Origin of the sequence: Sphingomonas sp. SORGH_AS_0789, from assembly GCF_031453055.1 — a bacterium.
GTDB lineage: Bacteria > Pseudomonadota > Alphaproteobacteria > Sphingomonadales > Sphingomonadaceae > Sphingomonas.
In genome coordinates this window covers 2476268-2591610 of record NZ_JAVIYV010000001.1, presented here as the reverse complement: position 1 = coordinate 2591610, position 115343 = coordinate 2476268, and the positions used below count along the sequence as shown (strand labels likewise).

Annotated in this window: 101 protein-coding genes, 1 other RNA gene and 1 pseudogene (2 of these 103 running past the window's edge); 56 read left to right on the top strand and 47 right to left on the bottom strand. The window is 67.4% G+C overall.

Going from position 1 to position 115343, the window contains the following annotated elements:
- The 3 genes from QE360_RS11935 to QE360_RS11925 all read right to left on the bottom strand — a co-directional run.
- Positions 1 to 111, bottom strand: partial view of an SIS domain-containing protein gene (locus tag QE360_RS11935; protein WP_309701788.1) — the start only. Its footprint begins 930 nt before the window's first position; only the first 111 of its 1041 coding nucleotides appear in the window; its start codon is at positions 109 to 111; its stop codon lies off the left edge, out of view.
- The gene (locus QE360_RS11930; RefSeq protein ID WP_307104579.1) at positions 104 to 841 is read right to left on the bottom strand and encodes a GntR family transcriptional regulator; all 738 of its coding nucleotides are present in this window, start codon (positions 839 to 841) and stop codon (positions 104 to 106) included. Before QE360_RS11930 ends, QE360_RS11935 begins: the two co-directional genes overlap by 8 nt.
- Positions 842 to 957: 116 nt before the next feature.
- Complete coding sequence (locus tag QE360_RS11925) at positions 958 to 1692, bottom strand: copper homeostasis protein CutC (RefSeq protein WP_309701786.1); 735 nt, start codon at positions 1690 to 1692, stop codon at positions 958 to 960.
- Positions 1693 to 1974: 282 nt separating this feature from the next.
- Between QE360_RS11925 and QE360_RS11920 the strand changes: the two genes are divergently transcribed.
- From QE360_RS11920 to QE360_RS11835, 19 genes are all read left to right on the top strand, one after another.
- Positions 1975 to 4743 carry a TonB-dependent receptor gene (locus QE360_RS11920; protein WP_309701784.1) on the top strand — a complete coding sequence of 923 codons (2769 nt, stop codon included), beginning with the start codon at positions 1975 to 1977 and terminating at the stop codon, positions 4741 to 4743.
- Between the two features lie 178 nt (positions 4744 to 4921).
- The gene (locus QE360_RS11915; RefSeq protein ID WP_309701783.1) at positions 4922 to 5806 is read left to right on the top strand and encodes a UDP-2,3-diacylglucosamine diphosphatase; all 885 of its coding nucleotides are present in this window, start codon (positions 4922 to 4924) and stop codon (positions 5804 to 5806) included.
- 19 nt (positions 5807 to 5825) lie between these two features.
- Positions 5826 to 6854 carry a glycosyltransferase family 1 protein gene (locus QE360_RS11910; protein WP_309701781.1) on the top strand — a complete coding sequence of 343 codons (1029 nt, stop codon included), beginning with the start codon at positions 5826 to 5828 and terminating at the stop codon, positions 6852 to 6854.
- Between the two features lie 203 nt (positions 6855 to 7057).
- Positions 7058 to 8689: a Na+/H+ antiporter gene (locus tag QE360_RS11905; protein WP_309701779.1), complete on the top strand. Its 1632-nt coding sequence runs from the start codon at positions 7058 to 7060 to the stop codon at positions 8687 to 8689.
- Positions 8690 to 8776: 87 nt separating this feature from the next.
- Complete coding sequence (locus QE360_RS11900; protein ID WP_309701777.1) at positions 8777 to 9766, top strand: DUF3667 domain-containing protein; 990 nt, start codon at positions 8777 to 8779, stop codon at positions 9764 to 9766.
- A 293-nt stretch (positions 9767 to 10059) separates the two neighbouring features.
- Positions 10060 to 12645, top strand: a complete 2586-nt coding sequence (locus tag QE360_RS11895) for a glycosyl hydrolase 2 galactose-binding domain-containing protein (protein ID WP_309701776.1) — start codon at positions 10060 to 10062, stop codon at positions 12643 to 12645.
- Positions 12642 to 15164 (top strand): glycoside hydrolase family 3 N-terminal domain-containing protein, encoded by a 2523-nt coding sequence (locus QE360_RS11890; protein ID WP_309701774.1) that lies wholly within the window; start codon positions 12642 to 12644, stop codon positions 15162 to 15164. Before QE360_RS11895 ends, QE360_RS11890 begins: the two co-directional genes overlap by 4 nt.
- Positions 15161 to 16597, top strand: a complete 1437-nt coding sequence (locus tag QE360_RS11885; protein WP_309701772.1) for a glycoside hydrolase family 125 protein — start codon at positions 15161 to 15163, stop codon at positions 16595 to 16597. The genes QE360_RS11890 and QE360_RS11885 overlap by 4 nt, the downstream gene beginning before the upstream one ends.
- Positions 16594 to 18906 (top strand): GH92 family glycosyl hydrolase, encoded by a 2313-nt coding sequence (locus QE360_RS11880; protein ID WP_309701770.1) that lies wholly within the window; start codon positions 16594 to 16596, stop codon positions 18904 to 18906. The genes QE360_RS11885 and QE360_RS11880 overlap by 4 nt, the downstream gene beginning before the upstream one ends.
- A gap of 23 nt (positions 18907 to 18929) precedes the next feature.
- Positions 18930 to 20840: an alpha-L-fucosidase gene (locus QE360_RS11875; protein ID WP_309701768.1), complete on the top strand. Its 1911-nt coding sequence runs from the start codon at positions 18930 to 18932 to the stop codon at positions 20838 to 20840.
- 126 nt (positions 20841 to 20966) lie between these two features.
- Positions 20967 to 21731 (top strand): SDR family oxidoreductase, encoded by a 765-nt coding sequence (locus tag QE360_RS11870; RefSeq protein WP_309701766.1) that lies wholly within the window; start codon positions 20967 to 20969, stop codon positions 21729 to 21731.
- Between the two features lie 135 nt (positions 21732 to 21866).
- Positions 21867 to 23882, top strand: a complete 2016-nt coding sequence (locus QE360_RS11865) for an HAD-IIB family hydrolase (RefSeq protein WP_309701765.1) — start codon at positions 21867 to 21869, stop codon at positions 23880 to 23882.
- A complete protein-coding gene (locus QE360_RS11860) occupies positions 23879 to 25021 on the top strand; it encodes a glycosyltransferase (protein ID WP_309701763.1) in 1143 nt (380 codons plus the stop codon). Before QE360_RS11865 ends, QE360_RS11860 begins: the two co-directional genes overlap by 4 nt.
- Positions 25018 to 25932, top strand: coding sequence for a galactosyltransferase-related protein (locus QE360_RS11855; protein ID WP_309701761.1), 915 nt, complete (start codon positions 25018 to 25020; stop codon positions 25930 to 25932). Before QE360_RS11860 ends, QE360_RS11855 begins: the two co-directional genes overlap by 4 nt.
- Positions 25929 to 27005 carry a glycosyltransferase gene (locus tag QE360_RS11850; RefSeq protein WP_309701758.1) on the top strand — a complete coding sequence of 359 codons (1077 nt, stop codon included), beginning with the start codon at positions 25929 to 25931 and terminating at the stop codon, positions 27003 to 27005. The genes QE360_RS11855 and QE360_RS11850 overlap by 4 nt, the downstream gene beginning before the upstream one ends.
- A gap of 150 nt (positions 27006 to 27155) precedes the next feature.
- On the top strand, positions 27156 to 27557 hold the full coding sequence (locus QE360_RS11845; RefSeq protein ID WP_309701757.1) for a polysaccharide pyruvyl transferase family protein: 402 nt from the start codon (positions 27156 to 27158) through the stop codon (positions 27555 to 27557).
- Between the two features lie 4 nt (positions 27558 to 27561).
- A complete protein-coding gene (locus QE360_RS11840) occupies positions 27562 to 27927 on the top strand; it encodes a polysaccharide pyruvyl transferase family protein (protein ID WP_309701754.1) in 366 nt (121 codons plus the stop codon).
- Entirely contained in the window at positions 27924 to 28193 is a 270-nt protein-coding gene (locus QE360_RS19140) for a glycosyltransferase family A protein (RefSeq protein WP_405052588.1), read from the top strand. The genes QE360_RS11840 and QE360_RS19140 overlap by 4 nt, the downstream gene beginning before the upstream one ends.
- Complete coding sequence (locus QE360_RS11835) at positions 28190 to 28834, top strand: hypothetical protein (protein WP_405052587.1); 645 nt, start codon at positions 28190 to 28192, stop codon at positions 28832 to 28834. Before QE360_RS19140 ends, QE360_RS11835 begins: the two co-directional genes overlap by 4 nt.
- Here QE360_RS11835 and QE360_RS11830 read toward each other — a convergent pair.
- Genes QE360_RS11830 through QE360_RS11810 form a run of 5 tightly spaced genes read right to left on the bottom strand, consistent with a single transcriptional unit; the run spans position 28791 to position 34371 of the window.
- Positions 28791 to 31133 (bottom strand): TonB-dependent receptor domain-containing protein, encoded by a 2343-nt coding sequence (locus QE360_RS11830; RefSeq protein ID WP_309701752.1) that lies wholly within the window; start codon positions 31131 to 31133, stop codon positions 28791 to 28793. The genes QE360_RS11835 and QE360_RS11830 overlap by 44 nt on opposite strands.
- A gap of 10 nt (positions 31134 to 31143) precedes the next feature.
- Complete coding sequence (locus QE360_RS11825; protein ID WP_309701750.1) at positions 31144 to 32133, bottom strand: FecR domain-containing protein; 990 nt, start codon at positions 32131 to 32133, stop codon at positions 31144 to 31146.
- Positions 32130 to 32666 (bottom strand): RNA polymerase sigma factor, encoded by a 537-nt coding sequence (locus QE360_RS11820; protein WP_309701748.1) that lies wholly within the window; start codon positions 32664 to 32666, stop codon positions 32130 to 32132. Before QE360_RS11820 ends, QE360_RS11825 begins: the two co-directional genes overlap by 4 nt.
- Before the next feature lie 30 nt (positions 32667 to 32696).
- On the bottom strand, positions 32697 to 33497 hold the full coding sequence (locus QE360_RS11815; RefSeq protein ID WP_309701747.1) for a ChbG/HpnK family deacetylase: 801 nt from the start codon (positions 33495 to 33497) through the stop codon (positions 32697 to 32699).
- The gene (locus QE360_RS11810; RefSeq protein ID WP_309701745.1) at positions 33472 to 34371 is read right to left on the bottom strand and encodes a glycosyltransferase family 2 protein; all 900 of its coding nucleotides are present in this window, start codon (positions 34369 to 34371) and stop codon (positions 33472 to 33474) included. Before QE360_RS11810 ends, QE360_RS11815 begins: the two co-directional genes overlap by 26 nt.
- 249 nt (positions 34372 to 34620) lie before the next feature.
- Here QE360_RS11810 and QE360_RS11805 point away from each other — a divergent pair, with 249 nt between their 5' ends.
- The 3 genes from QE360_RS11805 (at position 34621) to QE360_RS11795 (ending at position 39567) form a co-directional block, all read left to right on the top strand.
- On the top strand, positions 34621 to 36135 hold the full coding sequence (locus tag QE360_RS11805) for a hypothetical protein (protein ID WP_309701743.1): 1515 nt from the start codon (positions 34621 to 34623) through the stop codon (positions 36133 to 36135).
- 75 nt (positions 36136 to 36210) lie between these two features.
- Positions 36211 to 37083 (top strand): glutathione-dependent disulfide-bond oxidoreductase, encoded by an 873-nt coding sequence (yghU, locus tag QE360_RS11800; protein WP_309701741.1) that lies wholly within the window; start codon positions 36211 to 36213, stop codon positions 37081 to 37083.
- Between the two features lie 87 nt (positions 37084 to 37170).
- A complete protein-coding gene (locus tag QE360_RS11795) occupies positions 37171 to 39567 on the top strand; it encodes a hypothetical protein (protein WP_309701738.1) in 2397 nt (798 codons plus the stop codon).
- A gap of 37 nt (positions 39568 to 39604) precedes the next feature.
- Here QE360_RS11795 and QE360_RS11790 read toward each other — a convergent pair whose 3' ends face one another.
- Positions 39605 to 40051 carry a MarR family transcriptional regulator gene (locus QE360_RS11790; RefSeq protein ID WP_309701733.1) on the bottom strand — a complete coding sequence of 149 codons (447 nt, stop codon included), beginning with the start codon at positions 40049 to 40051 and terminating at the stop codon, positions 39605 to 39607.
- Between the two features lie 119 nt (positions 40052 to 40170).
- On the opposite strand from QE360_RS11790, the gene QE360_RS11785 reads away from it, so the two are divergent.
- Positions 40171 to 40596 carry an organic hydroperoxide resistance protein gene (locus QE360_RS11785; protein ID WP_309701731.1) on the top strand — a complete coding sequence of 142 codons (426 nt, stop codon included), beginning with the start codon at positions 40171 to 40173 and terminating at the stop codon, positions 40594 to 40596.
- A 108-nt stretch (positions 40597 to 40704) separates the two neighbouring features.
- Here the strand turns inward: QE360_RS11785 and QE360_RS11780 are convergent, their stop codons facing one another.
- Entirely contained in the window at positions 40705 to 41727 is a 1023-nt protein-coding gene (locus QE360_RS11780; RefSeq protein WP_309701729.1) for a LacI family DNA-binding transcriptional regulator, read from the bottom strand.
- A gap of 65 nt (positions 41728 to 41792) precedes the next feature.
- On the bottom strand, positions 41793 to 44330 hold the full coding sequence (locus tag QE360_RS11775) for a TonB-dependent receptor domain-containing protein (protein ID WP_309701728.1): 2538 nt from the start codon (positions 44328 to 44330) through the stop codon (positions 41793 to 41795).
- Positions 44331 to 44537: 207 nt separating this feature from the next.
- Here QE360_RS11775 and QE360_RS11770 point away from each other — a divergent pair, with 207 nt between their 5' ends.
- The gene (locus QE360_RS11770) at positions 44538 to 46055 is read left to right on the top strand and encodes a tryptophan 7-halogenase (protein WP_309704147.1); all 1518 of its coding nucleotides are present in this window, start codon (positions 44538 to 44540) and stop codon (positions 46053 to 46055) included.
- Positions 46056 to 46081: 26 nt separating this feature from the next.
- Here QE360_RS11770 and QE360_RS11765 read toward each other — a convergent pair whose 3' ends face one another.
- On the bottom strand, positions 46082 to 47443 hold the full coding sequence (locus QE360_RS11765) for an FAD/NAD(P)-binding protein (RefSeq protein ID WP_309701727.1): 1362 nt from the start codon (positions 47441 to 47443) through the stop codon (positions 46082 to 46084).
- A gap of 169 nt (positions 47444 to 47612) precedes the next feature.
- Here QE360_RS11765 and QE360_RS11760 point away from each other — a divergent pair, with 169 nt between their 5' ends.
- The 3 genes from QE360_RS11760 (at position 47613) to QE360_RS11750 (ending at position 52576) form a co-directional block, all read left to right on the top strand.
- Complete coding sequence (locus tag QE360_RS11760; protein WP_309701726.1) at positions 47613 to 49850, top strand: DPP IV N-terminal domain-containing protein; 2238 nt, start codon at positions 47613 to 47615, stop codon at positions 49848 to 49850.
- A gap of 205 nt (positions 49851 to 50055) precedes the next feature.
- Positions 50056 to 51423 (top strand): MFS transporter, encoded by a 1368-nt coding sequence (locus tag QE360_RS11755; RefSeq protein ID WP_309701724.1) that lies wholly within the window; start codon positions 50056 to 50058, stop codon positions 51421 to 51423.
- A gap of 31 nt (positions 51424 to 51454) precedes the next feature.
- Positions 51455 to 52576 carry a glycoside hydrolase family 68 protein gene (locus tag QE360_RS11750; RefSeq protein WP_309701722.1) on the top strand — a complete coding sequence of 374 codons (1122 nt, stop codon included), beginning with the start codon at positions 51455 to 51457 and terminating at the stop codon, positions 52574 to 52576.
- A gap of 6 nt (positions 52577 to 52582) precedes the next feature.
- Here QE360_RS11750 and QE360_RS11745 read toward each other — a convergent pair whose 3' ends face one another.
- The 8 genes from QE360_RS11745 to QE360_RS11710 form a co-directional block, all read right to left on the bottom strand.
- Positions 52583 to 53620, bottom strand: a complete 1038-nt coding sequence (locus QE360_RS11745) for a substrate-binding domain-containing protein (RefSeq protein ID WP_309701721.1) — start codon at positions 53618 to 53620, stop codon at positions 52583 to 52585.
- A 160-nt stretch (positions 53621 to 53780) separates the two neighbouring features.
- Positions 53781 to 54710, bottom strand: coding sequence for an electron transfer flavoprotein subunit alpha/FixB family protein (locus tag QE360_RS11740; protein ID WP_309700073.1), 930 nt, complete (start codon positions 54708 to 54710; stop codon positions 53781 to 53783).
- Positions 54707 to 55456: an electron transfer flavoprotein subunit beta/FixA family protein gene (locus tag QE360_RS11735; protein WP_309700075.1), complete on the bottom strand. Its 750-nt coding sequence runs from the start codon at positions 55454 to 55456 to the stop codon at positions 54707 to 54709. Before QE360_RS11735 ends, QE360_RS11740 begins: the two co-directional genes overlap by 4 nt.
- A 14-nt stretch (positions 55457 to 55470) precedes the next feature.
- Complete coding sequence (locus QE360_RS11730) at positions 55471 to 56778, bottom strand: outer membrane protein transport protein (protein WP_309701719.1); 1308 nt, start codon at positions 56776 to 56778, stop codon at positions 55471 to 55473.
- Between the two features lie 43 nt (positions 56779 to 56821).
- Positions 56822 to 57229, bottom strand: a complete 408-nt coding sequence (locus tag QE360_RS11725; protein ID WP_309701717.1) for a DUF2147 domain-containing protein — start codon at positions 57227 to 57229, stop codon at positions 56822 to 56824.
- A 156-nt stretch (positions 57230 to 57385) separates the two neighbouring features.
- The gene (locus QE360_RS11720; RefSeq protein ID WP_309701716.1) at positions 57386 to 59182 is read right to left on the bottom strand and encodes an acyl-CoA dehydrogenase C-terminal domain-containing protein; all 1797 of its coding nucleotides are present in this window, start codon (positions 59180 to 59182) and stop codon (positions 57386 to 57388) included.
- Between the two features lie 18 nt (positions 59183 to 59200).
- Entirely contained in the window at positions 59201 to 61528 is a 2328-nt protein-coding gene (locus QE360_RS11715; RefSeq protein WP_309704146.1) for a 3-hydroxyacyl-CoA dehydrogenase NAD-binding domain-containing protein, read from the bottom strand.
- Positions 61528 to 62664, bottom strand: a complete 1137-nt coding sequence (locus QE360_RS11710; protein WP_309701714.1) for a thiolase family protein — start codon at positions 62662 to 62664, stop codon at positions 61528 to 61530. Before QE360_RS11710 ends, QE360_RS11715 begins: the two co-directional genes overlap by 1 nt.
- A gap of 131 nt (positions 62665 to 62795) precedes the next feature.
- Here QE360_RS11710 and QE360_RS11705 point away from each other — a divergent pair, with 131 nt between their 5' ends.
- Entirely contained in the window at positions 62796 to 64514 is a 1719-nt protein-coding gene (locus QE360_RS11705; RefSeq protein ID WP_309701712.1) for a long-chain fatty acid--CoA ligase, read from the top strand.
- Entirely contained in the window at positions 64511 to 64900 is a 390-nt protein-coding gene (locus QE360_RS11700) for a MerR family DNA-binding transcriptional regulator (protein ID WP_307099869.1), read from the top strand. Before QE360_RS11705 ends, QE360_RS11700 begins: the two co-directional genes overlap by 4 nt.
- Positions 64901 to 65028: 128 nt before the next feature.
- On the opposite strand, the gene QE360_RS11695 is transcribed toward QE360_RS11700, so the two are convergent.
- Genes QE360_RS11695 through QE360_RS11685 form a run of 3 tightly spaced genes read right to left on the bottom strand, consistent with a single transcriptional unit; the run spans position 65029 to position 69283 of the window.
- Positions 65029 to 66495: an efflux transporter outer membrane subunit gene (locus QE360_RS11695; RefSeq protein WP_309701710.1), complete on the bottom strand. Its 1467-nt coding sequence runs from the start codon at positions 66493 to 66495 to the stop codon at positions 65029 to 65031.
- A gap of 8 nt (positions 66496 to 66503) precedes the next feature.
- Complete coding sequence (locus tag QE360_RS11690; protein WP_405052585.1) at positions 66504 to 68087, bottom strand: MDR family MFS transporter; 1584 nt, start codon at positions 68085 to 68087, stop codon at positions 66504 to 66506.
- The gene (locus QE360_RS11685; protein ID WP_309701708.1) at positions 68084 to 69283 is read right to left on the bottom strand and encodes an HlyD family secretion protein; all 1200 of its coding nucleotides are present in this window, start codon (positions 69281 to 69283) and stop codon (positions 68084 to 68086) included. The genes QE360_RS11690 and QE360_RS11685 overlap by 4 nt, the downstream gene beginning before the upstream one ends.
- Positions 69284 to 69401: 118 nt before the next feature.
- Here QE360_RS11685 and QE360_RS11680 point away from each other — a divergent pair, with 118 nt between their 5' ends.
- Positions 69402 to 69854 (top strand): MarR family transcriptional regulator, encoded by a 453-nt coding sequence (locus QE360_RS11680; protein WP_309701706.1) that lies wholly within the window; start codon positions 69402 to 69404, stop codon positions 69852 to 69854.
- A gap of 43 nt (positions 69855 to 69897) precedes the next feature.
- Here QE360_RS11680 and QE360_RS11675 read toward each other — a convergent pair whose 3' ends face one another.
- From QE360_RS11675 to QE360_RS11665, 3 genes are all read right to left on the bottom strand, one after another.
- Complete coding sequence (locus QE360_RS11675; protein ID WP_309696499.1) at positions 69898 to 70359, bottom strand: response regulator; 462 nt, start codon at positions 70357 to 70359, stop codon at positions 69898 to 69900.
- Complete coding sequence (locus QE360_RS11670; RefSeq protein ID WP_309701704.1) at positions 70325 to 71452, bottom strand: GAF domain-containing protein; 1128 nt, start codon at positions 71450 to 71452, stop codon at positions 70325 to 70327. The genes QE360_RS11675 and QE360_RS11670 overlap by 35 nt, the downstream gene beginning before the upstream one ends.
- 158 nt (positions 71453 to 71610) lie before the next feature.
- Positions 71611 to 73575 carry a CocE/NonD family hydrolase gene (locus QE360_RS11665; protein WP_309701702.1) on the bottom strand — a complete coding sequence of 655 codons (1965 nt, stop codon included), beginning with the start codon at positions 73573 to 73575 and terminating at the stop codon, positions 71611 to 71613.
- Between the two features lie 214 nt (positions 73576 to 73789).
- Here QE360_RS11665 and QE360_RS11660 point away from each other — a divergent pair, with 214 nt between their 5' ends.
- Both QE360_RS11660 and QE360_RS11655 read left to right on the top strand, forming a co-directional pair.
- A complete protein-coding gene (locus tag QE360_RS11660; protein ID WP_307099884.1) occupies positions 73790 to 74497 on the top strand; it encodes a FadR/GntR family transcriptional regulator in 708 nt (235 codons plus the stop codon).
- A 109-nt stretch (positions 74498 to 74606) separates the two neighbouring features.
- On the top strand, positions 74607 to 75278 hold the full coding sequence (locus tag QE360_RS11655; protein ID WP_309701699.1) for a PEP-CTERM sorting domain-containing protein: 672 nt from the start codon (positions 74607 to 74609) through the stop codon (positions 75276 to 75278).
- A gap of 60 nt (positions 75279 to 75338) precedes the next feature.
- On the opposite strand, the gene QE360_RS11650 is transcribed toward QE360_RS11655, so the two are convergent.
- The 3 genes from QE360_RS11650 to QE360_RS11640 all read right to left on the bottom strand — a co-directional run bounded on the left by QE360_RS11650 (position 75339) and on the right by QE360_RS11640 (position 81377).
- Positions 75339 to 77576 (bottom strand): alpha-galactosidase, encoded by a 2238-nt coding sequence (locus QE360_RS11650; protein ID WP_309701698.1) that lies wholly within the window; start codon positions 77574 to 77576, stop codon positions 75339 to 75341.
- Between the two features lie 67 nt (positions 77577 to 77643).
- Positions 77644 to 79761 carry a TonB-dependent siderophore receptor gene (locus QE360_RS11645; RefSeq protein WP_309701696.1) on the bottom strand — a complete coding sequence of 706 codons (2118 nt, stop codon included), beginning with the start codon at positions 79759 to 79761 and terminating at the stop codon, positions 77644 to 77646.
- Between the two features lie 359 nt (positions 79762 to 80120).
- Positions 80121 to 81377: an FAD-dependent oxidoreductase gene (locus QE360_RS11640; RefSeq protein ID WP_309701695.1), complete on the bottom strand. Its 1257-nt coding sequence runs from the start codon at positions 81375 to 81377 to the stop codon at positions 80121 to 80123.
- Positions 81378 to 81516: 139 nt separating this feature from the next.
- Here QE360_RS11640 and QE360_RS11635 point away from each other — a divergent pair, with 139 nt between their 5' ends.
- Entirely contained in the window at positions 81517 to 81732 is a 216-nt protein-coding gene (locus QE360_RS11635; RefSeq protein WP_307099894.1) for a DUF4170 domain-containing protein, read from the top strand.
- Between the two features lie 157 nt (positions 81733 to 81889).
- Here the strand turns inward: QE360_RS11635 and QE360_RS11630 are convergent, their stop codons facing one another.
- The 4 genes from QE360_RS11630 to carA form a co-directional block, all read right to left on the bottom strand.
- Entirely contained in the window at positions 81890 to 82528 is a 639-nt protein-coding gene (locus tag QE360_RS11630) for a rhomboid family intramembrane serine protease (RefSeq protein ID WP_309696517.1), read from the bottom strand.
- A gap of 4 nt (positions 82529 to 82532) precedes the next feature.
- A complete protein-coding gene (gene greA, locus QE360_RS11625) occupies positions 82533 to 83009 on the bottom strand; it encodes a transcription elongation factor GreA (protein ID WP_183953050.1) in 477 nt (158 codons plus the stop codon).
- Positions 83010 to 83103: 94 nt separating this feature from the next.
- Complete coding sequence (gene carB, locus QE360_RS11620; protein WP_309701693.1) at positions 83104 to 86436, bottom strand: carbamoyl-phosphate synthase large subunit; 3333 nt, start codon at positions 86434 to 86436, stop codon at positions 83104 to 83106.
- 298 nt (positions 86437 to 86734) lie between these two features.
- A complete protein-coding gene (gene carA / locus QE360_RS11615; protein ID WP_309701690.1) occupies positions 86735 to 87916 on the bottom strand; it encodes a glutamine-hydrolyzing carbamoyl-phosphate synthase small subunit in 1182 nt (393 codons plus the stop codon).
- 140 nt (positions 87917 to 88056) lie between these two features.
- Between carA and QE360_RS11610 the strand changes: the two genes are divergently transcribed.
- From QE360_RS11610 to QE360_RS11585, 6 genes are all read left to right on the top strand, one after another.
- A complete protein-coding gene (locus QE360_RS11610) occupies positions 88057 to 88509 on the top strand; it encodes a GatB/YqeY domain-containing protein (protein WP_309701688.1) in 453 nt (150 codons plus the stop codon).
- 16 nt (positions 88510 to 88525) lie between these two features.
- A complete protein-coding gene (locus tag QE360_RS11605; RefSeq protein WP_309701686.1) occupies positions 88526 to 89146 on the top strand; it encodes an endonuclease domain-containing protein in 621 nt (206 codons plus the stop codon).
- A 114-nt stretch (positions 89147 to 89260) separates the two neighbouring features.
- Positions 89261 to 91108, top strand: coding sequence for a DNA primase (gene dnaG, locus QE360_RS11600; protein ID WP_309701684.1), 1848 nt, complete (start codon positions 89261 to 89263; stop codon positions 91106 to 91108).
- A 142-nt stretch (positions 91109 to 91250) separates the two neighbouring features.
- Positions 91251 to 93275 carry an RNA polymerase sigma factor RpoD gene (gene rpoD / locus QE360_RS11595; RefSeq protein WP_307099910.1) on the top strand — a complete coding sequence of 675 codons (2025 nt, stop codon included), beginning with the start codon at positions 91251 to 91253 and terminating at the stop codon, positions 93273 to 93275.
- A gap of 138 nt (positions 93276 to 93413) precedes the next feature.
- On the top strand, positions 93414 to 93872 hold the full coding sequence (locus tag QE360_RS11590; protein WP_309701681.1) for a GNAT family N-acetyltransferase: 459 nt from the start codon (positions 93414 to 93416) through the stop codon (positions 93870 to 93872).
- 73 nt (positions 93873 to 93945) lie between these two features.
- Positions 93946 to 94587, top strand: coding sequence for a peptidylprolyl isomerase (locus QE360_RS11585; protein ID WP_309701679.1), 642 nt, complete (start codon positions 93946 to 93948; stop codon positions 94585 to 94587).
- A 226-nt stretch (positions 94588 to 94813) separates the two neighbouring features.
- On the opposite strand, the gene rplS is transcribed toward QE360_RS11585, so the two are convergent.
- From rplS to QE360_RS11565, 4 genes and pseudogenes are all read right to left on the bottom strand, one after another.
- Complete coding sequence (gene rplS / locus QE360_RS11580; RefSeq protein ID WP_058733020.1) at positions 94814 to 95206, bottom strand: 50S ribosomal protein L19; 393 nt, start codon at positions 95204 to 95206, stop codon at positions 94814 to 94816.
- Positions 95207 to 95221: 15 nt separating this feature from the next.
- Positions 95222 to 95937 (bottom strand): annotated as a pseudogene (gene trmD / locus QE360_RS11575) (tRNA (guanosine(37)-N1)-methyltransferase TrmD); the annotation flags it as partial.
- Positions 95934 to 96317 carry a type II toxin-antitoxin system VapC family toxin gene (locus QE360_RS11570; protein ID WP_309696536.1) on the bottom strand — a complete coding sequence of 128 codons (384 nt, stop codon included), beginning with the start codon at positions 96315 to 96317 and terminating at the stop codon, positions 95934 to 95936. The gene QE360_RS11570 and the pseudogene trmD, both read right to left, overlap by 4 nt.
- The gene (locus tag QE360_RS11565) at positions 96310 to 96582 is read right to left on the bottom strand and encodes an AbrB/MazE/SpoVT family DNA-binding domain-containing protein (protein ID WP_309701678.1); all 273 of its coding nucleotides are present in this window, start codon (positions 96580 to 96582) and stop codon (positions 96310 to 96312) included. The genes QE360_RS11570 and QE360_RS11565 overlap by 8 nt, the downstream gene beginning before the upstream one ends.
- 86 nt (positions 96583 to 96668) lie before the next feature.
- On the opposite strand from QE360_RS11565, the gene QE360_RS11560 reads away from it, so the two are divergent.
- Positions 96669 to 97577 (top strand): NAD(P)/FAD-dependent oxidoreductase, encoded by a 909-nt coding sequence (locus tag QE360_RS11560; RefSeq protein ID WP_309701676.1) that lies wholly within the window; start codon positions 96669 to 96671, stop codon positions 97575 to 97577.
- Here the strand turns inward: QE360_RS11560 and rimM are convergent.
- The 4 genes from rimM to ffh form a co-directional block, all read right to left on the bottom strand.
- Positions 97567 to 98076 (bottom strand): ribosome maturation factor RimM, encoded by a 510-nt coding sequence (gene rimM / locus QE360_RS11555; protein ID WP_309701674.1) that lies wholly within the window; start codon positions 98074 to 98076, stop codon positions 97567 to 97569. The genes QE360_RS11560 and rimM overlap by 11 nt on opposite strands.
- Positions 98033 to 98173 carry a hypothetical protein gene (locus QE360_RS11550; RefSeq protein ID WP_309701672.1) on the bottom strand — a complete coding sequence of 47 codons (141 nt, stop codon included), beginning with the start codon at positions 98171 to 98173 and terminating at the stop codon, positions 98033 to 98035. Before QE360_RS11550 ends, rimM begins: the two co-directional genes overlap by 44 nt.
- 106 nt (positions 98174 to 98279) lie before the next feature.
- Entirely contained in the window at positions 98280 to 98663 is a 384-nt protein-coding gene (gene rpsP, locus QE360_RS11545) for a 30S ribosomal protein S16 (RefSeq protein WP_307099925.1), read from the bottom strand.
- Between the two features lie 56 nt (positions 98664 to 98719).
- The gene (gene ffh / locus QE360_RS11540; RefSeq protein WP_309696544.1) at positions 98720 to 100243 is read right to left on the bottom strand and encodes a signal recognition particle protein; all 1524 of its coding nucleotides are present in this window, start codon (positions 100241 to 100243) and stop codon (positions 98720 to 98722) included.
- Between the two features lie 242 nt (positions 100244 to 100485).
- On the opposite strand from ffh, the gene QE360_RS11535 reads away from it, so the two are divergent.
- Positions 100486 to 102030 (top strand): EAL domain-containing protein, encoded by a 1545-nt coding sequence (locus QE360_RS11535; RefSeq protein WP_309701670.1) that lies wholly within the window; start codon positions 100486 to 100488, stop codon positions 102028 to 102030.
- Here the strand turns inward: QE360_RS11535 and QE360_RS11530 are convergent.
- Positions 102005 to 102580, bottom strand: a complete 576-nt coding sequence (locus tag QE360_RS11530; RefSeq protein WP_309701669.1) for a DUF924 family protein — start codon at positions 102578 to 102580, stop codon at positions 102005 to 102007. The genes QE360_RS11535 and QE360_RS11530 overlap by 26 nt on opposite strands.
- Between QE360_RS11530 and mtaB the strand changes: the two genes are divergently transcribed.
- Genes mtaB through QE360_RS11515 form a run of 3 tightly spaced genes read left to right on the top strand, consistent with a single transcriptional unit; the run spans position 102579 to position 105366 of the window.
- Entirely contained in the window at positions 102579 to 103823 is a 1245-nt protein-coding gene (gene mtaB, locus QE360_RS11525; protein WP_309701666.1) for a tRNA (N(6)-L-threonylcarbamoyladenosine(37)-C(2))-methylthiotransferase MtaB, read from the top strand. The genes QE360_RS11530 and mtaB overlap by 2 nt on opposite strands.
- Positions 103820 to 104755, top strand: a complete 936-nt coding sequence (gene ftsY / locus QE360_RS11520) for a signal recognition particle-docking protein FtsY (protein ID WP_307099935.1) — start codon at positions 103820 to 103822, stop codon at positions 104753 to 104755. Before mtaB ends, ftsY begins: the two co-directional genes overlap by 4 nt.
- Positions 104752 to 105366 (top strand): septation protein A, encoded by a 615-nt coding sequence (locus QE360_RS11515; RefSeq protein ID WP_309701662.1) that lies wholly within the window; start codon positions 104752 to 104754, stop codon positions 105364 to 105366. The genes ftsY and QE360_RS11515 overlap by 4 nt, the downstream gene beginning before the upstream one ends.
- A gap of 195 nt (positions 105367 to 105561) precedes the next feature.
- On the opposite strand, the gene QE360_RS11510 is transcribed toward QE360_RS11515, so the two are convergent.
- Positions 105562 to 106173, bottom strand: coding sequence for a superoxide dismutase (locus QE360_RS11510; protein WP_307099939.1), 612 nt, complete (start codon positions 106171 to 106173; stop codon positions 105562 to 105564).
- A gap of 66 nt (positions 106174 to 106239) precedes the next feature.
- Positions 106240 to 107286 (bottom strand): phage shock protein operon transcriptional activator, encoded by a 1047-nt coding sequence (gene pspF / locus QE360_RS11505; protein ID WP_309701660.1) that lies wholly within the window; start codon positions 107284 to 107286, stop codon positions 106240 to 106242.
- A 175-nt stretch (positions 107287 to 107461) separates the two neighbouring features.
- Here pspF and QE360_RS11500 point away from each other — a divergent pair, with 175 nt between their 5' ends.
- From QE360_RS11500 to QE360_RS11460, 9 genes are all read left to right on the top strand, one after another.
- Positions 107462 to 107608, top strand: a complete 147-nt coding sequence (locus QE360_RS11500) for a hypothetical protein (RefSeq protein ID WP_307099942.1) — start codon at positions 107462 to 107464, stop codon at positions 107606 to 107608.
- A gap of 29 nt (positions 107609 to 107637) precedes the next feature.
- Positions 107638 to 108306 carry a phage shock protein PspA gene (gene pspA / locus QE360_RS11495; protein WP_307099944.1) on the top strand — a complete coding sequence of 223 codons (669 nt, stop codon included), beginning with the start codon at positions 107638 to 107640 and terminating at the stop codon, positions 108304 to 108306.
- Between the two features lies 1 nt (position 108307).
- On the top strand, positions 108308 to 108601 hold the full coding sequence (gene pspB, locus QE360_RS11490) for an envelope stress response membrane protein PspB (protein ID WP_307099945.1): 294 nt from the start codon (positions 108308 to 108310) through the stop codon (positions 108599 to 108601).
- Between the two features lies 1 nt (position 108602).
- Positions 108603 to 108986 carry an envelope stress response membrane protein PspC gene (gene pspC / locus QE360_RS11485; protein WP_307099947.1) on the top strand — a complete coding sequence of 128 codons (384 nt, stop codon included), beginning with the start codon at positions 108603 to 108605 and terminating at the stop codon, positions 108984 to 108986.
- 40 nt (positions 108987 to 109026) lie between these two features.
- On the top strand, positions 109027 to 109323 hold the full coding sequence (locus QE360_RS11480; protein WP_307099949.1) for a hypothetical protein: 297 nt from the start codon (positions 109027 to 109029) through the stop codon (positions 109321 to 109323).
- A 13-nt stretch (positions 109324 to 109336) separates the two neighbouring features.
- Positions 109337 to 109636 (top strand): hypothetical protein, encoded by a 300-nt coding sequence (locus QE360_RS11475; protein WP_307099951.1) that lies wholly within the window; start codon positions 109337 to 109339, stop codon positions 109634 to 109636.
- A gap of 26 nt (positions 109637 to 109662) precedes the next feature.
- On the top strand, positions 109663 to 109920 hold the full coding sequence (locus tag QE360_RS11470) for a hypothetical protein (protein ID WP_307099954.1): 258 nt from the start codon (positions 109663 to 109665) through the stop codon (positions 109918 to 109920).
- Between the two features lie 33 nt (positions 109921 to 109953).
- The gene (locus tag QE360_RS11465; protein WP_307099956.1) at positions 109954 to 110193 is read left to right on the top strand and encodes a hypothetical protein; all 240 of its coding nucleotides are present in this window, start codon (positions 109954 to 109956) and stop codon (positions 110191 to 110193) included.
- 106 nt (positions 110194 to 110299) lie between these two features.
- Positions 110300 to 110701 (top strand): SufE family protein, encoded by a 402-nt coding sequence (locus QE360_RS11460; RefSeq protein WP_309701657.1) that lies wholly within the window; start codon positions 110300 to 110302, stop codon positions 110699 to 110701.
- A gap of 223 nt (positions 110702 to 110924) precedes the next feature.
- On the opposite strand, the gene QE360_RS11455 is transcribed toward QE360_RS11460, so the two are convergent.
- Both QE360_RS11455 and QE360_RS11450 read right to left on the bottom strand, forming a co-directional pair.
- A complete protein-coding gene (locus tag QE360_RS11455; RefSeq protein WP_309701655.1) occupies positions 110925 to 111221 on the bottom strand; it encodes a (2Fe-2S) ferredoxin domain-containing protein in 297 nt (98 codons plus the stop codon).
- On the bottom strand, positions 111218 to 111757 hold the full coding sequence (locus tag QE360_RS11450) for a J domain-containing protein (RefSeq protein WP_307099963.1): 540 nt from the start codon (positions 111755 to 111757) through the stop codon (positions 111218 to 111220). Before QE360_RS11450 ends, QE360_RS11455 begins: the two co-directional genes overlap by 4 nt.
- Positions 111758 to 111942: 185 nt before the next feature.
- On the opposite strand from QE360_RS11450, the gene QE360_RS11445 reads away from it, so the two are divergent.
- The 3 genes from QE360_RS11445 (at position 111943) to QE360_RS11435 (ending at position 115308) form a co-directional block, all read left to right on the top strand.
- Positions 111943 to 113523 carry a SulP family inorganic anion transporter gene (locus QE360_RS11445; protein ID WP_309701653.1) on the top strand — a complete coding sequence of 527 codons (1581 nt, stop codon included), beginning with the start codon at positions 111943 to 111945 and terminating at the stop codon, positions 113521 to 113523.
- The gene (locus QE360_RS11440; RefSeq protein WP_307099968.1) at positions 113520 to 114158 is read left to right on the top strand and encodes a carbonic anhydrase; all 639 of its coding nucleotides are present in this window, start codon (positions 113520 to 113522) and stop codon (positions 114156 to 114158) included. Before QE360_RS11445 ends, QE360_RS11440 begins: the two co-directional genes overlap by 4 nt.
- A 61-nt stretch (positions 114159 to 114219) precedes the next feature.
- Positions 114220 to 115308 (top strand): hypothetical protein, encoded by a 1089-nt coding sequence (locus QE360_RS11435; protein ID WP_309701651.1) that lies wholly within the window; start codon positions 114220 to 114222, stop codon positions 115306 to 115308.
- 20 nt (positions 115309 to 115328) lie between these two features.
- Here the strand turns inward: QE360_RS11435 and rnpB are convergent.
- Positions 115329 to 115343, bottom strand: an RNA gene (gene rnpB / locus QE360_RS11430) — RNase P RNA component class A; it runs 367 nt beyond the window's last position.

Sequence of the window (115343 nt, the reverse complement as noted above, 5' to 3'; positions counted from 1 at the left end):
GGTCGGCGCATTGCGCGCGAGCAGCCGGGCGATCGCCTGCGGCGCCTCCCCCGCTTCCGCTCCCATCAGGGTGCTGGTCCCCGCACTACCGGCGGTCATCACATCAGACATCGGTTAACTCCGCGACGAAATCATAGGCATCGCCGCGATAGAAGGACTGGGTATATTCCACCGCCCGTCCATCGCGTAGAAATCCGCGGCGCTCGATCAACAGGCCCGCATGGCCCGGATCGACATCCAGCATCTTGGCATGGTCCGCCCCGAACGGCACCGCGCGCAGCCGCTGGAGCGCGCGGATCGGCCGGTTGCCGGTCCGCTCCAGCGCCGCATAGAGCGACCGGTCGACCGCCTCGACCGAGGGGAGCGCGAAACCGGCGATGGTCGAAACCTCGATCGCCATCGGCACCTCGTCGGCAAAGCGGACCCGCTGGAACCGATAGACCGGCGCGCCCGGCGACAGGCCCAGCGACAGCGCCTCCTCGGGCGTCACCGTGCCCGGTGCGCGGCTGACCCACTGGCTGCTCGGCGTGCGGCCGCGCGCGATCATGTCCTCGGAGAAGGAGGACAGCTTGGAGAAGCTCTTCTCCACCCGGCCCGCGACGAAGGTCCCGGCACCACGCCGGCGGGTCAGCAACCCCTCTTCGACCAGGCCGCCGATCGCCTTGCGCACCGTGATCCGCGACACGTCATATTCGATCGCCAGATCGCGCTCGGCGGGGATCGCGTCGTCCTCGGCCAGGACGTTGCTGGTGATGGCGTCGCGCAGCAGCTGCTGGAGCTGAAGGTACAATGGCGCGGGGTTCCCCTTTCGGAAGGAGCCGACCTGCGCCGAGAATGTCATGGCCGCGCCATCCCCCTTTGCCCGGACGTCGCTCATGCCGCGCCCCGCTTCGCACAAAGGCTTATCGCAGCAGGACCATGTGGGCAATAGGTATTATATTTGGCATACATTGGATGTTATTTCCTTCCGATAGCCTGCCGCAACGCCGCGATCTTTTCGGGGCTGGTCCGGCGCCGGTCGCCGCCCCCGAAACCCATGGCGGCAATCCGCGGGTCCCCCCAATCCTGCCGGACGCTCGCCGAGGCATGGACCGCGTCGACGCCGGTCCGCGCGATCAGGGCGGCGGCATTGTCGGCCGAAACGCCCGATCCGGCGATGATCGCCAACCGCCCATCCGCCGCCGCGACCATCGCCGCGATCGTCTCGGCCCCGGCCTGGGCGGTCGCTTCGCCGCCCGAGGTCAGGATATGGTCATAGCCAATGGCCGCGACTGCATGGACCGCCGCGACCGGATCGGCGACGAGATCGACGGCGCGGTGCAGCACGATCGCCACGCCGTCCGCCGCGTCCCGCCAGGCCGCCAGCACGTCCAGGTCGAGCGACCGGTCGTCGGCCATCGCCCCGACCACGACACCCGCGACCCCCATGGCGATCATCCGCCGGATCTCGTCGGCCGCCATCGCGACCTCGTCGGCGTCGTAACGGAAATCGCCCTCACGCGGACGGACCATCGCATGGACCGGCACCCCCGACCGCACCGCCTGCGCGACCAGCGCCGCCGAGGGGGTCAGCCCGCCCAGTCCCAGTGCGCCACACAATTCGATCCGATCCGCGCCCCCCGCCACGGCCGCCGCGACGCCGTCGGCGTCATCGACACAGATTTCCAGAAGCGGTCGCGGCATCGCCGTCATGGGCATCCCCTCGTCATGATAGCCATAGCCAGTCCTCCTCCCCAGGAACGACCGGAACCCTGCCATTTAAGCAGCATGTCCCACGATGTGCCAGCCCAATGGTCCCATGACGGGATCGGCCTGATTTTTTCCGTTTACGGACCAATGTCAGTTTGGTTACACGTTGGTCGTCAAGCATATAGTATAAAAAATGCTTTCAAGGGAGGACGCCATTCATCTCCCTGCGACGGAAACAGGCAGAATTCGCGGGATGGCGCGAGGAATTTTTGGGGGGATTTGAACATGTTGAGCTTTCGCAGCATGATCCTGACGGCGACCGCGCTCGCCGGACTTCAGGGCACCGCATTCGCACAGACCACGAATCAGGCACCGACTCAGACCGCGGTCGGAAGTGACCAGTCGGATACCGATGGCGACGTCGTGGTCACCGGCATCCGCCAGAGCCTTCGCAACGCCATCAACGTCAAGCGCGAGGCCAACGCCGTCGTCGACGTGATCACCGCCGAGGACGTGGGCAAGTTCCCCGACCGCAACGTCGCGGAATCGCTGTCGCACATTCCGGGCGTCAGCATCGACCGCCGCTTCGGCGAGGGTGAGAAGGTCGCCATCCTGGGCACCGATCCCGCGCTCAACCGCATGCTGCTCGACGGCCATGCGCTCGCCTCGGCCGACTGGGGTGGCAACGACAACGATCCGTCCAGCCGCACCTTCAACTATTCGCTGCTCGCCCCCGAACTGGTCGACCGGCTCGAAGTCTACAAGTCGCCCGAACCCCGCATCGAAGAGGGCAGCCTGGGCGGCACGGTGATCGTGCGCACCCGCCGTCCGCTCGACCTGGCGGCCAATTCGGTCTTCGCCTCGGGCGGCTACACCTATAACGACCGTTCCGAAAAGGGTAATATCCGCGGATCGGGCCTGTACAGCTGGCACAACGAAGCCAATAATTTCGGCTTCCTGGTCGCCGCCACCTATGACAAGCAGAACCTGACCCGCGCGGGCGTCGAGTTCTTCGGCTATCAGAGCGGCGCGGACTTCTTCCAGAAGAACAGCGACGGCAGCGTGCGTCGCGACGCGTCGGGCCAGGGCATCCTGCTGAACCCGAACGCCGCCGTCACCGGCGGGTCGAAGGAAGACCTGATCAAGGCGGTCGCCCCCTTCGGCATCAACTATGCCTATTTCCAGCAGACCCGCGAGCGCGCCAGCGTGTCGGGCACCGTGCAGTATCGCCCGGCCGACAATCTGACGCTGACCCTGAACGGGCTGCACATCGACGGCAACTACAACAATTACAGCCAGTCGATGTACACCATCCCGGTCGCCTGGACCGGCAGCGTGCTGCAGACCGCCAATGTCAGCAACGGCGTCGTCAACTCGGCCAGCTTCGCCGCCGCGCCGAACCAGTCGGCCCAGCTCGACACGCTGGTCCGCAAGACCAAGCTGAAGACCGACAACCTCAACTTCTTCGCCGACTGGGAAGGCGATGACGGCACGAAGATCAACTTCGCGGGCGGCTGGTCGAAGGCGACCGGCGGGCGCAACCCCGAATATCTGTTCAACGTGCAGACCAAGCTGCCGTTCAACTATGCCTTCACGCCCACCTCGGCGACGGTGAACTTCACGGGCGACCTGACCAACCCGGCGAATTACTTCACCAACCCGAACAACAATCCGGCCCAGATCGAGGGCCGCCCGGTCGTCATCAACGGCCAGCAGCTGAACGGGGCGCAGATCGGTGGCCTGGATTACAGCGTCACGACCGACCGCGACATCTTCGGCGGCTATGACGCGACCATCCCGGTCAATTTCGGCCCGTTCACGCAGATCCTGCTGGGCAGCCGCGTGACCGATCACGTCAATCGCGTCGATGCGCGCGGCATCAACACCTACAAGACCAGCTCGCAGACCGTGGACCAGCTGGGCGTCACCACGCTCGTCACGCCCGATGGCGTGTTCGACGGCAGCGGCGGCATGGGCAATGCCACCAAATATCTGAACCTGCCCGACCAGGCCGTGATCGACATCCTCGCAAAGTCGATCAACAGCCCGCTGGTCAACAAGGTCGGCGCCTCGACCAAGGTGCGCGAGACGGTCATCGCCTCCTATGTCCAGGCCAATTTCGAACAGGGCGGCCTGCGCGGCAATATCGGTGGCCGTCTGGTCTATACGCGTGACAAGTCCAACTATGCGCTGACGCTGTCCAACACGGTCAATCCGGTGCCGGTGCCCACCAGCACGACCACCGATTACCTGAAGTTCCTGCCCAGCGTGAACGTCGCCTATTCGATCACCCCCGAATTCCTGGTTCGCGGTTCGGTCGCGCAGGTGATCTCACGTCCGCGCTATCAGGACCTGGCGGCGGCGACCTCGCTCAACGACGTCACGCTCGATGGCGGCGGCGGCAATCCGAACCTGAAGCCGTACGAGTCGACCAACTACGAACTGACCGCGGAATGGTATCCGCGTGCCGGCTCGCTGATCGCGGTCGAACTCTTCCGTCGCGACATCTCGAACTACATCATCAACACGCGCACCAATGCGGTGTTCTTCAACTCGCTGCAGAACCGGCTGACGACCTATAGCGTCAACCAGCCGATCAACGGCGGCAAGGCGAAGGTCAACGGCGCGCTGGTGTCGGGTCAGACCGAAATCTGGGGCGGCTTCGGCATCCAGGCGAACTATTCGTACCAGGACAGCTCGACCTCGTCGGTCGACTCGACCGGCGCGTCGCTCAACCTGCCCTATCTGTCGCGGCACACCGTCAACGTGATCCCCTATTTCGAGAGCGGGATCTTCCAGGCGCGGCTCAGCTACAATTATCGTTCGAGCTACTTCCGCACGATCGGCCGCCTGAACTCGCGCGAAATGGTGGCGCCGTACAGCCAGCTCGACTTCTCGGCGGGTGTGAACCTGACCAAGGAGATCACGCTGACCGTCAATGCGCAGAACCTGCTCGACGAGACCTATTACCAGTATAACGCGACCCGCGACCGTCCGACCGCCTTCTACAAGAACGGCCGGACCTATGCGGCGTCGGTGGCGGTGCGCTTCTAAAAAAGTCGCCTCCGTCTTTGCGATACGGAAAGGCCCGTCGATCCAGGATCGGCGGGCTTTTTCGCGATCGGTGACTTTAACGAGTCATCAAAATGCTGCGCGCCTGTCACCGATCTGCGACGCGCACGTCACAGATGACGGGCATGACATTCCCAACGCCTAGCGTGGGGGAACGCCGATGCCGATGACCAGCATTCCGATCGATGGCTCGCTGCACGAAGACGCCGCCATTCTCGACTTCATCCCCCGCGCGCCGGCAACCCCCGAACCCGAAGGCCAGGCGCGCCGCCGCTATCGCACGATCTGGATTTCGGACGTCCATCTCGGCACGCGCGGCTGCAACGCGGAAATGCTGATCGACTTTCTGGACCATGTCGACAGCGAGACCATGTATCTGGTCGGCGACATGATCGACGGCTGGCGGCTGAAGAAGAAATTCTACTGGCCCGCCGCGCACAACGACGTAGTGTGGCGGCTGCTGAAGCGCGCCAAGCGCGGCACCCGTGTCGTCTATATCCCCGGTAATCACGACGAGATTTTCCGCCAGTTCACCGGCATGGATTTCGGCGGCATCGCCATCTGCCGCAAGGCGATCCACGAAACGGCGGACGGTCGCCGCCTGCTGGTGCTGCACGGCGACGAGTTCGACGCGATCACGCTGGCGCATCGCTGGCTCGCCCATGTCGGCGACTTCGCCTATACCGCGCTGATGGAGGTCAATCGCTGGGTGAACATCGTCCGGCGGTGGATGAAGCGCCCCTATTGGTCGCTGTCCAAGCACGCCAAGGCCAAGGTGAAGAACGCCGTCGCCTTCATCTCGCATTTCGAGGAAGTCGTCGCCCATGCGGCGGGGGCGCGCGGGGTCGATGGCGTGGTTTGCGGCCATATCCACACCGCCGAGATCCGCGACATCAACGGCGTCACCTATTATAATGACGGCGATTGGGTGGAGGGCTGCACCGCGCTGGTCGAGCATTTCGACGGCACGATGGAGATCCTGCACTGGGGCGACGAGATGGAGGCGCGGCGCAACCAGCCGGTCGCCGCCGCCATCGCCGCCTGACCGGGGAAGGACGCACCGAATGCGCATCGCGATCGTCACCGACGCCTGGAGCCCGCAGGTCAACGGTGTGGTCCGCACCCTGCAATCGGTCGCCGCCGAACTGCGCGCGATGGGGCATGAGCTGTGCATCGTCTCGCCCGATCGCTATGTCTCGGTCCCCTGCCCGACCTATCCCGAAATCCGGCTGGCGCTGCCGGGCCCCGGCGTGGTCGGGCGGACGCTGGGCCAGTTCCTGCCCGATGCCATCCATATCGCGACCGAGGGGCCGCTGGGCCTGCTGGCGCGGCGCTGGGCGCTGGCGCAGGGGCTGCCCTTCACCACCGCCTATCACACCCAGTTCCCCGATTATGTCGCGGCGCGGGTGCGGGCGATCGATCCCGAATTCGTCTGGCGCTATGTCCGCTGGTTCCACGCGCCCTCGACCGCGATCCTCGCCTCGACGCCCAGCGTGGCCGCGACGCTGGCCGCGCATGACCTGCCCCAGAGCCGCCACTGGGGGCGCGGGGTCGATACCGCCTTGTTCCGGCCGGATGGCCCGCGCGATGCCTTTGTCGCAGGTCTGCCCGGCCCGGTGCAGCTCTATGCCGGGCGGGTCGCGGTCGAGAAGAATATCGCCGCCTTCCTCGCGACCGACGTGCCGGGGACCAGGGTCGTGGTCGGCGACGGCCCGGCGCGCGCCGCGCTGGCCGCCCAATATCCCGATGTCCATTTCCTGGGCGCGAAATTCGGCGAGGATCTGGCGGCGATCTACCGCGCGGCGGATGTGTTCGTCTTCCCCAGCCGCACCGATACCTTCGGGCTGGTCATGATCGAGGCGCTGGCCTGCGGCACGCCGGTCGCCGCCCTGCCGGTACAGGGGCCGCTCGACGTGTTGAGCCCCGAGGTCGGGGTGATGGACGAGGCGCTGGAGCGGGCGATCGGGCAGGCGCTGTCGCTCGAGCGGACGAGCTGTGCGGCATTCGGCCAGGAATTTTCCTGGCGGCGCAGCGCCGAGCAGTTCCTGGCGGCGCTGGCACGGATCGACCGCACGATGCGCGAGGCAGCCTGATCGTCCGACTTCTCCGGACGGGTCTCGCACATGGATAAGGCCGACATCCCCGTTTAACGGGTTGAACCGGCCTTGCCCGCCATGTCATGGTCGCCGCTCGCGCGATTCGGCATGGCCATCGGCCGCCGATCGCTGATCCTTCGGTCGGTCCGTCATTCGGCGCGCATCGGCCGCTCCAACCGCTGCACCCGAAAGGTCCCCGATTGGACGTCGTCACGCTCAGCCTGTTCCTTCTCCTCGCCGTCGTCATCAGCGGCGTCGTCTCGCGCATCCTGCCTTCCGCGCTGCCGCGCCCGCTGGTCCAGATCGCGCTGGGCGCGGTGATCGGCGGGATCGCGCAGATCCGGGTCGAGCTCGATCCCGAGATATTCTTCCTGCTGTTCGTGCCGCCGCTGCTCTTCCTCGATGGCTGGCGCATTCCGAAGGACGAGCTGTTTCGCGATGCGGGCGCGGTGCTGGGGCTGGCCTTGGGGCTGGTGTTCCTGACGGTGCTGGGGATGGGGCTGTTCATCCACTGGATGATCCCGGCCGTGCCCTATGCGGTGGCCTTCGCGCTCGCCGCCGTCGTGTCGCCGACCGATCCGATCGCGGTGTCGGCGATCGCGCAAAAGGCGCCGATCCCCAAGCGGATGATGCACATATTGGAGGGGGAGTCGCTGCTCAACGACGCCTCGGGCCTGGTCTGCCTGCGCTTTGCGGTTGCCGCCGCGCTGACCGGCACCTTCTCGCTCGCCCATGCCGGGCTGACCTTCGCCTGGATGGCGGTGTCGGGCGTCGGGCTGGGCGTCGCCATCGCCTGGGGCACAGTCACCGCCAAGGGGGTCTTCGCGCGGCGGTTCGGCGACGATAGCGGCTCGAACATCCTGGTCAGCCTGCTGATCCCCTTCGCCGCCTATATGGTCGCCGAGCATGTCGAGAGTTCGGGCGTGCTGGCGGCGGCGGCGGCGGGCATCGCCATGTCGTTCACCAACGTCTCCTCGGGCGCCAAGGCCGCGACGCGCATCCGGCGTCAGGCGGTGTGGGACATGCTGCAATTCACGCTGAACGGCATCATCTTCGTGCTGCTCGGCGAGCAGCTGCCCCAGGTCTTTGCGGGCGCGCGCGACACGGTGATGCTGACCGGCCATCTCAGCCCCTGGTGGCTGGGGCTTTACGTCGTCGCGATCGTCACCGGGCTGGCGGGGCTGCGTTTCCTGTGGACCTGGGTCGCGCTGCGCCTGACGCTGTTCCGCGAGCGGCATCTGCCCAACCGGACCAGCCCGCCGCGCCGGGTCATCACCGCCATGTCGGTCGCGGGCGCGCGCGGGGCGATCACCCTGGCGGGTGCGCTGACCCTGCCGCTGACGCTGAACGACGGCACGCCCTTTCCGGCGCGCGACCTGGTGATCTTCCTGGCATGCGGGGTCATCCTCTGCACGCTGGTGATCGCTAGCCTGACCCTGCCACTGCTGCTCCGCGGGCTGGCGCTGCCCAGCGAGGACGGGATCAGCGAACTCGACCGCACCCGCGTCGCCGCCGCCAAGGCCGCGATCGCCGAGCTGGAACGCTTCCAGCACGAAATGGCCGAGGGGCGCGAGGATGCCGACCAATATGTCGAGATCGCCTCGCGCCTGATGGACGGCTATCGCAGCCGGATCGACACGCTGGAGGGCGACGACGATCCCGACGCCCGCCGCCTGGAGGATGTCGAGCGGCGGATGCGGCTGGCGGCGATCCGCGCCGAGCGGCGGGTGGTGTTCGAGCTGCTCAACGCGCGCGCCATCGGGTCGGAAACCGCGCAGCGTCTGGGTCGCGAGCTGGACCTGATCGACACGCGCCTGTCGACGCAGGGCTGAGGCCGCTCGGCCGGGCATCTTTGCCCTTGCGCGGGGCGGCGAATTATCGTGTCTCGTCGGCGGGGTCCGGCACCGACAGGGGGTGGAATGCACGCAGACGTCGCGAACAAGTGCCTGAATTGCGGGGCAAGCCTGGTCGGTCCTTACTGCCATGACTGCGGCCAGTCGGCGCATATCCACCGGACGCTGGGCGCCTGGTGGCACGACTTCAGCCACGGCGTCCTTCATATCGAGGGACAGGTGTGGCGCACCATGGCCAAGCTCGTCACCCGGCCCGGCGAGCTGACCCGCCGCTATATCGCGGGCGAGCGCCGTCGCTTCCTGTCGCCGTTGGCGCTGTATCTGTTCAGCGTCTTCCTGCTCTACATCGCCTATTCAGTGCTGGGCGGGTTCGCGACCTTCCACGCCCCCGGCACGCAGGAGGCCGCGACCGAGCTCCGCGCCGAGGTCGCCACGACCGAGCGTCGCATCGCGGCGATCGACCGGCAGCGCGTCGACGCCGTCGCCGCGAAACGCGATACCGCGGCGCTCGACGGCGAGCGCGCGACCCTGGTCAAACGGCAGCATGATCTGGAATTCACCGCCATGGCGCTGGGCGGGGGTGGGGCCGCGTCGGGCCATGGCGCGCAGGAGGCCCAGGTCATCACCGGCTGGAAATCGCTCGACGAAAAGATCGCCCATGCGGTTCGCGATCCCGAATTCCTCCTCTTCAAGATGGAGGCGAACGGCTATAAATTCTCCTGGGCGCTGATCCTGCTGTCGATGCCGTTCATGCGCCTGTTCTTCCTGTGGAAGCGTGGGCTGGCGATGTTCGACCATGCCGTCTTCGTCACCTATTCGCTCAGTTTCGTCAGCCTGCTGATGGTCGCCATGATCCTCTGGACGAAGCTGGCGCATCTGCCCGGCCTGGGATTGCTGATGCTCGCCTTTCCCGTGCATCTCTTCCTCCAGATTCGCGGCGCCTATGGCCTGGGCCCGCTGGCGGGGCTGGTGATGACGCTGGTCGTCGGGGTGATGGCGGCGGCCGTTCTGCTGATCTGGATCGTCGCATTGCTGGCGCTCGGCATGGCGCATTGACCCGTCAATCGGTTGCATCGCCGCCCGGTTCGCGATCCCCCCAGAAAATGGGTGGACGCCCCCTTCCCGCCTTGCCATGATACCAAAACATACCATGAGAATACCGGCACGCGACAAGCCGGTGGATTGCGGGGGTGACGGATGGCAAGAAAGAGCCTGATGCGAGCGGGGACCATGTCCGCCGCCGTCGCGCGTGCCCGCCGCCGGTCAGGCCGGGTCCGGCCTTTTGGTTCCATGTCCTTTGCCGTGCGGGGCTTCGTCCGCGCACCGATGCAGCTTCCGGGGAAATCGTCTTGAAACATCGTCTCGGCCTGATCCTGGCCGCGCTCGCCTTGCCCTTCCCCGCGCTCGCCGCGCCCAAGACGGTGGCGACGCTCGACCGCTGGCAGGTGCGGATCGATCCCAAAGACGCCGACGCCGCGCGTGCGCATCCGCAGGCGGCGGACTGGCTGGCCGCCACCGTGCCGGGCAGCGTGCAGCAGGACCTGATCGCCGCAAAGATCGTGCCCGATCCCTATAAGGGCGCGAACGAGGCCCCCATCCAGTGGGCGGGCCTGACCGGCTGGCAATATCGCACCACGCTGGACGTCACGCCCGAGATGCTGCGCCGCGACCATCTGGACCTGGTGTTCGACGGGCTCGACACCTTCGCGACCGTCACGGTCAACGGCCAGCCGCTCCTGTCCGCCGACAATGCGCATCGCCGCTGGCGGGCGGATGCCAAGCCGCTGCTGAAGGCGGGCGCGAACGAGGTGGTGGTCAGCTTCGCCTCGCCGATCAGGACGCTCCAGCCGATGGTGCTGGCCGAGAAGAATCCGCTGCCCGGCGAATATGACTCCCCCTATGGCGACGAGCCCAAGGGCAAGCAGACCTCGCCCTATATCCGTAAACCCAAATATCAATATGGCTGGGACTGGGCGCCGCGCATCGTCGATGTGGGCATCTGGCGCTCGGTCCGGCTGGAGGCGTGGGACGCCGCGCGGATCGACAATCTCCGCATCGAGCAGGAAGCGCTGACCGATGCCGAGGCGCGCATCCTCGCCCGCGCCTCGGTGGTGGCCGACCGCGCGCAGACCGGCCGGATGGACGTGACCGTCACCGGCTCCGACGGCCGCCGCATCCGCGTCCGCCGCGACGTGGCACTCCAGCCGGGCGAGAATGACGTGGTCGTCCCCGTCTCGATCGCCCGGCCGCAACGCTGGCAGCCGATCGGCTTCGGCGCGCATCCGCTCTATACCGTCAATGCCACGCTGACGGGGGCCGATGCAGTCGAGAAGCGCACCGGGCTGCGCACCGTCGAGCTGGTCCGGAAGGACGGCAGCTTCGGCCTGAAGATCAACGGCAACGTCATCTTCGCCAAGGGCAGCAACGTCATCCCCTTCGACGCCTTCCCCGCGCGCGTCGCCGCCGCAACCGAGCGCCAGATGCTGGAAAAGGCGGTCAAGGCGAACATGAACATGGTCCGCATCTGGGGCGGCGGCTATTATCCCGAAGACAGCTTCTATGACGCCGCCGACGCGCTGGGCCTGATGGTCTGGCAGGATTTCATGTTCGGCGGCAGCGTGACGCCCCCCGACGCCAAGTTCCGCGAAAATGTCCGCATCGAGGCCGAGGAACAGGTCGCCCGGCTCCAGTCGCACCCCTCGCTCGTCATCTGGGCGGGCAATAACGAGGTGCTGTCGGGCTGGGAAAACTGGTCGGATCGCAAGGCGTTCAAGAAGGCGGTCGGCCCCGACGAGCAGGAGCGGATCGGCACCGGCATGGCGGTGCTGTTCGACCGCGTGCTGCGCGATGCCGTCATCAGGAATTCGCCCGGCATCCCCTATTGGCCCGGCTCGCCCTCGACCGATTATGAGGGACCGACCGACACCGACAAGGACGGCGACCGCCATTTCTGGGACGTCTGGTCGGGCTCCAAGCCGGTCGAGCGTTACACCGACAGCTGCCCGCGCTTCATGTCGGAATATGGCTTCCAGGCCTTCCCCGACCTGTCGACCATCGCGACCTTCGCCGACCCGGCGGACTTCCGCATCGACAGCCCGGTGATGAAGGCGCACCAGAAGTTCCTGGCGGGCGAAGGCAATGACCGCATCACCTTCTACCTCAAGCAGAATCTGCGCGACCCGCGCGATTTCGCCGATCTGGTCTACCTGTCCCAGGCGATGCAGGCGCGCGCCATCGGCTTGGCGGCGCGGCATCATCGGGCCTGCCGTCCGGTGACGCTGGGTTCGCTCTACTGGCAGCTCAACGACAGCTGGCCCGCGATCAGCTGGTCGAGCATCGACTGGACCGGGCATGACAAGATGCTCCAGCACGAGGCGCGCCGCTTCTTCGCGCCGCAGACCATCGTGGCGGAGACCAAGCCCGGCGCGACCCGGATCGCGCTGGTGTCCGACGCCACGGCGCCCAAGCCGCTCGGCTGGCGCGTCACCGGCTATGGCATGGATGGCCGCAAGCTGGGCTCGCAATCGGGCAGCGTGACCATGGCCCCCGCCTCGGCCAGCGATGTCGCGACGATCCCCGATGCGACGATCTTCGCCGGTGCCGCGCCCGAGAGCAGCTATGCCGTCGCCGAACTGTTCGACGGGGACAGGGTGATCGCGCGCCAGATCGTCGAGCGGAAGGTGCCGCGCGACATGGCCTATCCGGCGCCGGGCATTACCGCACGCTGGGCGGGCAAGCAGCTGACGCTGACCGCGCGCCATCTCGCGCGGCAGGTACAGGTCAATTTCGGCACCACCGCCGCCGAGCCGTCCGACGATGGCTTCGACCTGTTGCCCGGCGAGAGCATCACGCTCACCATCCAGAGCGACGCGGACGCGGCCACCCTGGCGCGCGAGCTGAATATCTATACCCTCGGTCCGAAGGACGCCCAGTGATCCCGTTCCTCCTCCTCGCTGCCGCCGGTCAGGCCGCCGCCCCAGCCCCCGCCCTTCCTCCCGCCGCGCAGTCGCTGTCCGTCGAACGCAAGGCGGCGCAGCTGGTCAACGAGGCCCCGGCCGAACCCGCGCTCGGCCTGCCCGCCTTCGACTGGTGGAGCGAGGGGCTGCACGGCATCGCGCGCAACGGTCCGGCGACCGTCTTCCCGCAGGCGATGGGCATGGCCGCCACCTGGGACCCCGCACTGATCCAGAAGGTCGGCGATGTCGTCGCGGTCGAGGCGCGCGCCAAGTTCAACACCAAGCCGCTGAACGCCGATCGCGGCCTGTTCGAAGGGCTGACCATCTGGTCGCCCAACATCAACATCTTCCGCGATCCGCGCTGGGGCCGGGGCCAGGAAACCTATGGCGAGGACCCGTTCCTCACCAGCCGGATCGGCATCGCCTTCGTGCGCGGACTCCAGGGCCCCGACCTGAAGCATCCCAAGGTCATCGCGACGGTCAAGCATCTCGCGGTCCATTCGGGCCCCGAGGGCGGACGCGACAGCTTCGACGTGATGGTGTCCCCGCGCGATCTGGAGGCGACCTACCTCCCCGCCTTCCGCGCGACGGTGACGGAGGGCAAGGCGCTGTCGCTGATGTGCGCCTATAATGCGATCCACGGCACCCCGGTCTGCGCCAATCCGATGCTGCTGACCCAGCGGCTGCGCACCGACTGGGGCTTCAACGGGCTCGTCGTGTCGGACTGCGACGCGGTCGGCAATATCTGGATGTTCCACCATGCCCAGCCCGACGCGCCCGCGGCGGCGGCGGCGGCGCTGCGCGCAGGGACCGACCTGAATTGCGGCAACACCTATCGCGCGCTGCCCGAGGCGGTGAAGCGCGGGCTGATCACCGAAAGCGAGATCGACACCGCGCTTGCCCGCGCGCTGGCAGTGCGGCGGATGCTGACGGTCGATTCGCCCTGGAACGCGATCAAGCCCAGCCAGCTCGGCACCCCCGCGCACCGCGCGCTGGCGCTGGAGACGGCGCGCAAGGGCATCATCCTGCTCGACAATCCGGGCAACCTGCTGCCGCTCAAGGGCAAGCGGCTGGCGGTGTTCGGGGCCAATGCCGACGATCTGGGCGTGCTGGAGGGCAATTATCACGGGTCGGCGATCGATCCGGTGACGCCGCTGGAGGGAATCCGCCGCAAGTTCGGCCGCGACATCCGCTATGCGCAAGGATCGGTGCTGGCCGAGGGGGCGTTCGTCAACGTGCCCGAGACCGCCTTGTCGGCGAACGGCAAGCCGGGTCTGGCCGTGGAGACGATGGGTGCGAACGGCCAGTGGAGCACCGCCGGTCAGGATTCCCGCATCGACTTCAACTATACCAAGACGGCCCCCTTCCGCCGCCGCTGGACCGGCACGCTGACCCCGCCGGGGCCGGGCCAGTACAAGCTCCAGCTCAACGGCCCCGCCTGCTGGCACGCCTGCCCGCCGCATGATCCGGTCAAGCTGTGGATCGACGACCGGCTGGTCATCGACGGCGTGATCGGGGCCAAGGGCCTGGAGACCATGATCGACGGCACCGCGCCCCGGCGCATCCGGGTCGAGATCGACCATAAGGGCGGCGACGAGGGCTTCCGCCTGCAATGGCTGCCCCCCGCCGAGGCGCTTCAGGCGGAGGCGCTGAAGGTCGCCGGGACCGCCGACGTGCTGGTCGCGGTCATTGGCCTGTCGCCCGATCTGGAGGGCGAGGCGCTGGGCGTCTCGGTCCCCGGCTTTGCGGGCGGCGACCGCACCGAGATCGTCCTGCCCGAGCCGCAGCGCAACCTGCTCGCCGCGCTCCAGGCGACCGGCAAGCCCGTCGTCGCGGTCATCGTCTCGGGGTCGGCCGTCTCGCTGGGCGACATCAAGCCCGCCGCCACGCTGGCGGCCTTCTATCCGGGCACCGAGGGCGGCACCGCGCTGGCCGAGATCCTGGCGGGCGACGTGAACCCGTCGGGCCGCCTGCCGGTCACCGTCTATCGCTCAACGGCCGACCTGCCCGCCTTTGCCGATTACGGGATGAAGGAGCGGACCTATCGCTACTTCACCGGCACCCCCGCCTGGGGCTTCGGCCATGGCCTGAGCTATACCCGGTTCGACTATGGCCAGCCGACCGTCACCGCCAGCGTCGCGGCGGGCCAGCCGGTCGAGGTCGCGGTGCAGCTGCGCAATGTCGGCCAGCGCAGCGGCGAAGAGGTGGCGCAGGCCTATCTCGTCCCGCCCGCCACCGACGAGAAGCTCGTCCTGACCGATCCCGTGCTCCAGCGGCAACTGGTCGGCTTCACCCGCATACCGCTCAAGCCCGGCCAGGCGGGGACGGCGCGCTTCACCATCGACCCGCGCCTGATGAGCCAGGTGTGGCGCGACGGCAGCCGCCGCATCCTGCCGGGCACGTACAAGCTCTATATCGGCGGCGGTCAGCCGGGGGACGGCGCGGGCCAGTGGACCCAGTTCACCGTGACCGGCGCGGCGCAGGACCTGCCGAAATGACCCCGAACCGTCGCGAACTGATCGCGGGGGCGGCCGCCCTTGCCGCCACCTCCGCCGCCGCCCCTGCTTTCGCCGCCGCGCCCGGCTTCGTCAGCAAGCGTCCCCCGGTCGCCGAGCGCCGCTTCGTATCGAAGGCGGTCGAGGCGGAGATCACCCGCATCTCGAAGATGATCGCCGATCCCGAGCTCCGCTGGATGTTCGGGAACTGCTATCCCAACACGCTCGACACCACCGTGCTGTCGCTGGGCGAGGTGAACGGCAAGCCGGACGCCTTCGTCATCACCGGCGACATTCCCTGCCTGTGGCTGCGGGATTCGGCGGCGCAGCTGCGGCCCTATCTGCATCTGGTGAAGCGCGATCCCGCGCTCGGGCGGCTGTTCCGCGGGCTGATCGGGCGGCAGGCGCGGTCGATCCTGATCGACCCCTATGCCAATGCCTTCATGCAGGACCCGAACGCCAGGACGAACCTCAGCTGGGCGCTGAAGGACGATACCGAGATGAAGCCCGGCGTCGCCGAGCGGAAGTGGGAGATCGACTCGCTCTGCTACGCGATCCGGCTGGCATATGGCTATTGGCGCGAGACGGGCGACACCGTGCCGTTCGATGCGGAATGGAAAGCCTCGGCGCGGTCGATCGTGAAGACCTTTCGCGAACAGCAGCGCAAAGACGGCCTGGGCCCCTATCGCTTCCGCCGCTCCGCGCCCGAGCCGACCGAGACGCTCTATCGCGGCTATGGCCTGCCGACCCGTCCCAACGGCATGATCCATTCGGGCTTCCGCCCTTCGGACGATGCGTGCCTGTACGAACAGTTCGTGCCCGCCAATCTGTTCGCGATGACGACGCTGCGCGAACTCGCCGCGCTATCGAACGCGGTCGGCGAGCCCGCACTGGCACAGGATGCGACCATGCTGGCCGCCGAGGTCGAGGCTGCGCTCCGGCAGCATGGCACCATGACGCTGCCCAACGGGCAGCGGGTCTGGGCCTATGAGGTCGATGGTTACGGCAATGCCGTCTTCATGGACGATGCCAATGTCCCCTCGCTCTCGGGCCTCGCCTATCTCGGCTGCGTCGATCCGGCCGATCCGCTGTGGCAACGGACGCTCGCGGCCTGCTGGAGCACGGACAATCCCTGGTATTTCGAGGGCTCCGCGATCAGCGGCATCGGCGGCCCGCATACCGGGCCGGGCCAGGTCTGGCCGATGTCGGTCATCACCCGTGCGCTGACCTCGACCGATCCGGCCTTGCTGCGCGACAGCCTGGCGATGATCCGCCGGTCGCACGGCCATACCGGCTTCATTCACGAGGGGGTCGATATCAACGATCCCACCAAGTTCACGCGCGACTGGTTCGCCTGGGCCAATGGCCTGTTCGGCGAGCTGATCGTCCATGTCGCGGCCACCCGGCCCGAAGTTTTGCGGGAGACGTTCGCATGATTTTGACCCGCCGCTCGCTCCTCGCCGGGACCGCGCTCGCCACCTTGCCGCTCGATACGCTGGCCGCCCGCGTCGACACCCCGCCCGTTCTGCCGAACCTGTTCATCGGGACGGGCGGCGACGGCCATACCTATCCGGGTGCGGTCCTGCCCTTCGGCATGGTGCAGCTGAGCCCCGACACCGATGTCGAGCGTTGGGACACCTGCTCTGGTTATCACCATGGCGACAGCTCGATCATGGGGTTCAGCCACACCCATTTGTCGGGCACCGGGATCGGCGACATGCTGGACGTGCTGGTCGTGCCGACGCGCGGCGAGCTGAAGCTGGTGCCGGGGCCGCTGTCGGACCCCGATGCGGGCTATCGCCAGCGTTATTCGGACGAACAGGCGCAAGCCGGTTATTACCGCGTGAAGCTGGAGTCCGGCGTGCTCGCCGAGCTGACCGTGACGGAGCGGACCGGCTGGCACCGCTATACCTATCCCAAGGGGCCGGGCCATGTCCTGGTCGACCTGTCGCACCTCGTCCTCGACAAGAGCGACGAGAAGCCGCTGATCACCGATGCCGAGATCACCGTCGAGCCCGACGGCACGATCACCGGCACGCGCCGCGTGTTCCGCTGGGCCAAGGGGCGGCGCATCTTCTTTGCGATGCAGTTGTCGAAGAAGCCCAGCCGCATCCAGCTTTACGGCGATGGCGACGCGCCCGCGAACGGCACCGCCGTCAAGGGCAACCGCCTGAAGGCCGCCTTGTTCTTCGACGAGCTGGGGGATGCGCCGCTCCTCATCCGGTGCGGCATCTCGGCGGTCGATGTGGCCGGCGCCAAGGCGAACCTGGCGGCCGAGGCCAACCACTGGGATTTCGAGCGCACCCGCAAGGCCGCCGTGGCGCGCTGGTGGGAGAAGAATTCCGGCATCCATGTCGAAGGCGGCACCAGCGACCAGCAGGTCATCATGGCCTCCGCCAATTACCACACGCTGATCGCGCCCACGCTCTTCTCCGACGTGGACGGCCGCTATGTCGGGCTGGACGGACAGGTCCATACCCTGCCCGCCGGGCAGTCCGCCTACAGCACCTACTCCACCTGGGACACGTACCGCGCGCTGCACCCCTGGCTGATCCTGACCCAGCCCGCCCAGGCCAAGAAGCTGATCGACGACGTCATCCGCCAGACCCAGCAGAGCGCCTATGGCCCGCCGGTCTGGACGCTCCAGGGCAAGGAGACGGGGATCATGATCGGCTGGCACGGCACGCCGATTATGGCCGAGGCGATGGTGAAGGGCATTCCCGCCGACTATGCCGCCGCCTGGCCCGGCATCGCCAAGCGCAGCTTCGATTTCTCGGCGCCCGACATGGACAATAGCAAGGGCCGCGACCTGTACGACGCCAAGGGCTATGTCCCCGCCGACATCTGGTGGGAAAGCGTCAGCCGGACGCAGGAATATGCCTATGACGACTGGGCCGCGTCGCATATCGCGCGGCACGCGGGCAAGACCGCCGAGGCCCAGCGGCTGCTCAAGCGTTCGGGCAACTGGCGCAACGTCATCGATAGCTCGATCGGTTTTGCCCGACCGCGCTTCAACGACGGCAGCTGGTGGAAGGATTACGACCCGATCCAGCTCGGCCACATGCCCAAGCCCTGGTGGCGCGACTATACCGAGGCCAATGGCTGGCAGGCGACGTTCCTGAACCAGCATGACGTGTACGGCCTGATCCGCCACATGGGCGGGGACGCGAAGTTCGAGGCCAAGCTGGACGGCCTGTTCAACGCGCCCTCGACCCTGCCCAAGAACGCGCCGCCCGATATTTCGGGTCTGGTCGGCCAATATGCCCATGGCAACGAGCCCGACCAGCACGCGGCCTATCTTTATGCCTATGTCGGCGCGCCGTGGAAGACGCAGGCGATGGTTCGCCGCCTGCTGACCGAGATGTACAAGAACGCGCCCGACGGCATCATCGGCAATGACGATTGCGGCCAGATGAGCGCGTGGTTCCTGTTCTCGGCGCTCGGCTTCTACCCGGTCGATCCGGTCAGCGGCGCCTATGTCCTGGGCAGTCCGCTGTTCGAGCGGGTGCGGCTGTCGCTGGGCGGGACCAGGACGCTGACCGTCGAGGCGAAGGGCAATCGCCCCGACACGCCTTATGTCCAGTCGGTGACCTGGAACGGCCGCCCCTGGACGAAGAGCTGGATCGACCATGCCACCCTGTCGAAGGGCGGCACCCTGTCCTTCACCATGGGCGCGCGGCCGAACCGCGCCTTCGGCCGCGATCCGAAGGACCGGCCGCCGTCCTTCGACCACAAGCCCGCCTGATCCCTCCCGGAGATACGTTGAAGATGATCGATTTCTCCCGCCGCGCCGTCCTTGCCTCCGGCCTGGTCGCGTCCGCCACGCCCGCTTTTGCCAAGGCGCGGGCCGGTGCCCCCGCCCCTTACGGCGCGGTCCCCTCGGCGCGCCAGTGGCGCTGGCATCAGCGCGAGCAATATGCCTTCGTCCACTTCGCCATGAACACCTTCACCGACAAGGAATGGGGTTACGGCGATGAAGACCCCAAGATGTTCAACCCGTCCGACTTCAGCGCGGACCAGATCGTCGCGGCGGCCAAGGCGGGGAACCTCAAGGGCATCATCCTGACCGCGAAGCATCATGACGGCTTCTGCCTGTGGCCGACCAGGCTGACCGAGCATTGCATCCGCAACTCGCCCTATAAGGACGGCAAGGGTGATATCGTCCGCGAGATGTCGGATGCGTGCAAGCGCGGCGGGATCGCGTTCGGCATCTATCTCTCGCCCTGGGACCGCAACCGCGCCGATTATGGCACCCCCGCCTATATCGACTATTATCGCAAGCAGGTGGTCGAGCTCTGCACCGGTTATGGCGAGCTGTTCGAATTCTGGTTCGACGGCGCGAATGGCGGCGACGGCTATTATGGCGGCGCGCGCGAGACGCGGCAGATCGATGCGCCCAAATATTACAACTGGCCCTCGATCATCGCGCTGGTCCATCAATATCAGCCCATGGCGTGCACCTTCGACCCGCTGGGCGCGGACATTCGCTGGGTCGGCAATGAGGACGGCATTGCGGGCGATCCCTGCTGGCCGACCATGCCCAACCACCCTTACGTCCAGTCGGAGGGCAATTCGGGCGTGCGCGGCGGCGCGCTGTGGTGGCCGGCCGAGACCAACACCTCGATCCGGCCCGGCTGGTTCTATCACGCCGACGAGGACTCCAAGGTCCGGTCGCCTGAGAATCTCGTCGGCTATTTCGACACCTCGGTCGCGCGCGGCACCAATATGAACCTGAACCTGCCGCCCGACCGGCGTGGCCGCATTCCCGATCAGGACGTCAAGATCCTGAAGAGCTTCGGCGATGCGATCCGCGCCAGCTTCGCGACCGACCTCGCGCAAGGGGCGGTGGCGAGCGCCAGCCATGTTCGCGGCAAGGGGTTCGAGGCGGCCCGCGTCCTCGACGGCGACCGCGACACCTATTGGTCGGCCCCCGATGGCGTGACCACCCCCAGCCTGACGCTCGACCTGCCGCCCGGCCGCAGCTTCGACCTGATCCGCATCCGCGAATATCTGCCGCTCGGCGTGCGGGTCACGCGCTTCGCGGTCGATGCCGAGGTGAACGGCCAGTGGCAGCAGCTTGCCGAGCATGAGTGCATCAGCGCGCAGCGGATCATCCGCCTGCCCACCCCGATCACCGCCAAGCGGGTCCGCCTGCGCATCGTCGACGCGCCGGTCTGCCCGGCGATCAGCGAGGTGTCGCTGTTCCGGAGCGTCGCGCCGGTCCCCGTCCCCGCCATCGTGTCGAGCGATCCCACGGTGCTGGCGACCACCGACTGGACGATCGTCTCGGCGAGTGCGCCGGGTGCGGAGAAGCTGCTCGACAATGACGCCAAGACCATCTGGGTCCAGCCCGCGCCGACGCCGGGCAAGCCCGCCAGCGTCACCGTCGACATGGGCCAGGTCCGCGATGTGGCGGGCTTCAGCCTGACGCCGTCGCGCCAGGTGATGGTCGATGCCGCCCCGCCGCGCGGCTATGTCGCGGAGACGAGCGTCGACGGCAAGAACTGGACCCCGGCGGGCTCGGGCGAATTCTCCAACATCGCCTATGCGCTTTCCACCCAGCGCCTGCCCTTCACCAGCGTCCGGCCGGTCCGCTATCTGCGGCTGAGCTTTGCCGAAATGTCCAAGCCCGCCGCCAATCTGGCGATTGCGGGGATCGGCGCCTTCACCAAGCGCTGAGCCCCCCTCCGCCCCGCCGCAGCCGGACCGTCCGGCGCGGCGGGGCGTCCTCCTGTCCCGTCATGCGGAACAGTGCGGGGTCCGGGCGGTTGAGCCGGGCCTGAGCACAGGACAGGAGATGCAGCCATGGCCCGTTTCGATGGCAAGATCGTGATCGTCACCGGCGCGGCCTCGGGCATCGGCGAAGGCGCCGCGCGCCGCTTCGCGCAAGAGGGTGCGACCCTCGTCCTCGGCGATACGGACCAGGACGGCCTGGCGACGCTGGCCGAGGCGCTCGCCCCCGCGACCGTCGCGACGCGGCAGACCGACGTGTCCAGAATGGCCGATTGCGAGGCGCTGGTCGCGCTGGCGATCGAGCGGTTCGGGCGTGTCGACGTCTTGGTCAGCAACGCCGGGATCGATCATCTCGGCAAGCTCGACGAGGGCGATTTCTCGGCCTTCACCAAAGTCATCGAGACCGACCTGTACGGCGTCGTCCAGATGGCGCGCGCCGCGATCGCGCCCTTGCGCGCGGCGAAGGGGTGCATCATCAACATGTCCTCCGTCTCCGGTCTGGGCGGCGACTGGAACCACAGCTTCTATTGTGCCGCCAAGGGGGCGGTCACCAACTTCACCCGCGCGCTGGCGATGGACGAGGCGGCGAACGGCGTGCGCGTCAATGCGGTCAATCCGTCGCTGACCTACACCGCGCTGACCGAGGGGATGAAGGAACAGCCCGAGCTGATCGCCAGGTTCGAGGCGCGCATTCCGATGGGCCGGGGGGCCGAGCCCGACGATATCGCCGGGGCCATCGCCTTTCTGGCCAGCGAGGATGCCCGGTTCATCACCGGCATCAACCTGCCCGTGGATGGCGGCCTGAGCGCCTCCAATGGCCAGCCACCGCTCAGCTGACGACCGTAATATAGATATATATCAAGATGGGCGACGGGCCGCATCGCCTCGTGAAAATTAGCTTATGTTTCCATCATCGTTCTGGGAGCCAAACAAAATATCCGACGTTGTCCCTCTATAACGAAAGGGGCGAGCTTGATCATTGTTCATCTGGCGCTTGGCGGGTGCCTGAAATCGCCACCTGTCCATTATGGTATCACCGCCGATACGGGCGGCCATATTGCCTATATTCTTGATTCCGCCGCCGCGCAGGCCGACAATATTGACACGCATCAAGTTTCGATCGTCACCCGGCTGTTCGAGGGCGAAGGTCTGGCCGTCGAGCATGGCCTGTCGAGCGAACGCCTGTCGCCCCGCCTGACCATAGACCGGATCGCGACCGCCAATCGCGGTTATCTGGAAAAGGAAGCGCTGGCCGAGGACCTGTCCGCCTTTACCGAGGCGTTCTGCGCGCATCTGGCGCGGCTGCCCCGGCTTCCCGACGTCATCCACGCGCATTTCTCCGACGCCGCCGCCGTCGCGGCCGAGGCGCGGCGCCGCTTCGCCATTCCCTTCGTCTATACGCCGCACGCGCTGGGCATCGACAAGCAAATGCATCAGGGCTCCTGCCCCGCGCTCGATGCCCGTATCGCCGCCGAGCGGACCGCGATCGCCCAAGCGGATGCGATCATCGTGTCGACCCGCGACGAAGCCGATCGGCAGGTCCATGCCTATGACACGCCCGTCTCGGGGCGCATCCACTGCATCCCGCCCGGCGTGCCCAGCCGCGACCCGCGGCCATCGTCGCAGCCGTCGCTGGCCGCGCGGCTGGACCAGTGGCTCGACGATCCGGCCAAGCCGATCGTGCTCGCCATCGCCCGGCCGGTCGCCAAGAAGAACCTCGCCGCGCTGGCCCGCGCCTATGCCGCCTCTCCCAAGCTCCAGCGCGCGGCCAATCTGGTCATCCTGGCCGGACAGCATGACGGCCCCGGCTCGGCCGAGGAACGCGCCGTCCTCGCGGAGTTGCAGGCGCTGGTCGAGGCGCCCGGCTTGCGCGGCCATGTCGCGCTGCCGCCTGCGCATGACGGACATGACGTCGCCGCGCTGTACGACCGCGCCGCGCAAGGAGGGGTCTTCGTCAATCCCGCGCTGCACGAACCCTTTGGGCTGACCCTGATCGAGGCCGCCGCCGCCGGCGTGCCGGTGGTCGCGACCCGGCATGGCGGCCCCAGCGAGATCGTCGCCCATCTGGGCCATGGCCTGCTGGTCGATCCGCGCGACGAGGCGGCCATCGCGGAAACCTGCCTGTCGATCATCGCCTCTCCCGAACGTCATGCCGCGATGAGCCGCGCGGGCCGCGAGGGCGCGGCGCGTTACGACTGGGGCCGTTATGCGGCGGAGTCGGTCGCGCTCTATGCCCGCCTGCCGCGCGCGCCGGGGCTGCTCGCCAGCGATATCGATCACACGCTGACCGGCTGCCCGGCGGGAGCGCACGGCTTTGCCCAGTGGCGACAGGGCAGCGACCTGCCCTTCGTCGTCGCGACGGGCCGCTCCTTCGCGATGGCGCGGATGATTCTGTCGCAATGGGGCCTGCCCGAACCCGACGCCTTCATCACCGATGTCGGCACCCGCATCATGCTGAAGGGCCAGCGCGGGTGGCAGGAATGCCCGGTCTATGCCGCGCGGCTGGACGAGGGGTGGAACCGCAAGGCGGTGGCGAGTGCGCTCAAGCCGCTGCGCCTGCGCCCGCAACCGCGCGACACGGCGGGGCCGCACAAGATCAGCTTCTTCGGCACCGCCGAGGATGCCGCGCGGGTCCGCGCCGTCCTGTCCGAACAGGGGCTGGCCGCCAAGGTCGTCTATTCGCACGGACGGCTGATCGACGTGCTGGCGCCGCTGGGCGGCAAGGCGGCGGCGGTCGCGGCCTATGCACGGCGACTGGACCTGCCGGTCGGCGCCTGCATCGCGGCGGGCGACAGCGGCAACGATGTCGACATGCTGGAGGCGTGTGGCCATGCCATCGTCGTCGGCAATGCCAGCGACGAGCTGGACGGGCTGGCCCCGCGCGACGGGCTGCTGCGCGTCGCCGGGCATCATGCCAATGGCGTGCTGGAAGGGCTGGAGCGGCTGGGTCTGACCGCGCCGATGCTGATGCGCGCGAGCGCGGCATGATGCGGCCCTTCGGTTATTTCGTCCATCATCAGGGGCGCGGCCATGCCGAACGCTGCGCCGCCATCCTGAACGCGCTGCCGCCCGAACGCCCGGTCACCATCTTCTGCGCGCGCGACGACATCTTCCCGCCGCTCCCCCCGCAGGTCGAGCTGATCGTCATCCCCTCGCTATTCGAGCCGACGGGGGCCGAGGCGGGGACGATGGACTCGGTCCCGACGCCCGAGACGCTGCATTGCGCGCCGCTCGGCTGGCCGGGAATCCGCCATGCCATGGCGGTGATCGCGGGCTGGTTCGACCGCGCCGCCCCCGCGCTGATGATCTGCGACGTGTCGGCGGAGATCGCGCAGCTGTCGCGCATCTGCTCGGTGCCGCATGTGAAGATCCTCCAGCATGGCGACCGGGGCGATGCCGGGCACCGCGCGGCCTATGACGGCGCGGCCGGGCTGCTCGCGGCGTTCGACGAGGCGCTGGCTCAGCCCGAATGGGACGATGCGATGCTGTCCAAGACCTGTTTCGCGGGCGGGCTGGGCGTCGACACCCGCGTGCCCGAGCGCGAACTGGCGCGCCAGCGGATCGGCGTCGGCGCGGAGGAAGAGGTCATCCTCGTCCTCTCCGGCGGCGGCGGCGGCGGTTTCGCGCAGGCCCCGCTGGGCGTCGGCGCGCGCAGCCGTCCGGGCGCGCGCTGGATCACCATCGGCCCGGTCGTGCGCGACTGGCACGCGACCGAGCCCGGCAATATTGAGCATCGCGGCTGGGTCGACAATCCGGCCGACCATGTCGCCGCCGCCGATCTCGTCATCGCCTCGACCGGCAACACCACCTGCCAGCAGATCCTGGCCGCCGCCCGCCCCTGGCTCGCCATTCCCGAATGGCGCTATTTCGACGAGCAGCATCGCAAGGCCGAGGCGCTGGCGGCGGCGGGGGCGGCATGTGTCCGCCCGCATCTGCCCTCCTCGGCGCAGGCCTGGACCGCGGCGCTGGCCGAGACGCGCGCCACCCACCGCCCCGCGCTCCAGCGCGCGATGATCGCCGATACGCCCGCCCAGGACGCCGCCGACTGGCTGGAGGCGCTTGCCGCGCGGCTATGGCCGGTCGACCTCTCCCTTACCACCCCCACCCCCAGCGGAGCTCATTCATGATCTCGGTCGTCACGCTTGCCGGGGGCCGCCCCGATCATCTCCGCAATGTCGTCCTGGGCCTCAGCCGCCAGACGACCATGCCCGCCGAACTGATCGTCGCGGTCATTCAGGACGCGCCCTATGACTTACCGGATGCGCCCTTTCCCATTCGCCAGATGATGGTGTCGGGTCCGCACCTGCCGCTCGCCTCCGCGCGCAACGCGGCGGCCAAGGCATGCGTCGGCGACAAGATCGTCTTCCTCGATATGGACTGCATCCCGACGCCCGAGCTGCTGGCCGATTACGACCGCTGTCTCGATGAGATGGACGGGCTGTTGATGGGCGAGGTGATGTATCTGCCCGGCGGCGCGACGCAGGGCGAATGGCGCTATGAGGACTTCGCGACGGTCGCCGTCCGCCACTCCGACCGGCGAGGGCCGCCGCCCGAGGGGATCGAGCGCTGCGCCGATTATCGGTGCTTCTGGTCACTCAACTTCGCGATGCGCCGCGCGACCTTCCTCGCAACCGGCGGCTTCGACGAACGCTATGCGGGCTATGGCGGCGAGGACACCGATTTCGGCAAGGTGGTGGACAAGGCGGGCGTCCCGATCGCCTGGATCAAGGGCGGGCTCGCCTATCACCAATATCATCCGCACCACATGCCGCCCGTCCACCATATCGACAGCGTGGTGCGCAATGCCGAGCTGTTCGAGGCGAAATGGGGCTATCGCACCATGGGGCACTGGCTGCACGCCTTTCGCCTGATGGGGCTGATCGATGACACGCCCGGCCGCCCGATCCGCATCCTGCGCCGTCCCGACAAGGACGACCTCGCCCTGACCGGGCAGCAGAGCCACCAACCCTATGCCAATACCGCCAGCGTCATCCGCCTGCTGGAGGAGCGCGCCGCCGGGTCCCGCGTCGCGGCATGAGGATCGCGCTGCTCGCCCATGTCCGCCAGCCGATCCGCCAGCCCTTCCTCGGCGGCATGGAGGCGCATGGCTGGTATCTGGCGGAGGGGCTGGTGGCACGCGGGCATGAGGTGGTGCTGTTCGCCAGCGGCGACAGCGACCCGCGCTTCACGCTCGATCCGGTGCTGCCCGTCCATTACGAGGCGGTGTTCCCCTGGGCCGAGCATCGCGGCAAGCCCGAGTTGATCGCGCATGTCGATGCCGGTTACGCCGCCGCCTGCGACCGGATCGCGCGCGGCGGGTTCGACGTGGTGCACAATAACAGCCTTCACCGCTTCCCGCTGGAGCCGCGCCGCACCGCCGCGACGCCGACCGTCACCTCGCTGCACGTGCCGCCCTATGACGCGCTCCATTATTTCGTCACCGCCAGCCCAGGCCCGACCCACAGGCTGACCGTCACTTCGGCGCGCCAGCTCGCCGCCTGGTGGCCGCAGGGGGCACCGCCCGAAGCCTCGGTCCTGCACAACGCCATCGACCCCGCCGCCTGGCCCTTCGTGGCGCAGGGCAATGGCGAGGCGGTGTGGTGCGGCCGGATCACCCCCAATAAGGGCCCGCACCTGGCCGCGCTCGCCGCGCGCAAGGCGGGCATCGCCCTCACCCTGTTCGGCGCCATCGAAGACCCGGACTATTGGGGGGCGGCGGTCGAGCCCCTGCTCGGCGACGGCATCCGCTATGGCGGGCATCTCGACGGCTCCGCGCTGGCGCGGGAAATCGGGCGTGCCTCGGTCTTCCTCTTCACCCCCTGTTGGGACGAGCCCTTCGGCCTGGTCGCCATCGAGGCCATGGCCTGCGGCCTGCCCGTCGCCGCCTTTGACGAAGGCGCGGCGGCCGAAGTCGTCGGCGAGGCGGGGTGCCTGGCCCAGGCAGGCGATGTAGAGGCGCTCGCCCACGCGATCGACACGGCCAGGGCCATTCCCCGCACGGTCGCCCGCCACCGGGTCGAGACCCATTTCGCCCGCGACCGCTGGCTCGACCGATGCGAGGCGCTCTATGCGGAGGTCTGCGCCGCCGCGCGCGTGACGCGGGCCGCATGAGCGAGGATGTCATCGCCCGGCAGCAGGCGGCGTTGCGCGACCTGTACCGCCACCATATCGCGCCCGGCGAGCCCTATGCGCTGGTCGACTTTCCCGACCATCCCAATGTCGGCGACAGCGCGATCTGGCTGGGCGAGATCGCTCTGCTCCATGCGGTCGGCGCGGGCGATCCGGCCTATAGGTCGCGCTGGGGACGATTTCGATGCGGCCGCCTTCGTCGCGGCCTGCCCGGTCGGGCCGATCCTGATCCATGGCGGCGGCAATCTGGGCGATATCTGGCCGCACCATCAGCATTTCCGCGAAAGCCTGATCCGCGATTTCCCCGATCGCCGCATCGTCCAGCTGCCCCAGTCGATCCATTTCCGCGATCCCGCCCATCGCGACCGTTTCGCCGCGCTGGTCGCCGGGCATGGCGACTTCCACCTTCATGTCCGCGATACCGCCAGCCTGGAACTGGCGCGGCGGCATTTCGATTGTCCGGTCGCCTTGTCCCCCGACTCCGCCTTCGGGCTCGGACCGCTGCCGCGCCCCCCGCGCGCCCGACTGCCATAGCCTGATGCTGTTGCGGACCGATGCCGAACGCGCCGCGCGGGACGACCGGCTGTTGCGGCAAAGCCCGGATGCGGTGGCGCTGGACTGGCTGGACGAGACGCCCCCGACCGAGGCCGACTTCACCGCACGGGCGTGGGCGCGGGTGGAGCGCGGGCTCCGTCTGTTGTCGCGCGGGGAACAGGTCGTCACCGACCGGCTGCACGGTCATATCCTGGCGCTGCTCCTCGGGCTGCCGCATGTCGTGCTCGACAATGACTATGGCAAGGTCGCCGCCTATATCGGCGCATGGACCCATGGTTCGCCGCTGGTTCGTCAGGCCGCCACCCCGGACGAGGCGATGGCGCTGATCGGTGCGGCGATAACGGCATGATCGACGTCAGCCTGCTGATCTGCACGCGCAATCGCCGCGACAGCCTGTCCGCCACGCTCGCCTCGATCGCGAGGGCAGCGGGGTCCACGCGGCTGGAGGTGATCGTGGTCGACAACGGGTCGACCGACGACAGCGCCGCGATGGTCCGCCACTGGGCCGCCGAACAGGCTTTTGCGGTCCGACTGCTGGTCGAACCCCGCGCGGGGCTCGCGCGGGCGCGCGCAACGTCGCGATGGCGGCGGCGCGGGGGCGGATCATCGCGATGACCGATGACGACTGCGTGCTTCATGCCGACTATTTCCGGCGGCTGGCCGACGCCTTTGCGCGCCATCCCGGCCCGGTCATCATCGGCGGGCGTATCCTGCTGGGCGACCCGTCCGACCTGCCGGTCACGGTCAAGCTGGAGGATCATCCGATGATCGCGGGCCGCGATGTCTTTCCCGGCGGCTTCGTGATGGGCGCCAACCTGGCCTTCACCGCCGACGTCCGGCAAAAGGTCGGCGCATTCGACGAGCGGTTCGGCGCGGGCGCCCCCTTTCGCGCGGCCGAGGATACCGATTTCCTGTTCCGCGCGCTGGGGCGGGATATTCCGGTGCTGTACGATCCCGGTTTCGTCGTGGACCATCATCACGGCCGGAAAGCCGCGCACGAGGTGGTCGCGCTGCTGGCGGGCTATGGCTATGGCGACGGGGCGCTGTATGCCAAACATCTGTGGCGGGATGCCCGGATCGCCCGCACGATCCGCGACGACCTGCGCAACCTGGCGACGCGGTTCGCCGGGCCCGTTCCGCAGATCCGGCATTTCCACGCCTTTCGCCTGCGCCATATCCTCGCAGGCTTTGCCCGCTATGGCCGCGAGGCGATCAGAAATCGGCGCTCAGGCGCAACCCCATCGTCCGCGGCCTGACCGGGGTCGAGACATTGTGCCGCCCGAGCAGGATCGGGTTGCCAAAGGCGAAGCGGTTGCCGCGCTCGTCGAGCAGATTGTCGACCGTCAGCGCCAGCGCATAGCGACCATGGCGCGCGGTCAGCCCGGCATCGACGACGCCATATCCCCCCTGCCGCACGTCGAGCATGTCGCCCACCCCCAGCACGGAGGGGCCGACAAAGGCCGCATCGACCCGCGCCGACAGCGTCAGCTCCGGCGCCACCCGCAGGTCGCGGATCACCCCCAGCCGCGCCGATATGCTGGGCGTTTCCGGCAGCCGCCGGTTGCGCGCCCGGCTGAGCATCGCGGTCGATCCCGTCACCCGGTTGTCGGTCAGGAACAGGGCGGCGTTGATATGCCAGTCCTGCTGCGGCACCCAGTCGGCCCAGCCCTCCAGCGCGTCGACCCGTGCATCGCCGATATTGCTGGTCGCGGGCTGGCCGCCGCGCCCCAGCAGATCGGCCTGGATCGATCGCCAATTGGCGCGCGACACACTGACCGAGGCGGACAGGCCGGTATCGCCGCGTCGCAGATGGCGCAGGCCCAGCTCGACCATCGCGATCGAATCGGGGTCGAAATTGGCGACCCGCCCGACCCCCGCCGCCACGGCCAGACCGCCGGTGCGGAAACCCGACTGATAGCGGCCGAACAGGGTCCAGTCGCCGCCCGGCTGCCAGGTGAAGCCCAGGGTCGGATCGACCCGCGCGGTCGACCGCCCCCGGACATATTGGCCGCTGCGCGGCGTGATCGACGGCTCGCCATCGACCCGCGCAAGGGTGACGCGCCCGCCCAGCGTCACCCAGAGCGCCCGGGTCACCGGATGCGTCGCCTCGCCGAAGATCGCGCCGCTGCGGGTGACGTTGGTCACGCCGATCACCGGCCGCACGCCCTGGCGAATGGTCAGCGAGCGCCCCATGACCGACTGATCCGACACCAGGTTGATGCCGAGCACCCAGGATCCCCCGCCGGGCAGGCGCCGCGACAAACGGCTTTCGTGCGAGAACAGCGCCTTGTCGCTCGACAACTGATAGGATTCGACCGCCCCCACCGCGCTGGCGTCGAAATTCTCGAACGACGCGCCGTCCACCAGCCCGGTGGCGGAGACGAATTGCAGCCCGCTCGCCCAATCCTTCGACAGGAGGATACGGCCGAAGCTCATATCGCTCCAGGACGGTTGCGGAATCGCGGCACGCGTGACCAGCGAGTCCTCGTGCGTCACATATTGCGCGTCGCGCGCGACGATCGACTGGGCGCCGCCGCCCAGTTCCACCCGCCAGCCATCGCCGGGGGCCAGGCGCAGCGTCGCGCGGCCGCCATTGGTCAGCACCCGGTTGATGTCGGTCCGTTTCGTGCGGCTATTGTCGATATAGCCGCCCGTCACCCCGCGATAGCCGACGACACGCAGTCCCAGCGTCTGCGGGATCGCCACCAGATTGGCGACCAGCGCCATATCGGCACTGGGTGCGCCATGCGTGGTCAGGGCACCGCCGATCTCGACATGCCCGCCGTCGCGATCGAGCGACACCGGGTTGGAGGTCAGCCGGATGATGCCGCCGATCGCCCCCGAGCCGTGCAGCGCGCCTTGCGGCCCCTCGGCCACCTCGACCGAGCCGATGTCATAGAGTTTCAGTCCCGGATCGGGCCCGGCAAAGGCGATCTGGACATCGTCCAGATACAGGCTGGCGGTCGACTCGGTCGCGCCGTTGAAGCTGCTGTCGGCGATGCCCCGGATGAACAGCTTGTTGCGCCCCGGCCCCAGTGCGGTCGTCTGGAGGATCGGGGTCTGCGCCGCCACGTCGCTGAGGTTGATCGAGCCCGCGGGCAGGGTGACACCGCGCCCGACCACCGAGACGCTGCCCGGATAGCGGGCCAGCGCCGTGCCCTGTTTGCTGGCGGTGACGATGATGTCCTGCCCGTTGGTCGCGGGCGGAGGGACGGTTTTGGGATGCGCGATCTTCGTCGGTCGGGCGGTGCGCGGCGCCCCGACGACCCGGAAACTGGTCGAATCGATCGCCACCGCGCGATAGCCGGTGCCCCGCAACAGCCGGTCGAGCGCGCGGGCGGGGGTGGCGGTGAGATGGAGCGTCGAGGTGCGGACGCGGTTCAGCCGGTCATCGGTCGCGACGATCGTGATCCCGGCCTGTCGCGCCAGTTCGCGCAGCGCGAAATCCAGCGTCGCGGGGGCCAGCACGATCCGGCGCGGGGCGGTCGCCGCGTCGCCATAGTCCTGCGGCTGCGCGCGGGCGGCGGAGGGCATGGCAAGGGCTACCAAGGCCATCAGGCCATGGTCAGCGATTCCCCTCCGACGCCCGCAAAATCCAATTCCCACCGCTTTGGCGCCACTCCGCTCCGATCAGCTTCGCAAGCCGCGGAACATCCCGATCGGCATCGCCCGTCATCCGGATCACCCCGGTGACGTTGCGATCGCTCAGGGGCCCCTCCACCGCGATGCGCACGCCATAGGCCGATTGCAATCGTCCGGCAATCGCCCCCACCGACTCGCGATCGAAATCGAATGTACCGCCGCGCCAGTCGCCGACCTGGGCCGGATCGACCCGCGTCAGGCGCAGGCTATGCGCGGCTTCGTCCAGGCTGGCCCCCTGCCCGGCCGCCAGTGCGATCCGCTGGCCCTTCGGCGCCAGCGACACCGCGCCCTCGGCAACCGACACGTCCAGCCGCGCCCCCGTGCGGCGGACATCGAAGACGGTCCCGACATCCTGGATCGTGACGTCGCCCGAACGCAGCTCGAAGGGGGCCGACGGATCGTGGCGGACCCGGAACAGCGCCTGTCCGGTTTCCAGCGTCGCGACGCGCGGATCGTTCCGGTCGAAGCGAAGACGCGATCCCCCCGCCATCTCCACCGTCGTTCCGTCGTTCAGCGCGATGCTGCGATGCTCGCCCGGCGCGGTCTGCTCGATCCGGATATCGGGCCGCGCGGTCATCAGCATCGGCCCCGCGACCAGCGCGACCGCCGCCGCGACGCCGCCCATCAGCCACCAGCGCCCCCAGCCGCCATTGTCGTTGGCGGCCGCCGGTGCATATCCGATCTCCGCGACCGGCTCGGGCAGGACCGGCGCGGGTAGGACCGGCGCGGGCAGGGGCGCGACCGGCTCGGCCATGGCGGGCGCGGTCAGCACATGGTCCGCCATCGCCACCGCGTCATAGGCGCGCGCATTGGCCGGGCTTTCCTCCAGCCATTGGGCAAAGGTTTCCCAATCGGCCGCGTCCATCGTGCGCTGCCGGATGTGCCAATCGATCGCCTGTTCGTCCCGCGTCACGCCCCCCTGCTCCCTTCACCGTGTTGACGACACCGGACCGACCGATCCGCACCCCCGCCCTCACGATTTTCCTGCAAATAATGATAGGCCCGCCGCAGCAGCTTCTCGACCGCGCTGATCGTCACCCCCATCCGCTCGGCGATGACGCGCTGGGGCTGCTCCTCGAAGCGGAACAGGGTGAAGGCCTCGCGCATCCGGTCGGGCATGGCCGCGATCAAGGCATGCGCCCGCGCCAGTTCGTCGCGCGCGCCGACGATCCGTTCGGGATCGGCATATTCGTCCGACTGGGGCTGGACCTCCTCCCAGGCGCCGTCGCGCGATCCGCGCCGTGTGACCGCGATCCGCCGGTCGGTCGCCAGGTTGATCGCCATCCGGCAGAAGAAGGGAATCGGCTGGACGATCTCGACATCCTCCAGCGCCGCGACCCGCAGCCAGAGGTCCTGAAGGGCATCCTCGGCCTCCTCGACCGAGCCGAGCCGGGCGGCCAACAGGCGACGCAGCAGGGGCCGCGCCTCCAGGAATTGGCTTTCCAAAGCCTCGCTACCCAACCGGACACCCTCATATCAGGCCGCGAAGGCCAGCCCATGCTCCCTTGCCATGTCCGAAACCGAAACCGCACGCAAGACATCCGCCTCGTCGCGCCGCGCCGCCGCGATCGTATCGCCCGCCCGCTTGCCCGCCCCCGGATGACACATCACCAGGTGCTGCGTCCCCGCCTTGTTGAGAAAACGCGGCAGCGCCTCGGCAAAGCGGCCGTCAAAGCCGTAATGCCCCGCAAAGCCGCGATTGCAGCGCAGCCCTTCCGCCTCGGCCGCGCGCCGCAGCCCGCGCGAGTGATAGGCGCTGCCGATCGCCTTGCCGCGCCATGGCCGCCCGAGCAGAGCGGCGACCCGATCCTCGCAGGTCCGCACCCAGGCCTGGGGCGCACGGCGGCGGGCGGTGGCCAGCACGATGGGGCGAATGCCGGGCAGCGCGTGCGAATGCTGATGCCCGTCGACAAAGGCGGGCGGGCGGCCCATCGCCGTCTCGAACCGATCGAACTGCGCCTCGACCTCGCGCGCGATTTCAGCAAGGTCCAGCCTGCCGCGCGCCGCCAGCCGGGTCAGCGGATCGATCCCCGGCATCACCCCGCCTTGCGTGAAGCCATTGGGGTGGATCGGTGCTTCCTCGGTCAGCACCAGATGCAACCCGATCTGCGCCGTGTCGGGCACGTCGTGCAGCATCGCGCTGTCCGCCATCCAGTTGGGCCGGACGGTCATGCAGCTCGTGGCGTTCAGCTTGCCCGTGCGGAGCAGCTCGGCGATGACCAGACTGTCTTCGGTGGAAAAGGCGAAATCGTCAGCGCACAGAATAAGCTGGTTCACCCACCACTCCTGCCAGATGCTGATAGGCGCGCTCGCGCATCCGCTCGGTGGTCAGCGCCCGCGCCTTCAGCCGCCGGGCGAGGAAGTCATAGAAGAACCAGTCCCCCGCAACCGGCGCCGCCGCACTGTAGACCAGCCGTTCGACCAGCGTCCAGCGGATCGATTCCCGGTCCCGCTCGCGGTCGGAGGGGACGCACCACAGCGCATCGGCATAGCGCATCGTGCCGTGGCGCAGGACGCGGTGGATGACCTCGTGATCCTCCAGCACATAGTTCCAGCGGCGCGGATCGAACCCGCCCGCCGCCTTCAGCGCCTCGGTCCGGAAAGCCTGGCCCGCGCCGCCCGCATGGCATTGACGCGGCAGCATCCGCGCGGCGAGCCGGATATTGGCGGACTCGCGCCGACGCTCCGCCTCACCGTCGCCCGGCGCGATGAAATAGGCCCCCGCCACGACGCAGCCCGGCCGCTCCAGCAGCCGCTGCGCCTCCGCCACATAATGCGCCGGATACCAGGTATCGGCATCGCAGGTCGCGACGAAACGGGTATGGACATGGTCCAGCCCCATGCGCAACGCGTTGATCTTGCCCGGCATCGCCTGATGCAGCAGGACATGATCCAGCTCCAGCCGCTCGCACGTCTCGGTCGCGATCCGCGCGCTGGCATCGACCGACCCGTTGTCGACCAGGACCAGCCGGAACCGGACCGTCTGCGCCGCCAGACTCTCCAGCGTCGCGGCCAGAACGGCCTCTTCGTTGAAGAAGGGAACGACGATGGTCCAGCAGGGCGCCGTATAGGCCACCCTGTCCTCGACCATCCCCGCATCGGCCCGGGCCCTGGCGTTCCGCCAGGCCGCGCCTTCCGCATCGAGCAGCATCAACCCACCCCACTCAAGAAATTCGAACCCACCCCCGTCGCAACCGGATCGACCGTTTCGGACCGACGCCTGGTTGCTCCATGGCTTAGGACGATGCCGGGGCCCGCCATCCGGACATGGCCCAACATAAATTTTTGATCCGGATGGGAACCGTCACGATTTCCTTTGCGCGCGCGCCTCGATCGGTGACATGCGGCGGCGGTGCAACGGCCCGGTCGGGCCATGCCCGCCTGCCCGGACAAGCCCCTGATGACGCCTTCCTTTCCCCGCCCCGCCGCCACGCCCCACGCGACCGGCATCGCGGCCTTCCTGAACCGGCCGCTCGGCGCCGCGCTCGCGCTGCTGGTCTTTGCGGTGCTGGTCCGCGCCCGCGATTTCGGCAATCCGGTCGCGCATGTCGACGAGCAATATTATCTGCTGGTGGGCGACCGCATCCTCCATGGGGCGCGGCTCTATATCGACCTGTGGGATCGCAAGCCGCCGGGGCTGTTCCTGCTGTTCGCGGGGTTCCGCCTGCTGCCCGGCGACGGGTTCCTCGCCTATCAGCTGGTCGGCACCGCCTGCGTCGCGGCGACCGGCTGGCTGATCTGGCTGGCGGCGCGGCGGATGGCGCTGGCCTGGCCCGCCGGGCTGGCGGCGGGGGCGGCCTATATCCTCTGGCTGCCGCTGCTCAGCGGCGGGAGCGGCCAGTCGCCGGTCTTCTACAATCTCGCCATGACGGCGGCGGCGGTCCTGACGCTGGACCTGCCGCGCCTGGCCGAGCGTCGGGCGGTCGGCGCGATCATGGTCAGCGGGGTGATCGCCTGCCTGCTGGCCGGGATCGCCATCCAGATCAAATATACCCCGCTGGTCGAGGGTGCCTTTTTCGGCCTGGCGCATCTCTGGTATCTGTGGCGCGCGCGGGCCGGTCTGGTGCCCGTCCTGATGGCGGCTTTGCTTTGGATGGCGATGGGGCTGTTGCCGACCGCGCTGGTCGTGCTGCATTTCCGGCTGAACGGCACGGCCTCGTTCGATGCCTTCTGGTTCGCCAATTTCACCTCGATCACGCTGCGCCGGGGCTATCCCGCCGCCAAGATCGTCGGGCGGCTGGCGGGGATCGGCGGGCAGTTGCTGCCGCTGATCGCCTGTGCGGTGCTGGCGTGGCGCAAGGGGCCGGGGCCGGTCGGGCTGACGCTGACCCGGATATGGCTGGGCTTCGCGCTCGTCGCCTTCGCGATGATCGGGGCGTTCTTCGACCATTATGCGCTGCCGCTGATCGCCCCGCTCTGCCTTGCCGCCGCCCCGGCCTTCGCGATAGGTCGCAAGCCGCTGATCGCGGTGTTCGTCATCGGCGCGGGGCTGTTCGCCCTGCACGCCGCGACCAACGATCCGTCCGAAGGCGACGGCATCCGCCGCATGGCACGCGCGATGGCGGCGGTCGACGGGCGCGAATGCCCCTATGTCTTTGCGGGCGATTCCAGCCTCTATCACCTGTCGGGCGGATGCGTGCCGACCGCCTATGCCTTCCCCTCCTCGCTGGCCTATGAAGCCGAGCGCGGCGCGATCGGGATCGACGAGACGGCCGAGGTGGCGCGCATCCTGCGCCGCCGCCCGCCCGCGATCGTGACGCTGGACGACCCCTTCTCGCCGTGGAACGCCGCGACGAATGCGCTGATCGCCGAGGCGCTGGCCCGCGATTATAGACAGGTGATGGCGGTCCCGCGCGAAGGGCGGCACGAACTGCTGTACGTCCGCCGCGATCGGCTCGTTCTCCTGCCGAAATAAACGTCACGCGGCAGTTGTTTTAACCCCGCCCCCCCCCATCTGCCGCGCCGGACCTGCAAAGGGAGCATGACGCGCATGAGTGACGACGCCTATAGCCCGCCCGCCATCTGGACCTGGGACAAGGAGAATGGCGGCCAGTTCGCCTCGATCAACCGGCCCATCGCCGGGGCGACGCACGACAAGGAGCTGCCGGTCGGCCGTCACCCGCTCCAGCTCTATTCGATGGGCACGCCCAACGGGGTGAAGGTCACCATCCTGCTCGAAGAGCTGCTGGCGGCCGGATATTCGCAGGCCGAATATGACGCCTGGCTGATCAGCATCGCGGACGGCGACCAGTTCGGCAGCGGCTTTGTCGGCATCAATCCCAATTCCAAGATCCCCGCGCTCGTCGACCGGCGCGGCGCCGAGCCGCTTGCCATCTTCGAATCGGGCGCGATCCTGACCCATCTGGCCGAGAGTTTCGGCGCCTTCCTGCCGACCGATCCAGCGGCCAAGGCGCGGGTCATGTCCTGGCTGTTCTGGCAGATGGGCAGCGCGCCGTTCCTGGGCGGGGGCTTCGGCCATTTCTATGCCTATGCGCCGGTGAAGATCGAATATGCGATCAACCGCTATGCGATGGAGGCCAAGCGCCAGCTCGACGTGCTGAACCGTCAGCTTGCGGACAATGCCTATGTCGCGGGCGACGCCTACAGCATCGCCGACATGGCGATCTGGCCCTGGTATGGGCAGGTCGTGCTGGGCAGCCTCTACAATGCCGCCGAGTTCCTGCAGGTGCAGGACTATACCCATGTCCAGCGCTGGGCGCGCGAGCTGGCCGAGCGACCGGCGGTCAAGCGCGGCCGGATGGTCAACCGGACCTTCGGCGAGCCGTCCGAACAGCTGCGCGAACGGCACGACGCCAGCGATTTCGAGCTGCGGACGGCGGACAAGCTGAAGGCCGAGGGCTGACCCCTTGCCATCGCGGCAGATGACACGCGCATGTCATCTGCCGCGAACGGCTTGATCGGGGCGGCGGAACGGGCATTAGTCCCGGCCATGCTCCCCGCCCCCCGCCCCCGCTTTTCCCGTCGCATCCTGGCGCTGACGCTGGCCGCCGCCGGTCTGGGCACCGCCACCGTCTGCGCCGCCGACCCGGCCCCCTTCGACCTGCCCGGCCCCGGCCTGCGCATCACGGTCACGCGCGGCGGCCGGACCCTGCCCATCGCCGAGGTGCCCAACCTGGCGACCGGCGACAAGCTGGCGATCGAGGCCGACCTGCCGGGCGACCAGCGCGCGCACTATATCCTGTTCTCGGCGTTCCTGAGCGGCGCGACCAATCCCCCGCCCAAGAACTGGGTCGATTCGGCCGAGACGTGGAAGGCCAAGGACAAGGATCGCCGCCTGACCCTGACCGTGCCCAAGGGCGCGCGGCAGATGGCGCTGTTCCTGGTGCCCGAGACCGGCGGCGCGTCGGGCACCATCGTCGATGCGGTGCGCGACCGGCCGGGCGAGTTCGTCCGCGCGGTGCAGGACCTCAACCAGGCCTCGCTCGACCGATCGCGGCTCAACGCCTTCGTCGCGGCGATCCGGGCGCAGGAGAACAGCCACCCCGAATTCCTGCGGACCCTGGCGCCCGCGCTGTCCAACAGCCTGGCGATCAAGCTGAACCCCGACTGCCTGGCCCGGGTGATCGAGTTGCAGGCGGCCTGTCTGCTCGAAAACCGCGACTCGCTGGTGCTGGCGGACATTCACAGCAGCTCGATGACCGACACGCTGGTCGGTGCGCCGACCGACCTCGCGTTGCAGCTCAGCTACACGCGCGAGGCCGGGCTGGGCTATTACAGCCCCTATATCGGCGTAATCCGCGACATCGCCCGCGTGTTCGGCGCGTTCGGCAATCCGCAGTTCGGCTATCTGCCGACTCTGGCGACGCGCGACGGCGACCGGCTGTCGCTGCTGCTCAACGCCGCGCCGTCCTTCGCCAAGCCCAAATCGGTGCTGGTCGCCGCCATGCCCGCCATCGACGCGGGCAGCCCGCCGCGGCTGCGCGTGACGGGGGAGCAGCCGCTCTGCGGGGCGCGGCCGGGGCTGGTCCTGCCGGTCGAGGGTGCGCCGCTGATCTATTCGACCGGATTTGCGCGCAACATGGCGGTGTCGCTGACCATGGCGAACGGCAAGCGCTTCGACCTGCCCGTGCGTGCGCGTGCCGATCGCGGCGGCTATGTCCTGGCCGAGCCGCTGCCGCAGGGGGGCCTGTCGGGCAAGGTGACGGCGCGGCTGCATGGCGACTGGGGTTTCGATCCCTTCGAGGGGCCGTCCTTCACGCTGCAATTCCCCGATGGCGGCGACTGGCGCGCCAGCGATGCGGGGCAGAGCCTGGTCGTCGGGCGCGACAATGCGGTCGAGCTGACCGGATCGGCCGCCGCCTGCGTCACCGGCGTCACCATGCGCAGCGGCGGCGCGGCGCAGCCGGTCGCCTTCACCCTGCGCGGCGCCGACACGATCACCGTCACCCTGCCGATGAAGGGTGCGCGCGCCGGTGACGTCACGCTGGACATCCAGCAGGTGGGCGCCGCCACGCCCCGCACCGTTGCGCTCCGGGCCTTTTCGCCCGCCAGCCGTATCGACACGGTGACCCTGGCCAAGGGGGACCGTTTCGTCACGCTGACCGGCCAGCGGCTGGACGAGATTGCCGGGGTCGAGATCGGTGACGTTCGCCTGTCGCCCGACGGCCTGACCCGCGACGGCGATACCGACCGGCTGATCGCCACCGCCGCCGACGGGCGCGCGGCGGAGGGGACGAGCGCGCGGATCCGCCTGAACGACGGCCGCACCCTGTCGGTGCCGATCACCGCCGCGCCGCCGCGCCCGGCGGCCACGCTCGCCGCGCGCAGCCTCAGCCCCAGGGACGGCACGCACGGGCTGCCGCTCGCGACGCGGGACGAGACGGTGTTGCCCGACACCGCGCGCCTGACCTTCTCGATCCGCGCGGTCGAGGGGTCGCGGCTGACCCCCGGCGACGCGATCGAGGTGGCGACGGCGGACGGCAGCGCCAGCGTCACGCTGGAGGGCGGGCACGACGTCCGCCTGTCCTCGCCCGACATCGCGGTCGCGACACTCGATCCGGCGCGGCTGGGTCCGGCGGCGGCCGGGCCGCTGCGTTTCCGGCTGGTGCGCGGCGGCATCAAGGGCGACTGGGTGCCGCTGGCGACGCTGGTCCGCCTGCCGCAGATCGATACGGTGCGATGCCAGGCGGAGGGATGCCAGCTGGAGGGACGCGACCTGTTCCTGATCGACCGGGTGGCGACGACGCCCGACATGGCGGGCGCGATCAGCGTCCCGGCGGGCTATACCTCGGCGCGGCTGGCGGTGCCGGTGCTGAAGGACGGATCGCTGTCGCTGATCCTGCGGGATGCGCCGGGCGTGGTCTTCACGCTGGGGGCAGCCAGCTGACGGGCGCGCCCTTCGCGCGGCGCAGGATCGTAGGGGATCAAGCCTCGCCCGCGTCGCGTGCCTCCAGCGCGCGGCGGAGCGTCTGAACCTCGGCCTGAAGCGCGCGCAGATCGTCGACCGGCATTCCCGCCCGCGCGATCAGTTCCTCGCCCAGGCATCCGCATCGGTCGCGCAGATCCTGCCCGCCGGAGGTCAGGCGGACGCGGACCTGGCGCTCGTCCTGCGGATCGCGCTCGCGCGCCACCAGCCCAGCCGCCTCCAGCCGCTTGACCAGCGGGGTGACGGTGCTGGATTCCAGCGCCAGCCGCTGGGCGATCGCGCCGATCGTGCGACCGTCCTCCTCCCACAGCACATGCAGCGCCAGATATTGCGGATAGGTCAGCCCCAGCTGGTCGAGCAGCGGCTTGTAGGTCCGCTGGATCGCCATGTTGGCCGCATAAAGCGCGAAGCACAGTTGTTCGTCGAGCGGCCAAGGCGCCGACATCCGCCATCTCCCGTGTGAGCAGGAAATACATATCGCGATAAAAGAAGCGCTGGACAAGCCCGAACTGTGACGCCATATATGTATCGCGATAACGATTATCGAACCATCGGAGACCAACCGTGACGATCGACGTGAAATACGAAACCCAGGCCAGCGCCACCGGCGGTCGCGACGGCCATGCCCGGACGCAGGACGGCACGCTCGACGTGAAGCTGTCGACCCCCAGGGAACTGGGCGGTGCCGGCGGCGACGGCACCAATCCCGAGCAGTTGTTCGCGGCGGGCTATTCGGCCTGCTTCATCGGTGCGCTGAAGGTCGCCGGACAGCAGCTGAAGGTGAAGGTGCCCGACGATGTGTCGGTGTCCGCCAAGGTCGGGATCGGGCCGCGCGCGGCGGGCGGTTTCGGCATCACCACCGACCTGACCATCGCCCTGCCCGGCCTCGACCGCGCCCAGGCCGAGAAGCTGGTCGAGGCCGCTCACCAGATTTGCCCCTACTCCAATGCCACGCGGGGCAATGTCGATGTCGGCCTGACGCTGGCCTGACATGAAGGGAGCGGGGCGCAACCCTGGCCGCGCCGGTCCCTTCCCATAAGCGTACTCCCATCCTGACGGTGCGGTCCGATCTCCCAGCGGACCGCACCTTTTTTCGGGTCAGGCGGAATCGCGGACGACCAGGCGCGGCGGCATTTCGACGCCGGGGACGTCCCGCCCCTCCATCCGTGCGAACAGCGCGGCGACCATCGCCTCGGCCCCGGCGCGCAGGTCCTGATGGATGGTCGTCAGGCGCGGAATGGCGCGTTCGGCCAGCGGAAGATCATCGAACCCCGTCACCGCGACATCGCCCGGCACGCTCAGGCCGGACGACACCAGTTCCGCCATCGTCGCCATCGCGATCATGTCCGAGGCGCAGACGATGCCGTCGACCGTCTGCCCCCGTTCGCGCAGCCGCGCCAGATTGGCGGCGATCTGGTCGGGCATCAGCTCGGGCGCGAGCGCCACGTCGAATTGCAGCGGCGGCTCCAGCCCCGCCCCGGCCAGCGCATCGCACAGCCCGGCATGGCGCTGTTCCAGCTCCAGCGTGCGGACCTCGCCCATGAAGGCGATGCGACGCCGCCCGGCGGCCAGCAGATGCTCGCCCGCCATTCGGCCGCCCAGCCGGTTGTCGACCCCGACCGCGCAATGCCGCTGGCCGGGCAGGCTGCTGCCCCAGACGACCAGCGGGCGATAGGTCGCGGCCACCGCCTCGATCACCGCCAGCTGGTCCGACTGGCCGATCAGCAGCACGCCGTCGACCATGCCCGACCGGGCGATACGCGACAGCCAGTCGTCGTCGTCGGGGATGATCCGCGACAGCATCACGTCATGGTCGCGCGCCGCGAGTTCGTCGGCGAGATGGCCGAGCAGCGTCATGAAGAAGGGGTCGGACAGCCTTTGCCGCCGCTCGTGACCCAGCGGGATGGCGACCCCGACAACGCCGGTCCGTTGCGCGCGCAGGCGACGGGCCATCTGGTTGATCTGGAAATTATGCTCGGCGGCCAGCGCCTCGATCCGCTGCCGCGTCTCGGCATTGACCACGCTCTTGCCCGCCAGCGCGCGGCTGACGGTACCGGGCGACACGCCTGCCAGCCGGGCGATGTCCTTCAGGGTGCGGGCGGGTGGAGCCAGATCGGTCATGGCCAGCCTCCTGAACGAAAAGCGGGGCGGATGCCAAGTGGCACCCGCCCCAGGGAGAGTCTTTGTCAGAAACGATAGCGGATCGACCCCGTCACCGTGCGCCCGTACAGCGCGGTATTGTTGAACACGCCCTGCGTCGAGGACAGGATCGGGAACAGCCCGCCGCCGCCACGGAAGCCCAGCTTGTCGAACAGGTTGTTGACGTTCAGGCCCAGTTCCAGCCGCTCGGTCGGGCGCACCGTCACGAAGCCGTTGACGAAGGTCGAACCCTTGATCGTGTACAGGTTGAAGTCGTCCGACTTGGTGCTGGTCTGGCCGTTCACGCTGACGCCGAAGGCGATCGGACCGGCGTCATAGGAGGGCGACACGACGAACAGGAAGTCGGGCAGGCCCCCGGGCTTCTTGCCGACCAGCGACGGCGTCGCGCTGCTGGTGATCTTGGAATTCGCATAGGTCGCATCGGCGGCCAGATGGAAATTGCCATAGCTCACCCGGCTGCTGAACTCGATACCCAGCGAGCGATAGCCGTTGGAGATGTTCGGATTGTTGTTCGGTGCGGGGTTGTTGATCCGGGTGAAGTCGTAATTGTTCTCGGTCAGCGTCGAGCGGAAGCCGGTGATCTCGACCGAATAGGACGCGCCGAAGATGCCGCCGCGCTGCTTCAGGCCGATTTCCTGCTGGTTGAGATAGTTGACCGAGGTCGCCTGCCCCTGGCTGTTCAGCGAGCCGTCGGCGTTGAAATTGCCCGACAGGACACGGCGATCGGCGTTGAAGCGGCCGCCCCGGCTGGCGCGGGCGAAGACGCTGGTCTTGCTGTTGAACGCATAGAGCGCGCCGACCGACCAGCTGACATAGCCATCGGTATAGTTGATCTTCTCGGCGGTCGGGTTCAGCACCAGCGACGAGATCACCGCCGAGCCCAGCGCATCCGAGACGCGGGTGTTGGGGCCCGCGATACCGCCCTGCGCGGTGCCTTCGCCATGCACGCTGTCATAGCGGATCGAGGCGTCGAGGTTCAGCCCGCCGACCTCATAGCCCGCCTGCAGGAAGGGCGCGACATCGGTATAGGTCAGGTCGACGCGGCGGGCGCAGCAGCTGCCCCAATTGTCGTTGAACCCGGCCTGGCCTGCGGCGGTCAGCTGCGTGCCGGTGGTCGAGAACAGGTCGAGCGGCGCGGCATTCTCGCCGTTCAGCTCGCTATACTGGCGGTTGACGTGCCAGTCCTGGACGATGTTCTGGCGCATCACGAACAGACCGGCGGTCAGCCGCGCCTTGCCCGGCCCGACCTGGAACTTGCCGTTCAGGGTCAGGTTGTTGGCGAAGTTATCCATGTTCTTCATGAACACGTTGATGTTCGGATTGTTGTTGATGTACGAACCCGTGAACAGCTGGCCGGTCTTCGGACCCGCCGCATAGCGGATCGACCCGACGGTCTGGCCGTTGACGGTCGATCCGATCAGCCCGCCGCTGCCGGTCCGGGTCTGGACGTTGATGAACTGGGTCGTGAAGTTCCCGCTGATCCACTGATAGCGCATCGTGTCGTCGAGCGAGATATTGTCGTTGAAGTCGTAATGGATCTGGCCGCTGATGCCGGTGACGCGCGGATGGATGCCCTGCACCTCGGCCGACTTCACGCCGCCATTGTCATAGTCCAGATACTGGAAGTTGCGGTTGTAGATCGTATAGGCCGAACCCGAACGCCCGTCGAAATTGGGCAGCGGGGTGAAGCCGGTCACGCGGTTGCCGTCCAGCGTCGCCAGCGTCGGCGTGGTGGTGTTGGTCGGCGCCTGCTCGTCCAGCCGCTTGAAATACAGACGGATGAAGCCGCGATTGTCGGCCAGATCGCGCGTGATGTTCGCCTTGATCTGGTAACCGCGCAGGATGTTGAAATTCTCGTTGGTGTAGCCGCCGCCGTTGCGCGCATAGCCGCCGATGTGGAAGCGCGTATTGTCGTCGATCGGGCCGCCATAGTCGAAGTCGACGCGGTGTTCACGGAAGCCCAGGCCGTTGGAATAGGCGATCTGGCCGCCCTTGGTCTCGCCGGTCTTGCTGATGAAGTTGATGACCGCGCCCGGCGCCTGGCTGGCGAAGGTCGAGGCCGAACCGCCGCGCACCGCCTCGACCGTCTTCACATTCTGGTCGAAGCGCAGCCAATAGTCGTTGTTGCCGAAGTTGATGTCGCCGAACAAGACGTCGGGCAGGCCGTCTTCCTGGAGCGAGACATATTCCGAACCGCCGGTCGACACCGGAATGCCGCGCACACCGATATTGGCGTTGCCGCCCGGACCCGCGGTGTCGCTGGGCTGAAGGCCGGGGATGTTGCGCAGGATCTCGGCGGTCGAGCGCGGCGTGAAATTCTGGATCGCCTCCTGGCTGACCTGCGACACCGAGATCGAGCTGCGGAAGCGCGAACGCTCGCCGCTGGTGGCGGTGACGACGATGTCCTCGCTCGACACGCCCGCATCGGGGATGCTGCCCGCCTGGGGAGCCGGCGCGGCCGGAGCCGCCGGCGTGCTCGTCGCCTGTGCAAAGGCCGGTGCGCTGGCCAGTGCCATCGCCAGAGCCGCCATCGATCCGCAAGACCGCAGAACGCCCGTCGTCATTCACCCTCTCCTGATTCGCCCCGGTGGCCGGGATGTCGTGGAGACTGGCTATCACATGAGCAATCGTTTGCAAGCCTGACTTTGCAAACCATTGCATAAAAATCCGTTAACTGTGATCGGAAAAACACAGTGCTTGGCCCGGCATCGAGACGGTGGGATCGCAAACCTTTGCATGATATGGCGCGGCAAAAGGGAGAGGATGGCATGATGAGCGACAGCCCCGCCGAGGCGATCCGGTCGGTCCTGATCGTCGGGGGCGGCACCGCCGGGTGGATGACCGCCGCCGCGCTGGCGCATGCGATGCCGCGCGGGCTGACCATCACGCTGGTCGAATCGGATGCGATCGGCACGGTCGGGGTCGGCGAGGCGACGATCCCCCCGATCCGGCTGTTCAACCAGACGCTGGGCATCGACGAGGCGGAGTTCCTGCGCGAGACGAAGGGCAGCTTCAAGCTGGGGATCGAGTTCGTCGGCTGGGGTCGGGAGGGGCATCGCTATTTCCACCCCTTCGGCACGCACGGCAAATCCTTCGATCTAGTCGCGGTGCATCAGCATTGGCTGGCGGCGGGCGGGCCCCAGGGGGCGACGGTGCCGTTCGACGAACTGTCGATGGCGTGGGGCGCGGCCAGACGCGGCCGGTTCGCCGCGCCGATGGCCGACCCGCGCAGCGTCGCCTCGACCTTCGACTATGCCTATCATTTCGATGCCGGGCTCTATGCCCGCTATCTGCGCCGCTATGCCGAGGCACGCGGCGTGGTGCGTATCGAAGGGCGGATCGCGGGCCATGCGCTGGAGGGCATGCGCGGTCATGTTGCCTCGGTCACGCTGGAGGATGGGCGCGTGCTGGCGGCGGACCTGTTTGTCGACTGCTCGGGCTTTCGCGGGCTGCTGATCGAGGAGGCGCTCGCCACCGGCTATGAAGACTGGACGCACTGGCTGCCCTGCGACCGCGCGGTGGCGGTGCCGTGCGTGACCGGCGGCGACGGCCTGACGCCCTATACCCGCTCGACCGCGCGCGCCGCCGGGTGGCAATGGCGCATCCCGCTCCAGCATCGCACCGGCAACGGCTATGTCTATTGCAGCCGCCATGTCTCGGACGACGAGGCGGCGGCGACGCTGATGGCGAACCTGGACGGCGAACCGCTGGGCGATCCGCGACCGCTGCGCTTCACGACGGGGCGGCGCAAGCAATTCTGGAACCGCAACGTCGTCGCCATCGGCCTGTCGAGCGGGTTCATGGAGCCGCTCGAATCGACCAGCATCCACCTGATCCAGGCGGGCATCGCCAAGCTGCTCGCCTATTTCCCGACCCGCGCCTTCGCCCCCGCCGCGATCGAGGAATATAACCGCGTCGCAATCACCGAATATGAGCGGATCCGCGACTTCATCATCCTGCACTATAAGCTGACGCAGCGGACCGATACGCCGCTATGGCGCGACTGCGCGGCCATGCCGATCCCCGACACGCTGGCGATGAAGATCGGGCATTTCCGCGAGAGCGGGCGGCTGGTCGCGCGCGACATGGACCTGTTCGGCCCGGCGAGCTGGGCGGCGGTGCATCTCGGCCAGTTCAACATTCCCGAGGGCCGCGACCCGCTGCTCAGCTATGGCGACCCCGCACAGAGCCGCGCGTTCGTCGGCAAGCTGGCCGACGCGATCGGACAGATGGCGGAATCGATGCCCAGCCATGCCGACTGGCTGAAGCGCATCGGGGCGACCGCGTAACGACGCGGCTTATCGGAGGGAAAGCGTCAAAGCCCCTCGCCGCCCACCCATTGCGCATGGGCGAGCCGACGGGCGAGTTCCCAATTCTGCTGGCGCAGGTCGGGGACCGCCACGACTTCCCACAAGCCGCCACGCGTCATCGGGCCGATGCAATAGAGCCGGTCGTCGACCCCGCTATCGGCCGCGACGACATGGCTCTGCGCATCGACCTCCAGCCCGATCCGCAGCGCATCCGGCCGGATCATGCCGCCCGCCAGCAACTGCCGGATCAGCGGTTCGCGCGAGCGGAGCAGGTCGCCCTGCGGCCCGGTACAGTTGACGATCCGCGCCACGCGGAGCGTCTCCACCGCCTCCGCCCCGCGTGGTCGCCAATGGACCATCGCCCCCGCGCCGTCCGGCTCGACCCGCACCAGCTTGCCGCCCGCGATCGACAGGCGCCCCGCCGCGACCAGCGCATCGACCCGGTCGGCGACCGAGGGGGCGAGCCGGTGGCGGTGCACGTCCCAATAGGGGCGGACATGCCGCAGGAAGCGCGCGCGCGTCGCGCCATCGGCGGCGCCCCACATCATCTGCGTCACCGGCCGCAACGCATCCACTGCGCCGCGCCAGCCCTGTTCGGCGGCGGCGCAGCGGACATGCCGGACCAGCGCCGACAGGCTGGCGGCGGGGCGTTCACGAAGCGGCGCGACCGGCGGGGTCTCCGCGTGACGGCGCGGCGCCAGCCCCCGGCGCGAGATGGCGACGATGCGCCCGCCAAAGCCGCTCGCGTCCAGCAGCAACGCCGCATCGATCGCGGTCAGCCCGCTGCCGACCAGCAACACCCGGTCGTCCGCGCCCAGCCCCTCGGCAATGTCGCCCGCCCAGGGGTCCTCGCGATAGCAGCCCTGGGCCAGCACGGCCGGATCGATCCCCGGCGGCGTATGCGGCGGCAGATTGCCCAGCGCCAGCACCACCGCGTCGGCGCCGAGCGAACCGCCCTCCGCCAGGTCGAGCCGATAGCCCTGCCCCGCCCGCTCCAGCGCGGTTACCTCGCCGCTCGCCAATGTCAGCCGCGCGGGGTCCGCCGCGATCGTCTCCATCAGCAGGTCGCGCAGATAGTCGCCATAGACCCGGCGCGGCACGAAGGTCGTCGCATCCCCCGCCCCGCGCGCGACCAGCCAGCGGACGAAGTGATCGGGATCGTCGCGCAGCGCGCTCATATTGCCCGCGCGGACGTTCAGCAGATGTTCGGCATGCGCCGCGCTATAGGCGACGCCGCGCGCCAGCTGGTTCGCCCGCCGCTCGATCAGCGTGGCGCGCGGCCCCCCATGGCGCACCAGATTGATCGCCAGCAGCGTGCCCGCAAAGCCGCCGCCGATGATCGCGACATGGTCGATCCCCGATGTCATGATCCGGCTGTTCCTTTCCTCGTCGCGAACCGCCACCGTCTGTAATCGCATCGGCCGCGATCGCCACGCAGATTTCTGTATACGATTTTGGCCAGCACCGTTACGCTATGCGCTTTGCAAGCGAATATAGGGCGGGTCGATGCGGTCGTGCTGGCGAATTTCCGGGCTTTTGGTTTCCCTTTCCCCGCTGGCCCTTTCCCTGCCCGTCGCGGCGCAGACCGCGACGACGCCCGCTGCCCCATCGCTGTCGGTCGAAACCATTTTCGGGCCCGGCGCGGTCCGCACGCAATCGGTGCGGGAAAGCCGCTGGGGCAAGGACGGCGAAAGCTATCTCGCGCTGGAGGCGGGCCCCAAGGGCGGGCAGGACATCGTGCGCTACACGATCGCCGATGGCGCGCGGACGGTCGTGGTGCCCGCGACCGATCTGGTCCCGCCGGGCGCGACCACGCCGCTCGACATCGACAGCTATCAATGGTCGCCCGACAACCGCTGGCTGCTGATCCAGACCAACGGCCAGCGTTTCCGTAGGACCAATGCGCTGGCCGATTACTGGCTGTTCGACCGGACGACGCGCAAGCTGCACCGGGTCGGCGGCAACCTGCCCGCCTCGACCACCCTCTATGCCAGCATCTCGCCCGACAGCCGCCGCATCGCCTATGTCCACAAGAACAACCTGTATGTCGAGCCTGTCGAGGGTGGCGCGGCGCTGGCGCTGACGAAGGACGGCGACGACTATATCGTCAACGGCCTGGCCGACTGGGTCTATGAGGAGGAATTCTCGGTCCACCGCGCCTTCGACTGGAGCCCGGATTCCAGGCGGATCGCCTTTTTCCGTTTCGACACGCGCGGCGTCGGCACGTTCGACATGATCAAGAATACCGGCGGCCAATATTCGCAGGTCATTCCGCTGCAATATCCCAAGGCGGGCACGACCAATTCGGCGGTGACGGTGGCGGCGGTCGATGTGGCGGACGGCAAGACCCGCTGGTTCAAGCTCGATGGCGACCCGCGCCAGAACTACGTGCCGCAGATGAGCTGGGCGGGTGGATCGGACGCGGTCTTCATCCAGCAGTCGAACCGGCTTCAGAACACGTACAAGGTGCTGCTCGGCGATCCGGCGACGGGCTCGGTCCGGCCGGTGATGACCGAGAAGGACGCCGCCTGGGTCGAGGCCAATGTCGCGCCCGAATGGCTGAACGGCGGGCGCCGCTTCACCTGGCTGTCCGAACGCGACGGGTGGCGGCATCTCTACACCATCGACCGGGCCAGCGGCCGCGCGAGCCTGCGCACGCCGGGCCAGTTCGACGTGGTCGAGCTGCTCAATGTCGACGAGAAGGCGGGCTATGCCTGGTTCATCGCCTCGCCCGACAATCCGACCCAGCGTTACCTCTATCGCACCACCTTGTCGGGCAGTCCGAAGGTCGAGCGGCTGACCCCTGCCGGTCAGCCGGGTACGCACAGCTACGACATCGCGCCGGGCGAGCATTGGGCGCTGCACACCGTGTCCCGCTTCGATGCGCCGCCGGTGACCGACATGCTCGACATGACGCGCCAGCAGCCGCTGCGCACGCTCGCCGCCAACGCGCCGCTGGCCAAGGTCGTCCGGGACAGCGGCCTGCCCGCCACCGAATTCTTCCGCGTCGATATCGGCGGCGGCACGCAGCTCGACGGCTGGCTGATCAAGCCGCCGGGCTTCGATCCCGCCAAGCGCTATCCGATCCTGTACTTCGTCTATGGCGAACCCTGGGGCCAGACGGTCGCGGATCGCTGGGCGGGGGCGCAGAGTCTGTGGCACCGGATGCTGGCGCAAAAGGGCTATCTGGTCGCCAGCCTCGATCCGCGCGGCACCGCGACCCCGCGCGGGCGCGACTGGCGCAAGAGCATCTATCGCCAGGTCGGCATCCTCGCCTCCGCCGATTATGCGGCGGGCGTGAAGACGATGCTGGCGACGCGACCCTATATCGATCCCCACCGGATCGGCATCTGGGGCTGGAGCGGCGGCGGCGCGATGACGCAGAACGCGCTGTTCCGCTATCCCGACCTCTACAAGACCGGCATCGCGGTGGCCGGGCCGACCGACATGACGCTCTATGACACCATCTATCAGGAGCGTTACATGGGGCTACCGCAGGACAATGTGGACGGCTATAAAAATGGTTCGCCGATCACCTTCGCCGACCGGCTGAAGGGCAATCTGCTGCTGATCCACGGCACGCTGGACGACAATGTCCATTATCAGAACCAGGACCAGCTGGTGGATCGCCTGATCCACTTCAACAAGCCCTTCTCGATGATGGCCTATCCCGACCGCAGCCACGGTATCTATGAGGGCGAGAATACCAGCATCCACCTCTATTCGCTGATGACCCGCTATCTGGAGACGAACCTGCCGCCCGGCGGGCGGTGAGGCCTTCCGCGCGGAGCGGGCGCGCGGCCGATCGGGCAAAGAAGACGCCCTGATCGGTCGCAGGCCGTGCCACTTTGGGAGCGAAACATGCGCAGCCGTTCATGCAATCGTTTGTTGCAATCCCTTGCGCGGCGCGGCATGATCTGGAGCGACGCGGCAAGCCAGCGATAGACCATGGCCCATCCCCGCGTGCGAGAGGATCTCGATGACCCCGTCCACCCCCGCCGCCGGAACCATGGCCCCGATCAAACCCCGCCTTTCGCTGGTCCGCATCCTGGAGATGAATCTGGGCTTTCTGGGCCTTCAGTTCAGCTTCGGGCTGCAACAGGGCAATATGGCGCCGATCTACAGCTATCTGGGCGCGTCGGAGGCGCAGATTCCGCTGTTGCAGATGGCCGGGCCGATGACGGGCCTGCTGATCCAGCCGCTGATCGGCGCGATGAGCGACCGGACCGACAGCCGCTGGGGCCGCCGCACCCCCTATTTCCTGGTCGGCGCGGTGCTGTGCGCGCTGGGGCTGTTCTTCATGCCGCTCAGCTCGTCGTTGCTGATGGCGGTGTCGCTGCTCTGGATCCTCGACGCGGGCAACAACATCACCATGGAGCCCTATCGCGCCTATGTCTCCGATCGGCTGGACGGGTCGCAGCATAATATCGGCTTTCTGACCCAGAGCGCCTTTACCGGCCTGGCGCAGATGCTCGCCTTCCTCACCCCCTCGATCCTGGTCTGGGCGGGGATGAACCCCGATTGGGTGGACGGGCACAATATCCCCTATACGGCGCGCGTGGTCTTCATGATCGGCGCGGCGCTGTCCTTCATCACCATCGTCTGGTCGATCCGACGCGTGCCCGAATTGCCGACGAGCGAGGCGGAGCGCGCGCGCATCGCCGCCGCGCCCAAGGGGATCGGGCCGGTGCTCAAGGAGATCGGCGACGCGATCCGCGCCATGCCGATGCCGATGCGCAAGCTGGCGCTGATGAGCCTGTTCCAATGGTATGCGATGATGGCCTATTGGAACTATGTCATCTATGCGATCGGCCGCTCGGTCTATGGCACCGCCGATGCGACGTCCTCGGGTTTCCATGCCGCCGTGCTGACCAACGGCGAGGTCGCGGCCTTCTATAACGGCGTCGCCTTCGTCGCGGCCTTTGCGATGGTGCCGCTGGCCAAGCGCTGGGGGGCGGCGCCGCTCCATGCGCTGTGCCTGGTCATCACCGGCATCGGCATGATCGCGATGCCCCATGTCACCAGCAAGGCGATGCTGTTCCTGCCCGCCATCGGCATCGGGCTGGGCTGGGCCAGCATGATGGGCAACCCGTACGTCATCCTGGCGGGCTCGATCCCGCCCGAGCGGACGGGCGTCTATATGGGCATCTTCAACATGATGATCGTCATTCCGATGCTGATCTTCGGCGTGACCCTGCCCCTGTTCTACCAGGACTGGCTGGGCGGCGATCCGCGCAATGTGCTGACCCTGTGCGGTGTGCTGATGCTGCTGGCCGCCGTCTCCGTGTTCACGGTGCGTGCGCGGGGGCGGGACGGCCTGCCCCTGGGCGCGGTGCCGCAAGCCTGATCCCCCTCCCCCCTTTCTGCTCCGAGGTATTATGACGATCACCCCCGCCCATTGGTCGGCCGAGGCGCTGGCCGGGATCGCCGCGCAAGACGATGCCCGCCTGCCCGTCTTCACCGCCGCCGATGTCGTGCCGATCCTGCCCGACCACGACCTGTGGGACATGTGGCAGATCGCCTATGCCGATGGTCGGACCGCCCTTCTTGGCGGGCGGAGCTGGTGGTTCTTCCTCGCCACGCCGCGCTTCGAGGATCCCGAGATGCGCCATGACGAAGCGCGCATCCGGCTGACCAGCCACGGCGCGGACGGCTGGCGCGATCACGGCGTGACCTTCCCCGACGGCTTCACGCCGGGCAGCCGCGAATGGTCGGGCTCGGCGGTGCTGGGTGAGGACGACACGACGCTCACCATGTATTTCACCGCCTCGGGACGGCGCGGCGGTCCGCGCACCTTCGAGCAGCGATTGTTCGAGACGGTCGGCCGCTTCCTGCCCGAGGAAGGGCGCACCGAGGGATGGAGCACGCCGGTCGAGAGCGTCGCGGCGGACGGGCATCACTATATCGTCGCCAACCAGGCCGAGCCCGAAAATGGCGGCATCAAGGGCTTTCGCGATCCCGGCTATTTCCGCGATCCGGCGGACGGGGCGGAGTATCTGCTGTTCGTCGGATCGGCGGGCTGGGTGAAACAGGATATCGACGGCGTGGTCGGCGTGGCCAAGCGCCAGGGCGACCGCTGGACGATCCAGCCGCCGCTGATCGAATCGCTGGGCGTCAACAGCGAGCTGGAGCGGCCGCACATCATCCTGCGCGACGGCCATTATTACTGCTTCTGGTCGACGCAGGCCAAGCGCTTCGCCCCCGGCCTGGGCGCGCCGACCGGGCTCTATGCGATGGTCGCGGAGCGGTTCGACGGGCCGTGGCGGCCGGTCAACGGCACCGGCCTGGTCGCGGGCAATCCGGTCGAGGAGCCGACCCAGGCCTATTGCTGGTGGGTGACCGGCGAAGGCGATGTCATCAGCTTCGTCGACTATTGGGGGCTGGAGGGCCGCGATGCCGGTGCCGACCCGGCGCTGCGTCGCCAGCGTTTCGGGGGCACCGCCGCGCCGTGGTTCCGCCTGGCCTTTGACGGAGACCGGGTGACGATCGCGCGCGACTGAGCCCGGTCAGGCGGAGTCGCGGGCGATCAGTTCGGGGGTCAGGATCACCGATCCGGCTTCCTGGCCCGCGATCCGCGCGAACAGCGCGTCGACCATCGCCTGCGCGCCGGTCGCGACATCCTGGCGGATGGTGGTGATGCGCGGCACCGCCTGCGCCGATAGCGGCAGGTCGTCATAGCCGATCACCGGCAACGCGTCGGGCACGGTGATCGCGCGGTCGGTCAGCACGCGCACCGCCGTCATCGCGATCATGTCGGAGGCCGCGGCAATGCCGTCGATGGGCATGGTGCCGCCGCCCTGTTCCAGCAACGCGTCGATATGCGCCGCAATCTCCCGCTCCATCAGGTCCGAGGCGAGATGCGTGGCAAGCTGGATCAGCTGAGCATCCACTCCCGCTGCCGCGATCGCCTCGGCCACGCCGTCATGGCGCTGGCGGATTTCGGGCGCGCTGGCATCGCCCAGAAAGGCGATGCGACGGCATCCGCGCGCGATCAGCCGTTCGCCGACCAGCCGCCCGCCCGCGCGATTGTCGGTGCCGACCGCGACATGCACCTGATCGGGCAGCGTCACGCCCCAGGCGACCAGCGGACGATAGCGCCGCGCCACCCGCTCGATCGCGTCATACTGGTTGGACTGGCCGATCAGCAGAACGCCGTCGACCATTCCCGAATCGACCACCCGGTCCAGCCAGTCCTCGGCATCGGGGATGATGCGCGAGAGCATCACGTCATAGCCGCTCTCGGTCAGCGCATCGGCCAGATAGCCCAGCATGGTCATGAAGAACGGGTCGGACAGATGCTGGCGACGCTCATGCCCCAGCGGCACGACGATCCCGATCACCCCGGTCCGGCGGGTGCGCAACCGGCTGGCCATCTGGTTGGGGCGAAAGCCATGCTCGTCGGCCAGCGACTGGATGCGCCGCCGCGTCTCTTCGTTGACCAGCGCCTTGCCGGCCAGCGCGCGCGACACGGTGCCCGGCGACACCCCCGCCAGCTGCGCCAGATCCGCGATCGTGCGCACGCGCCGCTCGCTTCCTCCCATCATATTCTCATTCATCTGCTAACGCTAACCGGACCGGCGTGGCGGGAACAAGCAGGCAACGGGATTTCCTGCGAATTCCTCACATAAATCAACGATATTGGGGATGATTTCCCGCCCCCGCCGGTAACGGCGCATCCCGGCCGATACCGGGATGCGCCTGCCCTCACACCTTGTCGGTCAGTTCCGGCACAACGGTGAACAGATCGCCGACCAGGCCGATATCGGCGACCTGGAAGATCGGCGCATCCTCGTCCTTGTTGATCGCGACGATGACCTTGGAGTCCTTCATCCCCGCCAGATGCTGGATCGCGCCCGAGATGCCGACCGCGACATAGACTTCGGGTGCCACGATCTTGCCGGTCTGGCCGACCTGATAGTCGTTGGGGGCATAGCCCGCATCGACCGCCGCACGGGATGCCCCGACGGCGGCACCCAGCTTGTCGGCGAGCGGATCGATCAGCGCGTGGAACTGCTCCTCCGAGCCCAGCGCGCGGCCGCCCGAGACGATGATCTTGGCGCTGGTGAGTTCCGGCCGGGCATTCTCGGCCTTCTCCGCGCCGACGAAGCGGGACTTGGCCGCATCGCCGGTCGAGCCGACCGCCTCGATAGTGCCCGAACCACCCTCGGCCGCCGCCTTTTCGAAGGCGGTGGTGCGGACGGTCAGGACCAGCTTGGCGTCGGTCGTCTTGACGGTCGCGATGGCGTTGCCCGCATAGATGGGCCGGGTGAAGCTGTCCGGCCCCTCGACCGACAGGATGTCCGAAATCTGCATCACGTCGATGAGGGCTGCGACGCGCGGCGCGATGTTCTTGCCGGTGGTGGTCGAGGGCGCGAGGAAGGCGTCGTGATGCCCCATCAGCTCGGCGATCAGCGGCGCGACGTTTTCGGCGAGCGCGTTCGCATAGGCCGCATCGTCGGCGACATGGACCTTGCCGACGCCCGCGATCTTCGCGGCGGCCTGCGCCACGCCGTCGACGCCCTGCCCGGCGACGATCAGGTGCACCTCGCCCAGCTTGGCCGCCGCCGTGACGGTTGCCAGCGTGGCATCCTTGACGGCCCCGCCGTCATGCTCGACCCATACCAGCGTCTTCACTTGGCCACTCCCAGTGCTTTCAGTTTCTCGACCAGTTCGTCGACCGAGCCGACCTTGACGCCCGCCTGGCGCTTGCCGGGTTCGGCGACATGGGTGATCGTCAGTCGAGGCGCGATGTCGACGCCGTAATCGGCGGCGGTCTTGGTCGCCATCGGCTTGGACTTGGCCTTCATGATGTTGGGGAGCGACGCATAGCGCGGCTCGTTCAGGCGCAGGTCGGTCGTGACGATCGCGGGCAGGGTCAGCGCCACCGTCTCCAGACCGCCATCGACCTCGCGAGTGACGTTGGCGCTCTGTCCCTCGATCTCGACCTTCGACGCGAACGTCCCCTGTGCCCAGCCGAGCAACCCGGCCAGCATCTGGCCGGTCTGGTTGTTGTCGCCGTCGATCGCCTGCTTGCCCAGGATCACGAGGCCGGGCTGTTCCTCCTCGACCACCTTCGCCAGCAGCTTGGCGACGCCCAGCGGCTCGGGTGCCTGGTCGGCGGTGATCAGGATCGCGCGGTCCGCCCCCATGGCAAGCGCGGTGCGCAGCGTGTCCGCCGCCTTGGGCTCGCCGATCGAGACGACGACCACTTCGGTCGCCGCCCCCTTCTCCTTCAGCCGGATCGCCTCTTCCACCGCGATCTCGTCGAACGGGTTCATCGACATCTTCACGTTCGCCAGATCGACGCCCGTCCCGTCCGCCTTCACACGCGGCTTCACGTTATAATCCAACACCCGCTTCACGGGCACGACGATCTTCATAACCACTCTCTCAATCAGAAGCTGAAGCGGCCGCCGATCGACGCCACGAACGCACGCGCATTCTGCACTTGGCCCGAGGTCAGGATCGGCGTCTGCACCGCCGTGCCCGCATAGGCGGCGGTCCGGCGGTCGATGGTCGCGTTGGCGAAGTCGATATAGCTGCCCGCCGCGTCCAGCGTGAAGCGCGGGGTCAGCTTGTACGACCCGCCGATCGAGTAGTTCCAGCGATTGGCGTCGGGCACGCGCGCGTCGCGATTGCCGTCCTGCGTCGGGGTGATACCCCGCTGCACACCGGCACGCACCGTCAGGCGGTCATTGGCCGCATAGTCGAAGCCACCCGCCAGCGACCAGCTGTTGCGGTAATTTTCGGGGATCGCGGTGTTGATCGGCGCGCCCAGCCGGATCGCGTCGAAATCAGCCCAGGTGAAGCGCACGACCTGCGCGTTCAGCGTCAGCTTGTCGGTGGTGCGGAAACGGCCCGAGACGATGATCTGCGCAGGGGTATAGAATTCCGCCGTCGCGCCGTCGACCGTCCGGTTCTGCCCGGCGAGGGGGCCGAGCAGGCCGCCCACTTCCAGGCTGCCCTTCAGCTTGTGCTTGATGTTCGACTTGTAGCTGATGCCGACCGTCGCCCAGTCATTGTGCAGCTGGACACCCGCGGTCCAGCCCAGGTCCCAGCCATCGCCCTTCAGCCGCTGATATCCGTCCGCCAGCTGCGACGACAGGTTGGGCAGCGCATTGCCCAGTTCGGCCTTGGTATATTCGACGTTCAGCGCGCCGCCGACGCGCAGCCAGTCGAGCAGCGCGATGCCCACCGAAGGCTGGATGTCGATGGTCCGCAGCTCGGTCTTGAGCGCGCTGTACCGCGCCCAGCTGTTGCCGTCATATTCGGTCGTGAAGCTATAGGGCGAGGTGACGGCCAGGCCGACCGCCACCCGGTCGTTCAGCGGGATGGCGACCGCGCCCGAGGGCACGACGCCGCGATTGATCGGATCGCTCGACACCCGGTTGCCGCCGACCGGCTGGAAGGTCGTCTGGCCCGGCCGACGGATCAGCGTGCCGGTATCGACCACATCGCCCTTGGGGATGATCGCCGAGGCGCCGAGCACCGCCTCGCCGCGCTCCATCCCCGCGATGGAGGCGGGGTTCCACCACAGCGACGAGGCCCCGGTATCGGCGCCCTCGCCCGAAAAGGCGCGGCCCTGCCCCCGCGTCGACTGTTCCTGAAGATAAAAGGCCTGGCCGTGCGCCGCGCCCGCAAAGGCGAAGGAGGACGACAGGATGGCAGAGGCCAGAAGCGGAGCCCTGAAGCGCTTGGTCATGATCTTATTCCCCGAATCTTGTGTTGGATGGCGACGTGGCGGATCAGCGGATGCGGGTCCAGGTCTGCGTCTTGCACAGCGGCACGAAGACGCAGCCGCGCACCTTCAGCGTATCCGGCCCCTCGGGCGTCAGCTTTGCGCTATAGGTTTTGCCATCCTCGGCATTGTAGATGATGCCGCCGCTCCAGGCCGCGCCGTCCTGTGAAAAGCCCTGCAGGATCAGCAGGTTCTTCAACGGGCGATTGCGCAGCTTGGGATCGCGGTTGTTCTGATCGGTCAGCGCCGGGTTGGTGCGCAGCTTTTCCGAGGTCAGGACGCGGCCGCAGACCGACGTTCCGCATTTCTGGATCTCGACCACACCACCGCGCGTCTGGGTCTGCCAACGGCCGATCACCGTATCGGCGTTCGCACCGGCGGCGGCCAGCGCCATGGCTGTCAGGCTCAACAACATGCCTCTTCTCCTCTCCATGCCCGATGATCCGGGCGGGACGCCGCCTTTTCACGGTCGCCCAGATTTCCGTATACGTTCATCATATGACGCATAGGATAATGCCCTATGCGTATAATGCCGACGGGCCGCAATCAAGGCCCGCCAGCATCATGACCATCAAAACGCCTCCAGCTCCAGCGCCATGGTCGAGCGCTTGCCCGACTTGATCGCCAGGAACGCCGCCGTCGCCTGCGGCAGGATGCGATCGAAGAAGAAACCGGCGGTGGCGAGCTTGGCGTTGTAGAAGCCCGCCTCGTCGCTGCCTTCGGCCAGTTTCGCGGTCGCGATCCGCGCCGACTTCAGGAAGCAATGCCCCATGCCGACCAGGCCGAGCAGGCGCAGATAGTCGGTCGCGGCGGCACCGGCTTCCTCGGGGTCCTTCATCCCCTTTTGCGCGATCATGCCGGTGCTGAGCTGGAGCGCGCCGAACGCCTGCTGCATCCCCGCCGCCCAGCCGGCGATCGCCTTGTCCTCGGACTTGACCAGCGCCTCGACCTGTTCGGACACCGCATGGAAGAAGGGGCGCATATAGCGGCCCATATGCGCGGGCATCTTGCGGCCGACGAGGTCGAGCGCCTGGACGCCGTTGGTGCCCTCATAGATCTGGGCGATGCGGGCGTCGCGGACGAACTGCTCGATGCCATGGTCGCGGATATAGCCGTGGCCGCCATGGACCTGCACCGCCATGTTCGCCGCGTCGAAGGCTAGGTCGGTGAACAGCGCCTTCACGACCGGGGTCATCAGCGCGACGAAGTCCGCCGCGCGCGACTGGTCGGCAGGATCGATCGCATTCGCCTCGGCATCCAGCGCGCGTGCCGCCCATTGGCCCAGCGCGCGGCAGCCCTCGGCATAGGCGCGCATCGTCATCAGCATCCGCCGCACGTCCGGGTGGACGATGATCGGGTCGGCGGGCAGGTCGGGGCGCTTGGCCCCGCCCAGCGCGCGGCCCTGCAACCGGTCCTTCGCATAGGCGACGGCCGACTGATAGGCGATCTCGTTGATGCCGAGGCCCTGGATGCCGACCGAGACGCGCTCGGTGTTCATCATGGTGAACATGGCGGCCAGGCCCTTGTTCAGCTCGCCCACGACCCAGCCCTTGGAGTCGTTGAACTCCAGCTGGCAGGTGGCCGACGCCTTCAGGCCCATCTTGTGCTCGATCGCTGCAGCGCTGACGCCGTTGGCCGGGCCGACCGAGCCGTCATCCTTGGGCAGATATTTGGGCACCAGGAACAGGCTGATCCCCTTCACCCCCTTGGGCGCATCGGGCGTGCGCGCAAGGACGAGGTGGATGACATTGTCGGTCAGATCATGGTCGCCCGCCGAGATGAAGATCTTGCCGCCGGTCAGCCGGTACGACCCATCACCTTGCGGCTCGGCACGGGTGCGGAGCAGACCGAGATCGGTGCCGCAATGCGCCTCGGTCAAGCACATGGTGCCCGACCATTCGCCCGAGATCATCTTGGGCAGATAGAAGCTCTTCAGATCCTCCGAGCCATGGCCCATCAGCGCGGTGGTCGCGCCGTGCGTCAGGCCGGGATAGAGGCTGAACGACAGGTTGGTCGCGCAGATCATCTCCTCGACCAGCTTGTTCACCGCCTCGGGCAGCCCCTGGCCGCCATATTCGACCGGCGAGGCGAGCGCGGCCCAACCGCCCTCGCAGAACTGGCTATAGGCGTCCTTGAAACCGGCGGGCGTGCGGACGACGCCATTCTCCAGCTTGCAGCCCTCGATGTCGCCGGTGGCGTTGAGCGGCAGCAGGACCTCCTGCGTGACGCGCGCCGCTTCCTCGAGGATGGCGTCGTACAGCTCGGGGCCGAATTCGTCCTGCCCCGCGACGGGGCCGAACTCGTCCTCCTGGAACAGCTCGTGGAGGACGAAGCGCATGTCGCGCAGCGGCGCGTTATAGACTTGCATGGGATTATCCTCTCCCGATCAATTGCGCAGCGGCTTGCCGGTTTCGAGCATATGCTCGACCCGCGCCTGGGTCCGCGCATCCTTGACGCTTTCCATGAAGGCGGCGCGTTCCAGCTTGAGCAGCTGATCCTCGCTCACCTCGTCGATGATGTCGGCCTCACCGCCGGTAACGATGTTCGCCAGACGGCCTGCCACCACCACGTCATACGGCGTGGCGACGCCCTTCTTGGCGAAGTCGGCGACCGCGCCGCTGAACGCGACCCGTCCCGCCGCACCGGGCAGGCGGAAGACCGGCTTTTCGGGCGGCTGATAGCCTTCGACCAGCGACAGCGCCTTGCTCTTGGCATCGGCCAACAGGCGGTCGCGGTTCATGGTGATGCCATCGTCCTTGCGGAGATAACCGAGGTCCTTGGCGAGCGCCGCCGAGCGCGACACCTGCGCGGTCGAGATCGTCTCGAACGCCTTCATGACGGCGGGCATGGGACCTTTCGGCATCTTCGGCGACTTGGCGAGGCGGTCGATCAGCTCGCCATTGCCGCCCCAGCCGGGGACCAGACCGACGCCGGTCTCGACCAGGCCGATATAGCTTTCGGCATGCGCCTGGATCGCATCGGCGTGGAGCAGGATCTCGCACCCGCCGCCCAGCGCCATGCCCGCCGGCGCGGCGACCACCGGGAAAGGTGCATATTTCAGCGCCTTGTAGGCCTGCTGCCCCGCGACGACCAGCTTGTCGACTTCCCCCCAGGCCGCGATGTTCACCGCGAACATGGCGAGGCCGAGATTGGCTCCGGCCGAGAAGTTGCTGCCCTCATTATAGATGACCAGCGCCTTATACTGGCTCTTCACCAGCGCGATGGCCTTTTGCAGGAGCGACAGTACCTGCTCGTCGAGCGCGTTCATCTTGCCGGTGAACTCGAACACGACGACGCCGTCGCCGACATCCCAGGCCGCCGCCGAACCGTTCTTGAGCAGCGGTTCGGAGCGCAGCTTGATGTCCTCGAGCAGCAGCACGCCCTCGGCGCGGACGACATCGGCATAGTCGCCGCCGAGCGTCAGATATTGCCGCTTGCCATCGACCACGCGGTAGAAGGGGCGGTCGCCCGCCGTCTCCAGCAGCGCGGGCACCGGCTTGCCCTCGGCGCGCAGCCGCTCGGCCAGCTTGCCCGGCCCCAGGCGGTCGATCAGCTCGAAGGGACCGAATTTCCAGTTATAGCCCAGCTTCATCGCGTCATCGATCGCGACCACGTCATCCGCCGCTTCGCCGACCAGACCGGCGGCATAGGACAGGACGGGCCCCAGGATCGCCCAGGCATAATCGCCGACCTTGCCCGGCGTCGCGACCAGCGCGGCCAGGTCCTTTTCGGCGCGGCTCGGCAGACGTTCCGGCTTCTTTTCCGCGCGATATTCGCCGGTTTTCAGGTCGATCGCCTGCTTGGCCTTGGTGCCGTCGGGCTTGCGGTCGAGGCGATAGAAGCCGCCCTTGCCCTTGCGGCCAGTAAAGCCCTCCGCGATCATCCTGTCGACCAGCGGCAGCGGACGGATCGTGTCGAAATAGGCATCGCCCTCCGGCAGCGTCGAGGACAACGACTTGGCGAGCAGTGGCATCAGGTCGATGCCGACCAGATCGATCAGCCCGAAAATGCCGGTCTTGGGCACGCCCATCGGACGGCCACCAATCTGGTCCGCCTCCTCGACGGTCAGCCCCTGGTCCATCGCCGCATTGATCGCGATGGCCAGCCAATAGGTGCCGATGCGGTTGGCGATGAAGCCTGGCGTGTCCTTGGCGCGGACGATCCGCTTGCCCATGCGGTGATCGACGAACTGCTCGACCTTGCTCGCGACACCGGCATCGGTATGCTCGGAGGTGACGATCTCGATCAGCCGCATATAGCGCGGCGGATTGAAGAAATGGGTGATGAGGAAGTCGCGCTTGAACTGCTCCGACCGCCCCTCGACCAGATGGCCGAGCGGGATGGTCGAGGTGTTGGACGACACCGCCGTGCCGGGGCGCTTCAGCGTCTCCAGCTTGGCATAGAGCGCCTGCTTGATGTCCAGCCGCTCGACCACCGCCTCGACGATCCAGTCGCACTCGGCAACCTTGTCGAGATGATCCTCGATATTGCCGGTTTCCACCAGCCTGGCGGCGGCGGGGGACATGAAGGGCGCGGGCTCTGTCTTGAGCATCTTGGCGACCGCGCCCTTGGCAATGGCGTCGCGGTCGACGCCGTCCTTGGGCACGATGTCGAGCAGCAGGACGGGCACACCGGCATTGGCGACCTGTGCCGCAATGCCAGCCCCCATCACCCCTGCGCCGATCACGCAAACCTTGTTGATCGTGTCAGCCATCATGCACGCTCCAAAACGGTCGCGATGCCCTGCCCGCCGCCGATGCACTGGGTGGCGAGCGCGTACTGGCCGCCATCGCGCGCCAGCAACGCCGCCGCCTTGCCGACGATGCGCGCACCGGTCGCACCCAGCGGATGACCGATCGCGATCGCGCCGCCGTCCTTGTTGATCGTCTCGTCCTTCAGGCCGAGGTCGCGGATGCAGGCGATCGCCTGGCTGGCAAAGGCCTCGTTGATTTCGACCACGTCGAGATCGCCCGCCGATATGCCCGCGCGCTCCAGCGCCTTCTTGGACGAGCCGATCGGACCCAGGCCCATCGTCTCGGGCTCGCAACCCGAAATCCCGACCGACTTGATCCGGGCGAGGATCTTCAGGCCGTGGCGATTGGCGAACTCTTCCGACGTGACCAGCACGGCCGCCGCGCCATCGGTCAGCGGCGAGGCGGTGCCCGCCGTGACGGTGCCCTCCTTGTCGAAGGCGGGCTTCAGGCCGGACAGCACCTCTTCGGTCGTGTCGGGACGGATCAGGCCATCCTCGGTGACGTCGCCCGCCTTGGTGTGGATCGGCACGATCTCATCGGCCAGACGCCCGGCGGCGCGCGCCTCGGCGGCCTTTTTCTGGCTGGCGACCGCGAACTTTTCCTGCTCGGCGCGGGTGATCTGGTACTTGGTCGCGACATTCTCGGCGGTCTGACCCATGCCCATATAGGCCCCCGGCCGCGCTGCGGCGAGTTCGGGGTTGGGGAGAGGATTGTAACCGCCCATCGGCACCCGGCTCATCGATTCGATACCGGCACAGATGAACGCCTCGCCTGCGCCGATCTGAATCTGGCCCATCGCGATATGGATGGCCGACATGGACGATCCGCAGAAGCGGTTCACCGTCATGCCGCCGACCGACAGCGGCAGGTCCGCCAGCAGGCCGATCAACCGCGCGACGTTCATGCCCTGCTCGCCCTCGGGGAAGGCGCAGCCCAGGATGATGTCCTCAATCTCCGATGCATCGACGCCGGTCCGTTCGATCAGGCCGCGAATCACCTGCGCGGTCAGGTCATCGGGCCGAACCCGTGCGAGCGCGCCCTTGCCAGCCTGGGTGAAGGGAGAGCGGGCATAGCCTGCGATCACGATGTTGGTCATCCAATCCTCTCTTTATGGGCTTGCGGCCTAACGTTAAGGTGCGTTACCTACCCTATACGTCAAGACAATAAGCAACTCGACCGCAATCGACAACCGGGTATGGTCGAAAAAAGATATAGGAGAGCGACGCGATGACGGCAGGAGCCATCGGGGAAACCACGACAGGCGGTGTATCGGGTCAGGCGGCGGGACGCCCCCTGGTCTTCGAGCCGCGGCTACTGACCGACATGTTCGAGACCACGGTACGGCGGCACGGGGATCGCCCCGCCATCGACTTCATGGGCCGAATCACCCGCTATGGCGAACTGGGCGCGATGGTCGACAAGGCCGCCGCCGGGCTCCAGGCGCTGGGGGTGAAGCAGGGCACCCGTGTCGCGCTCTGCCTGCCCAACATCACCTATTACCCCGTCCTCTATTTCGCGACGCTGAAGGCGGGGGGCATCGTCGTCAACGTCAACCCGCTCTATGTTGAGCGCGAGCTGTGCCACTTGCTGGAGGATTCGGGCGCGGAGATCATCGCGACCTGCGACATTCCCGACATTTACGGCCGCGTCTCCCATGTCGCCGAGAAGCTGGGCCTGCGCCACGTCATTGCCTGCCCCGTGGCCGACGCGCTGCCGACCATCAAGGGGCTCGCCTATCGCCTGCTCAAGCGGTCGATGATCGCCGCCCCCGGCCCCTCGCCCCGCCATCTGAGCTTCGCCCAAATGATGAAGCGCGGCGGCACCCTGACCCCGGTATCGGCCAGGCCCGACGATGTGGCGGTGCTGCAATATACCGGCGGCACCACCGGCAGCCCCAAGGCGGCGATGCTGTCGCACGCCAATCTGATCGCCAATGCCGATGCGATGGTCATCCATACCGGCGGCGAGGAGATGATCGGCGAGGAACGCATTTTGGGTGTCCTGCCCCTGTTCCACGTCTTTGCGCTGACCACGGTGCTCAGCTTCGCGATCCGGGTGGGGGCGGAGATGATCCTGCTCCCCCGGTTCGAGCTGGACCAGGTGCTCAAGACCATCGCGCGCAGCAAGCCGACCTATTTCCCCGCCGTCCCCACCATCTACAACGCGATCGCGGGCGTGGCCGAGGCGCGCAAGGTCGACCTGTCGGCGATCAAGGCCTGTATCTCGGGCGGCGCGCCGCTGCCCGCCGAGGTGCGCGTGGCGTTCGAGACCACGACCGGGGGCAAGCTGGTCGAGGGCTATGGCTTGTCGGAAGCGTCGCCTATCATCACCTGCAACCCGATCCTGGGGGAGAACAAGGGCGGATCGGCGGGGCTGCCCTTCCCCGGCACGATCATCGAGATCCGCGACCGCGACAATCCCGACCGGCTGATGCCGCCGGGCGAGGTCGGCGAAATCTGCGCGCGGGGCCCGCAGGTCATGTCCGGCTATTGGAACAAGCCCACCGAGAGCGAACAGGTCTTCATCCACGGCGCGCTGCGCACCGGCGATGTCGGCTATCTGGACGAGGACGGCTATCTGTTCATCGTCGACCGGATCAAGGACGTGATCCTGTGCGGTGGCTATAACGTCTATCCCCGCATGATCGAGGAGGCGCTGTACGAGCATCCCGCCGTCGCCGAGGCGGTGGTGATCGGCATCCCCGACCCCTATCGCGGCCAGTCGCCCAAGGCCTTCGTCAAGCTGGCCGCCGATCATCACGCGACGCCGGAGGAACTGCGTGTGTTCCTTCAGGACAAGGTCAGCAAGATCGAGCTTCCCCGCGAAGTCGAAATCCGCGAAAGCCTGCCCAAGACCCTGATCGGCAAATTGTCGAAAAAGGAACTGGTCGAGGAAGAATTGGCGAAGGCGGCGGCGGCGCGGCCGGTGGGGGAACAGGCGAAGTGACGGATACGGAGGAGTTGCGCGGCATCCAGGATGTCGCCAACAGCCTGGGGGTGACGACGCGCACGTTGCGCTTCTACGAGGATCGCGGGCTGATCGAGCCGCGACGGGTGGGCACCGCGCGCGTCTATTCCAAGCGGGAAACGGCGCGGATGCAGCTGATCCTGCGCGGCAAGCGGCTGGGCTTCTCGCTGCGCGAGATCGAGGAGTTCCTGCGGCTGTACGATGCCGATCCCCAGCATGTCGAACAGATGCGCGCGCTGGCCGAGCGATGCCATGCGCGGATCGGCGAGCTCCGCCAGCAAATGACCGCGCTGGTCCAGACGGTCGACGAACTGGAGACGATCGAACGCGAGGCGCGCGAACGGATCGCGAAGGCGGGGGCGTAATCGGCCCTCGTTCCTCCCCTGCAAGGGGAGGTGGCAGTCCGAAGGACTGACGGAGGGGTGTCACCATCGGCGGCGAGCCCCCTCCACCAGCTTCGCTGGTCCCCCTCCCCGTGCAGGGGAGGAAAAGATCAGGCCCCTGTCGGCGCCCGCCAACCCAGGCCCAGCGCCTTTTGCAGCGCAACGTAATCGTTGGTCAGCCCGGCCACCGCCTGCGACAGCGACTGGTCAGCGGACACGCGCTGGCGCTCGGCATCCAGCGTGTCGATCAGGGTCGCGGTGCCCGCGCGGTAACGCTGCTGCATCAGCATCGCCGAGCGATCCGCCGACGCCTTGGCCCGCGCCAGCGTCGCCACCGTGTTGCGCCGCGCGCGGAAGCGCGACAGTGCGTCCTCGGCATCGCGCAGCGCCGACAGAACCACGCCGCGATACTGCGCCTCCGCCTCGTCGCGCGCGCCCTCGGCCTGACCGACACGGGCATTGGCGCGACCGAAGTTCAGCACGTTCCATTGCAGCATCGGCGCGCCCAGCGTCACCAGATTGTCGAGATCGGTCAGCGCGTCGAGCGAGGTGCCGCCGATGCCGATGATCCCCATCAGGTTGAGCCGCGGGAATTTCGCCGCCTCCGCCACGCCGATCCGCGCGGTCTGCGCCGCCAGGTTGCGCTCGGCGGCGCGGATGTCGGGGCGACGCTGGAGCAGCGCGGTCGGATCGCCCACCGCCACCTGCGCGGGCGGCAGCGGCACCTTGCCCGGCTGGCCCAGCCGCTGGTCGAGCGTGCCGGGCGCCTCGCCGATCAGGATCGCCAGCGCGTTGAGATAGGTCTCGACCGAGGCCGAGAGCGGCAGGATCTGCGCATCGGTGCTCTCGACCTGGTTACGCAGCCGCTCGACCTCCAGCTGCGAGGCGGCACCGTTGTTGAACCGCTGAAGCGTCAGGTTCAGCGTGTCGCGCTGCATCCGCGACGCGTCGCGCGCCAGGATCAGCCGCTGCTGCGCGTCGCGAAGCCCGATATAGGCCTGGGCGACATCGGCGCTGAGCGAGACCTGCGCATCGGCGACATTGGCCTCCGCCGCCGCCGCGCTGGCGCGCGCGGCCTCCACGGTGCGACGACGGCCGCCGAACAGGTCGATCTCCCAGCTGGCGTCGAAACCCAGATTGAAGAAGTCGACGCTCGTCCCGCCGCCCGAGCCGCCCGACGCATTGCCGTTCGCGCCGCCCTGCTCTCCCCCGCCACCCAGGTTCAGCGTGGGCAGATCGGCGTGGAGATAGGTCGCGCTGGCATTGGCGTTGGGCGCCTGGTTGGCGCGCTCCAGCCGCAGCGCCGAACGCGCCTGCTTCAACCGCGCCTGGGCGACGGCGACATTGGGATTGGACGCCAGCGCCTGCTCTTCCAGCCAGGTCAGCATTGGATCGTTCAGCGTCGTCCACCAGTCGGCGACCGCGGGCGCGGTCGTCGCCAGCGTGGTGTCGGCGCGGACGAACCCGGCGGGCGGCGTCGCGGCGGAGCCGATGGCCTTGGGCGGCCCGGCATAGTTCGGCCCGAAGGTGCAGGCCCCCAGCAGAAGAAGCGGGATCAGGGAAAGCTGCTTGCGCATCACGGGCCTCAATGCATCGCCACGGGGCCGCCCTTGGGCAGCGGACGAAGGAACAGGACAAGCGGCATCACCATCAGGATGCCGACGCACAGGATGAAGAACAGGTCGTTATAGGTCATCACCAGCGCCTGTTGCTGGATGGTGCTGCCGATCATGCGATAGGCCGCCTCGCTGCTGCCGAACTGGCGGGTCAGGCCGGACAGCCAGTCCTGCACGGCTTGCGAATTGGCCGACAGCGATTCCTCCAGCCGTTGCTGGTGCAGGAAGCTGCGCTGGTCCTGCACGGTCGCGATCCCGGCGAGCGCGAACGATCCGCCCAGGTTGCGCGCCGCGCTGAACAGCCCGGCGGCGTCCCCGGCCTGCGACGGCGGCACCGACGAGATCGCCGCCTGGTTCAGGAACAACATGCCCAGGATCGTGCCGACCCCGCGCAACAGCTGCGAGTCGGTGAACGAGCCCCCGGTCGAATCCGCGGTCAGCACGGTGTCGATCCCCGCGCTCAGCGCCATGATGCCCAGCCCCAGCCCCACCGCGATGCGGATATCGACCTTCTTGATGAGGATCGGGGTGAAGGGCATCATCAACAGGCTGGGGATGCCGCTGAGCAGCACGACCTTGCCCGCCTGGAACGCGTTGTATCCGGCGATCGAGGCCAGGAACTGCGGGATCACATAGGAGGTGCCGTACAGCACCATGCCCAGCACGATGCCCATGATGACCACGCTGCCGAACTGGCGGTCGAGCAGCAGTTTCAGGCGGATGACCGGCCGCGAGGCGACGAACTGGCCCGCGAACAACAGCGCGAAGCCGAAAATCGACAGGATGGTCAGCTCGATGATCTCGCGCGACTCGAACCATTGCTCGCGCTGCCCCTCTTCCAGCACGACCGTCAGCCCGCCCAGCCCCAGCGCCAGCCCCGCAATGCCCAGCCAGTCGGCCTTGGCCAGCTCGGACAGATGCGGCTTCTGGTGCGGCAGGCCCACGAGGAGCAGCGTGACGAGCACCGCACCGACCGGCAGGTTCAGGAAGAAGGCATAGTGCCAGCTGATATTCTCGGTCAGCCAGCCGCCGATCAGCGGCCCCATCACGGGGCCCAGAATGGCGGTGACGCCGAAAAAGGCGGTGCCGATCGGCTGTTGCTCGCGCGGCAGGCGCGTGGCGATGATGGTCAGCGCGGTCGGGATCAGCGCGCCGCCGGTGATCCCCTGCCCCGCGCGCCCGATGATCATCATCGTCAGGTTGGTCGACAGCCCGCACACCACCGAGAAGCCGGTGAACATGATCGAGGCGATCAGCAGGAAGGTGCGAAGTCCCAGCAGCCGTTCCAGCCAGGCGGACAGCGGGATGATGATGATCTCGGCGACCAGATAGGAGGTCGCGATCCACGTCCCCTCGGTGCCGCTGGCGCCGATCTCGCCCTGGATGGTGGGCAGCGCCGAGTTGACGATCGAGATGTCGAGCGTCGCCATCAGCGCGCCGATGCTGCCCGCCGCGACGGCGAGCCAGGCGGTCAGGTCGGCCTTGGCCGGTGTGCCGCCCCGCTGGGCGGCCGATCCGGCCTTGGCCCCCGTCGGGGCGGCGGCGCCGCTCACCGGCGCTGCGCCCCCTCCCGCGCCTCGTTATGCTGGTCCTGCTGCTCGGCGATGCGCTTCAGCGCGCCCTTGGCCGAGCGGGTGTCGACCGTGACGTCGACCGACATGCCAGGCACCATGAGCGCGCGGGTCTGATCGTCGGCGTCGACCGCGATGCGGACCGGCACGCGCTGCACGATCTTGGTGAAGTTGCCGGTCGCGTTCTGCGGCGGCAGCAGCGAGAATTGCGCGCCGGTGCCCGGTGCCACGCTTTCGACATGGCCCTTGATCTCGACACCCGGCAGCGCGTCGACCTCGATCTTCACCGGCTGGCCGGGACGCATCAGGCCCAGCTGCGTCTCCTTGAAGTTCGCGCTGATATAAAGCTGGCTGACCGGCACGATCGACATGGTGCGCGTGCCCGCCTGGACGAACTGGCCGACCCGCACCGTCTTGTTGCCGACACGACCCGCGATCGAGGCACGGATCATCGTCGAGCCGAGATTGACCTCGGCGGCGTCGAGCTGCGCCCGGGCGGCCTCGCCCTGTGAACGGGCCTGCTGGACCTGCGCGTTCAGCGTGCCGATGCGGCGACGCGACGCGGACAGCGCGGCATTGGCCGCCGCGACCTTGGCATTGGCCTGACGCGCCTGGTTCTGGAGCTGCGACAGGCGCTCGCGGCTTTCCGCGCCCGATGCGGCGAGCGGGGTGTAGCGGACGACCTCCGCCTGGGCGAAGGCGGCATCGCTCTGCGCGGCGCGGAGATCGGCCTCGGAGCGGTCGATCGCCGCCTGCTGCTCGCGGATCTGCGCCTGGACGCCCTGCGCATTGGCCTGGGCGACGCCGATCTGCGCCTCGATCTGCGCGGTCTGGGCGCGATAGTCGCGCGTGTCGATCTGGAGCAGCGGCTGGCCCGCCTGGACGTTCTGGTTCTCGCCGACGAACACCTTGTCGACATAGCCCGAGACCTTGGGCGCGACGGTGACGGCATCCGCCTGGATATAGGCGTCGTTGGTCGACTGCATATACTGGCCGACGCTCTTGTAATTCGCATACCAGAACACGCCGCCGATCACCGCGACCGCCGCGACGACGAGCAGGATGACACGGATGCGCCGCTTCTTGGCGGGGGAGGCCGGTGCCTTGTTGTCGTCATCGGGGGTCGTGTCGGCGGCGTTCGCGCCCTGCCCCTCATTCACTTGGTTAGCATCGGCCATGCCGGGCCCCCCTGTCGATGGAATCAATGGAACTTGGCAGTGTATTTGGACGCACTTGCAGCATAAGGCAAGACCATTTATTGAGTTACCTCATAATATGGTTGACCGTGACTCTCTCATGCTTCGCTACGGCCGCATCTATATGCGGCTTCACCGGTTGCTGGACCGCCGCATGGCGGCGCAGGGCGCATCGCTCGCGCGGACCAAGATGCTGCTGTTCATCGCGAACAACGCGCCGGTGCGCGCCGCCGACATCGCCGAATGCTTCAGCCTGGCGCCGCGCACCGTGACCCAGGCGGTGGATACGATGGAGCGGGACGGGCTGCTCGTCCGAATCCCGGACCCGGACGACCGGCGGGCCAAGCAGCTTGCCATCACCGAGAGCGGGCGTCAGGTCATCCGCCAGACCGAACCGCTGCGCCGCGAACTGACCGGCCTGGCGCTCCACAGCCTGACCGACGAGGAAGTGGGGCAACTGAGCGTCATTCTCGACAAGCTGGACCTGGCGGTCGGGGCAGAGATCGACGCCCTGCCCGCCGGGTCGTCCGCCGCGTCGCCATCGCAGGACTGAACGCCGCGTCGCCTCGACCACCCTTTCCCTCCGATGGCTGTCCTCAGCGCGGTTCGGAATAGAATCGCAGCGCGGGCGGCGGATCGCTCGGCCGCTCCCCTTGCGCCGCACGATGCGCCGCGCGGACCGCCGCGGCCAGGCTGCCCGGCCGAAAGGGCTTGGCGATGCAGCCGATCACCAGCGGATGGCCGCCGCGTTCCGGGCAATTGCCGCTCAGGAAGATGCTGGGAATGCCACGCTCGGCCAGCAGCTGCGCGGCGGTCAGCCCGCTGTCGCCATCGGCCAGCTTGACGTCGCACAGGACGAGGTCGGGGCGCTGCGCATCGGCCAGTTCCAGCGCCGCCGATACGGTATCCGCGATGCCGATGACATTGTGACCGTGCAGGGTCAGCGCATCCTCGACGAGCATCGCGACCAGCGCCTCGTCCTCGATGATCAGCAGGTCGAGGCCATCGGCATCGAATGCGGAATTATCGGATACCAGTCCCGTATTCGCCACCGTCATGCGGCATGACCAAGATCAGGCACCCATCATCCTCGTTCGTCAGCGTCGCGCGCAACTGATGGCAAAGCCGTGCGACCAGTCGATGACGTTCGACAAGATCGACATGGCGTCCCCATCCGGGCCCCTGAAACGCAATGCGCAGCATTTCGTTCCCGCCCGCCCGAAATGGATGCATCGCGATATGCGGGACCGCCGCCCCGCCTTCCAGCAGCGTGTCGAGCAGCAGCGCCGCCGCCACCGCCCGCTCGATCGGCACCGGGACGGGCCCTTCCGCCGCGACCGCGCCCACCGCCGCGTCGCCGCGCAACTGCGCGATCACGTCGCCGAACAGGGCCGCCAGGTCGACCAGCCCCGGCTCGGCGGTGGCGTAGAGCGGGCGATGCGCGCTCGCCAGCACCTGCAACCGCTCGGCGGCGCGCGACAGGGCGACGCGGGTCGCGGTGTCGCTGGCCGAGCGGACCTCGTGCGACACCAGCCCGATCGCGACCTGCAAGGCGTTGCGGACCCGGTGGTTCAGCTCGTCGAGCAACCGCGCCTGCGTCTCGATTCCGTGCCGCAGCGCCTCCTCGATCCGCAAGCGGTGCTGCGCCAGCGCGACATAATGGCACAACAGCGTCAGCAGCCGCCGCTCATCCTCGCCGAACGGCCGGGCCGCGCGCCGACCGAAGCCCAGCGTGCCGAGCAGCTGATCGCCGTGGAGCAGCGGCATGCACAGATAGACATCGATCCCCAGCGAACGGACGAAGGACGTCCGCACCTCGCCGCTTTCCTGGATGTCGGTCAGGTGCAGCGCCCGGCGCTCGCGCATCGCCTGCCCGCAGGCGGACTGGGTCATGTCGAGCGACGCCGCCTCGGTACGTTGCGCGCGCGACAGGCCGCCCGACGCCTCCAGCCGGACGGAGCGATCGTCGCGGCGGAAATTGAAATAGACGTCGAGATCCAGCTCGTCGCGGATCAGGGCGAACAGCGCATCGATCATCGCCGCGGGATCGTCGGCGGCCATCAGGCGGTCGGTGGCGGCGGCCACCAGCGCCAGATAGCGGCGCGCCACGTCCGGATTGGCGGTTACCGATCCGATCGCGTCGTCGGGCAAGGTCAGGGACGCACGGGATGACGGGGAGAGAGCCACGTCTTTCAGATAGCCTTACCGGCCGCCGCCTCCAAGGGGCTTGGTGGCCGTGATGGGTTAAACCTCGTCCGGGAACGGGCGGAAACGCGGCACCGCCCGCTCCCGCCCGCCCCCTGGTCGGATCAGCGCGCCATCGCCGCCGACTGGTCGAGCGGCACGACCGGCAGCCAGACCCGGCTGGGATTGGCACCGCCGCGTTCCAGCGTGATCGTCGCCTTCCGGTAATCGCCTGCCTTGGCCGTGAAGATATTGGGCACGAAGGTCTGGGGATTGCGGTCGTAGAGCGGGAACAGGCTGGACTGGACCTGGACCATGATCCGGTGCCCCGGCTGGAACACATGGTTCACGGTCGGCAGGCGGAACTTATATTCCTGCACCTTGCCCGCCGGGATCGCGGTCGGGTTGGAGAAGCTGTTACGATAGCGCCCCCGGAAGATGTCGAGGCTGATCGGCAGCTCATAGCCGCCCATCTTGGGGTCGATCGCATCCTCGGGCGGGAAGACGTCGATGACCTTCACCACGAAGTCGCCGTCGGTCCCGGTCGTGCGCGCGAACAGGTCGGCGATCGGCGCGCCCGACACGCGCACCGACTTGGTCAGGACCGGCCCGGTATAGGTGACGACGTCGGTCCGGCCATCGGCATGTCGCTGGTCGCTGACCAGCCAATCGCCCCAGCGGCCATCGTTGAAATTGACCGGGCGCGACAGATGCGGAACCGGATTGGCGGGGTCGGAGACATAGGAATCCTCCCCGCTGCCCGGCTTGTCGAAACTGAGCCCCTTGTCGTCCGCCAGATAGAGCGGGGTCAGCGGCGCGTCGCATCCGCTCTGACAGGCCAGCGGCCAGCGGGTCAGCCTGTCCCAATGGTTTTCGCCGGTATTGTAGATGGCGGCGCTGGGCAGGTTGGCGGGCGCGCCGTCCTTCAGATACTGGTTGAACAGCGGCAGGACCATATTTTCGCGGAACTGCTTGGCGGTGTCGCCATTCCACTGGAACGGGCCCAGGCTGGTGCCGGTGCGGTTGATCTGGCTGTGCCGCCACGGGCCCATCACCAGGAAGTTGTTGCCCAGCTTGCCCTTGGCCTTCAGCGCCTCCCACGAGGTGATCGCGCCGTACATGTCCTCCTGGTCCCACAGCCCCTGTTCCCAGATGGTCGGCACGTTGGAGGGGTTGGCGGCCAGCAGCTTGTCGAGCGCCTGGCCCTGCCAGTAGAAATCATAGGCGGGATGCTGGACGATCCGCTGCCAGAAGGGCAGCTGGTCATAGCCCGACTTGCTGGCCCAGTCGTTCGCCGAGCCATGGCGGAAATTCTCGTAATCGTCGTAACCGCCGCTCGACGGCGCCTTGCCCTCGCCCTTGTAGCCGGTCTGCGATCCGATCCAGCCGATATTGGCGAAGCGGAAGGCCCCGTAATGGAACCAGTCGTCCCCCATCCAGCCGTCGATCATCGGGCTTTCCGGCGCGGCGACCTTCAGCGCGGGGTGCGGATGGAGCAGCGCCATGACGACGGTGAAGCCCTCGTACGAGGACCCGATCATCCCGACCCGGCCATTGGACTGGGGCAGGTTCGCCTTGTTCACCAGCCAGTCGATCGTGTCATAGGCGTCGGTCGTGTGATCGACCTTGGTCGCGTTCAGCGGACCGATGACCGGACGGGTCACGACATATTCGCCCTCCGAGCCATATTTGCCGCGAATGTCCTGATAGACGCGGATATAGCCCGCCTTGACGAACTCCTCGTCGGCCAGCGGCAGCGCCTCGATCATCCTGGTGCTGTCCGACCGCTTGGCGCGGCCGGCGGCGTTATAGGGGGTGCGGGTCAGCACGATCGGCGCGTTCACCGCGCCCTTGGGTATCACGATGACGGTGTAGAGCTTCACGCCGTCGCGCATCGGGATCATCACCTCGCGCTTGATGTAATCGCGCTCGGCGACGTCGGTCGGCGGGGTGAAATGGGCGGGAATGTCGCTGACCGTGGAGTCGGTCACGACCTGGACGGGCGTGGAGGCGGCGGGGGTCTGCTGGGCCGAGGCCGGGGACAGGATCGCGAGCGCGCTCGCGGCAAGCAGGCAGGTGCGGAAGGTCATGGAAGAAACGGATCCCCCTCTGGATCGGTTGATGCGCCATCGTGCCGCGACGGAAGCGTCAGGGCAACTGTCCGGTTGCCTATGGTACATTATATCATTGCCGTGCAAGGGCCCCGCGCGCCGCGCCGCTTTCCTTTCATCGCCCCGCCCCATAGACTAGTCAGACATGTGCCGGGATCGGCGCGCGGACATCGGCCCGGAAGGAAGCAGCCAAGTGACGATATTGAAGCGACGCGGGCCCGCCCACAGCGCGCTGGCCCGCGACATCGGCGTCGCCATCGTGACCGGCCGGATCGCCGCCGGATCGACCCTGCCGGGCGAGGTCGAGATCGCCGAGCAGCGCGGCATGTCGCGCTCAGTCGTGCGCGAGGCGCTGCGCATGCTGTCGGCCAAGGGGCTGGTGGTCAGCAAGCCCAAGGCGGGGACGCGGGTGCGCGAGCGGCTGGAGTGGAACCTGCTCGACCCCGAACTGCTCGCCTGGATGTTCGAGGGCGAACCGCCCGCGGGCTTCGTCCAGAGCCTGTTCCAGCTTCGCCTGATCGTCGAGCCCGCCGCCGCCGAGCTGGCCGCGCTGAAGCGCGATACCCGGCAATTGTCGCGCATGGGCGCCGCGCTGGAGGCGATGGGCGAGCATGGCCTGCACACCGAACAGGGGCGCGCCGCCGACCAGCAGTTCCACAACATCATCCTCGAGGCGACCGGCAACGAACTGCTCATCAGCCTGTCGGGCAGTATCGGCGCGGCGGTCCGCTGGACGACGCTCTACAAGCATCGCAGCGCCAAGCTGCCGCGCGACTCCATGCCCGAGCACCGCCAGCTCTTCGCCGCCATCGCCGAATCCGACGCGGCGGCGGCCCGCGCCGCGACGATCGTGCTGGTCGAACAGGCGCGCGAGGATACCGAACGCGCGCTGGCACGGTGACCCGCCTGTTCCACATCGAAACGCCTGACACAGCGGAGCCTCGCGAAACCTTTTGAAAAGCTGTCCGCGGCTAGGCATGGCTCGGCCAGCAAATTGTAACGATGGTGATATGAAAAAGGTTCTTCTCGGCGCGATGGCGGCCATCGCCACCCTTTCCGCGGCGGCTCCTGCATCCGCCGGGGTCAGCTCGACCTCGTATCTCGTGCCGCCCGTCTATGCGCGCGACACGACGGTGATCGATTTCACCAACGGCATTCCGTCGGGCTTCTCGCTGAACGGCGGCACGGTCCTGAACGACTCGACCAGCACGGGCGCCTATAAGGGCGCGATCCAGCCGTCCGGCGGCAGCGGCAACTATCTCGCCGTCGGCGCGACCAACGGCACGGTGGCCGAGCTGAAGGGCACCGGCTCGACCGGCTGGGGCGCGGTCAGCCTCCTGTGGGGCACGATCGACTCGTTCAACTCGCTCGACATCCTCGATACGCTGGGCAAGACGATCGCGACGATCACCGGCGCCGACATCGCCAACGGTCTCCTCAAGACAGGGACGAGCAGCGACAATAATCGCTACGTCACCTATACGGTCGATCCCAGCACCGGACGCCAGATCGGCGGCCTGCGCTTCACCTCGCCGACCGATTCGTTCGAGGTCGACAATATCGCCTTCCTGAAGCCGACCTCGGTTCCCGAACCCGGCACGATCGCGCTGTTCGCGCTCGCCGTCCTGGGCCTGGGCATGCTGCGCGCGCGCAAGCTGAAGGCGCAGCCGCTGGCGCTGTGATCCGCGCCTGACAGGATCGAAAATGGAGGCGAGGACCATCGGGGTCCTCGCCTTTTTTCGTCATTCCGCCTCGAACACGAAGGCGGTGCCGACGAAGTCGCCCTTGAGCGGCGCGCGCAGTCCCCGGTTCATCCAATAGGCGCCCGACGCGCGCGCGGGCACGCCCGCCGGGCGGTCGGCACCGTCGAGCATCCGCACCCGATAGACCCGCGCCGGGTCCAGCCCCTGCGCATGGATCGCGGCGGGATTGTCGCGCCACATCGACGAGTGGAGCATCTGGAACAGCACCGCCTGCCGCTGGTCCTGCCCGACATACAGGGTCGCGGCGGTCGCATTGTCGCCGGTCGGGGACTCCAGCCGATAGAGCGCGCCGCGCTGCACCGTCTCGCGGATCGTCTTGTACGCCGCCACCCATTTGCGCGCGGTGGCGAAGTCGCCCTCCCCCCATTTGTCGAGATTCGCGCCGATCCCCAGCCCGCCCTGCATCGACGACAGGAAGCGGTAGTCGAGGCTGGTGACGCGGGTATTCGCCCAATTGGGGCTGTCGGTGACCCAGGCCATCATCACCGCCACCGGATAGGCGCGGGTAAAGCCGTCCTGGATGGTCAGCCGGTCGGCGGGATCGGTATTGTCCGAAGGCCAGACCTCGTCGGTCAGCCCGATCATCCCCAGATCGACCCGGCCGCCGCCGCCCGAACAGGCCTCGATCTCCAGCTTCGGATGCCGCCGCCGCAGTTCGGACAGGATGAAATACAGGTTGCGAACATAGTCGACATAGACGCGCTGCTGGTCGGCGACGGGCTGCTCGGGCCAGCCCGCCTCGGTCCAGTTGCGGTTATAATCCCATTTGAGGAAAGCGATGTCGTTCTCGCCGACCAGTCTGTCGAGCACGGCGAGCAGGTGATCGCGCACATCGGTCCGCGCGAGGTTCAGGACCAGCTGGTTGCGCCCCTCGGTCCGCGGGCGACCGGGAAAGTTCAGCACCCAGTCGGGATGCGCGCGGTACAGGTCGCTGTCGACATTGACCATCTCGGGCTCGACCCACAGGCCGAAGTCCATGCCCAGCCCCTTGACCCGGTCGATCAGCGGCTTCAGCCCGTTCGGGAATTTGGCCGGATTGACCGTCCAGTCGCCTAGCCCCGCCTTGTCGCTGTTGCGCGCGCCGAACCAGCCGTCATCGACCACGAAACGCTCGACGCCGATCCTGGCGGCCTTCTCCGCAAGGGCCATCTGCCCCGCCTCGGTCACGTCGAAGGCCGTCGCCTCCCAGCTATTGTACAGAACCGGCCGCAGCCGCGCCTTGCGCCCGTGCGGCAGGATGTGGGCGATCTCGAAGTCATGGAATGTCCGTGACGCGCCGCCCAGCCCCTTGTCCGAATAGCCCGCATAGAAGACCGGCGTGTCCAGCGACTCGCCCGGTTTCAGCGTCCAGGAAAAGTCATAGGGGTTGTAACCGCCCGCGATCCGCACCCGGCCCAGATTGTCCGACGCCACGCTGATCCGAAACGACCCCGACCAGGCGAGCGCGCCATACCAGACCGGACCATGGACCTCGCTGGTCAGTCCTTCGCGACCGATCGCGAACCAGGGATTGTTGCCATGGCCGGTCGAGCCGCGACGGCTTTCCAGCACGGTCTCCGCCGCCTCGACCGGCACCGTCTTCTGCGTCCATTCAGCGGCATGGCGGCCGGTGAGATAGTGAAGCCGGTAATCATCCCCCACCGGCAGCGAGAAGACCGCCGCCGCCAGCTGGTCGACCCGCACCGGACGGGTATCGCCGTTGCGGACCCGCGCGGACCGCGCCACGATCCCCGTCTCGGGATCGATCATATAGGTCAGCGTCACGAACAGGGGGCGGCGGATATCGGCCAGCTCGACGGTCAGCGTCTCGCCGCTGGCCTTGTGGCTGCGATATTTCAGGACGAGGTCGCGATTGCCATCGGCGAACAGCGCCTTGACGCCCGGTTCGCTGACCAGCCCCTCGCCCTGCCCTGGAAACTCCTGGAGCGTGACCGAACCCGCCGGGTCGAAGCCCGACAGCTCGCCCGGCGCCTTCAACACGATGGGGTCGCCGGTCTTGACCGGATCGCCCGAGACCAGCGGGTCGCCCTCCGCCAGCGATGATCCCCAATAGAGCGGCTGGAGATAGCCCTTCTCGTCCACCCCCATGGCATAGGTCACCCCGCCCCCGTCGAGGCGGAACATCCTCGCCCCCGCCGGGGCGGTGACCCGGGCCGATACCGGGGTGGCGAGGGCGACCATGCCCACCCCCGCCGCCATGACGTTGCGCCAGCGCATCAGACTCTCCTGCAAACCTTTGCATTAAATCTGACATATGGCGCGGGGTGGGCGCAAGCTGCTTGTCTTAAAAGGCGACCCTGGCCGACACGCGAACCGTACGCGGTGCCCCCGGATAGACCCAGACGGGGCTGTAGGAGCTCATCGCATAATGGACGTCGAACAGATTGTCCGCCTCCGCCCGGACGGTCAGCGCGGGCGTCACGCCAATCTCTCCGGCGATCTTGGCCTTGGTATAGGCGGGCAGGCGCAGGCCGCTATTGTCCACTGCCCCCGCGCGATCGCCAACATAGGCCGCCCCCGCCGACACCGACCAGTCGGTGCCCCAGCCGGTCGGATAGCGGCCGACGACGAACAGCGTCCCCGAATGCTTGGCGACGTTCAGCACGTCGGGCGTGGCGAAGGTGCGGTCGTCGGCGCGGGCGTCGACATAGGCATAGTTGGCCACCACCTGCCACCGCTTCGCCAGGTCGAGCGAAGCGTCCAGTTCGACACCCCGGCTCTTGAGCGAACCGACCGGCGCCAGGAAGTTGGGATCGACCGGATCGTTGGTCAGGATGTTGCGCTTCTCGGTATCGAAGAAGGTCGCCGCGACGTTCACGCCGGGCCAGCGCCCTGCGATGCCCAGTTCATACCCCTTGGCCTCTTCGGGGCCGAAGGACGGCCCCTGCGGATTGTCGGCAGTCGGTCGGCCGGTTCCCGAATTGAGCAGGAAGGACTCGCCCCAATTGCCATGGACCGCGATCGCGTCGGTGACGCGGTAGCGCGCGCCAAAGCGGAACTTGACCGGGTCGCCCGTCGCCTCGGTTTCCAGCCCGGTCAGGTTGCGGCGCAGCTTCTGGCGATAGGTGTCGAAGCGGATACCCCCGGTCAGGGTCAGCCGGTCGGTGACGTCCCACATGTCCTGCGCATACAACGTCCCGACCGCCCGCTTCTCGCGCTGGTCGGTAAAATTGGCGACCGCCGGTCTCGGCTGGCCATAGACCGGATTATACACGTCGATGGCATAGGGGCGCGCGGCGGACGGGCGGAAACGGCGCAGCAGTTCGAGATAGTCGAGCGTATAGCCCTTGATCCCGATGCTGGGATGATGGACGCCCCAGGCGTCGAACCGGCCCGCCAGCTCGATCCGGGCGGAGAAGTCGGTCGCCTCATAGCCCCGCTCGCGCCGTTGCCGCCACAGCGTGCGGTTGTCCGAGCGCAGGCTGGACTGGTCGCTCGAAAAGCCGCGCAAGGTTGTATAGCGCCAGTTCACCCCGCCATTGATCGACCATTCGCCGCCCAGCCCATGCTCGCCGGTCAGTTGCAACCGGGTGTTGTCGGCATGATGCAGCCCGTCGGCGGGCTCGCCGAAATAGCGGTTGGACGGAATGGCCAGCGCGTCGCCCCGGATGGCGGGCACGCCTCGATCGAAGGCCGAGGCGAAGCGCGTATATTCGGCCAGCGCGGTCAGGCGGGTTCCGGCGCGCGGCTGCCAGGTGAGCGAGGGCGAGACGACGCGGCGCGACGGGTTGGTATAGTCGCGATAGCCGTCCGAATCCTCGCCCGCGACGACGATGCGCCCGGCCAGCGTGTCGGAGAACGGCCCCGTCACGTCCAGCTCGGCGCGGCGCGTGTTGAACGATCCCACCATCACCGTGGCGTTGACCGCCGGGGTGAAGCGCGGCGTCTTCGACACGATATTCACCCGGCCCGCCGGATCGATATCGCCGAACACCGCGCCCGCCGGGCCCTTCAGCACCTCGATCCGCTCCGTGGTGGCGGGGTCGCGCGGCGGGGCGAGGCCGCGATTGGCAAGGAAGCCGTCGATATAATATTCCGCGCCGCCGTCCGGCGTCCCCAGAAAGCCGCGAATGGCGAAATTGTCGATGAAGCCGCCGCGATTATTCTGCTGGCTGATGCCGCTGAACAGCTCCAGCGCGTCGGACAGGCGATAGGTGCCGTTGGCGACCAGCAGGTCGCGCTCCAGCGAGCGGCTCGACTGCGACATGCGGCGGGTCAACAGGTCGGAGCCGAGCGTGGAATCGCGCTGCGACCGGGTGCCCAGGACGACGATGTCGCCATGATCGTCCGGCGCCGCCGCATCCTTGCGGGTCTGCGCCATGGCGGGGCCGGTCGCCAGGATCAGCGCGACGAACGACAAGGATGCGCGGCCGAACCGCGTCGGCAAACGATGGATGAACATGACATTACTCCCGTGGAGGGGGCGCATATCCAAAGGTCGGTTGCGTTACAACATATCAATGTGACGTTTTTTTCACGCAACCGCCCGCGCCGCTAGGGCGGATCGACATTCGGGATTGCTTCTTCTTCCCCTCTCCCCTGGACAGGGGAGAGGGTTAGCGAAGCTTGCCAGCCTGCTGGCTAGCGCAGCTTGGGTGAGGGGTTGAGCGAGCCCAAAGGCTCGCTGCGCTCGCTTCGCGAGCGCCCACCCCTCACCCAGCTCCGACTAAGCCTTTGCTTTCGCAAAGGCCAAGTCTGCGCAACCCTCTCCCCTCTGCGAGGGGCGAGGGAAGGAAAGGCATCGCTGAATGGCGATCTGCCCTAGGGCCTGGGCCAGAGGGCCTTGAGCGGCTGGGTCGAGTCGGCCAGCATCTCGGCGGGCAGCACCGCGCCGTCCACGACCAGCGGCTTGCCCTGGACGAAGTCGCGCATCGCGTTGACGCAGTCGAGCGCGACGACCCGCCCCTCCCGCAGATACAGGATCGAGAAGCTGCGCGTCGCCGGGTCGCCGCGCAGCACGGCCTGGTCATGCCCGGTGGACAGCCCGACCGTCTGTAGTTTCAGATCATATTGGTTGGACCAGAACCACGGCACCGCGTGATAGGCGACCTCGCGCCCGACCAGCGTCCGCGCCACGACGGTCGCCTGGTCGTTGGCGTTCTGCACCGACTCCAGCCGGATCATCGCCCCGCCCGCAAAGGCATTGGCATGCGCCGCGCAGTCGCCGACCGCGAAGACATGCGGCAGGCTGGTCCGCCCCTGCGCATCGACGGTGACGCCATTGTCACCCGCCGCCCCCGCCGCGACCAGCGGTTCGACCGAGGGGACGATGCCGATCCCGACGATCGCCATCTGCGCGGGCAGCACCGTCCCGTCGCCCAGCCTGACGCCGCAAACCGCCGTCTCGCCTTCGATACAGGCGACGCTCTCGTTCAGCCGGACGGTGACGCCATGCGCGCGGTGCTCACCCTCGTAGAAGCGCGACAGCGTCTCGCCCGCGACCCGCGCCAGCACCCGGTCCTGCGCCTCGACGATCGTCACCTGCTTGCCGAACTTGGTCAGCACTGCGGCCGCCTCCAGCCCGATATAGCCGCCGCCGATCACCACCACCTCGCGCACCGCCGGAAGCTCGGCGATCAGGCGGTCGACATCGGCGCGGCTGCGCACGCCGTGCACCCCCGCCAGGTCATGCCCCGCACAGGTCAGCCGCCGCGCATGGCCGCCCGCCGCCCAGATCAGCGAACCATATTCGACCATCGCCCCCGCCTCGGTCGTCAGCAGCCGCGCCTCGGCGTCGACCGCGATCACCCGCTCGCCCAGCCGCAGCGTCACCGCGCGCTCGTCCCAGAAGCGTTCGGGGCGGATCAGGATACGCTCGAACGGCTTGTCCCCGGCCAGATACTCCTTGGACAAGGGCGGGCGTTCATAGGGGGGATGGGCTTCCTCGCCGATCATCGCGATCGTGCCGCCAAAGCCTTCCTGGCGCAGTGCGATCGCCGCCTGCGCGCCGGCATGGCCGGTGCCGACGATCACGACATCATAGGCGACGGGCGAAGCGGGCGCGGCGGTCTGGCTCATTCCCAACTTCTAGAATGACAGGGGCACCCCTGTCACCTTCCCCCGCCACTCGACATGACAAAGCGTTGCGACGCGAAACAGCATCTTCAATCCGGCCGCGCTTGTCGCTAGGGACAGGCAAACCCCATCAGGAGACACCATGAGCAAGCTGCACCTCGTGTTCGGCGGCCGCGTCAGCGATCCGCAGACCCTCGATTTCGTCGATCCCTCCGCGCTGGAAGTGGTGGGCGTGTTCCCCGACTATGCCAGCGCCGAAAAGGCCTGGCGCGCCGCCGCGCAGCGCACCGTGGACGATGCGGAGATGAAGTTCGTCGTGGTGCACCTGCACCGCCTGCTCGAGCCGACGCTGGGTTGATCCGGGTTGCCGGGCGAGGTCGGGGGCATGGCCTTCGACTTCGCCCAGGCCGATCGGGGGTTGGGCCGCAGCCCCCCGCTCCGTTCACTATGAGCGATGCTGATGCGCGGGCTGGGTGCATGGCGCATCCACTACAACCAGACTGATTTGGCCCGGCTCAGGCGTTACGGTAGCGCCACAGCAGCAGCGGCTTCGCGAAGACCAGCCCGGCGATGAACCCGCCGATATGCGCGCCCACCGCGATCGCGCCCATCCCCATGCCCGCAAAGCCCAGCAGCAGCTGGATGCCGATCCACCCCGCCGCCAGCCACAGGACATGGGTGAATTCGGCCGAAAGCCCGGCAATCCCACGGGTCGCCCGGCGTTGCCCGAAGAGCAGCGCATAGGCGCCGACGATCGCCGAGATCGCGCCGCTCGCCCCGATCATCGGCGAGGCGGAACCCGGATCGGGAAAATATTGCGCCAAGGCCGCCGCATAGGCGCCGACGACATAGAGGACGACGATCCCCCGCGCGCCCAGCGCCCGCTCGGCCTGCGCGCCGCAATAGACCAGCATGACGAGGTTGAACGCGATATGCGCGAAACCGCCATGGATCAGCGTGGCGGTCAGCGGGGTCAGCAGCGTCGGCACCGCAAAGCCCAGATCGGGGGGCAGCGCCGCCCCCTCGAACCGCAACGGGATGAAACCCGCCCCGATCGCCGCGTCGGGCACCAGCCCCGTGACGATCAGCAACAGCGACACGACCGCCGTCACGACCGCGATGGCCGTCGTCGCGCGTGCCGCTGCCCAATTCATCGGATCAGATGAATTCGATCTTGCTGACGAGATAATAGCGGTCGCCCGACGGCACCGTCACCTCGACCTCTTCGTCCAGCTTGCGCCCGATCAGCGCACGGCCCAGCGGCGAGTTGTAGCTGATCCGGCCGGTCTTGGCGTCCGCCTCGGTCTGGCCGACGATCTGGTACTTGACCGGCTTGTCGTCCTCGTCGAGCAGCGTGACGGTCGCGCCGAACACGATCTTGTCGCCCGACAGGTCCTTCGGGTCGATGATCTGCGCGCGGCTCAGCTTGTCCTCGATGTCAGCGATCGTCGCCTCCACCTGGCCCTGCCGTTCCTTGGCCGCATGATATTCGGCGTTTTCGGACAGGTCGCCGTGTGCACGCGCTTCCTCGATCGCGTCGACGATCAGCGGCCGTTCCTCTTTCAGACGCCGCAGGTCCTGGGTGAGCTTGTCATAGCCCTCCTGGAGCATCGGCATCTTTTCGACGGTCGCCATAATCCTAGTCCCCACTTCCATACGCATTCCCGGTACGGACCGCCCTTCCAACCGGGAGAGCGGTCCGCCAGCACATCATGTTCTCATGTCGGGATCAGTTGTGCGAACGCGAATAGTAGGATTGCAGGGGACGTACTTCAAGACCACGGGTGCCAGCCGCCGCAATCGCCTTGGCCGCCTCGATGCTGGCGGGGGCCGTGGTGAAGTACGGAATCTTCTGCCCCAGCGCGGCTTCGCGGATGGGTTTGGAGTCCTTCAGGCTCTGCCACCCCTCGGTCGTGTTGAAGATCAGGGTGATGCCGCCGTCCTTGATCCGGTCGACGATATGCGGCCGTCCCTGCGCCACCTTGTTGATCTTCTCGACCGTGACCCCTGCGCGGTCGAGATAATCGGCGGTGCCGCCGGTCGCGACGATCGCGAAGCCCGCCTCCGCCAGCATCCGGGCGGCGGGAACGATCTGTTCCTTGTCGCCGTCCTTCAGGCTGATGAAGACCGCGCCGCTGGTGGGCAGGACGGTGCCCGCGCCCAGCTGCGACTTGGCGAAGGCGGTGGTGAAGTCGGGGTCGATGCCCATGACCTCGCCGGTCGACTTCATTTCGGGCGACAGCACCGGATCGACACCGGGGAAGCGCGCGAAGGGGAAGACCGCTTCCTTGACCGCGTAATAATCGATGTGGCGATCGATCTGCGGCAGGTCGGCCAGCTTCTCGCCCGCCATGACGCGCGCGGCGATCTTGGCGATGGGGGTGCCGATCGCCTTGGCGACGAAGGGCACGGTGCGGCTGGCGCGCGGGTTGACCTCGATCAGATAGACCTGGCCGTCCTTCACCGCGAACTGGATGTTCATCAGGCCGCGCACGTTCAGGCCGCGCGCCAGCGCCTCGGCCTGGCGCTCGATCTCGGCGATGATCTCAGCCGACAGGCTGTAGGGCGGCAGCGAGCAGGCCGAGTCGCCCGAATGGACGCCCGCTTCCTCGATGTGCTGGAGCACGCCCGCCACGACGACCTGGTCGCCGTCGCAGATCGCGTCCACGTCCACCTCGATTGCGTCGCGCAGATACTGGTCGATCAGGACCGGGGCGTCGCCCGACACCTGCACCGCCGTCTGGATATAATCCTCGAGCTGCTGCGGGCCGTCGACAATCTCCATGGCGCGGCCGCCCAGCACGAAGCTGGGGCGCATCAGCACCGGATAGCCGACGCGCTCGGCGACGATCAGCGCTTCCTCACGGCTGCGCGCGATGCCGTTCTTGGGCTGGAGCAGCTTCAGCTTGTCGACCAGCGCGGCGAACTGCTCGCGGTCCTCGGCCAGGTCGATCGCGTCGGGGCTGGTGCCCAGGATCGGGATACCGGCCGATTCCAGCGCGCGGGCGAGGTTCAGCGGGGTCTGGCCGCCGAACTGCACGATCACGCCGACCAGCTCTCCTCGCGACTTCTCGACGTCGAGAATGGCGAGCACGTCCTCGGCGGTCAGCGGCTCGAAATACAGCCGGTCCGAAGTGTCATAGTCGGTGCTGACCGTTTCCGGGTTGCAGTTGACCATGATCGTCTCATAGCCCGCATCCGCCAGCGCGAAGCAGGCGTGGCAGCAGCAATAGTCGAACTCGATCCCCTGACCGATCCGGTTCGGACCGCCGCCGAGAATGACGATCTTCTTGCGGTGGCTGGGCACCGCCTCGTCCTCGGGCTCGCCGAAGGTCGGGGCCTCGTAGGTCGAGTACATATACGGCGTCTTGGCGTCGAACTCGGCCGCGCAGGTGTCGATCCGCTTGAAGACGGGCCGGACACCCAGCTTCTGGCGATGCTCGCGCACCTCCTGCTCGGTCACGCCGCCGGTCATCATCTTGACGACCTCATGGATCAGGCCCGAACCGCGCGCGATACCCCGATCCATGCCGCGCAAATTCGCCGATTGCAGCGCCAGATAGGCGAGCCGCTTGTCGGAGAAGCCCATCGCCTTCAGGCGGCGCATACCGGCCGCATCCTGCGGCAGGCCGTTCTGCATGACCTCGGCCTCGGCCGCGACGATCTCGGCGATCCGCTCCAGGAACCAGGGATCGTATTTGGCGATTGCATGGACCTCGGCGACGGTGAAGCCTTCGCGCAGCGCCTGCGCCGCAACCAGCAGCCGGTCCGGGGTCGCCTTGGCCAGCGCCGCCTCGATCTCGGCACGCGGCGCGCCGACCAGATGCTCGACATCGTTGAAGCCGCTCAGGCCGGTCTCCAGACCACGCAGCGCCTTCTGCATCGATTCATGGATGTTGCGGCCGATCGCCATCACTTCGCCGACCGACTTCATCGCGGTGGAGAGGACGGGCTCCGAGCCCTTGAACTTCTCGAAGGCGAAGCGCGGGATCTTGGTGACGACATAGTCGATCGTCGGTTCGAACGAGGCCGGGGTCGCGCCGGTGATGTCGTTCTCGATCTCGTCCAGCGTATAGCCGACCGCCAGCTTGGCCGCGACCTTGGCGATCGGGAAGCCGGTCGCCTTCGACGCCAGCGCCGAGGAACGCGACACGCGCGGGTTCATCTCAATGACGATCAGGCGGCCGTCCTTTGGATTGACCGCGAACTGCACGTTCGAGCCGCCCGTCTCGACGCCGATCTCACGCAGCACCGCCAGGCTGGCGTTGCGCATGATCTGATATTCCTTGTCGGTCAGGGTCAGCGCGGGCGCGACGGTGATCGAGTCGCCGGTATGGACGCCCATCGGATCGATATTCTCGATCGAGCAGATGATGATGGAATTGTCGTTGCGATCGCGCACGACCTCCATCTCATATTCCTTCCAACCGAGGAGCGACTCCTCGATCAGCACCTCGGTCGTCGGCGAGGCGTCGAGCCCGGCGCGGACGATCGCGATGAACTCCTCGCGGTTATAGGCAACGCCGCCGCCGGTGCCGCCCAGCGTGAAGCTGGGGCGGATGATGGCGGGAAGGCCGACCTTCTCCAGCCCCTCCAGCGCTTCCTTCTCGGAATGCGCGATCGCCGAGCGGGCCGATTCCAGCCCGATCTTTTCCATCGCGACCTTGAACTTCTGACGGTCCTCGGCCTTGTCGATCGCCTCGGCATCGGCGCCGATCATCTGGACGCCGAACTTCTCCAGCGTGCCGTCATGGAACAGCGCCAGCGCAGTGTTCAGCGCGGTCTGCCCGCCCATGGTCGGCAGGACCGCGTCGGGGCGCTCCTTCTCGATGATCTTGGCGACGACGGCGGGCGTGATCGGCTCGACATAGGTCGCGTCGGCCAGCTCGGGGTCCGTCATGATCGTCGCCGGGTTGGAATTGACCAGGACGATGCGATAGCCCTCTTCCTTCAGGGCCTTGATCGCCTGCGTGCCCGAATAGTCGAACTCGCACGCCTGACCGATGACGATCGGGCCAGCGCCGATGACGAGGATGGAGGAGATGTCGGTGCGTTTTGGCATTAGTTTTTAAACCTAAATACGAAGCTGTTTGAAGGAGCTTTGATGACGCCGTCGCCGCCAAACAGCCGCGCCACACAATCTAGCTTTGCGTCCCAATCCCCGGGCTTGATGCCAAACGGTGCCTCGATGATCGACGGGCGTCCTGTCAGGAAACTTCCGCCAACCAGTTTGGCACCGTTCAGCTTGCACCGACTTTTGGCGAACGAGAATTCGCCATTTGTCATCGGACTGCCGAAAATAAGCCCGCATCCACCGAGCAGCCCATATAGGCCAACAGCGGATACAAGCCTTAAGCTATTCACCGAAGCGACCCCACGAACCGCTCGAACAGATAGAAGCTGTCCTGCGGCCCCGGCGAAGCCTCGGGGTGATACTGGACCGAGAAGGCCGGGCGGTCGGTCAGTTCCAACCCCGCATTCGACCCGTCGAACAGCGACACATGAGTCTCGCGCGCATTGGCGGGCAGCGTCTCGCGCTCGACCGCGAAGCCGTGGTTCATGCTGGTGATCTCGACCAGACCGTCGGACAGGCGCTTGACCGGATGGTTCGCGCCGCGATGGCCCTGGTGCATTTTCGTGGTCTTGGCGCCGACTGCCAGACCCAGAAGCTGGTGGCCCAGGCAGATGCCGAACAGCGGCTTGCCGGTGTCGAGCAGCTGGCGGATGACCGGCACGGTATATTCGCCCGTCGCCGCCGGATCGCCGGGGCCGTTGGACAGGAAGATGCCGTCCGGGTTCAGCGCCATCACATCCTCATAGGACGCGGTGGCGGGGACCACCGACACCTTCGCTCCGGCCTGGACCAGATTGCGGAAGATGTTGTGCTTGCTGCCATAATCGATCGCGACGACGTGCGGGCGATCCTCGCCCTCGGAACCGGCATAGCCGAAGCCCAGCCGCCACAACCCGCCTTCGCGCGTCTCGCCCCAGCCATAATGCAGCTCGGTCGACACGTCCTTGGCGAGGTCCATGCCCTCCAGCCCCGGCCAGGCCTTCGCCTTTTCGAGCAGCGCCGCGATGTCGAACTCGCCCGAAGCCGAATGCGCGATCACGCCGTTGGGCGCGCCGCCTGCACGGATGCGGCGGGTCAGCGCGCGGGTGTCGATGCCCGCCAGGCCGATGCGGTTGTGCCGCGCCATCCATCCGGCAAGGTTTTCCATCGCGCGGAAGTTGGACGGGGCCGTCGGGTCCTCGCGGACGATCATGCCCAGCGCGTGCGGCGCGTCCGCCTCGATATCGTCGGGGTTCGCGCCGACATTGCCGATATGCGGGAAGGTGAAGGTGATGATCTGCCCGGCGAAGGACGGATCGGTCATGATCTCCTGATAGCCGGTCATCGCGGTGTGGAAGCACACCTCTCCGACGGCATCACCCTCGACGCCGAAACCGCGCCCCCATAACACGTCTCCGTTCGCCAGAACGAGAACGCCCGTGGCGCCTTCAGGCTTTTCGGGCATGGCGAATGGCTTGGCGTCGGCCATGATCGGCGGGCACTCCTGCTAAAATGTCTGCAATGTCGCTAAGTGGCGTCCGCTAGGGCCATACGGGCGTCGCGTCAACCGGTTCACGTGATCGGTTCGGGGCGCTATCGTCTCCGCCTTTCAGACAAGACGGACAAAACATGATTCGCGACGACATCAAGGCCGCGCAGGTGGCCGCCATGAAGGCTGGCGACAAAGAAAGCCGCGCGGCGATCAGCCTGATCCAGGCCGCCATCAAGAACCGCGACATCGAACTCCGCACCGGCACCGCGCCCGCCGATGACGACATGGTCGTGATCGAAGTCCTCCAGAAGATGGTCAAGCAGCGCCGCGAATCGATCGCCATGTACGAACAGGGCGGTCGCCAGGAACTGGCCGACCAGGAAAAGGCCGAGGTCGCGGTGATCGAGCGCTTCCTGCCGCAAACGCTGACCGAGGACGAGACCAAGGCCGCGATCGAGGCGATCAAGGCGGAGATCGGCGCGTCGGGCATGAAGGACATGGGCCGGGTGATGGCTGAACTGAAGGCGCGGCATGCGGCGGTGCTGGATATGAGCAAGGCGAGCGGGCTGGTGAAGGCGGCGCTGGCGTGATTTAGGGCTCGCGGGGATGGACCGGCCTAATCGCAAGCGTAGTCCCCTCCCCCAACCCCTCCCGCCTGCGGGAGGGGAGCCTGTTGCGCCTGGTGGAGGGGGATGCCCTCCACCAAAAGCGCATCCCCTCCCGCAGGCGGGAGGGGACCGAGGGGAGGGGCCCCGGCCCTTCCGCGAAGGCCGCCCTACGCAAAAAGCGCGAGAACTCCGCCTCAACCCGACCGACGCGGAACGGCGGCTGTGGCGGGCGCTCTCCCGCCGCCAAGTGGCCGGGGTACGTTTCAACCGGCAGGTACCGGTCGGCCCCTATATCACCGATTTCGCCGCCCGATCGGAAAAACTGATCGTTGAAGTCGATGGTGGCCAGCATGACGAACGCGCCGCTTACGACGAAGCCCGCACCCGTTACCTCGAAACCCAGGGCTGGCGGGTCCTCCGCTTCTGGAACAACGACGTTTTGCGCAATCTGGAAGGCGTGATCGAAACCATCGAGCGTGCGCTCGCGGCCCCGCCCTCCCCTCGATCCCAGTTTCAGGCAAACGATGCCCCGCATCGTTTAGGTCATGCCGGGGGCATGACCGGCCTGAAACTCGCCTGCGGGAGGGGAAGCGCAAGCCGCGAGGAGAATCCTGAATAACTCCCCTCCCGCAGGCGGGAGGGGTTGGGGGAGGGCAATCCTGGACCTTCCGCACCACCCCAACCCTTGCCAAAACACGCCATTCCGGCTACTCATTATAATCGCGCGGACGCCATGAGCCTGACCCCGCAATTCCTTGACGAGCTACGCGCTCGCACGAGCCTGTCGGCGCTGATCGGCAAGACGGTGAAGCTGCAAAAGGCGGGCCGGGAATATAAGGGCTGCTGCCCCTTCCATAACGAAAAGACGCCCAGCTTCTACGTCAACGACGACAAGGGCTTTTATCACTGTTTCGGCTGTTCGGCGCATGGCGATGCCATTCGCTGGATGACCGACCAGCGCGGCCTGCCCTTCATCGACGCAGTCAAGGAACTGGCGCAGGCGGCCGGGCTCGAAGTCCCCGCGCAGGATCGCCGCGCCGCGCAGAAGGCGGAGCGGGCCAAGGGGCTGCACGACGCGATGGCGGACGCCGCCGCCTGGTTCTCCGAGCAATTGGGTGGCCTGTCGGGCGGCGATGCCCGCGAATTGCTGACCCGTCGCCGGGTGACGCCCGAGACCGCCCGCGCCTTCGGGCTGGGCTTCGCGCCCGACAGCCGGGGCAAGCTTAAGGCCGCGCTGAAGGATTATGGCGATCCGGCGCTGATCGAGTGCGGGCTGCTCATCAAGGTCGATGGCAAGGACCCGTATGACCGGTTCCGCGGCCGATTGATGATCCCGATCCGCGACGCGCGCGGCCGGGTGATCGCGTTCGGCGGCCGGATCATCGGCGAGGGCGAGCCCAAATATCTCAACTCGCCCGACACCCCCCTCTTCGACAAGGGGCGCACGCTCTACAATCTCGACCGCGCCGCGCCTGCCGTGCGCAAGTCCGGCCGCGTGCTGGTGGTCGAGGGCTATATGGACGTGATCGCGCTGGCCCAGGCGGGGATCGCCGAGGCGGTGGCGCCGCTCGGCACCGCGCTGACCGAGAACCAGTTGGAGCGCCTGTGGCGGATGGTCGATGTGCCGACGCTCTGCTTCGACGGCGATGCCGCCGGGCAGAAGGCCGCGATCCGCGCCGCGCACCGCGCGCTGCCCCTGCTCCAGCCGGGCAAGAGCCTGTCCTTCGTCACCCTGCCGCAAGGGCAGGACCCCGACGATCTGGTCCAGGAAAAGGGCGCGGCGGGCTTCGAGGCGGTGCTCACCCGCGCCACGCCGCTCAGCGACCTGCTCTGGCAGGCCGAGATCGCGCAGGCGCAGACCGACACGCCCGAGGGGCGCGCCGCGCTGAAGCAGCGGCTGGAGGAACTGGCGCAGCAGATCCCGCACAAGGACCTGGCCTACGAATATAAGCGCGCCTTGATGTCGCGCTATTTCGACGTGTTCGGCATCCGGCGCGTCAATGCGGCGGCGGTGCACCAGGCGGTGGCCGAGGCCAATCGCCATGTCGGACGCGGCGTCGAATACAGCCTGAAGCGCGCGGTGCTGCTGGGGCTGATGCGCTATCCGCATGTCCTGTGCCGCTATATGGACGAGATCAGCCGCCTGGACATGGGCGACCGCTATCTCAACGACTGGCGGCATCATCTGCTCGACGCGGCGGTCAACGATCCCCATCTGTCGCGCAAGGACGCCGCCGAGGCGGAGAGCCTGATCGAACAGATCATGGCGACCACCGACGTCCACCCGATCGACGCGCGCGACTATACCCGCGACCTCGCCTTCAGCTTCTTCAGCAAGATGTCCGACCCCGCCATCGCCGTGCGCGATCTGGAAAAGGTCATCGAGGTGATGCTGGAGGAAAGCGAGACGCGTGCGAACCGCGAGCGTGCGGTCGAGGCGTTCCGCGCCGACATGACCGAGGATCGCTTCGCCGAACAGACGCGGTGCCACGCCGCCCATGCGCAATCGCTGGACCAGCTTTATCGCTGGCTGGAGGCGGCCCGCGACCTGGCGGACAAGCAAGCCGGGGAGGCCGCTTGATACGGCTACCCCCGCGCCCCATATCCGGGGCATATTGGGCGACCCACGCCCACACTGGAAAATTACGCATGGCCCCCTCACCCGCTTGCCAAACCGGCGGCGTGCGTGAAAGAGGCCGGGCATTGAGACCCGAGGGCATTTGATGGCGAAGGCGAATATGGCGGCGGATACGACCGATACCACGGAAACGGGCGATGCGCCGCTGATCGACCTGAACGAAGCGTCGATCAAGAAGCTGATCGCGCGCGCCAAGAAGCGCGGCTACATCACCTATGACCAGCTGAACGAAGCGCTGCCGCAGGACCAGATGTCCTCCGACCAGCTCGAGGATATCATGGCTGCCCTCAACGAGATGGGCGTCAATATCGTCGAGAATGAGGAGCAGGGCGAGGACGGCGAGTCCGAGGAGGAGGCCGACGACGCCGAGGCCAGCGATGGCGACGTCGATTCCGGCCCCCAGCCCGAGGCCAAGAAAAAGGAAACCGTCGATCGCACCGACGATCCGGTCCGCATGTACCTGCGCGAAATGGGCGCGGTCGAACTGCTGTCGCGCGAGGGCGAGATCGCCATCGCCAAGCGGATCGAGGCGGGTCGCGACACGATGATCCTGGGGCTTTGCGAAAGCCCGATCACCTTCAACGCGATCATCGACTGGTCGACCGCGCTGAACGAAGGCACAATGCAGCTGCGCGAGATCCTGGATCTCGACGCCATGCTGTCCAAGGACGCCGGCCCGGAAAATCTGGGCGAGGAGGACGAGGACGACAATGGCGAGATCAGCGCCAAGAACGCCGGTCCGCAGTTCAAGGAAGAGGAAGAGCCCGAGGAACCCTCGATCGACGAGGATGACGAGGGCGGCGAACGCCGTGGCCCGCGCGCCGAGGACGAGGAAGAGGACAACACCCTCAGCCTCGCCCAGATGGAGGAGACGCTCAAGCCGCAGGCGCTGGAGAAGTTCGCCAACATCACGAACATCTACAAGAAATTCTCGAAGGTCCAGCAGCAGCGCCTGGAAGCCATGGCGCTGGGCGGCGAGCTGTCGGCGGCGGACGAGCGCAAGTATCACAAGCTGCGCGAGGAGCTGACCGCCGAGGTCGAGAGCGTCCAGTTCCACAACGCCAAGATCGAATTCCTGGTCGACCAGCTCTATGCCTTCAACCGCCGCCTGACCGCGCTGGGCGGCCAGATGCTGCGCCTGGCCGAGCGGCACAAGGTCAACCGCAAGGACTTCCTCGACCGCTATCTGGGTCATGAACTGGACGAGAACTGGCTCGACACGGTGCGCGGGCTCGACAAGAAATGGGGCAATTTCGCGTCCAACGAAGCCGCCACCGTCGACCGCATCCGCAGCGAGATCGCCGAGATTTCGCAGCAGACCGGCATGGCGCTGACCGAATTCCGCCGCATCGTGAACATGGTGCAGAAGGGCGAGCGCGAGGCCCGCATCGCCAAGAAGGAAATGGTCGAGGCCAATCTGCGCCTCGTCATCTCGATCGCCAAGAAATACACCAATCGCGGCCTGCAATTCCTGGATCTGATCCAGGAGGGCAATATCGGCCTGATGAAGGCGGTCGATAAGTTCGAATATCGCCGCGGCTACAAGTTCTCGACCTATGCGACGTGGTGGATCCGGCAGGCGATCACCCGCTCGATCGCCGACCAGGCGCGGACCATCCGCATCCCGGTCCACATGATCGAGACGATCAACAAGCTGGTCCGCACCAGCCGGCAGTTCCTGCACGAGCAGGGCCGCGAGCCGACTCCGGAAGAGATGGCCGAGCGCCTCTCCATGCCGCTGGAGAAGGTGCGCAAGGTGATGAAGATCGCCAAGGAGCCGATCTCCCTCGAAACGCCGATCGGCGACGAGGAAGATTCGCACCTGGGCGACTTCATCGAGGACAAGAACGCGGTCATTCCGGTGGACGCGGCGATCCAGGCCAATCTGAAGGAAACGGTCACCCGCGTCCTGGCCAGCCTGACCCCCCGCGAGGAGCGCGTGCTGCGCATGCGCTTCGGCATCGGCATGAACACCGACCACACGCTGGAGGAAGTCGGCCAGCAGTTCTCGGTCACGCGCGAGCGTATCCGCCAGATCGAGGCCAAGGCGCTCCGCAAGCTGAAGCACCCCAGCCGCAGCCGCAAGATGCGCAGCTTCCTCGACCAGTAAGGTCGGACGCCACGAAACGGAAAAGCCGTCGACCGCCCGGTCGGCGGCTTTTTTGTGGGCCATCGCCTGTCGCCCCCACCCGGACCGCGATAGACTGCCCCCATCAGCCTTCTCGCACGCCGAACCCAAGGGACTGACATGGATATCCGCCTCGACGATCCGACCGCGCCGCATGTCGCCGATCTGCTCGCCTATCACCTGCGCGACATGCGCGGCGAGGCGGAGGGATTTTCCTTCGCGCTCGACGCCTCCGCACTGGCCGATCCCGGTATTTCCTTCTGGACGATCTGGGACGGCCCCACGCTGGCCGGTTTCGCCGCGCTGAAGCAACTGGATGCCCGGCATGGCGAGGTGAAATCCATGCGGGTCGCGCCCGGCTTTCTGGGCCGGGGCATCGGCCGTGCGCTGCTCGACCATATCATCGCGGAGGCGCAGCGTCGCGATTATGATCGGATCAGCCTGGAAACGGGAACCACGCCGCCCTACCAGCCCGCCGTCGCGCTGTATCGCAACGCGGGCTTCCGATCCTGCGAGGCCTTTGCGGACTACCAGCCCAGTCCGCACAACCAGTTCTTCACGCGCGATCTGACCGCCTGACCGGCACCGCCATTCGGCGCATCCCACGGGTTTGGGCTCCACAATCGCGGCCGGGGGCGATAATCCCCGGCGGATGAAATGCCTGCTCCCGCTCCTCGCCCTGCTGATCGCCGCTGCGCCCGCCAACCAGAATGTCCCCCGCCCCGGCTATGTTCGGGTGCAGATCAACACCTCCGAAGGGCCGATCGTCGTCGCGCTCGACACGCGCCACGCGCCCGCGACGTCGAAGAATTTCCTGGCCTATGTCGATGACGGACGGTTCGACGGGACGGTCTTCTACCGCACCGCGCGCGACAAGCGGAACCCGAAGGAGGGCTTCGTCCAGGGCGGCATCCGCACCGATGCGCGGCGCATCCTGCCGCCCTTCCCGCTCGAGACGACGGCGAAGACCGGGATCAAGCATCTCGACGGCACCATCTCGATGGCGCGGGGGCAGTCGCCGGACTCGGCGGGCGGCAATTTCTTCATCACGGTCGGCCCCACGCCGGGCATGGATGCGCGTCCCGGCTATCAGGGCTATGCCGCCTTCGGCCGGGTCGTGGCGGGCATGGATACGGTGAAGAAGATCCTCGCCAAGCCCTCGGGCGGCGGGCTGGACGCGATGAAGGGGCAGATGATCCTGAAACCCGTGCGGATCATGACCGCCAAAAGACTGGACGGCACGCCCCGACCCACCGGCGAGCCCAAGATGTGGCTGTATAATTTCGGGGGGTAACGCCCCTTACCCATCCCCCCGTTCAGCCTGAGCGTAGTCGAAGGCCAAAGGATGCCCCTGCCCCATGATATGACCAGCGTTGAAGCGTGGCCTTCGACTTCGCTCAGGCTGAACGGAGGGCGGTATTTTGTCGGGCTGAGCGGTGGCTTGAGGCAAAGAAAAAGGGCGGCGGCACCGGGGTGCCACCGCCCTTTCCTGTCGAACCGCAAGCAGTCCGCCGCACCGATTACTCGGCGGCAGCGGTGCCCTTGGCCGGACGCGGATCGCGACGCTCGGCGATACGCGCCGACTTGCCGGTGCGGCCGCGCAGGTAATAGAGCTTCGCACGACGCACGGCGCCGCGACGAACCACTTCGATCGAGTCGACGTTCGGCGAGTAGAGCGGGAAGACGCGCTCCACGCCCTCACCGAAGGAGATCTTGCGGACGGTGAACGACGAGCCCATGCCCTTGTTCGCGCGGGCGATGCAGACGCCCTCATAGAACTGGACGCGGGTGCGCTCGCCTTCGACGACCTTCACACCGACCTTCAGCGTGTCGCCGGGGCGGAATTCGGGGATCTTCTTCGTCTCGTTGAACTTGGCGATCTGCTCAGCTTCGATCTGCTGGATCACGTTCATGACTTCATTCCTCAATCGTCGCCGCGCGCCAGAGGGCGACCGACCCGAACGCCCTCATGACGTTCCCAAAGGTCCGGCCGCCTTGACCGTGTATCCTCGCAAGCCCTGGCATGACGCCATTTTGCGATTTTCGCATGATCCCCCGATCGCAGCACTTCAGGGATCGTGCGCCCTTCCCACTCGGCGGGTCGGGTATATTGCGGATATTCGAGGAGGCCGCTTTCGAAGCTTTCCTCGACTCCACTGGAAGCCGCGCCCATTACGCCGGGAAGCAGCCGAACGCAAGCGTCGAGCAGCACCAGCGCGCCCATCTCGCCACCCGACAGGATATAGTCGCCGATCGACACCTGTTCGATTCCGCGCGCCTCGAACAGGCGTTCGTCGAACCCCTCGAACCGGCCGCACAGCACGGTGACGCCTGGCCCCGCCGCCAGTTCGCGCACGCGCGGCTGGGTCAGCGGACGCCCGCGCGGCGTCATCGCCAGCACGGGGCGGTCGTCGGCCACCGAATCCACCGCCGCCGCCAGCACATCGGCGCGCAGCACCATGCCTGCGCCGCCGCCAGCGGGCGTATCGTCGACCGAGCGATGCTTGTCGGTGGCGAAGTCACGGATCTGCACCGTCTCCAGCGCCCAGCGATCCTCGCGCAGCGCCCGCCCCGCCAGCGAAGCCCCGAGCGGTCCCGGAAACATCTCCGGATAGAGTGTCAATATCGTTGCGCGAAAGGTCACAGCGTCCAGTTCTCGATGGTCAGGCCGGGGATGTCGGCGAAGTCGGCCTCGTTGTTGGTCACCAGCGTCAGCCCGGTCGCCAGGGCATGCGCGCCGATCAATCGATCGAACCGCCCCCGGCGGAATGGAATCGTCGCATAGGCAGATGCGGCACGCCGGTCGAACGGCAATATCGGGACACGCTCGAAAAAGCGATCGAATGCCGCAATCGCCTCCGCGCCATGACGTTCCAGCCCGCGCATGATCTCGGCATAAGTGATCGCCGATGCCACCGCACTGCCGGGCTCGCAGGTCGCCAGATGCTGGGCGGCCCGCCCCCCTGCATCGCGCAGCACATAGATGCAGATATTGGAGTCGAGCAGATAGCGCGGCTCAATCACGGCCGAGCAGCTTTCCGTCCCAGTCCAGCTCGCGCGGCTCCATTTCGAAATCCTCGCGCGTCAGCGGCTCCAGCCACGGCATCGACCCCGCGATCCCCGTCAGGTCGATCGTCTTGCGCGGCGCCTGAACGGGCTCGAACACATAACGCCCCTGTTCTTCGCGCAGCGTCATCTCGGTCCCCTCGGTCAGACCCAGCGCGGCGGGCAGGCGCAGCGCGAGCGAGTTGCCCGAGCGGAAGACCTTGGCCTGATAATCCTTGCCCATATCGCCTCCGTATATACACCACGTATATACATCAAACCGCCCTCCCCGCCAAGGAACGTTGCGCCGCGTGGCGCTTTGGCTGCGCCATGGACGATTGCATCATCATCGGCGCGGGGCCTGCCGGGCTGACCGCCGCCATCTATCTCGCGCGCTATCACCTGCGCATCCGCCTGTTCGACAGCGGATCGAGCCGGGCCGCGATGATCCCATGCACCCATAACCATGCGGGCTATCCCGACGGGATCAGCGGCAAGGCGCTGCTCGCCCGGATGTACGAGCAGGCCCGACGTTACGGCGCGCATTGCATCCCGCACCGCGTGACCGGCATCCAGCCGCAGGACGAGGGCTTTCGCGTCACCACCGACGGCGCGACCTATCACAGCCGCAGCGTCCTGCTGGCGACCGGCGTGGTCAATCACCGGCCCCGTCATCTGCTGCCCGAAGTCCATGATCCGGCGCTGGAGCGCGGGCTGCTCCGCTATTGCCCCGTCTGCGATGGCTATGAGGTCACGGACAAGCGGGTCGGCGTGATCGGCACCGGCGACCATGGCATGCGCGAGGCGCTGTTCCTGCGCGGCTTTACCCGCGACGTGACGCTGATCGCCCCGGAGGCCGAGCATGCGCTCGACCCCGCCTGTGCCGAGGCGCTGGACGATGCGGGGATCGCGCGGGTCGACGGCCCGTGCGGCGGCTGGGCGATCGAAGGGGACCAGCTGGCGCTCGACACCGCCAGGGGGCGGATGCGCTTCGACAGCGTCTATCCGGCGCTGGGGTCGCGTATCCGGTCGGAACTGGCGATCGCAGCGGGCGCGAAGGCGGACCCCGGCGGGTGCCTGGAGGTCGACGACCATCAGCGCACCTCGGTCCCCGGCCTGTTCGCGGCGGGGGATGTGGTGAAGGGACTGGATCAGATCAGCCACGCCATGGGCGAGGCGGGGGTCGCGGCCACGACGATCCGCAACATGCTCGACCGGCAACAGCCGATCAGGCGATAAAGGCGCGTTCCACGATCAGGCGTTCGCGATCCCATTCGGGCACCGCCTCGACCTTCATCGGCACCATGAAGCGGCGGCCATCGGGTCGTTCGATCTCGAGCACGTCGCCCGCGCCGAAATTCTCGATCAGCGCGACATGGCCCAGCTCCTCGCCATCGCTGGCGATCGCGGCAAGACCGATAATGTCGGCATGATAATATTCGCCTTCCTCCAGCGGAGGAAGCGCCGAGCGCGGCACCGTCAATTCGGTGCCCCGCAGCGCCTCGGCGGCATTGCGGTCGGTCACCTCGGCGAAGCGCGCGATCACGCCGTTCGAACCGTCGCGCGCCGATTTCAGCGTCAGCGCACCGCCGTTGAACGAGCGATAGGCCGACACGTCGTCGGCAAAGACCTTCAACCGCACTTCGCCGGTAATGCCATGCGCGCCGATGATGACCGCCAGCGTGACGTGCGGCTCACCCGCTGGGAGAGTCGCTTTCCCCGTCGGGAGTGTCGTCACCGCCTTCGGCGGGGTCGGGGGCGGAGACGCCTTGGTTGGTCGCGTCGTCATGGTCGTCGGGTGCGGTCCGGGGATCGGGTTCGGTCGGCGGGGTCATGCTCTTCTCCTAAGCCATGGGCTTGGGGGAACGCATGGCCCCGCATTCCGATGCCTGGGACGGGCCCGATCGTGACCGACCGGTGCCCATCCAGGATCAAGGCCGATTAGGCCTCGGCGGTTTCGGCCGGAGCGTTGGCGGCTTCCTGAGCGGCCTTCAGCTTCTCGGCACGCTCTTCGGCGCGCTCGGTGGCCTTTTCGCCGGGCTTCGCCTTGTTCGGGTTGTTGCGCGCGGCGCGCTCACGAACGCCGGCGGCGTCCAGGAAGCGGGCGACGCGGTCGGTCGGCTGCGCGCCATTGGCTAGCCAGTGCTTGGCGCGCTCGGCGTCGAGCTGCACGCGCTGCTCATTGTCCTTGGCGAGGAGCGGGTTGTAGTTGCCGATCTTCTCGATGAACTTGCCGTCGCGCGGCGCACGGGCGTCGGCCACCACGATGCGGTAGTAAGGGCGCTTCTTGGAGCCACCACGCGACAGACGAATGCTGAGAGCCATATTTCAGTCCTTGGAGTAAAAGTTCAAAATTACCGGCGTTCCGTCCGGCGCGGGGGTTATTTCTTCTTGAGAAGATTCTCGAAGCCGGGGGGCAGCTTGGGCATTCCGTCGGGCAGCTTGCCGCCGCCCAGACCACCCAGGCCACCGCCGGGCAGGCCGTTGCTGCCCGCCTTGTTGAGCATCTCGCCCATCTGCGGGCCGCCCAACGCATTGCCCAGGCCGCCCAGGCCGCCCTTGCCCAGCATCGACATCATGCCCTTGATGCCGCCCATCTTCTTGATCTTCTTCATCGCCGTGGACATTTCCTGATGCATTTTCAGGAGCTTGTTCACGTCCTGCACCGTGGTGCCCGAACCCTTGGCGATGCGGATCTTGCGCTTGGCGTTGATCAGCTCGGGCTTGGTGCGCTCCTTGGGCGTCATCGAGGTGATGATCGCATCCATGCGGAGCAGGATCTTGTCGCCACCGGCCTCGGCCAGCGCGCCTTGCGCCTTCTTCATGCCGGGCATCATGCCCGCCAGCGCGCCCAGGCCGCCCATGCGGCGCATCTGCTGAAGCTGGCCGCGCAGGTCGTCCATGTCGAACTGACCCTTGGCCATCTTCTTGGCCATGCGCTCGGCATCTTCCTGCTGGATCGTCTCGGCCGCGCGCTCGACGAGGCTGACGACGTCGCCCATGCCGAGAATGCGACCCGCGACCCGTTCAGGGTGGAAGGCTTCCAGCGCGTCCATCTTCTCGCCGACACCGGCGAACTTGATGGGCTTGCCCGTGACCGCGCGCATCGACAGCGCCGCGCCGCCGCGCGCATCGCCATCCATGCGGGTCAGCACCACGCCGGTCAGCGGCACCTGCTCGGAGAAGCTGGTCGCGACGTTCACGGCGTCCTGGCCGGTCAGCGAGTCGACGACGAGCAGGATTTCCTGAGGCCGGGCGATGTCCGCCACCGCCTTCATCTCGTCCATCAGCGCCTGGTCGACGTGCAGGCGACCGGCGGTGTCGAGCATCAGGACGTCATAGCCCTGGAGCTTGGCGGCCTGCATCGCGCGCCGGGCGATCTCGACGGGCTGCTGCCCGGCGATGATCGGCAGGGTCGCGACCTCGACCTGGGTGCCCAAAGTCGCCAGCTGCTCCTGCGCGGCCGGACGGTTGACGTCGAGCGAGGCCATCAGGACCTTCTTGCGCTCGCGCCCCGACAGGCTGGCGCTCGACAGCCGCTTGGCGATCTTGGCGGTCGTCGTCGTCTTGCCCGAGCCCTGGAGGCCGACCATCATCACGACGGCGGGCGGCGCCACGTCGAGCAGCAGCTCGCTGGCATCCGCGCCCAGCATCGCGACCAGCGCGTCATGGACGATCTTGACGACCTGCTGGCCCGGCGTGATCGAACGCAAGACGTTCTGGCCGATCGCCTGTTCGGTCACCTTGTCGACGAAGTCGCGGGCGACGGGCAGCGCGACGTCGGCTTCGAGCAGCGCGACGCGAACCTCGCGCATCGCGGTGCGGACATCCGCCTCGGTCAGCGCGCCACGGCCGCGGAGGCGGTCGAAAACGCCGCCAAGCCGATCGCTCAAGCTGTCGAACATCGCCTCACCTCATTACGCCGGTCCGGGGACCGGGGCTCAAAAAACCAACGCCGCCCGTCCAAACGCAAAAGCGCCGGCGGGCGAAACCTCGCCGGCCAGCGTGCACCCTTGGGCGCTTCTTTTCACGTTCCGCGACGGAACTTCGGCGGGGTCCTTATGGCAAAAGCCAGAGGCGCGCAAGCCATGGCCGCCACATCGCGGCGTTAACCTGTTGTACACTCCTTACATGCGAACCATTCGCCATGCGGGGTCCGTCCGACATCACAGCCAAGCCGATGGCCTCGACGCGGTTCTTCGCCATGGCCGTGGCGGGTGGCGCGCTGCTGGTCGCGATCGCCATCCTGCTGATCGAGCTCGGCCATGACACCCCGGCCAAGATCGTGCTGTTCGCCGCCGCGATCGCGCTGACCATCGTCTATTGGCGCCTGCCCGCCAGGCGTCCGAACCGGACGAGCGTGCCGGACCAGCACGACCCGCTGACCGGACTGGCCAACCGCCCCTTCTTCCACGACGCCGGGCAGCGGATGATCGCGACGGCGTATCGGCGCCAGCGCGGAGTCGCGCTGCTGCTGCTCGACATCGACCGGTTCCGCGCCATCGCCGGCTCCTTCGGCCATGAAGCGGGCGACGCCCTGCTCCAGCATGTCGCCAAGGTCCTGCGCGACGAAGCCCCGTCCGAGGCGATCGTCGCGCGGTTCGAGGGCGACTGTTTCGGCTGCCTCATACCCGTCGCGCCGCGTGGCCGCGACCGGATCGACAGGCTGGCCGAGCGGCTCGCGATCCGCCTGGGCCAGCCCGTCCGGCTGACCGACCAGGAACTCGCCCCCCGCGCCGCGATCGCCATGGCGCAGGTCGAGGGGATGTCGGCGACGATCGACCAGCTGGTGCGCAAGGCCGATCTCGCGCTGATCGCCGCCAAGACGCGCGGAGACGGCAAGCCGCTATGGTTCGACCCCGCGATGGAAAGCGCGATGGCCGAACGCAACGCGATCATCGCCGACCTGCGCATCGCGCTGGCGCACAACCACATCTGTCCGCGTTTCGAGGCGCAGGTCGATCTGGGCACCGCGCGCCTGACCGGGTTCGAGGTGTCGGGCCATTGGGATCATCCGACGCTGGGCTGTATCTCGGCCGACCGCTTCATGCCGGTCGCCGAGGCGTGCGGCCTGTCGGGCGAGGTATCGCTGGCGCTGATGCGACAGGCCATGGCCAGCGCGCGCGACTGGGACCCGTCGCTGACCCTGTCCTTCCCGCTGGCCGCCTCGCAATTCCAGGACGCCTGGCTGGCGCAGAAGGTCATCAAGACGCTGACCGAATGCGGCTTTCCCGCGCATCGGCTGGAGATCGAGATCACCGAGCATGCGCTGTTCGCCAATATGGCGCTGGCCCAGACGATCGTGCTCAGCCTGAAGAACCAGGGTATCGCCCTGGCGCTCGACGCGTTCGGCAGCGGCTATTCCAGTCTCGCCCATCTGCGCGCGCTGCCCTTCGACCGGGTGCGGATCGACCCCGACTTCATCCGCAACATGATCGCCGACCCCGATTGCAGCGCGATCGTTACCGCCATCGTCCAGCTGGGCGACAGCCTCCATCTGCCGATCGCGGCCAAGGGGCTGCGCGACGCCGGGACCGAGGAGCGGCTGCGCGAGATCGGCTGCGCGCATGGCCAGGGGCCGCTTTACGGTCCGCCGCTCGATCTGGCGCAGGTGCGCCAGTTGCTGGCGGAGAAGCGGCTGCTGGCGGGCATCGCCGCCAGCGCCCCTACCAGCCCGCGTCTGGCTGGCTGAGATAGGCGCGCTCCGTCTCGGTCGTCGCCCGGCCGAGCGCCTCGTTCCGACTGGGATAGCGGCCATAGCGCCGGATGACGTCGCGGTGATCGCGCGCGAAGGCGAGATTGGTCTCGCGCCCCAGCTCGGTGAACTTGGCGACGCTCAGATCCTGCATTGCGCGCGATTCGGCATGCATCAGCGGCATATAGACGAACGCCAGGCGTTCGGGCGGGTAGCGATCCTCCCACCCCGCATCGATCGCGGTCAGGCACAGGTCGAGCGCCAGCGGATCGGCGGCGAAAGCCTGGGCCGAGCCGCGGTGCAGATTGCGCGAAAACTGGTCGAGCAACAGGATCGCGGCCAGCAGCGTGTCGGGATCGTCGCGCCAGCCGATCGCCTCGGTCGCCAGCACCCGGTCGCGCAAGACCCCGAAGCGTTCGGTGATGATCCGGTCGAGTTCGTCGTCCTTCGCGAAGTGCTTCTCGGGCGGCAGAGCGAACCAGAAGTCGAGAATGTCCTGCGTCTCCGCGTGGACACGTGCCTCATCCATCCCTAGATCGGCCATCATGTCGTCCCTCCCTGGGCCCGAGATCATCAGTCTGGGCTGTCGCCTCAACATCGCCGAAAGCGAAACGATCCGCGCGCTCGCCGCTGGTCGGGGGGACATGGTCGTCGTCAACAGCTGCGCCGTCACCAACGAAGCCGTCAAGCAGACCCGCGCCGCGATCCGCCGCGCGGCCAAGGCGCGGCCCGATGCGCAGATCGTGGTCACGGGATGCGCGGCGCAGATCGACCCCGCCAGCTTCGCCGCCATGCCCGAGGTTGCGCGCGTGCTGGGCAATGCCGACAAGCTGCGCCCCGAAAGCTGGGCCTCGGCCGAACCCATGCTGGTCGCCGACCTGTCGCGCGTGGTCGAGACCGCGCCGCATCTGGCCGCCGCCTTTGCGGGTCATGCGCGGGCGTTCGTGGAGGTTCAGAATGGCTGCGACCATGCCTGCACCTTCTGCATCATCCCGACCGGGCGCGGTCCCAGCCGCTCGGTCCCCGCCGGGCTGGTGATCGAGCGCATCGCGCGCGCGGTCGAACTGGGGCACCAAGAGGTCGTGCTGACCGGGGTCGACCTGACCAGCTATGGCCATGACCTGCCCGGCCAGCCCAGCCTGGGCCTGCTGGTCGAACGCATCCTGACCCATGTTCCCGCCCTGCCCCGGCTGCGCCTGTCCTCGCTCGATTCGATCGAGATCGACGACCGGCTGTTCGAGCTGGTGACCGGCGAGGCGCGGGTGATGCCGCATCTCCATTTGTCGCTCCAGGCGGGCAACGACCTGATCCTCAAGCGGATGAAGCGCCGCCACAGCCGCGCGCAATCGGTGGCGATCGTCGAGCGGCTGCTGACCGCGCGGCCCGACATCGCGATCGGCGCGGACCTGATCGCGGGCTTCCCGACCGAGGACGAGGCGATGGCGGCGGATACACTGGCGCTGATCGACGATTGTCGGATCGTCCATGCGCATATCTTCCCCTATTCGGCGCGCGACGGCACCCCTGCCGCGCGGATGCCGCAGGTGCCCCACCCTCTGCGCCGCGAACGTGCCGCAAGGTTGCGCGAAGCCGCCGCGCGCCGCCGCCGCGACTGGCTGGCGCGCCAGGTCGGGCAGACCCGCGACGTGCTGGTCGAGCGGCCGGGCACGCGCGGCCATGCGCCCGACTTCGCCGACATCCACTTTTCCCCCGCCGCCGAACCGGGCAGCATCGCCCGCATTCGGGTCACGGCGGCGACCGAAACCCATCTGATCGGACAATTGGCATGAGTTCTTCCTCCTCCTGGCACGAAAAGCTGCTCGGCGGTTTCCGTCGCACCTCGGACCGGCTGGTCGGCAATCTCGCCGGCCTCGGCACCGCACGGCTCGACGAGGAGACGCTGGACGAGATCGAGGAAGCGCTGATCGCCTCCGATCTCGGCCCCGAAACGGCGGGCCATATCCGCAACCGGCTGGCCGATGGCAGCTTCGAGCGGAACATGGAGGACCTCGGCATCCGCCTGGTCGTCGCCGAGGAGGTGGAGAAGGCGCTGGCCAAGGTCGCCACCCCGCTGGAGATCGACGCCTTTCCCCGGCCGCAGGTGATCCTGGTCATCGGTGTCAACGGGTCGGGCAAGACGACGACCATCGCCAAGCTCGCGCATCTGTTCATGGAGCAGGATTATGGCGTGATGCTGGCGGCGGGCGATACCTTCCGCGCCGCCGCCATCGGTCAGCTCGCCACCTGGGCCGAGCGCGTGGGCGTGCCGATCGTGTCGGGCAAGGAGGGCGGCGACGCGGCGGGCATCGTCTATGAGGCGGTGAAGCAGGCGACCGCGACTGGCATCGACGTGCTGATCGTCGACACCGCCGGGCGGCTCCAGAACAAGCGCGAGCTGATGGACGAGCTGTCCAAGATCCGCCGCGTGCTCGGCCGCCTGAACCCCGAGGCGCCGCATGACATCCTGCTGGTCCTCGATGCGACCACCGGCCAGAACGCGCTCAACCAGATCGAAGTGTTCAAGGATGTGGCGGGCGTCACCGGGCTTGTCATGACCAAGCTGGACGGCACCGCGCGCGGCGGCGTGCTGGTCGCGGCGGCGGAGAAATACGGCCTGCCCATCCACGCGATCGGCGTCGGCGAGGGCATGACCGACCTGCGCCCCTTTGACGCCAACGAGGTCAGCCGGATCATCGCGGGCATCGAGGGAGGCCGCAAATGAGCGCCCCCGAGAAGGAGGCGAGCGCCGGCCTGAAGGCGGGGATCGAATATGGCCCGCTGGTCCTGTTCTTCGCGGTCAATTTTCTGGCACCGCTGGGCCCGCTGACCCGCGTATTGGTCGCCACCGGCGTCTTCATGGCGGCGACCGTGGTGTCGATGATCATCAGCAAGGTGAAGCTGGGCCGCATCTCGCCGATGTTGTGGCTGTCGGGCGCGCTGGTGGTCGTGTTCGGCGGTCTGACCCTCTATTTCCACGACGAACGCTTCATCAAGATGAAGCCGACCATCGTCTATGCGATGTTCTCGGCGATGCTGTTCTTCGGGCTGGCGACCGGGCGGCCGCTGATCCAGATGGTGCTGGGCAGCGTCTATTCGGGACTGACGCCGGAAGGGTGGCGCAAGCTGACCCGCAACTGGGCGATCTTCTTCGCCTTCATGGCGGTGCTGAACGAGGCGGTGTGGCGTAACTCGACCTGGGATTTCTGGGTCGGCTTCAAGCTGTGGGGCGCGATGCCGCTGACGCTGGGCTTTGCCGTCGCGAATATCCCGATGCTGTTGAAGCATGGGCTGAACGCCGAAGCCGCGAAGGTCGACGAACCGCCGGTGGAGTGAAACCGCAAATTCCTCCCCTGGAAGGGGAGGTGGCAGGGCGAAGCCCTGACGGAGGGGTGTCGCCCTCTCGATAGCGGAACACCCCTCCACCAGCTTCGCTGGTCCCCCTCCCCTTGCAGGGGAGGAACAGGAAAGAAAAAGGGCGGCCCTTCGCGGAGCCGCCCTTTCCTTTATCCGAACCGGATAGCCGCGAAATTACGCGACCGCCGCCTCGTACCGGCGACCGGCCTCGTCCCAGTTCACCACGTCCCACCAGGCCTTCAGATAGCCCGGACGGTCGTTCATGTACGTCAGGTAATAGGCGTGCTCCCACACGTCGTTACCCAGGATCGGCGTGCCCTTGTCGGCGACGACGTCCATCAGGGGGTTGTCCTGGTTGGGGGTCGAGGTGACCTTCAGCTTGCCCTCGGCATCCGCGATCACCCAGGCCCAGCCCGAACCGAACTGGCCCGCGCCCTTGGTATTGAACTCTTCCTTCAGCTTGTCGAGACCGCCGAACGCCTCGATCGCCTCGGCCAGCTTGCCCGAGGGCTGGGTCGTGCCGGGCTTGGTCATGATCTTCCAGAAGAAGTCATGGTTCCAGAAGCCGCCGCCATTGTTGCGGACGACCGCCGGGGCCGACGAGATGGTCGCCAGGATGTCCTCGATCGACTTGCCCTGAAGCGACGAGTCCGCCGCAACCGCCTCGTTCAGCTTGTTGGTATAGGCGGCATGGTGCTTGTCGTGGTGGAAGGTCATCGTCTCCTTGGAGATGACCGGCTCCAGCGCGTCATAGTCGTACGGAAGGGGCGGCAGTTCGAAAGCCATCGTAAATGCTCCTTTGGGGTTTGCCTGTGGCAACGCCGGGCGTCTCAAATGGCTCCCCGAACGGAGTTACGCAACCGTTCCGATCAGATCATGGCGACGAAGCGCATGGCGAAGCTGGTCATAGGACAATCCCAGCGACTCGGCGGTCGTCCGCTGGTTGAAGCGATTGTCGGCCAGCGCCTTGGTCAGCAGTTCGCGCTCGAACCGCGCCACGCGCGACTTGAAGTCGGACGGGCCGACCTCGCATGCCGCCACCTCGTCGCCGTCATTGGGCGGCACGGGAGCGCTCCCCTGCCCCGCCCCCTCGCTTTTCGCGGCGGCGGGCGACTGGCCCTGCGGACGATAGGGCGAGCGGAAGGGGTCGATCTCGATCGCGTCCACCGGCCCCTCGCGGTCCCAGCGATAGACGGCGCGCTCCACCACGTTGCGCAGTTCGCGGACATTGCCGGGCCAGCGATGCTCCATCAGCGCATCGGTCGCCGCCGCGCCAAAGCCCGGCCAGTCGTTCCAGCCGATCTCGGCCGCCATGCGCCGCCCGAAATGATTGGCCAGCACCATGATGTCGCTCTTGCGCGCGCGTAAAGGGGGCAGGGTCACCACCTCGAAACACAGCCGGTCGAGCAGGTCGGCGCGAAACTGGTGCGCGGCGACCTTGTCAGGCAGATGCTCGTTGGTCGCAGCGACGATGCGGACATCGACCCGCAAGGGCCGCGACGAGCCGATCCGCGTCACCTCGCCATATTCGACCGCGCGCAGCAGCCGGTCCTGCGCCGCCATCGACAGCGTGCCCAGTTCGTCCAGGAACAAAGTCCCGCCATTGGCCTCCTCGAACCGCCCCGCGCGCGCCTTGGTCGCGCCGGTGAAGGCGCCCGCCTCATGGCCGAACAATTCGGCCTCGATCAGCGACTCAGGCAGCGCGGCGCAGTTCATCACGACCAGCGGCTGGTCCCATCGCCCGCTCAGGCGGTGGAGACGCTCGGCGACCAGCTCCTTGCCGGTCCCGCGCTCGCCGATGACCAGCACCGGGCGATCGAGCGCGGCGGCGCGGCTCGCCCGTTCCAGCGCATCCAGAAAGGCCCCCGACTGGCCGATGACCTGACTCGTTCGCTCCATTCCCAACAGGTGGCGGAATTTCCCAAGCCTTGGCAAGAGCGCAATCGTTGCCGCGCCGGAACTATTTCGCAAAACGTTGATTTTACGCCATTTTTGAAATTGGCACGCACCCTGCAATGCTTCCGGCATCCCGCCACCGAGCGGACCGAAACAAAGATATCAGGGAGTTTCCACCATGTTCGCCACCAACGTCACCCGCCAGATCGCCGCCATCGCCTGCACCGTCGTGATGAGCGCCACCTGCCTGATGGGCGCCCTCGCCCCCGCGCATGTCGCCACCGCCACGGCCCCGGTTGCAGCGATCGAGGCGCCGATCGCATAATCACGCATTCCGCCATCAAGGAGTATCCGATGGGCATTTTCTCCCGCACCCGCGACATCGTCGCCGCCAATTTCGCCGACCTGCTGGACAAGGCGGAAGACCCCGCGAAGATGATCCGCATGATCATCCTCGAAATGGAGGAAACGCTTGTCGAGGTGCGCGCCTCCGCCGCCCGCACGATCGCCGACCAGAAGGAAATCCGCCGCCACATCCTGAAGCTGGACCAGCTTCAGGACAGCTGGACCGAAAAGGCCGAGCTGGCGCTGTCGAAGGACCGCGAGGACCTGGCCAAGGCCGCGCTGATCGAGCGCCAGAAGGCCGCCGACATGGCCGACCAGCTGAAGGCCGAGGTCCAGGTGCTCGACGACGCGCTGCGCGCGTCGGAAGAGGATATCGCCAAGCTGCAGAACAAGCTGCGCGAGGCGCGGACCAAGCAGAATGCGGTCCAGACCCGTCTGGAAAGCGCCAACAACCGCTATCGCCTGCGCGAGATGTGGAACGGCCCCAAGACGCACGACGCGTTCAGCCGCTTCGACATCCTCGAGCGCAAGGTGGACGAGGCCGAGGGCCGAGCGGAAGCGCTGGGCCTGGGTGCCAGCCCGAAGACGCTGGAGGAGGAGATCGCCGAGCTGCGCGCCTCCGACCGGGTCGATGCCGAACTCGCCGCGCTCAAGGCGCGCCTGAACAAGGGAGAGTGAGATGGACGACGTCGCTGTACCCTTCATCCTCTTCGGCTCGCTCTTCGTCGCGCTGCCTTGGCTGATCCTGCACTATGTCACCAAGTGGAAGCAGGCGCCCAAGATCACCCATGAGGACGAGCAGCTGCTCGACGAGCTTCACATGCTCGCCCGGCGGCTCGAAGATCGGCTTCACACCGTCGAGCGGATCGTCGCCGCCGACAATCCCAACTTCAAACCCGGCCTGTCGCAGTCCGAATGGCGCTCCGAAAGCCGCCTCGGCCAGCATGACTACAGCCTCGATCGGAGGAATTGAGATGACCGCCAGCCGCACCAATTTCTACCTCGACAAGCAGAATGCCAAGTTCAAGGGCGTATGCTCGGGCATCGCCGACTATACCGGCGTCGATGTGATGTGGGTCCGCGTCGCCGCAGTCCTGCTGACCATCACCGGGGTCGGCATGCCCTGGGTCCCGATCGCCTATATGCTGATCGCCTGGATGGCGAACGCCAAGCCGCTGGGCCTGTACCAGTCGGACGAGGACGCCAAATTCTGGCAGGGCGTGCGCAGCAATCCGCGCCGCTCGACCGCCGAGGTCCGCTCGAAGTTCCGCGACATCGACCGCCGCCTCGCCGATATCGAACTGCATTACACCAGCCGCAACCGCCAGCTCGCCGACGAGATCGACAGCCTGCGCTGAGCCCGGCCTGCACATCAACTATCCTATGGGAGTATGGATTATGTCTTGGGGAGGACCGGGTTTCGTCCTGGCGATCATCGCGATGTCGACGATCGGTTGGGTCGTCACCACCTGGATCCGTGCCAAGCACGGGTACAGCCTGGACGGCGAATGGGGCGGCATGGTCGGCAAGACCGGCATGGCCGACGAACGCAAGGTCGAACTGCTGACCGCCGAGAACCAGAAGCTGGTCGGCCAGGTCTCGCGCCTCGAGGAGCGGATCGCGGTGCTGGAGCGCATCGCCACCGACCCCGCCGAGCGGACCGCGCGCGAAATCGACGCGCTGCGCGATCGCTGAGGGAGAGCGGATCATGAAGGACATCGTTCCCGTCCTCGGCATTCTGATCCCGATCCTGGGCATCAGCTGCGGCCTGGTCGCCATCATCGGCGGCGTATTCCTGAAGCCCTGGTTCGCCTATCGCGAAAAGCGGCTGGCCACCGAAGCCTCGATGGTCGCGGAGAAGGCCGCGCAATATGCGGCCCAGACCGAGAAGCTGGAACAGCGGGTTCGGGTGCTGGAACGGATCGTCACCGATCGCGGCCTGGCGCTGAGCGACGAGATAGACGGCCTGCGCGTACCGGGCGAGACGCCCGTCCGCATCGAACACTGACAAAAGAATAAAGGGGAGTTTCCGCCATGTCCGGATCACAGTTCATGGTCGTCATGATCGTCGCGATCGTCATGATCGCCAGCATCTTCAAGTCCAAGCATCGCCGCTCGCCCGGCCTCGACATCGTCGAGCATCTGCGCGGCGAAGGCGCCCGCGACACCCAGGCGCTGCGCGGCGAGATCCAGCAGCTGAAGGAGCGTATCCAGGTTCTGGAACGCGTCATCACCGACCAGCACAAGAGCATCGATCTCGACCGCGAGATCGAACGCCTGCGCGACCGCTAATCCACCCATTGATACGGACAGGGAGCCCGGATCATGACCGACACCAATCTTTACATCGTGATCGCGACCGCAGGCCTTGCGGGGCTGGCGATGATCGTCACCGCAGGGCTGGCCGGATGGCGCGGCTGGTTGCAGCTGAAGAGCCGCGAGTTCGACCGCGCGCATGACATGCCCTATCCGCCCGCAAGCTCCGCCTCGTCGCGGATCGAAATGGCGGACCTGAAGGAACGCATCCGCAAGCTGGAAGCCATCGCCGCAGGCGTCGACCTGTAAGAAGGGGCGCGGGACAAGCGGGAATGGCCCTCCCCTTGCTCGTCCCACCACCGACCGGCGACCACCGGCTTGTCGTCGGCGCATGCACCGGGTAGCGGACATTGCCATGTCCGACCTTGCCGAAATCCGCGACGAATATGAATTCCTCGACGCCGACGATCGCTATCGCCTGCTGATCGATCTCGGCCGCGCGCTGGATCCGATGCCCGAGGCGTTGAAGACCGACGCGACGCTGGTGCGCGGATGCTCGGCCTCGGTCTGGGTCTATCCGACCAAGGGCGATGGCGAAGGGCTGCACTTTCTGGCGGACTCGAACGCGGCGATCACCAAGGGGATCATCGCCCTCGTCCTCAAGACGGTGCAGGACCGGACGCCCGCCGACATCCTGGCGACCGATATCGAGGGCGAGCTGGCGCCGTTCGACCTGAAGAACCAGCTGAGTTCGAACCGGACCCAGGGGATTCCGAACATGATCGCGCTGATCCGGGAGACGGCGGGGCGGTATTGAGGGTTTTCCGGGTGGGGGCTCGGTGAGACACCATGCCCTCCCCCATCCCCTCCCGCTTGCGGGAGGGGAGCGGCTAGAGGCTCCGGTCGGAGCCCAATTCGGCTTAGTTGCAGGGGGCCAAGCTTCTGTTAGCGGGGACGACGCTAGCCACGAAGCACGCCCCTCCCGCAAGCGGGAGGGGATGGGGGAGGGCAAGGGGTCTCACCGAGCCCCCGCTAAAACCCTAAGCCCCCCGCCCCACTCGCGCCGCGATCGCCTCGACATCCTCGTCCGGCGTCACCACCAGCCATTCGCCCGGACGCCGTCCGTCGACCAGCGTCACCGCATTCTTCGGACACAGCCCCAGGCATTTGGTCTCGATCACCCCGACCGAGGCCTTGCGCCCCTTGCCGAAGACTCGCCGCAGCGCCTTGGCCAGCGGGGTCTTGCCCTTGGGGCCGAAGCCGCCGCCGACCTTTTTCGAGCATTTGCCGCAGATCAGGACCGTCGCTTCCCAATCCGCCTTGGCGCGGCGGATCATTCGGGCTTCCAGCTCCGCCGCTCCTCGGCGGCGCGCAGGACTTCATAGGCGGCCTGGACCTGCTGGAATTTCTTCGCCGCGTCGGGATCGTTGGGCCGGATGTCGGGATGGTTGGCCTTGGCCAGCCCCCGCCAGGTCGCGCGGATCAGGTCGAACTCGGCATCCGCCTCCAGCCCCAGCGCCTCGAGCGCGCGCATCTCGTCGCGCGAGCGGGTGCCGTCGCCCGGCCCGGCCCAGGCCTGATGCTTGGACTGGGCATAGCCCGCGCTGGTCCGCCGTTCGGACGCCTCGCGCGCAGCGGCCTCCTCGGCGCTCAGCCCCTGAAAATAGTCCCAGCCGCGATTATACTCGGCGGCATGCGCCTCGCAGAAATACCAGCGGTCGGGGCTGTTGGGCGATTTGGGCGCGGGGCAATTGCCCGGCTGGTCACAGCCATGCCGGTCGCAGATGCGCACGGGCTTGGCCTCCCGCGCCGCGCCATAGCTGCGCCAGCGAGGAAAGCCCCAGTCATTGGATCGGGTAGAAGATCGCGCCACCCGGCCGATTTAGGCGAGTTGCGCAGCGGTGCAAGCATCGTCGCGCTGCTTTGCGTCATGCACGGCCAAAATCGCCGCGCGAAATGCTTGACCGTCCGACCACGGCTCGTTCATGACACGGACGTCATCATATGTTCACGTCCGTATCGGGCATATGCTGCACCCACTTATTTCACGGAGCGATCGTGGCCGAGCGTCCTTCCTTCCTGGCCACCGCAAGAGCGGATGTGCCGGCCTCGATCGTGGTGGCGCTCGTCGCGCTGCCGCTATGCCTGGGCGTCGCCGTCGCCTCGGGCGCACCGCCTTTCGCGGGCATGATCGCCGGGATCGTCGGCGGGCTGGTCGTCGGCTTCCTCTCCAAGTCGCCGCTGTCGGTCGCGGGGCCCGCCGCGGGCCTGACCGTGATCGTGTTCGAGGCGATCGAGCGGCTGCCCAGTTTCCAGGTCTTCCTGCTGGCGGTGGTGCTGGCGGGTATCCTCCAGCTCGCCTTTTCCTTCACGCGGTCGGGCGTGCTGGCCGAGTTCGTCCCCTCCTCGGTCATTACGGGCATGCTGGCGGCGATCGGCCTGATCCTGATCCTGAAGCAGATTCCCCATGCGATCGGCTATGACGGCGATTTCGAGGGCAGCTTCGAATATGCCAGCCGCGCGGGCGGCAATACCTTCACCGATCTCTGGTCCAGCGTCAGCCGCGACATCGCGCCCGGCGCGGTGCTGATCGGCGCGGTGTCGCTGGCCTTCCTGTTCTGGTGGGATCATGCCAAGCCCAAACAGGGTCCGCTTCGCCTGCTCCCCGGTCCGCTGGTCGTGGTGGTGATCGGCGTGGTCGGCAACATGATGCTGGGCGCGGTGCGGCCCGAATGGCAGCTGGCGGGCAGTCATCTGGTCCGCGTGCCGGTCGCCGGCAGCGCATCGGAATTTGTCGGCCAGTTCCAGCTGCCCGACTTCTCGGCCATCGGCATGGGCGCGGTGTGGACCACCGCGATCACGCTGGCGATCGTCGCCAGCCTGGAATCGCTGCTCAGCGTCAAGGCGGTGGACGAACTCGATCCGCGCCGTCGCACCACCGACAAGAACTGGGAGCTGATGGCGCAGGGCGGCGGCAACATCGTCTCGGGCCTGCTCGGCGGCCTGCCGGTCACCTCCGTCATCGTCCGCTCCTCGGCCAATGTCGATTCGGGCGCGGAGAGCAAGCTGTCGACCATGCTGCACGCCACCTGGCTGCTGATCTCGGTCGCGCTGATCCCGGCGGTGCTGAACCTGATCCCGCTGGCCGCGCTCGCCGCCGTGCTGATCGCCACCGGCTACAAGCTGTGCAAGCCCAAGCTGTTCACCGAGCGGTACAAGCAGGGGTGGAGCCAGTTCATCCCCTTCATCGTCACCATCCTGGCGATCCTGCGCACCGACCTGCTGATCGGGATCCTCATCGGCCTGACCGTCGGCTTCGTCTTCGTCGTGGCGCGCAATTTCCGCCCCGCGCTGACCTATGCCTATGACGATGGCGACTGCCTGATCCGCGCGCGGCGCAACCTGTACTTCATCCATAAGTACGAGCTGCAGAAGTCGCTGGCCAAGGTGCCGGACGGCGCCAATCTGCTGATCGACCTGTCCTCGACCTCCTATGTCGACCTGGACAATGTCGACATCATCAATGCCTTCATCAAGGGCGCCGATTATCGCGGGATCACCGTGATCGTGCGCAGCGACGTCGCCGAGCGGACCGCGCCGCTGATCAAGGCCCCATCGACCGGAGTGCGCTACGCATGAGGGAATATAAGCAGCTGCTGCTCGCCAATAAGGCCTGGGCGACCGAACTGCTCGAGGAGAAGGTCGACTTCTTCCAGCGGCAGACCGTGGGGCAAAAGCCCGATTTCCTGTGGATCGGCTGTTCGGACAGCCGGGTGACGCCCGAGCAGATGACGATGACCCCGCCGGGGGGCATGTTCCTGCACCGCAACATCGCCAACCTCGTCCATGACGACGACCTGAACCTGTTGTCGGTCGTGCAATATGCGGTCGACGTGCTGAAGGTCCGCCATGTCATCCTGTGCGGCCATCATGGCTGTGGCGGGGTGCTGGCAACGCTGAAGGGCGGCACCGAGGGGCCGGTCGACCAATGGCTGGGCAATGCGCGCGACGTGCTCCACCGCCACCGCGAGGAAATCGACGCCCAGCCCGACGAGGCGGCCAAGGTCAACCGGCTGGTCGAGGTCAATGTCATGGAGCAGCTGCGCCATCTCGCCCGGCTGGACACCATCCAGAAGGCCTTTGCCGAAAAGCGCGAGCTGTGGCTGCACGGCTGGGTCTATGACATTCGCGACGGGCATATCAAAACCCTGCTGGAGATCGACGCCGACACCGATCTCGACGGGCTGGAGCGACCGGACAAGGTCCTGGTCTGACCGCGCTTGATCGCGGTCCGGGGAACGCCTAGCCTTCGCGTCATCCATGGGGGAGGATGACATGCGGTTCTGGTATGGCGCGGCGCTGGCGGCGGCGATGGTGGCGGCGATGGTGGCGGGGACGGCTTCGGCGCGCGATCTGGTGGTTCCGGCCGACAAGGGCTGGATGCACGCCCAGACGCGGCTGATCGTCCGGTCCAGCGTCGCCGGGCTGAACCGGGTCGCGATCACCGACGCCACCACCACCGAGCATGACATCGCGGTCAAGCTGGAAAGCCCGGACAAGAGCGTCTTCGCCACGCTGTTCCTGTTCCACCCGGCGGTGCCCAGCGTGCCGCTATGGTTCGACCGCTCGCGCATCGCGATCGAGGAGCGCCGGAATTTCGACAAGGGCGCCCCCGCCAGCGCCGATCCGATCGCCTTCGCGCCGAGTGGCTCGGGCCCGGCGGTGGCGTTGCGCCAGAGCTGGTCGCTGCTCAGCAGCCCCTATCGCAGCACCTCTCTGGCGGTCATGCCGATCGGCGAATGGTTGCTGGTCGTGCGCCTGACCGCCGAAAAGCTGACCGCGAACGCGCTCGACGCCAGGATGGACGAGATGATCGCCGCGCTGAAGCCCGCCATCGCGACCACCCCCGCCTATCCGGGCCCGGCGGCGCCGGTCGCCGTTTGCGCGACGCAGACCGACTTCGCGCATCTGCCCAAGGCCAAGCTGGAAAAGTCGAGCAGCTCCAATCCGCTGTTCACCCTCCTGATGAACGCGGCCGTCATGGATCAGGCCGAAAAGGACAAGGCGAACCCCAAGGCCGAACCCGTCACGCCGGCCGCCCCGCTCTGCCGCGACGGCATCGCCACGACCATGTTCGGGGTCTATCGCCGGGAGGGGAACGACAGCGACGGCTATATGATCGCGCTTGCCGATGCCGGACGGACGGTCGATGTCTTTCCCGACCTGATGAGCCAGATCGAAAAGCGCAAGACCAGATCGTATACGGTGCGGCTGAACGATGTCGATGCCAGCGCGAGCAGCTATCCCTCGTTCAACGCCCTGCCCCGCCCCGACCAGGTCGTCGACCTGATCGCCAAGGGCACGCCCACGGCCAAATCGCAGGGCAAGAATATCATCATCAATTCCCGCACGCTGGGCTCCTGATCGGGGCCCGTTCGCGAGGATCAGCCAGAGGGCCT

Excerpts from the sequence above, each read along its gene's own strand:
- QE360_RS11755 (WP_309701724.1), top strand. The coding sequence starts at position 50,056 with ATGACCCCGTCCACCCCCGCCGCCGGAACCATGGCCCCGATCAAACCC.
- QE360_RS11530 (WP_309701669.1), bottom strand. The coding sequence starts at position 102,580 with ATGATGGCCGATCTAGGGATGGATGAGGCACGTGTCCACGCGGAGACG.
- QE360_RS11675 (WP_309696499.1), bottom strand. The coding sequence starts at position 70,359 with ATGACGGTGGCGAATACGGGACTGGTATCCGATAATTCCGCATTCGAT.
- QE360_RS11535 (WP_309701670.1), top strand. The coding sequence starts at position 100,486 with ATGCGGGGTCCGTCCGACATCACAGCCAAGCCGATGGCCTCGACGCGG.
- QE360_RS11840 (WP_309701754.1), top strand. The coding sequence starts at position 27,562 with ATGCTGTTGCGGACCGATGCCGAACGCGCCGCGCGGGACGACCGGCTG.
- QE360_RS11920 (WP_309701784.1), top strand. The coding sequence starts at position 1,975 with ATGTTGAGCTTTCGCAGCATGATCCTGACGGCGACCGCGCTCGCCGGA.
- QE360_RS11720 (WP_309701716.1), bottom strand. The coding sequence starts at position 59,182 with ATGCAAGTCTATAACGCGCCGCTGCGCGACATGCGCTTCGTCCTCCAC.
- QE360_RS11870 (WP_309701766.1), top strand. The coding sequence starts at position 20,967 with ATGGCCCGTTTCGATGGCAAGATCGTGATCGTCACCGGCGCGGCCTCG.
- ffh (WP_309696544.1), bottom strand. The coding sequence starts at position 100,243 with ATGTTCGACAGCTTGAGCGATCGGCTTGGCGGCGTTTTCGACCGCCTC.
- QE360_RS11695 (WP_309701710.1), bottom strand. The coding sequence starts at position 66,495 with ATGCGCAAGCAGCTTTCCCTGATCCCGCTTCTTCTGCTGGGGGCCTGC.
- QE360_RS11440 (WP_307099968.1), top strand. The coding sequence starts at position 113,520 with ATGAGGGAATATAAGCAGCTGCTGCTCGCCAATAAGGCCTGGGCGACC.
- QE360_RS11480 (WP_307099949.1), top strand. The coding sequence starts at position 109,027 with ATGTCTTGGGGAGGACCGGGTTTCGTCCTGGCGATCATCGCGATGTCG.
- pspC (WP_307099947.1), top strand. The coding sequence starts at position 108,603 with ATGACCGCCAGCCGCACCAATTTCTACCTCGACAAGCAGAATGCCAAG.
- QE360_RS11730 (WP_309701719.1), bottom strand. The coding sequence starts at position 56,778 with ATGACCAAGCGCTTCAGGGCTCCGCTTCTGGCCTCTGCCATCCTGTCG.
- rpoD (WP_307099910.1), top strand. The coding sequence starts at position 91,251 with ATGGCGAAGGCGAATATGGCGGCGGATACGACCGATACCACGGAAACG.
- QE360_RS11640 (WP_309701695.1), bottom strand. The coding sequence starts at position 81,377 with ATGAGCCAGACCGCCGCGCCCGCTTCGCCCGTCGCCTATGATGTCGTG.
- QE360_RS11900 (WP_309701777.1), top strand. The coding sequence starts at position 8,777 with ATGCACGCAGACGTCGCGAACAAGTGCCTGAATTGCGGGGCAAGCCTG.
- QE360_RS11455 (WP_309701655.1), bottom strand. The coding sequence starts at position 111,221 with ATGATCCGCCGCGCCAAGGCGGATTGGGAAGCGACGGTCCTGATCTGC.
- QE360_RS11735 (WP_309700075.1), bottom strand. The coding sequence starts at position 55,456 with ATGAAGATCGTCGTGCCCGTGAAGCGGGTGTTGGATTATAACGTGAAG.
- pspA (WP_307099944.1), top strand. The coding sequence starts at position 107,638 with ATGGGCATTTTCTCCCGCACCCGCGACATCGTCGCCGCCAATTTCGCC.
- QE360_RS11680 (WP_309701706.1), top strand. The coding sequence starts at position 69,402 with ATGCTTCGCTACGGCCGCATCTATATGCGGCTTCACCGGTTGCTGGAC.
- QE360_RS11810 (WP_309701745.1), bottom strand. The coding sequence starts at position 34,371 with ATGCTGCTCGATGCGGAAGGCGCGGCCTGGCGGAACGCCAGGGCCCGG.
- QE360_RS11590 (WP_309701681.1), top strand. The coding sequence starts at position 93,414 with ATGGATATCCGCCTCGACGATCCGACCGCGCCGCATGTCGCCGATCTG.
- QE360_RS11715 (WP_309704146.1), bottom strand. The coding sequence starts at position 61,528 with ATGGCTGACACGATCAACAAGGTTTGCGTGATCGGCGCAGGGGTGATG.
- QE360_RS11725 (WP_309701717.1), bottom strand. The coding sequence starts at position 57,229 with ATGTTGTTGAGCCTGACAGCCATGGCGCTGGCCGCCGCCGGTGCGAAC.
- QE360_RS11685 (WP_309701708.1), bottom strand. The coding sequence starts at position 69,283 with ATGGCCGATGCTAACCAAGTGAATGAGGGGCAGGGCGCGAACGCCGCC.
- QE360_RS11775 (WP_309701728.1), bottom strand. The coding sequence starts at position 44,330 with ATGACGACGGGCGTTCTGCGGTCTTGCGGATCGATGGCGGCTCTGGCG.
- QE360_RS11930 (WP_307104579.1), bottom strand. The coding sequence starts at position 841 with ATGACATTCTCGGCGCAGGTCGGCTCCTTCCGAAAGGGGAACCCCGCG.
- carB (WP_309701693.1), bottom strand. The coding sequence starts at position 86,436 with ATGCCAAAACGCACCGACATCTCCTCCATCCTCGTCATCGGCGCTGGC.
- QE360_RS11475 (WP_307099951.1), top strand. The coding sequence starts at position 109,337 with ATGAAGGACATCGTTCCCGTCCTCGGCATTCTGATCCCGATCCTGGGC.
- QE360_RS11560 (WP_309701676.1), top strand. The coding sequence starts at position 96,669 with ATGGACGATTGCATCATCATCGGCGCGGGGCCTGCCGGGCTGACCGCC.
- QE360_RS11610 (WP_309701688.1), top strand. The coding sequence starts at position 88,057 with ATGATTCGCGACGACATCAAGGCCGCGCAGGTGGCCGCCATGAAGGCT.
- QE360_RS11550 (WP_309701672.1), bottom strand. The coding sequence starts at position 98,173 with ATGACCCCGCCGACCGAACCCGATCCCCGGACCGCACCCGACGACCAT.
- QE360_RS11745 (WP_309701721.1), bottom strand. The coding sequence starts at position 53,620 with ATGATGGGAGGAAGCGAGCGGCGCGTGCGCACGATCGCGGATCTGGCG.
- QE360_RS11500 (WP_307099942.1), top strand. The coding sequence starts at position 107,462 with ATGTTCGCCACCAACGTCACCCGCCAGATCGCCGCCATCGCCTGCACC.
- carA (WP_309701690.1), bottom strand. The coding sequence starts at position 87,916 with ATGGCCGACGCCAAGCCATTCGCCATGCCCGAAAAGCCTGAAGGCGCC.
- QE360_RS11655 (WP_309701699.1), top strand. The coding sequence starts at position 74,607 with ATGAAAAAGGTTCTTCTCGGCGCGATGGCGGCCATCGCCACCCTTTCC.
- QE360_RS11910 (WP_309701781.1), top strand. The coding sequence starts at position 5,826 with ATGCGCATCGCGATCGTCACCGACGCCTGGAGCCCGCAGGTCAACGGT.
- QE360_RS11750 (WP_309701722.1), top strand. The coding sequence starts at position 51,455 with ATGACGATCACCCCCGCCCATTGGTCGGCCGAGGCGCTGGCCGGGATC.
- QE360_RS11635 (WP_307099894.1), top strand. The coding sequence starts at position 81,517 with ATGAGCAAGCTGCACCTCGTGTTCGGCGGCCGCGTCAGCGATCCGCAG.
- QE360_RS11650 (WP_309701698.1), bottom strand. The coding sequence starts at position 77,576 with ATGCGCTGGCGCAACGTCATGGCGGCGGGGGTGGGCATGGTCGCCCTC.
- QE360_RS11605 (WP_309701686.1), top strand. The coding sequence starts at position 88,526 with ATGGACCGGCCTAATCGCAAGCGTAGTCCCCTCCCCCAACCCCTCCCG.
- QE360_RS11515 (WP_309701662.1), top strand. The coding sequence starts at position 104,752 with ATGAGCGCCCCCGAGAAGGAGGCGAGCGCCGGCCTGAAGGCGGGGATC.
- QE360_RS11925 (WP_309701786.1), bottom strand. The coding sequence starts at position 1,692 with ATGACGGCGATGCCGCGACCGCTTCTGGAAATCTGTGTCGATGACGCC.
- QE360_RS11705 (WP_309701712.1), top strand. The coding sequence starts at position 62,796 with ATGACGGCAGGAGCCATCGGGGAAACCACGACAGGCGGTGTATCGGGT.
- QE360_RS11765 (WP_309701727.1), bottom strand. The coding sequence starts at position 47,443 with ATGACATCGGGGATCGACCATGTCGCGATCATCGGCGGCGGCTTTGCG.
- QE360_RS11465 (WP_307099956.1), top strand. The coding sequence starts at position 109,954 with ATGACCGACACCAATCTTTACATCGTGATCGCGACCGCAGGCCTTGCG.
- dnaG (WP_309701684.1), top strand. The coding sequence starts at position 89,261 with ATGAGCCTGACCCCGCAATTCCTTGACGAGCTACGCGCTCGCACGAGC.
- QE360_RS11915 (WP_309701783.1), top strand. The coding sequence starts at position 4,922 with ATGCCGATGACCAGCATTCCGATCGATGGCTCGCTGCACGAAGACGCC.
- QE360_RS11795 (WP_309701738.1), top strand. The coding sequence starts at position 37,171 with ATGCTCCCCGCCCCCCGCCCCCGCTTTTCCCGTCGCATCCTGGCGCTG.
- QE360_RS11805 (WP_309701743.1), top strand. The coding sequence starts at position 34,621 with ATGACGCCTTCCTTTCCCCGCCCCGCCGCCACGCCCCACGCGACCGGC.
- QE360_RS11510 (WP_307099939.1), bottom strand. The coding sequence starts at position 106,173 with ATGGCTTTCGAACTGCCGCCCCTTCCGTACGACTATGACGCGCTGGAG.
- QE360_RS11885 (WP_309701772.1), top strand. The coding sequence starts at position 15,161 with ATGACCCCGAACCGTCGCGAACTGATCGCGGGGGCGGCCGCCCTTGCC.
- pspF (WP_309701660.1), bottom strand. The coding sequence starts at position 107,286 with ATGGAGCGAACGAGTCAGGTCATCGGCCAGTCGGGGGCCTTTCTGGAT.
- QE360_RS11645 (WP_309701696.1), bottom strand. The coding sequence starts at position 79,761 with ATGTTCATCCATCGTTTGCCGACGCGGTTCGGCCGCGCATCCTTGTCG.
- QE360_RS11875 (WP_309701768.1), top strand. The coding sequence starts at position 18,930 with ATGATCGATTTCTCCCGCCGCGCCGTCCTTGCCTCCGGCCTGGTCGCG.
- QE360_RS11850 (WP_309701758.1), top strand. The coding sequence starts at position 25,929 with ATGAGGATCGCGCTGCTCGCCCATGTCCGCCAGCCGATCCGCCAGCCC.
- QE360_RS11470 (WP_307099954.1), top strand. The coding sequence starts at position 109,663 with ATGTCCGGATCACAGTTCATGGTCGTCATGATCGTCGCGATCGTCATG.
- QE360_RS11860 (WP_309701763.1), top strand. The coding sequence starts at position 23,879 with ATGATGCGGCCCTTCGGTTATTTCGTCCATCATCAGGGGCGCGGCCAT.
- QE360_RS11780 (WP_309701729.1), bottom strand. The coding sequence starts at position 41,727 with ATGACCGATCTGGCTCCACCCGCCCGCACCCTGAAGGACATCGCCCGG.
- QE360_RS11565 (WP_309701678.1), bottom strand. The coding sequence starts at position 96,582 with ATGGGCAAGGATTATCAGGCCAAGGTCTTCCGCTCGGGCAACTCGCTC.
- QE360_RS11830 (WP_309701752.1), bottom strand. The coding sequence starts at position 31,133 with ATGGCCTTGGTAGCCCTTGCCATGCCCTCCGCCGCCCGCGCGCAGCCG.
- QE360_RS11790 (WP_309701733.1), bottom strand. The coding sequence starts at position 40,051 with ATGTCGGCGCCTTGGCCGCTCGACGAACAACTGTGCTTCGCGCTTTAT.
- QE360_RS11585 (WP_309701679.1), top strand. The coding sequence starts at position 93,946 with ATGAAATGCCTGCTCCCGCTCCTCGCCCTGCTGATCGCCGCTGCGCCC.
- QE360_RS11460 (WP_309701657.1), top strand. The coding sequence starts at position 110,300 with ATGTCCGACCTTGCCGAAATCCGCGACGAATATGAATTCCTCGACGCC.
- QE360_RS11880 (WP_309701770.1), top strand. The coding sequence starts at position 16,594 with ATGATTTTGACCCGCCGCTCGCTCCTCGCCGGGACCGCGCTCGCCACC.
- mtaB (WP_309701666.1), top strand. The coding sequence starts at position 102,579 with ATGTCGTCCCTCCCTGGGCCCGAGATCATCAGTCTGGGCTGTCGCCTC.
- QE360_RS19140 (WP_405052588.1), top strand. The coding sequence starts at position 27,924 with ATGATCGACGTCAGCCTGCTGATCTGCACGCGCAATCGCCGCGACAGC.
- ftsY (WP_307099935.1), top strand. The coding sequence starts at position 103,820 with ATGAGTTCTTCCTCCTCCTGGCACGAAAAGCTGCTCGGCGGTTTCCGT.
- yghU (WP_309701741.1), top strand. The coding sequence starts at position 36,211 with ATGAGTGACGACGCCTATAGCCCGCCCGCCATCTGGACCTGGGACAAG.
- pspB (WP_307099945.1), top strand. The coding sequence starts at position 108,308 with ATGGACGACGTCGCTGTACCCTTCATCCTCTTCGGCTCGCTCTTCGTC.
- QE360_RS11435 (WP_309701651.1), top strand. The coding sequence starts at position 114,220 with ATGCGGTTCTGGTATGGCGCGGCGCTGGCGGCGGCGATGGTGGCGGCG.
- QE360_RS11845 (WP_309701757.1), top strand. The coding sequence starts at position 27,156 with ATGCGGTCGGCGCGGGCGATCCGGCCTATAGGTCGCGCTGGGGACGAT.
- rpsP (WP_307099925.1), bottom strand. The coding sequence starts at position 98,663 with ATGGCTCTCAGCATTCGTCTGTCGCGTGGTGGCTCCAAGAAGCGCCCT.
- QE360_RS11835 (WP_405052587.1), top strand. The coding sequence starts at position 28,190 with ATGACCGATGACGACTGCGTGCTTCATGCCGACTATTTCCGGCGGCTG.
- QE360_RS11710 (WP_309701714.1), bottom strand. The coding sequence starts at position 62,664 with ATGACCAACATCGTGATCGCAGGCTATGCCCGCTCTCCCTTCACCCAG.
- QE360_RS11770 (WP_309704147.1), top strand. The coding sequence starts at position 44,538 with ATGAGCGACAGCCCCGCCGAGGCGATCCGGTCGGTCCTGATCGTCGGG.
- QE360_RS11855 (WP_309701761.1), top strand. The coding sequence starts at position 25,018 with ATGATCTCGGTCGTCACGCTTGCCGGGGGCCGCCCCGATCATCTCCGC.
- QE360_RS11665 (WP_309701702.1), bottom strand. The coding sequence starts at position 73,575 with ATGACCTTCCGCACCTGCCTGCTTGCCGCGAGCGCGCTCGCGATCCTG.
- greA (WP_183953050.1), bottom strand. The coding sequence starts at position 83,009 with ATGGCGACCGTCGAAAAGATGCCGATGCTCCAGGAGGGCTATGACAAG.
- rplS (WP_058733020.1), bottom strand. The coding sequence starts at position 95,206 with ATGAACGTGATCCAGCAGATCGAAGCTGAGCAGATCGCCAAGTTCAAC.
- QE360_RS11630 (WP_309696517.1), bottom strand. The coding sequence starts at position 82,528 with ATGAATTGGGCAGCGGCACGCGCGACGACGGCCATCGCGGTCGTGACG.